This is a genomic window from Weissella viridescens, assembly GCF_001437355.1.
Classification (GTDB): domain Bacteria; phylum Bacillota; class Bacilli; order Lactobacillales; family Lactobacillaceae; genus Weissella; species Weissella viridescens.
The window spans coordinates 288,294-403,636 of the sequence record NZ_JQBM01000001.1; the positions used below are offsets into that span (position 1 = coordinate 288,294).

Annotated in this window: 117 protein-coding genes and 2 riboswitches (1 of these 119 only partly in view); of the genes, 10 read left to right on the top strand and 107 right to left on the bottom strand. The window is 41.1% G+C overall.

Features of this window, described 5'->3' with window-relative positions; genetic code table 11:
* The 6 genes from IV50_RS07885 to IV50_RS01395 all read right to left on the bottom strand — a co-directional run.
* A partial coding sequence (locus tag IV50_RS07885) for a phage tail tip lysozyme (RefSeq protein WP_169790316.1) occupies window positions 1–1,671 on the bottom strand: 1,671 nt, incomplete at its 3' end.
* Window positions 1,672–2,102: 431 nt separating this feature from the next.
* Window positions 2,103–3,641: a citrate lyase subunit alpha gene (citF, locus tag IV50_RS01375; protein ID WP_057743983.1), complete on the bottom strand. Its 1,539-nt coding sequence runs from the start codon at window positions 3,639–3,641 to the stop codon at window positions 2,103–2,105.
* Window positions 3,631–4,542, bottom strand: a complete 912-nt coding sequence (gene citE, locus IV50_RS01380) for a citrate (pro-3S)-lyase subunit beta (protein WP_057743986.1) — start codon at window positions 4,540–4,542, stop codon at window positions 3,631–3,633. Before citE ends, citF begins: the two co-directional genes overlap by 11 nt.
* A 2-nt stretch (window positions 4,543–4,544) precedes the next feature.
* Window positions 4,545–4,838 (bottom strand): citrate lyase acyl carrier protein, encoded by a 294-nt coding sequence (citD, locus tag IV50_RS01385; protein WP_057743987.1) that lies wholly within the window; start codon window positions 4,836–4,838, stop codon window positions 4,545–4,547.
* Window positions 4,828–5,880, bottom strand: coding sequence for a [citrate (pro-3S)-lyase] ligase (gene citC, locus IV50_RS01390; RefSeq protein ID WP_057743990.1), 1,053 nt, complete (start codon window positions 5,878–5,880; stop codon window positions 4,828–4,830). Before citC ends, citD begins: the two co-directional genes overlap by 11 nt.
* 25 nt (window positions 5,881–5,905) lie before the next feature.
* Window positions 5,906–7,051, bottom strand: coding sequence for an NAD(P)-dependent malic enzyme (locus tag IV50_RS01395; protein WP_057743992.1), 1,146 nt, complete (start codon window positions 7,049–7,051; stop codon window positions 5,906–5,908).
* A 265-nt stretch (window positions 7,052–7,316) separates the two neighbouring features.
* Between IV50_RS01395 and IV50_RS01400 the strand changes: the two genes are divergently transcribed.
* The gene (locus tag IV50_RS01400) at window positions 7,317–8,261 is read left to right on the top strand and encodes a sugar-binding transcriptional regulator (protein WP_057743995.1); all 945 of its coding nucleotides are present in this window, start codon (window positions 7,317–7,319) and stop codon (window positions 8,259–8,261) included.
* Between the two features lie 43 nt (window positions 8,262–8,304).
* Here the strand turns inward: IV50_RS01400 and IV50_RS01405 are convergent, their stop codons facing one another.
* From IV50_RS01405 to IV50_RS01420, 4 genes are all read right to left on the bottom strand, one after another.
* Window positions 8,305–9,234 (bottom strand): glycosyltransferase family 2 protein, encoded by a 930-nt coding sequence (locus tag IV50_RS01405; RefSeq protein WP_057743998.1) that lies wholly within the window; start codon window positions 9,232–9,234, stop codon window positions 8,305–8,307.
* A 165-nt stretch (window positions 9,235–9,399) separates the two neighbouring features.
* Complete coding sequence (locus IV50_RS01410; RefSeq protein WP_057744000.1) at window positions 9,400–11,208, bottom strand: ABC transporter permease; 1,809 nt, start codon at window positions 11,206–11,208, stop codon at window positions 9,400–9,402.
* 15 nt (window positions 11,209–11,223) lie between these two features.
* Window positions 11,224–11,979, bottom strand: a complete 756-nt coding sequence (locus tag IV50_RS01415) for an ABC transporter ATP-binding protein (RefSeq protein ID WP_057744003.1) — start codon at window positions 11,977–11,979, stop codon at window positions 11,224–11,226.
* 140 nt (window positions 11,980–12,119) lie between these two features.
* The gene (locus IV50_RS01420; RefSeq protein ID WP_057744007.1) at window positions 12,120–12,665 is read right to left on the bottom strand and encodes a GNAT family N-acetyltransferase; all 546 of its coding nucleotides are present in this window, start codon (window positions 12,663–12,665) and stop codon (window positions 12,120–12,122) included.
* A 154-nt stretch (window positions 12,666–12,819) separates the two neighbouring features.
* Here IV50_RS01420 and lepA point away from each other — a divergent pair, with 154 nt between their 5' ends.
* The gene (gene lepA / locus IV50_RS01425; protein WP_057744010.1) at window positions 12,820–14,598 is read left to right on the top strand and encodes a translation elongation factor 4; all 1,779 of its coding nucleotides are present in this window, start codon (window positions 12,820–12,822) and stop codon (window positions 14,596–14,598) included.
* A 21-nt stretch (window positions 14,599–14,619) separates the two neighbouring features.
* Window positions 14,620–15,186 (top strand): helix-turn-helix domain-containing protein, encoded by a 567-nt coding sequence (locus IV50_RS01430; protein WP_057744013.1) that lies wholly within the window; start codon window positions 14,620–14,622, stop codon window positions 15,184–15,186.
* 50 nt (window positions 15,187–15,236) lie between these two features.
* Here IV50_RS01430 and IV50_RS01435 read toward each other — a convergent pair whose 3' ends face one another.
* The 29 genes from IV50_RS01435 to IV50_RS01565 form a co-directional block, all read right to left on the bottom strand.
* Complete coding sequence (locus tag IV50_RS01435) at window positions 15,237–15,974, bottom strand: 3-oxoacyl-ACP reductase (RefSeq protein WP_057744016.1); 738 nt, start codon at window positions 15,972–15,974, stop codon at window positions 15,237–15,239.
* Entirely contained in the window at window positions 15,974–16,468 is a 495-nt protein-coding gene (locus tag IV50_RS01440) for a QueT transporter family protein (RefSeq protein WP_057744018.1), read from the bottom strand. The genes IV50_RS01435 and IV50_RS01440 overlap by 1 nt, the downstream gene beginning before the upstream one ends.
* A gap of 7 nt (window positions 16,469–16,475) precedes the next feature.
* A riboswitch (PreQ1 riboswitch) is annotated at window positions 16,476–16,520 on the bottom strand.
* Window positions 16,521–16,650: 130 nt separating this feature from the next.
* The gene (locus tag IV50_RS01445) at window positions 16,651–16,872 is read right to left on the bottom strand and encodes an AIM24 family protein (protein WP_057744020.1); all 222 of its coding nucleotides are present in this window, start codon (window positions 16,870–16,872) and stop codon (window positions 16,651–16,653) included.
* 173 nt (window positions 16,873–17,045) lie between these two features.
* Window positions 17,046–18,218, bottom strand: a complete 1,173-nt coding sequence (locus tag IV50_RS01450; RefSeq protein WP_057744023.1) for a multidrug effflux MFS transporter — start codon at window positions 18,216–18,218, stop codon at window positions 17,046–17,048.
* Window positions 18,219–18,380: 162 nt separating this feature from the next.
* Window positions 18,381–18,527, bottom strand: coding sequence for a hypothetical protein (locus IV50_RS07805; RefSeq protein ID WP_156405005.1), 147 nt, complete (start codon window positions 18,525–18,527; stop codon window positions 18,381–18,383).
* Window position 18,528: 1 nt separating this feature from the next.
* Window positions 18,529–18,978: a helix-turn-helix domain-containing protein gene (locus tag IV50_RS07945; RefSeq protein ID WP_069201656.1), complete on the bottom strand. Its 450-nt coding sequence runs from the start codon at window positions 18,976–18,978 to the stop codon at window positions 18,529–18,531.
* 150 nt (window positions 18,979–19,128) lie between these two features.
* Window positions 19,129–20,460: a dihydrolipoyl dehydrogenase family protein gene (locus tag IV50_RS01460; RefSeq protein WP_057744026.1), complete on the bottom strand. Its 1,332-nt coding sequence runs from the start codon at window positions 20,458–20,460 to the stop codon at window positions 19,129–19,131.
* Between the two features lie 23 nt (window positions 20,461–20,483).
* The gene (locus tag IV50_RS01465; protein ID WP_057744029.1) at window positions 20,484–21,059 is read right to left on the bottom strand and encodes a TetR/AcrR family transcriptional regulator; all 576 of its coding nucleotides are present in this window, start codon (window positions 21,057–21,059) and stop codon (window positions 20,484–20,486) included.
* Between the two features lie 148 nt (window positions 21,060–21,207).
* Complete coding sequence (locus IV50_RS01470) at window positions 21,208–21,525, bottom strand: DMT family transporter (RefSeq protein ID WP_057744032.1); 318 nt, start codon at window positions 21,523–21,525, stop codon at window positions 21,208–21,210.
* Window positions 21,525–21,860, bottom strand: coding sequence for a DMT family transporter (locus IV50_RS01475; protein ID WP_057744035.1), 336 nt, complete (start codon window positions 21,858–21,860; stop codon window positions 21,525–21,527). The genes IV50_RS01470 and IV50_RS01475 overlap by 1 nt, the downstream gene beginning before the upstream one ends.
* Before the next feature lie 101 nt (window positions 21,861–21,961).
* Window positions 21,962–22,231: a 30S ribosomal protein S14 gene (rpsN, locus tag IV50_RS01480; RefSeq protein WP_057744040.1), complete on the bottom strand. Its 270-nt coding sequence runs from the start codon at window positions 22,229–22,231 to the stop codon at window positions 21,962–21,964.
* A 2-nt stretch (window positions 22,232–22,233) separates the two neighbouring features.
* Window positions 22,234–22,383, bottom strand: a complete 150-nt coding sequence (gene rpmG / locus IV50_RS01485) for a 50S ribosomal protein L33 (RefSeq protein WP_009496479.1) — start codon at window positions 22,381–22,383, stop codon at window positions 22,234–22,236.
* Window positions 22,384–22,557: 174 nt separating this feature from the next.
* Complete coding sequence (locus tag IV50_RS01490) at window positions 22,558–23,484, bottom strand: magnesium transporter CorA family protein (protein ID WP_057744042.1); 927 nt, start codon at window positions 23,482–23,484, stop codon at window positions 22,558–22,560.
* 142 nt (window positions 23,485–23,626) lie between these two features.
* Window positions 23,627–24,265: a hypothetical protein gene (locus IV50_RS01495; RefSeq protein ID WP_057744044.1), complete on the bottom strand. Its 639-nt coding sequence runs from the start codon at window positions 24,263–24,265 to the stop codon at window positions 23,627–23,629.
* A gap of 90 nt (window positions 24,266–24,355) precedes the next feature.
* Window positions 24,356–27,784, bottom strand: a complete 3,429-nt coding sequence (locus tag IV50_RS01500; protein ID WP_057744046.1) for a pyruvate carboxylase — start codon at window positions 27,782–27,784, stop codon at window positions 24,356–24,358.
* Between the two features lie 212 nt (window positions 27,785–27,996).
* Window positions 27,997–28,203 (bottom strand): hypothetical protein, encoded by a 207-nt coding sequence (locus IV50_RS01505; RefSeq protein WP_057744049.1) that lies wholly within the window; start codon window positions 28,201–28,203, stop codon window positions 27,997–27,999.
* A 234-nt stretch (window positions 28,204–28,437) separates the two neighbouring features.
* Window positions 28,438–29,634, bottom strand: a complete 1,197-nt coding sequence (locus IV50_RS01510) for an acetate/propionate family kinase (protein ID WP_057744052.1) — start codon at window positions 29,632–29,634, stop codon at window positions 28,438–28,440.
* Window positions 29,635–29,993: 359 nt separating this feature from the next.
* Window positions 29,994–31,256, bottom strand: coding sequence for a peptidase T (gene pepT / locus IV50_RS01515; protein WP_057744055.1), 1,263 nt, complete (start codon window positions 31,254–31,256; stop codon window positions 29,994–29,996).
* Window positions 31,257–31,270: 14 nt separating this feature from the next.
* Window positions 31,271–32,071 carry a Nif3-like dinuclear metal center hexameric protein gene (locus IV50_RS01520; protein ID WP_057744057.1) on the bottom strand — a complete coding sequence of 267 codons (801 nt, stop codon included), beginning with the start codon at window positions 32,069–32,071 and terminating at the stop codon, window positions 31,271–31,273.
* Complete coding sequence (locus IV50_RS01525; RefSeq protein WP_057744060.1) at window positions 32,058–32,753, bottom strand: tRNA (adenine(22)-N(1))-methyltransferase; 696 nt, start codon at window positions 32,751–32,753, stop codon at window positions 32,058–32,060. Before IV50_RS01525 ends, IV50_RS01520 begins: the two co-directional genes overlap by 14 nt.
* Before the next feature lie 111 nt (window positions 32,754–32,864).
* Complete coding sequence (locus IV50_RS01530; protein ID WP_057744063.1) at window positions 32,865–34,160, bottom strand: tetratricopeptide repeat protein; 1,296 nt, start codon at window positions 34,158–34,160, stop codon at window positions 32,865–32,867.
* A 28-nt stretch (window positions 34,161–34,188) separates the two neighbouring features.
* Window positions 34,189–34,338: a hypothetical protein gene (locus tag IV50_RS07930; protein WP_169790315.1), complete on the bottom strand. Its 150-nt coding sequence runs from the start codon at window positions 34,336–34,338 to the stop codon at window positions 34,189–34,191.
* 68 nt (window positions 34,339–34,406) lie between these two features.
* On the bottom strand, window positions 34,407–37,568 hold the full coding sequence (locus IV50_RS01535; protein ID WP_057744064.1) for an AAA family ATPase: 3,162 nt from the start codon (window positions 37,566–37,568) through the stop codon (window positions 34,407–34,409).
* Between the two features lies 1 nt (window position 37,569).
* Window positions 37,570–38,733: an exonuclease SbcCD subunit D gene (locus IV50_RS01540; RefSeq protein WP_057744067.1), complete on the bottom strand. Its 1,164-nt coding sequence runs from the start codon at window positions 38,731–38,733 to the stop codon at window positions 37,570–37,572.
* Window positions 38,734–38,795: 62 nt separating this feature from the next.
* The gene (locus tag IV50_RS01545; RefSeq protein ID WP_057744070.1) at window positions 38,796–39,728 is read right to left on the bottom strand and encodes an L-lactate dehydrogenase; all 933 of its coding nucleotides are present in this window, start codon (window positions 39,726–39,728) and stop codon (window positions 38,796–38,798) included.
* A 90-nt stretch (window positions 39,729–39,818) separates the two neighbouring features.
* Window positions 39,819–41,039 (bottom strand): MFS transporter, encoded by a 1,221-nt coding sequence (locus IV50_RS01550; protein WP_057744072.1) that lies wholly within the window; start codon window positions 41,037–41,039, stop codon window positions 39,819–39,821.
* A gap of 18 nt (window positions 41,040–41,057) precedes the next feature.
* Window positions 41,058–41,579 carry an ECF transporter S component gene (locus tag IV50_RS01555; RefSeq protein WP_057744074.1) on the bottom strand — a complete coding sequence of 174 codons (522 nt, stop codon included), beginning with the start codon at window positions 41,577–41,579 and terminating at the stop codon, window positions 41,058–41,060.
* Window positions 41,569–42,399, bottom strand: a complete 831-nt coding sequence (locus IV50_RS01560) for a hydroxymethylpyrimidine/phosphomethylpyrimidine kinase (RefSeq protein WP_057744077.1) — start codon at window positions 42,397–42,399, stop codon at window positions 41,569–41,571. The genes IV50_RS01555 and IV50_RS01560 overlap by 11 nt, the downstream gene beginning before the upstream one ends.
* 478 nt (window positions 42,400–42,877) lie before the next feature.
* Window positions 42,878–43,483, bottom strand: coding sequence for a LysM peptidoglycan-binding domain-containing protein (locus tag IV50_RS01565; protein ID WP_057744081.1), 606 nt, complete (start codon window positions 43,481–43,483; stop codon window positions 42,878–42,880).
* Window positions 43,484–43,975: 492 nt separating this feature from the next.
* On the opposite strand from IV50_RS01565, the gene IV50_RS01570 reads away from it, so the two are divergent.
* A complete protein-coding gene (locus IV50_RS01570; protein ID WP_057744084.1) occupies window positions 43,976–44,419 on the top strand; it encodes a hypothetical protein in 444 nt (147 codons plus the stop codon).
* Between the two features lie 86 nt (window positions 44,420–44,505).
* Here the strand turns inward: IV50_RS01570 and IV50_RS01575 are convergent, their stop codons facing one another.
* The gene (locus IV50_RS01575) at window positions 44,506–44,985 is read right to left on the bottom strand and encodes an aggregation-promoting factor C-terminal-like domain-containing protein (protein ID WP_236697686.1); all 480 of its coding nucleotides are present in this window, start codon (window positions 44,983–44,985) and stop codon (window positions 44,506–44,508) included.
* Between the two features lie 791 nt (window positions 44,986–45,776).
* Between IV50_RS01575 and IV50_RS01580 the strand changes: the two genes are divergently transcribed.
* Window positions 45,777–46,139: a TIGR02328 family protein gene (locus IV50_RS01580; protein ID WP_057744088.1), complete on the top strand. Its 363-nt coding sequence runs from the start codon at window positions 45,777–45,779 to the stop codon at window positions 46,137–46,139.
* 52 nt (window positions 46,140–46,191) lie between these two features.
* Here the strand turns inward: IV50_RS01580 and IV50_RS01585 are convergent, their stop codons facing one another.
* The 17 genes from IV50_RS01585 to IV50_RS01665 form a co-directional block, all read right to left on the bottom strand.
* On the bottom strand, window positions 46,192–47,259 hold the full coding sequence (locus tag IV50_RS01585; protein ID WP_057744091.1) for a hypothetical protein: 1,068 nt from the start codon (window positions 47,257–47,259) through the stop codon (window positions 46,192–46,194).
* Window positions 47,260–47,556: 297 nt separating this feature from the next.
* Window positions 47,557–47,832 (bottom strand): HU family DNA-binding protein, encoded by a 276-nt coding sequence (locus tag IV50_RS01590; protein ID WP_057744095.1) that lies wholly within the window; start codon window positions 47,830–47,832, stop codon window positions 47,557–47,559.
* A 209-nt stretch (window positions 47,833–48,041) separates the two neighbouring features.
* A complete protein-coding gene (gene der / locus IV50_RS01595; RefSeq protein ID WP_057744098.1) occupies window positions 48,042–49,352 on the bottom strand; it encodes a ribosome biogenesis GTPase Der in 1,311 nt (436 codons plus the stop codon).
* Window positions 49,353–49,483: 131 nt separating this feature from the next.
* Window positions 49,484–50,761 carry a 30S ribosomal protein S1 gene (rpsA, locus tag IV50_RS01600; protein ID WP_057744101.1) on the bottom strand — a complete coding sequence of 426 codons (1,278 nt, stop codon included), beginning with the start codon at window positions 50,759–50,761 and terminating at the stop codon, window positions 49,484–49,486.
* A gap of 100 nt (window positions 50,762–50,861) precedes the next feature.
* Complete coding sequence (cmk, locus tag IV50_RS01605) at window positions 50,862–51,539, bottom strand: (d)CMP kinase (RefSeq protein ID WP_057744104.1); 678 nt, start codon at window positions 51,537–51,539, stop codon at window positions 50,862–50,864.
* Window positions 51,540–51,639: 100 nt separating this feature from the next.
* Window positions 51,640–52,263 (bottom strand): LysM peptidoglycan-binding domain-containing protein, encoded by a 624-nt coding sequence (locus IV50_RS01610; protein ID WP_057744107.1) that lies wholly within the window; start codon window positions 52,261–52,263, stop codon window positions 51,640–51,642.
* Between the two features lie 79 nt (window positions 52,264–52,342).
* Complete coding sequence (locus tag IV50_RS01615) at window positions 52,343–53,782, bottom strand: RecQ family ATP-dependent DNA helicase (protein WP_057744109.1); 1,440 nt, start codon at window positions 53,780–53,782, stop codon at window positions 52,343–52,345.
* A complete protein-coding gene (locus IV50_RS01620) occupies window positions 53,775–54,833 on the bottom strand; it encodes a helix-turn-helix domain-containing protein (protein ID WP_057744112.1) in 1,059 nt (352 codons plus the stop codon). The genes IV50_RS01615 and IV50_RS01620 overlap by 8 nt, the downstream gene beginning before the upstream one ends.
* 21 nt (window positions 54,834–54,854) lie before the next feature.
* Complete coding sequence (locus IV50_RS01625) at window positions 54,855–55,433, bottom strand: ECF transporter S component (RefSeq protein ID WP_057744115.1); 579 nt, start codon at window positions 55,431–55,433, stop codon at window positions 54,855–54,857.
* 78 nt (window positions 55,434–55,511) lie between these two features.
* Window positions 55,512–55,657, bottom strand: a riboswitch (FMN riboswitch).
* 58 nt (window positions 55,658–55,715) lie between these two features.
* A complete protein-coding gene (locus IV50_RS01630) occupies window positions 55,716–56,393 on the bottom strand; it encodes a DUF421 domain-containing protein (protein WP_057744118.1) in 678 nt (225 codons plus the stop codon).
* Between the two features lie 97 nt (window positions 56,394–56,490).
* Window positions 56,491–56,856: a DUF3290 family protein gene (locus IV50_RS01635; protein WP_057744121.1), complete on the bottom strand. Its 366-nt coding sequence runs from the start codon at window positions 56,854–56,856 to the stop codon at window positions 56,491–56,493.
* Between the two features lie 102 nt (window positions 56,857–56,958).
* Entirely contained in the window at window positions 56,959–57,729 is a 771-nt protein-coding gene (locus IV50_RS01640; RefSeq protein WP_057744123.1) for a pseudouridine synthase, read from the bottom strand.
* Window positions 57,730–57,731: 2 nt separating this feature from the next.
* The gene (gene scpB, locus IV50_RS01645) at window positions 57,732–58,355 is read right to left on the bottom strand and encodes an SMC-Scp complex subunit ScpB (RefSeq protein ID WP_057744126.1); all 624 of its coding nucleotides are present in this window, start codon (window positions 58,353–58,355) and stop codon (window positions 57,732–57,734) included.
* Window positions 58,348–59,124 carry a segregation and condensation protein A gene (locus IV50_RS01650; protein WP_057744129.1) on the bottom strand — a complete coding sequence of 259 codons (777 nt, stop codon included), beginning with the start codon at window positions 59,122–59,124 and terminating at the stop codon, window positions 58,348–58,350. The genes scpB and IV50_RS01650 overlap by 8 nt, the downstream gene beginning before the upstream one ends.
* On the bottom strand, window positions 59,117–59,491 hold the full coding sequence (locus IV50_RS01655) for a hypothetical protein (protein WP_057744132.1): 375 nt from the start codon (window positions 59,489–59,491) through the stop codon (window positions 59,117–59,119). Before IV50_RS01655 ends, IV50_RS01650 begins: the two co-directional genes overlap by 8 nt.
* A 26-nt stretch (window positions 59,492–59,517) precedes the next feature.
* Entirely contained in the window at window positions 59,518–60,435 is a 918-nt protein-coding gene (xerD, locus tag IV50_RS01660) for a site-specific tyrosine recombinase XerD (protein ID WP_057744136.1), read from the bottom strand.
* Entirely contained in the window at window positions 60,436–61,308 is an 873-nt protein-coding gene (locus tag IV50_RS01665; RefSeq protein WP_057744139.1) for a CvfB family protein, read from the bottom strand. It abuts the gene before it with no gap.
* Window positions 61,309–61,482: 174 nt separating this feature from the next.
* Between IV50_RS01665 and IV50_RS01670 the strand changes: the two genes are divergently transcribed.
* Window positions 61,483–62,034 carry a hypothetical protein gene (locus IV50_RS01670; RefSeq protein ID WP_057744142.1) on the top strand — a complete coding sequence of 184 codons (552 nt, stop codon included), beginning with the start codon at window positions 61,483–61,485 and terminating at the stop codon, window positions 62,032–62,034.
* Between the two features lie 36 nt (window positions 62,035–62,070).
* Here the strand turns inward: IV50_RS01670 and IV50_RS01675 are convergent, their stop codons facing one another.
* From IV50_RS01675 to IV50_RS01765, 19 genes are all read right to left on the bottom strand, one after another.
* A complete protein-coding gene (locus IV50_RS01675) occupies window positions 62,071–62,718 on the bottom strand; it encodes a hypothetical protein (RefSeq protein ID WP_057744145.1) in 648 nt (215 codons plus the stop codon).
* A gap of 77 nt (window positions 62,719–62,795) precedes the next feature.
* Window positions 62,796–63,764, bottom strand: a complete 969-nt coding sequence (locus IV50_RS01680) for a cation:proton antiporter (RefSeq protein ID WP_057744148.1) — start codon at window positions 63,762–63,764, stop codon at window positions 62,796–62,798.
* A 96-nt stretch (window positions 63,765–63,860) separates the two neighbouring features.
* Window positions 63,861–64,028 (bottom strand): type II toxin-antitoxin system RelB/DinJ family antitoxin, encoded by a 168-nt coding sequence (locus tag IV50_RS01685; RefSeq protein ID WP_057744150.1) that lies wholly within the window; start codon window positions 64,026–64,028, stop codon window positions 63,861–63,863.
* A gap of 132 nt (window positions 64,029–64,160) precedes the next feature.
* Window positions 64,161–64,610, bottom strand: a complete 450-nt coding sequence (gene dtd / locus IV50_RS01690; RefSeq protein WP_057744153.1) for a D-aminoacyl-tRNA deacylase — start codon at window positions 64,608–64,610, stop codon at window positions 64,161–64,163.
* Window positions 64,610–66,844, bottom strand: coding sequence for a RelA/SpoT family protein (locus IV50_RS01695; protein WP_057744156.1), 2,235 nt, complete (start codon window positions 66,842–66,844; stop codon window positions 64,610–64,612). Before IV50_RS01695 ends, dtd begins: the two co-directional genes overlap by 1 nt.
* 163 nt (window positions 66,845–67,007) lie before the next feature.
* Window positions 67,008–70,346: a DNA polymerase III subunit alpha gene (locus IV50_RS01700; protein ID WP_057744158.1), complete on the bottom strand. Its 3,339-nt coding sequence runs from the start codon at window positions 70,344–70,346 to the stop codon at window positions 67,008–67,010.
* 118 nt (window positions 70,347–70,464) lie between these two features.
* Window positions 70,465–70,656 carry a YjzD family protein gene (locus IV50_RS01705; protein ID WP_057744160.1) on the bottom strand — a complete coding sequence of 64 codons (192 nt, stop codon included), beginning with the start codon at window positions 70,654–70,656 and terminating at the stop codon, window positions 70,465–70,467.
* Window positions 70,657–70,743: 87 nt separating this feature from the next.
* The gene (locus IV50_RS01710; protein WP_057744162.1) at window positions 70,744–71,241 is read right to left on the bottom strand and encodes a dihydrofolate reductase; all 498 of its coding nucleotides are present in this window, start codon (window positions 71,239–71,241) and stop codon (window positions 70,744–70,746) included.
* Between the two features lie 5 nt (window positions 71,242–71,246).
* Window positions 71,247–73,160, bottom strand: coding sequence for an ABC-F family ATP-binding cassette domain-containing protein (locus IV50_RS01715; RefSeq protein ID WP_057744165.1), 1,914 nt, complete (start codon window positions 73,158–73,160; stop codon window positions 71,247–71,249).
* 3 nt (window positions 73,161–73,163) lie between these two features.
* Window positions 73,164–74,381, bottom strand: a complete 1,218-nt coding sequence (locus IV50_RS01720) for a CCA tRNA nucleotidyltransferase (protein WP_057744167.1) — start codon at window positions 74,379–74,381, stop codon at window positions 73,164–73,166.
* A gap of 163 nt (window positions 74,382–74,544) precedes the next feature.
* Window positions 74,545–76,359, bottom strand: coding sequence for a glutamine--fructose-6-phosphate transaminase (isomerizing) (glmS, locus tag IV50_RS01725; protein ID WP_057744170.1), 1,815 nt, complete (start codon window positions 76,357–76,359; stop codon window positions 74,545–74,547).
* A 206-nt stretch (window positions 76,360–76,565) separates the two neighbouring features.
* Window positions 76,566–77,855 carry an LCP family protein gene (locus IV50_RS01730; RefSeq protein WP_069201657.1) on the bottom strand — a complete coding sequence of 430 codons (1,290 nt, stop codon included), beginning with the start codon at window positions 77,853–77,855 and terminating at the stop codon, window positions 76,566–76,568.
* Window positions 77,856–77,967: 112 nt separating this feature from the next.
* Window positions 77,968–78,984 carry an acyltransferase family protein gene (locus IV50_RS01735; RefSeq protein ID WP_057744172.1) on the bottom strand — a complete coding sequence of 339 codons (1,017 nt, stop codon included), beginning with the start codon at window positions 78,982–78,984 and terminating at the stop codon, window positions 77,968–77,970.
* An 82-nt stretch (window positions 78,985–79,066) separates the two neighbouring features.
* A complete protein-coding gene (gene frr, locus IV50_RS01740; RefSeq protein ID WP_057744175.1) occupies window positions 79,067–79,624 on the bottom strand; it encodes a ribosome recycling factor in 558 nt (185 codons plus the stop codon).
* Window positions 79,624–80,349, bottom strand: a complete 726-nt coding sequence (gene pyrH / locus IV50_RS01745; RefSeq protein ID WP_057744177.1) for a UMP kinase — start codon at window positions 80,347–80,349, stop codon at window positions 79,624–79,626. Before pyrH ends, frr begins: the two co-directional genes overlap by 1 nt.
* Before the next feature lie 27 nt (window positions 80,350–80,376).
* Complete coding sequence (gene tsf, locus IV50_RS01750; RefSeq protein ID WP_057744179.1) at window positions 80,377–81,252, bottom strand: translation elongation factor Ts; 876 nt, start codon at window positions 81,250–81,252, stop codon at window positions 80,377–80,379.
* Window positions 81,253–81,403: 151 nt separating this feature from the next.
* Complete coding sequence (gene rpsB / locus IV50_RS01755) at window positions 81,404–82,192, bottom strand: 30S ribosomal protein S2 (protein ID WP_057744182.1); 789 nt, start codon at window positions 82,190–82,192, stop codon at window positions 81,404–81,406.
* Between the two features lie 154 nt (window positions 82,193–82,346).
* The gene (locus tag IV50_RS01760) at window positions 82,347–82,619 is read right to left on the bottom strand and encodes a GIY-YIG nuclease family protein (RefSeq protein ID WP_057744186.1); all 273 of its coding nucleotides are present in this window, start codon (window positions 82,617–82,619) and stop codon (window positions 82,347–82,349) included.
* Window positions 82,612–83,376: a tRNA1(Val) (adenine(37)-N6)-methyltransferase gene (locus tag IV50_RS01765; protein WP_057744189.1), complete on the bottom strand. Its 765-nt coding sequence runs from the start codon at window positions 83,374–83,376 to the stop codon at window positions 82,612–82,614. Before IV50_RS01765 ends, IV50_RS01760 begins: the two co-directional genes overlap by 8 nt.
* 78 nt (window positions 83,377–83,454) lie before the next feature.
* Here IV50_RS01765 and IV50_RS01770 point away from each other — a divergent pair, with 78 nt between their 5' ends.
* Window positions 83,455–84,090 carry a lysophospholipid acyltransferase family protein gene (locus tag IV50_RS01770; RefSeq protein WP_057744193.1) on the top strand — a complete coding sequence of 212 codons (636 nt, stop codon included), beginning with the start codon at window positions 83,455–83,457 and terminating at the stop codon, window positions 84,088–84,090.
* A gap of 33 nt (window positions 84,091–84,123) precedes the next feature.
* Here the strand turns inward: IV50_RS01770 and IV50_RS01775 are convergent, their stop codons facing one another.
* Both IV50_RS01775 and IV50_RS01780 read right to left on the bottom strand, forming a co-directional pair.
* On the bottom strand, window positions 84,124–84,357 hold the full coding sequence (locus tag IV50_RS01775; protein WP_057744195.1) for a YneF family protein: 234 nt from the start codon (window positions 84,355–84,357) through the stop codon (window positions 84,124–84,126).
* A gap of 47 nt (window positions 84,358–84,404) precedes the next feature.
* The gene (locus tag IV50_RS01780) at window positions 84,405–84,641 is read right to left on the bottom strand and encodes a DUF896 domain-containing protein (protein WP_057744639.1); all 237 of its coding nucleotides are present in this window, start codon (window positions 84,639–84,641) and stop codon (window positions 84,405–84,407) included.
* Window positions 84,642–84,884: 243 nt separating this feature from the next.
* On the opposite strand from IV50_RS01780, the gene IV50_RS07715 reads away from it, so the two are divergent.
* Window positions 84,885–85,208: a LexA family protein gene (locus IV50_RS07715; RefSeq protein ID WP_057744198.1), complete on the top strand. Its 324-nt coding sequence runs from the start codon at window positions 84,885–84,887 to the stop codon at window positions 85,206–85,208.
* Complete coding sequence (locus IV50_RS07720; RefSeq protein ID WP_337250188.1) at window positions 85,209–85,496, top strand: LexA family protein; 288 nt, start codon at window positions 85,209–85,211, stop codon at window positions 85,494–85,496.
* Between the two features lie 54 nt (window positions 85,497–85,550).
* Here IV50_RS07720 and IV50_RS01795 read toward each other — a convergent pair whose 3' ends face one another.
* The 16 genes from IV50_RS01795 to tagD all read right to left on the bottom strand — a co-directional run bounded on the left by IV50_RS01795 (window position 85,551) and on the right by tagD (window position 100,885).
* The gene (locus IV50_RS01795; protein WP_057744204.1) at window positions 85,551–86,066 is read right to left on the bottom strand and encodes an adenine phosphoribosyltransferase; all 516 of its coding nucleotides are present in this window, start codon (window positions 86,064–86,066) and stop codon (window positions 85,551–85,553) included.
* Window positions 86,067–86,071: 5 nt separating this feature from the next.
* Window positions 86,072–88,384 (bottom strand): single-stranded-DNA-specific exonuclease RecJ, encoded by a 2,313-nt coding sequence (gene recJ, locus IV50_RS01800; RefSeq protein WP_057744208.1) that lies wholly within the window; start codon window positions 88,382–88,384, stop codon window positions 86,072–86,074.
* 2 nt (window positions 88,385–88,386) lie between these two features.
* On the bottom strand, window positions 88,387–89,373 hold the full coding sequence (gene rnz / locus IV50_RS01805) for a ribonuclease Z (RefSeq protein ID WP_057744211.1): 987 nt from the start codon (window positions 89,371–89,373) through the stop codon (window positions 88,387–88,389).
* Window positions 89,374–89,489: 116 nt separating this feature from the next.
* A complete protein-coding gene (locus IV50_RS01810) occupies window positions 89,490–90,206 on the bottom strand; it encodes a hypothetical protein (RefSeq protein ID WP_057744213.1) in 717 nt (238 codons plus the stop codon).
* 10 nt (window positions 90,207–90,216) lie between these two features.
* Window positions 90,217–90,495 (bottom strand): hypothetical protein, encoded by a 279-nt coding sequence (locus IV50_RS01815; RefSeq protein ID WP_057744217.1) that lies wholly within the window; start codon window positions 90,493–90,495, stop codon window positions 90,217–90,219.
* Between the two features lie 101 nt (window positions 90,496–90,596).
* Window positions 90,597–91,529, bottom strand: a complete 933-nt coding sequence (locus IV50_RS01820; protein WP_057744220.1) for a DnaJ C-terminal domain-containing protein — start codon at window positions 91,527–91,529, stop codon at window positions 90,597–90,599.
* An 88-nt stretch (window positions 91,530–91,617) separates the two neighbouring features.
* The gene (gene dnaK / locus IV50_RS01825; protein ID WP_057744223.1) at window positions 91,618–93,432 is read right to left on the bottom strand and encodes a molecular chaperone DnaK; all 1,815 of its coding nucleotides are present in this window, start codon (window positions 93,430–93,432) and stop codon (window positions 91,618–91,620) included.
* A 66-nt stretch (window positions 93,433–93,498) separates the two neighbouring features.
* Entirely contained in the window at window positions 93,499–94,083 is a 585-nt protein-coding gene (gene grpE, locus IV50_RS01830) for a nucleotide exchange factor GrpE (protein ID WP_057744226.1), read from the bottom strand.
* Between the two features lie 17 nt (window positions 94,084–94,100).
* Window positions 94,101–95,123 carry a heat-inducible transcriptional repressor HrcA gene (hrcA, locus tag IV50_RS01835; protein ID WP_057744229.1) on the bottom strand — a complete coding sequence of 341 codons (1,023 nt, stop codon included), beginning with the start codon at window positions 95,121–95,123 and terminating at the stop codon, window positions 94,101–94,103.
* Window positions 95,124–95,327: 204 nt separating this feature from the next.
* Window positions 95,328–96,101, bottom strand: a complete 774-nt coding sequence (locus tag IV50_RS01840) for a DUF4422 domain-containing protein (protein ID WP_057744231.1) — start codon at window positions 96,099–96,101, stop codon at window positions 95,328–95,330.
* A 20-nt stretch (window positions 96,102–96,121) separates the two neighbouring features.
* Window positions 96,122–96,427 carry a hypothetical protein gene (locus IV50_RS01845; protein ID WP_057744234.1) on the bottom strand — a complete coding sequence of 102 codons (306 nt, stop codon included), beginning with the start codon at window positions 96,425–96,427 and terminating at the stop codon, window positions 96,122–96,124.
* Window positions 96,428–96,450: 23 nt separating this feature from the next.
* Complete coding sequence (locus IV50_RS01850; protein ID WP_057744237.1) at window positions 96,451–97,080, bottom strand: sugar transferase; 630 nt, start codon at window positions 97,078–97,080, stop codon at window positions 96,451–96,453.
* A 178-nt stretch (window positions 97,081–97,258) separates the two neighbouring features.
* Complete coding sequence (locus IV50_RS01855; RefSeq protein WP_057744240.1) at window positions 97,259–98,362, bottom strand: CDP-glycerol glycerophosphotransferase family protein; 1,104 nt, start codon at window positions 98,360–98,362, stop codon at window positions 97,259–97,261.
* Between the two features lie 54 nt (window positions 98,363–98,416).
* Window positions 98,417–99,211 carry an ABC transporter permease gene (locus IV50_RS01860; RefSeq protein ID WP_057744243.1) on the bottom strand — a complete coding sequence of 265 codons (795 nt, stop codon included), beginning with the start codon at window positions 99,209–99,211 and terminating at the stop codon, window positions 98,417–98,419.
* 14 nt (window positions 99,212–99,225) lie between these two features.
* The gene (locus tag IV50_RS01865) at window positions 99,226–100,386 is read right to left on the bottom strand and encodes an ABC transporter ATP-binding protein (protein WP_082626033.1); all 1,161 of its coding nucleotides are present in this window, start codon (window positions 100,384–100,386) and stop codon (window positions 99,226–99,228) included.
* 79 nt (window positions 100,387–100,465) lie between these two features.
* On the bottom strand, window positions 100,466–100,885 hold the full coding sequence (tagD, locus tag IV50_RS01870; protein WP_057744247.1) for a glycerol-3-phosphate cytidylyltransferase: 420 nt from the start codon (window positions 100,883–100,885) through the stop codon (window positions 100,466–100,468).
* A 166-nt stretch (window positions 100,886–101,051) separates the two neighbouring features.
* Here tagD and IV50_RS01875 point away from each other — a divergent pair, with 166 nt between their 5' ends.
* Window positions 101,052–102,290, top strand: a complete 1,239-nt coding sequence (locus IV50_RS01875; protein WP_057744250.1) for an aminopeptidase — start codon at window positions 101,052–101,054, stop codon at window positions 102,288–102,290.
* A 52-nt stretch (window positions 102,291–102,342) separates the two neighbouring features.
* Here IV50_RS01875 and IV50_RS01880 read toward each other — a convergent pair whose 3' ends face one another.
* From IV50_RS01880 to yfmH, 13 genes are all read right to left on the bottom strand, one after another.
* On the bottom strand, window positions 102,343–102,924 hold the full coding sequence (locus IV50_RS01880) for a sugar transferase (RefSeq protein ID WP_057744253.1): 582 nt from the start codon (window positions 102,922–102,924) through the stop codon (window positions 102,343–102,345).
* 203 nt (window positions 102,925–103,127) lie between these two features.
* The gene (locus IV50_RS01885; RefSeq protein ID WP_057744256.1) at window positions 103,128–104,021 is read right to left on the bottom strand and encodes an RluA family pseudouridine synthase; all 894 of its coding nucleotides are present in this window, start codon (window positions 104,019–104,021) and stop codon (window positions 103,128–103,130) included.
* 62 nt (window positions 104,022–104,083) lie between these two features.
* A complete protein-coding gene (locus IV50_RS01890; RefSeq protein WP_057744259.1) occupies window positions 104,084–104,284 on the bottom strand; it encodes a cold-shock protein in 201 nt (66 codons plus the stop codon).
* 155 nt (window positions 104,285–104,439) lie between these two features.
* Entirely contained in the window at window positions 104,440–105,192 is a 753-nt protein-coding gene (locus IV50_RS01895; protein ID WP_057744263.1) for a DUF4811 domain-containing protein, read from the bottom strand.
* Between the two features lie 3 nt (window positions 105,193–105,195).
* Window positions 105,196–106,737, bottom strand: a complete 1,542-nt coding sequence (locus IV50_RS01900) for an MDR family MFS transporter (RefSeq protein ID WP_084736678.1) — start codon at window positions 106,735–106,737, stop codon at window positions 105,196–105,198.
* Between the two features lie 182 nt (window positions 106,738–106,919).
* Window positions 106,920–107,654, bottom strand: a complete 735-nt coding sequence (locus IV50_RS01905) for a LysM peptidoglycan-binding domain-containing protein (RefSeq protein ID WP_057744266.1) — start codon at window positions 107,652–107,654, stop codon at window positions 106,920–106,922.
* A gap of 364 nt (window positions 107,655–108,018) precedes the next feature.
* Window positions 108,019–108,963 carry a type I pantothenate kinase gene (gene coaA / locus IV50_RS01910; protein ID WP_057744645.1) on the bottom strand — a complete coding sequence of 315 codons (945 nt, stop codon included), beginning with the start codon at window positions 108,961–108,963 and terminating at the stop codon, window positions 108,019–108,021.
* A 5-nt stretch (window positions 108,964–108,968) separates the two neighbouring features.
* On the bottom strand, window positions 108,969–111,254 hold the full coding sequence (gene helD / locus IV50_RS01915) for an RNA polymerase recycling motor HelD (protein ID WP_057744268.1): 2,286 nt from the start codon (window positions 111,252–111,254) through the stop codon (window positions 108,969–108,971).
* 132 nt (window positions 111,255–111,386) lie between these two features.
* On the bottom strand, window positions 111,387–112,544 hold the full coding sequence (gene recA / locus IV50_RS01920; RefSeq protein WP_057744272.1) for a recombinase RecA: 1,158 nt from the start codon (window positions 112,542–112,544) through the stop codon (window positions 111,387–111,389).
* 77 nt (window positions 112,545–112,621) lie between these two features.
* Window positions 112,622–113,107 carry a nicotinamide-nucleotide amidohydrolase family protein gene (locus tag IV50_RS01925; protein WP_057744274.1) on the bottom strand — a complete coding sequence of 162 codons (486 nt, stop codon included), beginning with the start codon at window positions 113,105–113,107 and terminating at the stop codon, window positions 112,622–112,624.
* A gap of 104 nt (window positions 113,108–113,211) precedes the next feature.
* Window positions 113,212–113,796, bottom strand: coding sequence for a CDP-diacylglycerol--glycerol-3-phosphate 3-phosphatidyltransferase (pgsA, locus tag IV50_RS01930; protein WP_057744278.1), 585 nt, complete (start codon window positions 113,794–113,796; stop codon window positions 113,212–113,214).
* A 16-nt stretch (window positions 113,797–113,812) separates the two neighbouring features.
* Window positions 113,813–114,691: a helix-turn-helix domain-containing protein gene (locus IV50_RS01935; protein ID WP_057744281.1), complete on the bottom strand. Its 879-nt coding sequence runs from the start codon at window positions 114,689–114,691 to the stop codon at window positions 113,813–113,815.
* Between the two features lie 50 nt (window positions 114,692–114,741).
* Window positions 114,742–115,343: the end of an EF-P 5-aminopentanol modification-associated protein YfmH gene (gene yfmH, locus IV50_RS01940; protein WP_236697687.1), read on the bottom strand. Its footprint extends 679 nt past the window's final position; the window shows 602 of its 1,281 coding nt (coding positions 680–1,281); its start codon lies off the right edge, out of view; the stop codon is at window positions 114,742–114,744.

The following is a 115,343-nucleotide window of genomic DNA, read 5'->3' on the forward strand; positions in this document are numbered from 1 at the left end:
GTTCTTATATTGAACACGCGTCTTTGGATCAAAGTATTGTAAGGCACGGTAACCCGTCTTTGCATTTGCAGCTCCGGTACGGAAACCATCTTCTGCCCAGCCCTTGCCATCAAAGAAATAAGTATTACCATTCGTCGTCAACCACTTATTTTTGAATTGGATGTGTGACTTTGTATCATAATATTGCAAAGCACGGTAACCCGTCTTTGGATTGGCTGCTCCCCAACGGAATCCAGAAATGGCGGCACCATTTGATCCGAAGAAGTACGTGTTTCCATTGGTCGTTACATAACCATTTTGAAGACGTACCTTAGTCGTTGGGTTGTAGTATTCAATGTTATTACCGAACTTACGGAATCCACTAATCTTGTTTCCGTTGTTGTCGTAATAGTAAACCTTACCGTTTTCAGTTTGGTAACCAGTCTTCTTTTCTTGGCTTGCCAAGAAGTTATACCAGTAGTTAGCAATATTTCCACGATTTGGTTGGTAAGTATCGTATGGACGCTCATAGTTGTTCATGAAGACCATTGCTAAGTCAAAGGCTGACATCTTGCTCTTCATGTATTGACTTGCTGTCATTCTTGACCAACCTGGATAGTATTGAATACCGTGTGTGAATTCATATTGAATTCGCATACATTGTCCGTACATCGTCCGGTAGTCCAATCCATTTGCACGACACCAGTTAATCAACTTACTTGCAGGTGTCCATTGCACAAGACCATATCCACCACCACCACCGATTTCGGTGATATCTGGCAAAATATAACTTTCAACAGCCATATTTCCTAGCATTCCAGCAATGGCATTACGTGACCAACCACGCGCTGAGAAGAACTTATAGATATAGATTGCATTCGACTTTTGCGTAGCGGAATAATTATATGTTTGTGCAGCTAAGACTGGCTTAGCTTTAGCCGTCGTTGCTTTTGCTGGTGTAGCAGCCTTTGGCTTTGCCACGGTCGTTTTCTTGACGACTGGTGCCGGGGTTACTGCTTTGGGTTCAGTCGTCGTTGCATCTTTTTTAGTCGTTTGTTCAGCATCCTTAGATGCATTCGCATCTGACTTAACATCAGTTGATGGTTCTTGAACTTCAGACTTATCCGCTTGATTGTTTGTGTTAGTATCAGTTGTCGCATCTGAACTATCAGTTGATGACTTCTGATCATCGGTCTTTTCGTCAGTGGCAACATCTTCTGAATCACCCTTGGCTGATTGATCATCTGGCTTTACATCTTGCGATTCAGTTGCACCACTTTGAGCGTCAGCTTTTACATCGGCCGCTTCAGCTGGAGTCTCTGTTACAGTGTTTTGCGCATCTGACTTCACATCATCAGCCGTTGAAGCTGATGACTCGTTTGAGGCGCTTTCCGTATCGGCACTAGCATCAGTCGTTGCGTCTTGTGCTTCGGGGGTAGCAGTTTGCACATCAACATTGGTTGGGTTTTGTGCCATAGCAGCACTAATTTGTACTTGCACATGACCGGCTTCGTCAGTTTCTGGTGCCTTAACATCTGCAGACCCATCCACTGCCTTTTGTGCATTTGCATCGGTTGCATCAGCTTGAGCGCTTGTACCAGCTCCACCGACAAGGGCAGCAGCTGCACCAAGCGTGGCTACGGCAGAACTAACCCAAAATTTACCACTCTTATACATTTTAATGTGACTCATTTAATTACTCCCTTAAGACAATGACGATGCATCATCTAAAATACTTAAATTCTACTTATTAAGCGTTTGTTTAGTTTTTTAAGTTTCTTTATATTTTCTTAATTTATTACATGTTACCGCAGACGAAAACATTGGTCAATAATACTAGTTTTCAATACCGTTACAATTACCTACGTCAGCATGTCTATACTACCAACCAAAAATCACAGGCATGTGCCATAAAGGTTTCAAAATCTGAACATTATGTTAGCCCATTGTCTTTTAAAATTTTATTTTTACTATTATTAATGCTAACTCTAAATCTATCGTAATTTTAACTCTATGTCCGTTTTCCATTGGTTACTTTATATAAATTTAGAGTTCATTCCTTGATTTTATAACTTATAAATACGAAAAAAGCACTTAATCCAATTTGATTAAGTGCTTTTTTATTAATCTTTAATTTCTTTAATTGTATCGATAATTGTACCATCACGATATTCAACCATCGCAACCGTACGATCGGTATACTCAAGTGGTTCTGGCTTTCCAACCTTAGCTTCAGCCATTTGTTGCAATTCTTCAATAGTGTACACAGGTACACCAGGCATATCCTGCAATGCATCAATCAAATCTTGACGCTTAGGATTAATGGCAATTCCAACTTCAGTCACAAGAACATCAACAGAGTCACCTGGTGTAACGTTTGTCGTCACTTCAGGAACAACAGTCGCAATGCGTCCACGAACTAGCGGAACTGAAATAATCGTCAACTTCGCTGTTGCCGCATCTTGGTGACCACCAACGGCACCACGGATGACACCATCGGATCCTGACATGACATTAACGTTATAGTCAGTATCGATTTCAAGCGCCGATAAGATAACAACATCCAACTTATCAACCATCGCACCCTTATTAGCAGGGTCGGCATACCAAGTTGCACTGATTTCTTGTTGGTCACGGTTTGACTTCATTGATTGGGCAGCACCCTTATCGAAGTCTTGCACATCCATAACCTTCTTGACCAAACCTTCTTCCAATAAATCAATGGTTGGTTTGGTAATCCCACCTAACGCAAAAGAAGCAGTGATACCATTATCAATCATTGATTGACGCAAGAAACGAGTGACGGCTAATGCAGCACCACCAGAACCGGTTTGGAATGAGAAGCCATCCTTGAAATATGGTGAGTGTACAATCACGTTGTTAACTGTTTGCGCAATCTTAAGTTCCTTAGGATCCTTAGTGAAACGTGTTGCACCAGAACCAATTTTATCAGGATCACCTACCTTATCAACCTTCACAACGTAATCAACCTGCGTTTGTTCAATCGAAGCAGGTGTGTTCGGGTAGTCAACAATGTTATCAGTAATCAAGACAACCTTATCGGCATACTTGGCATCCATTAAGGCATAACCAAGTGAACCAAATGCGGTCTCACCATCCATGCCGTTTGCGTTTCCCATTTCATCTGAGTTAGGAACACCTAGGAAGGCAACATCAATCTTGATATTCCCTTCTTCAATGGCACGGGCACGACCACCGTGTGAACGGAAGATCACTGGGTTTTCAAGCGCACCGTGAGATACGGCGTCACCCAAAGTTCCACGCATACCTGATGATGTGATGTTGGTAACAACACCCTTTTCAATGGCTTCAATGGTGATATCGTTCATCGTATTCGTCAATGATGATGGAGCCAAAGTCAAATCCTTATAACCATGATCAATGATAATACGCATAACCATATTAAAGACATAGTCACCCTCACGGAAGTGGTGGTGGAATGAAATTGTCATACCATCTTTAACATTATCAGTAACCGCTTTTTCCAATGAATCAACTAACTTATTCTTACCAGTAGTGGCACGAACCTTTGGTGCAACACGTTGGATTTCAGGGTTTCCAAAATCAACAGTTTCAAATGGCTTGTAGTCCAACTTATTCATAAGTTCATCCGGTAATTCACGCTTTACACTATTTTCCAATGTAATTTCCCTCCTCATCAACTAAGTGTGATGCCTTTGCAAGACGCATCACACGTTCAGCACGCAATACGACTGGACGGTCAACCATTTGACCATTCATTGAAATAACACCTGAACCCTTAGCGCGGGCTTCTTCAATCGCAGCAATCACGTTTTGGGCATTTACAATTTCTTTTTCAGTAGGTTCAAAGACTGAGTTAACCATTTCGATTTGACGTGGGTTAACCAATGACTTACCGTCAAATCCAAGTTGGTGGATGTACTCAGTTTCACGATAGAATCCATCTGGATCATCCATATTTGTAAACACAGTATCGAAGGCTGAAACACCTGCAGCACGAGCGGCATGCAAAATAGCATTACGTGCATATTGTAGTTCAGCTCCATCTGGGTAACGGTGTGTCTTCATATCGGTCGTATAATCCTCGGCAGACAAGGCAATTCCCATCATACGGTCTGTTGATGAAGCGATTCCATAGGCATTCACAACACCCAAAGCAGACTCAATGGCAGCCATGACACGTGTTGAACCAACTTCACGACCAAATTCCTTCTCAGCTTCTTCAACCAAGTTTACCAATTCAGTCATCATTTCAGCCGTTTCAACCTTAGGCAAACGGATAACATCGATTCCAGCCTTAACCATTGCACGAATGTCGTTTTGATAGAATGGTGTATCCAAACCATTGATACGTACCACTAATTCAGCATCCCCGTAATCAACTGTTTGCAAGGCTTCATAGACCAAATAGCGTGCGGCATCTTTTTCTGGAAGTGAAACAGCATCTTCCAAATCAAACATAATTGAGTCAGCTCCGAAAATACCAGCATCCTTAACCATGGCTGGGTTATTTCCAGGTACGAACATCATTGTTCGACGTAAACGTTCTTCTGTAGCCATTATTAGAGCACCTCCCACATTGGTTCATCAACGATGTCTAAAGCACGTTGCGTTGCTGCAATTGCGCGTGCCTTAATCACCATGTCTAATGCCCCTTTATCAACAATCTTGACATTGGCATTCTCAACACCATAAGCTTTCAAAACATCTGCAACAGTTGCCTTAATTGCCTTTCCATATTGTTTTTCAACATCTGATTCCAAATCAAATTGGATCCCATCTGTTCCTTGACTAAGCATAATTTGTACATCAGATGATTCTAATGTTCCGGCAATCGCCGTTTTCTTAATCTCCATCTTTCTTTCCTTTCTTAATCCGGTCTTGTAATTCAAACTTGTGGCTAACAATAAATTGGTAGGTGGTTTCGGGAACCCGATTTTCTATTTCGGAAATCCGGTCCTCCTCAATCGCCTTACGAACTGACGTTGCCGAGATGGCATCGCCTGAACCAAGTTCTTTACGTGGGATAATTTTCACCTGAACCTCAGGTGGCAACTCACGTTGTAGCGCTTGATTATACAAATCAGTGGTGTGCGAATATGGTTCACTACCTAGGTAACGGGTCTGTATGTGCAGATCCTTGGCAATCCAATTCTTGAACAATCGTGCATCAAGCGTGGTTTGGTAATCAATAACAGCATCAGGACTTGAAATAAAGTACGCTGGAAAAGTTGCATAACTGACCATGTAACTGCCACCATTGACAACAATGACATTTTCTAAGTCTTGCGTGCCCGCCTTAACAAGTTCAACCCGTTCGCTAGTTTTAAAAAGTGAGGCATCTTGATTGACAACAAAGACGTAAACAAAATCATTTTCTCGAGCCGCTGTCTCAACAAGGTAACGATGACCTAATGTAAACGGATTTGCATTCATGACAATGCCGGCAATTTCCTTACCGGCTGGAACCTTTGGAATATCAGCTAAATATGTTTGAATATTAGGCTCACCCTTTTCAAGCAAGACACCTTGATCAGAGTCTGCTAACTTCGTAAATCCAACATGTTCAAAACTATCTGTATATTTTGGCTTCGTAAAGACTAAAATGTGGAACACGCCCCGTTGTGCTAAGCGGCTCACAAGTTCAGAAACAACCATATTGAAGCGCGATCCAGAAGCACCTTCCTCATTCTGAACGGCAATGTACTTAATCACATCACCCGCAATTGAACCTGTTCCGACTAACTGGTCATGATCATCAAGGAGGCCAATGGTCTCATCAATGACATCAATCTCTGTATCATTAAAAACATCAATGCCGCGTTCAGTTAAAAAGTTTTGCCACATTCTACGTTGCGGCTTACTTCTCAAATGCAGATCTTGTATGTGATCACTCATTTTACAGACCTCCGTGTGTCATAACTTATTTCTTAGCAAATGTTGCAACTGCTCCTGAAACAGCATCAACGACACCATCATCAAAAACCCCTGGAACAATATTTGTCGGATTAGGATTTTGAATCATATCCGCCAAAGCATGCGCAACCTCTGACTGAAGTTGTGAATCAACACTCTTAACACCTGTTTCTAGCAATCCTTTGAATAGACCAGGGAATGCCAAAATATTATTAACCTGGTTGGGCCATTGTGAAGATCCCGTTGCGACAACCTTTGCTCCGGCAGCATTTGCTTCATCAGGGTCAATTTCTGGAACAGGATTTGCCAACGCGAAAATAATTGGGGCATCATTCATGCGCTTGACTTGATCGGCTGAAAGCACCTTTTCATCTGACAAACCAATGAAGACATCCTGATGAGCAATAACATCATCTAATGTTTGACCATCAGCTTGGTTCACCATGCCGGCAAGTTTGCGTTGATAGGCGTTGTAGCGTGTATCGTCTTCGCGAATCACACCGTGACGGTCTAACAAAGTAATATGCTTAATTCCTGCTTCAGCCAACAACTTACCAGTTGCATATCCTGAAGCACCAACACCGTTCAAAACAATCTTCAAATCCTTCAATGGCTTATTAACCACCTTGGCTGCATTAATTAATCCAGCTAAGACAACAATTGCTGTTCCCTCTTGGTCATCATGATAAACCGGAATATCTAATTTCTCTTTTAATTTTTCTTCGATTTCGAAGCAACGTGGTGCGGCAATATCTTCCAAATGAATACCGGAAAATGATGTAGACATGTTCACAACGGTTTGCACAAATTCATCAACTGAAGTTTGTTCTAATGCCATCGGTACGGCATTGACGCCTGAAAAATCTTTATATAGAAGTGCTTTTCCTTCAATAATAGGTAGACTTGCAGCTGGACCAACATTTCCTAATCCCAATACTGCAGTCCCATCACTAACGATGCTAACTAACTTTCCACTCATCGTGTACTTTGCCTTAGCCGATGGATCAGATTCAATCAACTTTGCTAGGCCAGCGACACCTGGTGTATAGGCTTCACTTAAATCATTACGGGTTGTGACATCAAAGTCTCCTTTAATATCGAGCACACCAGTATGCGCTTCGTGAAGTGCTAACACTTTATCCATGTCAACCATGTTTGTTACACCTCTCACATAATTTTTAACACTCAAAGGTTACTTACCTTTGCTAACATGTCTCATTTTAGTTTACATTTTTAAAAATGTAAAGAAAAAATTCGACATTTTTAAAATAAGTTCGTTGGTATTTTAAAAATTTAAAAAGTGTTCGCAAACACAAAATGCCTCCTTGATAAAATTAAAAAATATGAAAACCATTCAAAATATTTAAAATATATGGTAAGCTAAACAAAATGAAAGCTTTTTTTAAGGAGGCCTACTGATGTCAGAAGAAATGGATCAGCATGAATTACTCGCAAATTTAGCACAAGACTATTACCTTTCACAATTGTCTTTAGCTGAATTAGCAGAAAAATATCACTTAAGTCGATATCTAGTTAATAAGTATCTCGATGATGCACGACGCGAAGGAATCGTCACAATTAATATTGCGGCTCCTAACCCACGTAACCTTGAACTTGAAAAAGTTTTCCAAAAGACTTTTGACATTCCCCACATCTATATTCTAAAGGACAATATCAGTCCCACAGAAACGACCGAAAACATCCTAAACTATTCTGCTCATCAGTTAGCCCCCATGATTGCTCAAAGTAAAGTGGTCGGTCTAACTTGGGGTGGTACAATCTTTAACATCATTAATTACTTCCCCGTTTCAGTACTAGAACATGTGACGTTTACGCAGTTCATTGGCGAAAACATGAAGTACAAATCTGCAGCCGGATCAATGCGCATGGTTGAGTTAGCTGCGGCACGTTTCTCAGCTGAGTATCTAACCATGACGGGGCCACTTTACATCATTGATGATGCAACACGTGAAAAAATGGCTCAAGAAATTGCTGTACAACCAGCGTTTGCTGCATCAAAACAGATGGACCTATTATTTACAACCCTAGGAACAATGGCTTCTCTTGAAAGCATTCCAACTTGGAATGAGAATCTAGACATGATTTTGGGTGATATCAATCATGGTGATGTGGCTGGGATGCTTTATGGCCGACCATTTGATGTGAATGGTAACTTTTTGAATCCAGATCACGACAAAGTCTTCGGATTATCAATTGATGAAATCATGGAAACACCCCGCCGTTTTGGTATCGTTAAAAGTAAGTTTAAAACAAGCGCTGCCCTAGGGGCACTACGTGGAAAATTCCTAACAGACATGGTGACGACAGAATCAATCGCTCGCCGCATTCTTAGCGAAATGTAAACAAATAAAACCGCACTAGCTTTGGCTAGTGCGGTTTATTTTTTTATTTAACATCACGGGCAATATAAATTGGACGTCGCTTACTTTCAAGATAAATTGCCGCAATATAGCGACCAACAATCCCTAAGCTGAGCAATTGAATACCACCCATAAAGAGCATAATGACCACTAATGAAGGCCACCCACCAATAGCAGAAGCAGGAACCACAAGGGCACGAACAAAGATAGCAATCGCACCTAGAATTGAAGCCAAGAATGACACAACACCCAAAATCGCAATGGCCGTAAGTGGTGCTTGTGAAAAGGCAACAATGCCTTCAATTGAGTAGCGGAACAATGACCAGAATGACCAAGAAGTTGATCCAGCAACACGTTCCACATTTTCATAAGGTAAATACTTTTGCTTAAACCCAACCCAAGAAAAGATTCCTTTTGAGAAACGATTATATTCCGTCATACTCAAAATTGCATCCACTACTTGTCGGCTCATGACACGATAATCGCGAGCACCATTAACCAGGTATGTATCAGAAATCTTATTAATCACCTTATAAAACATGTCAGAAAAGAATGTACGGATTGGTGGTTCACCAGCACGGGTCGTACGACGAGCACCAACCATATCCCATTCGCCCGAAGCAACACCAGACAACATTTCTGGTAGCATCTCTGGTGGATCCTGTAAATCGACATCCATTACAGCCACATACTCACCTGTCGCATGCTGTAACCCTGCGTATAATCCAGCCTCTTTTCCAAAATTACGTGAAAATTCAACGTAATGCACTGAATCAGTTTTAGTTTGTAACGCTTTGATGGATGCGATGGTTTTATCTGTTGATCCGTCGTCAATGAACCAGTACTCAAAGTCATACTCGGGTACTTGGGTGTGTACTTTTTCCAAAGCATCATAAAAAATTGGAACAGTCTCTTCTTCATTGAAGACAGGAACAATGATTGATAGTTTAGACATAACTTACTCCTAGCAACTTTTAAACGTGTCGACGAATGGCTAACATTAGTCCGTTTAATTTTTACATTTCTTTTGAATATTACAATTAAGTTTAATTTCTACAATATTCCATAGTATACCACATTCTAATAGTTCCAATGGTTAAGTATCAATTAAAATCACAAGTCATGTCCACGCCTTGACTGTCTTTATTTTTTTTAACACGAGACGTTGATAGATAAAGACCGTAATGACAAAATAAAGTAAGTAAACACCACCAACAATCATCAATCCATTCCCCAAACCAATATAAGGATCAACCATGATTGGTTTAAAGCTCTGTAAACCAAATACAGTATCTAAGACCCCGATTACCATTGGAATGAAAAATAGAATGCCCACGTCTTTTATGGTTGACACACGCGCCGCTGATGGCGTTGTCCCAATCATCTTTAGAATCTGATAACGTTGTCGATCTTGACTAACATTCGACAGCACCTTAAACATTAACGTTGAGGCCAACATGACTAAGAATGCAATTCCCAAGAAGACGCTCATAAATTCTAATCCGCCAAAAATTGACTTGAGCATCACAAAGTTACCATATGCACCCGGCACCATTAAATTACCATGGTCTGTATAACGTAATTCACCAGCATATAGCTTCTCCAATGGCTTTTGGTTTGCTTGCATGTCACGTACTGAAACAGCCTTAAATGTCTTAACATCATTCTTCGGCAATTGTTCCACCAAATTCACCTTAGCACCAAATGGTACACCAGCAAGATAAGCAGCCCACGTCGTCAGCGTATAGTCTTCATCAGCATGGGCCGCATTAACATTTAATTGTTCCTTTTTTGGCTTAGCATTTGCATCGTCTGGTTGCGTATACTTCAAAGTAGGCACTTTAGCATCCGCTAGATTTTGCTTTTCAAAGTCTACCTGACCATCATGCAAACGATACTTAATTTCAGCCTGGTAAGTCACATCCTTTAAGGTACTCGTCTCTGCATTCGGATTACGCATCATTAGCGTCACTGCATTTGTTTCTTGAGCCTGCTTTGGCAAAGACACATAATATCCTTGGCCAACACTAATTGCCCCCAGCGCTAGACCAAATAGCACAGAAATCATCGTTAAAATCCGCTTATACTCGCTCAAACGAAAACGTAACTGTCCGTTCAAGAATAAACGTAGCCCTCGCTGACCAAAATCAGCATGGCGCATCCAATTTGTGATCAATCCCAATGTTTGACCAACAAATAGGTAAGTTCCGATCCCATTTAAAATCAGGGCAATGACCATTCCAGTCATTTGTAACTTAGGAATTTGAGGCATCAGCGCATAGCTGCCACCTAGAATCAGTAATCCGAGCAACCCTAGCACAACTTGTCGTCCGGTTTTTTCTGTCTTGGCTTTTACTGTCTCGTCAGCATGTAATAGCGTCAAAGTATCAACACGCTTTAGTCGCCAACGGTTATACATCCCATTTAGGAAGAAAACAATAAGAAAGAAAACAATCGTAATCAAAATCGCTTTGGGCGTCAATACAGCCCGATGCTTGACTTTAATACCAATCAAATCCATCAAAGTTTGACCACTCAACTTAGTCAGACCAGCTCCAACTAGAATCCCCAATGTGGTTGCAATGGAACCAATAAACAACGTCTCTCGCATCAGTAAGCCACCAACTTGGCGCTTAGAAGCCCCCAACATCGCTAGGAGTCCATAGTCCTTTTGACGTAGGCGTAACAAGAAATTATTAGCGAAATTAAGATAGACAAACGTAATGATCCCTAGGAAAATTTCACCAAACACAAACACAATCACAATCACCTGTTTGGTCATCGTTGACATACTTTTCAAGAGTGGTTCATTCGTCGCAATGGCACTAAACATATAAAAGATGGCCACCGCAATCAACGATCCAATCACCAAGACACTATAATCACGCCATTTTTGACGTAGTGATTTTAATGCAATTTTATTTAACATGGTTTCTCCTTTCGTCTATTCTTCGAAAATTCCGAGTTGGTGTAAGATTTGTTGGTAGAAGGCTTCCCGACTTTGTGTACCACGCTTTAATTCGGCAACAAATTGTCCATCACTCAAGAAAAGAATCCGTGAAGCAAAGCTAGCTGAAAAGGCATCGTGAGTCACCATTAAAATTGAAATCGCCTCAGCTTGATTAATCTTAGAGAGGTACGTCATCATTTCGCGGGCATTTTCTGAATCCAACGCTCCGGTCGGCTCATCTCCAAAAATTAAAGCTGGCTCGTGCACTAAGGCGCGCGCAGCACCAACACGTTGTTGTTGCCCCCCTGATAGTTCTGCCGGATATTTTTCAAGATATTCAGCGATGTTTAATAATTCAGCAACGCCACGCACGCGCTCTTTTACAAGTTTCGGTGCAACTTTTTGTAGGTTTAGCGGTAAGCCAATGTTTTCAGCCACTGATAAACTTTCAATCAAGTTATAGTTTTGAAAAATAAATCCCATATCATGGCCACGGAACTTCGCCATTTCGTTATCGCGCATATGGAGAATATCTTTACCGTTAATTTCAACTTCCCCAATGGTTGGTGCCATTAACGTCGCCAAAATATTTAATAACGTTGATTTTCCTGATCCTGATGGTCCCATGATTGCCAAAAATTCGCCATTATCAACCGTCAGAGACAGATTCTTTAAAACCGTTTGTTCCGCCTCGGTACCTTTTTGATAGGTCTTTTCTAGATTTTTTGCTACTAATGCTGGTTGTGTCATTATAATGCCTCGCTTTTTAATTTTGTATAATACTATTCGCGTAAATCTATTGCATAAAAGATATTACCATACGACGTATAATACTACAAGCGGAAAAGTGTGAAAAAAAACAACTACGACTTTTGTAGTTGTTTTTTGTTTTAATTAAATGCTCGTAAAGCTTGTGATGCTGGGGCAACCATGGTTGGGTAGTCACTCAAAATTTGAACACCTTTTAAGTAATCCTCAACAGTTACATTTACGTTTGAACGCATCAAATGGTAAATACCACCAAAAGCTTTTGACGCAAAGGTTGAATCAACCACACCATTTTTTTCATAAAAACGATGACGACGTTCGCGTTGTTCTAAATTGTCAGCGTCAGGTTCTTGGAATTCAGCTTCCAAGATAATCCCGTTCGTAAAGCGTTCCTTCAAGGCCGTTAGTACTTTTCCACCATAACCACCACCACGTAGTGATTGGTCAATGGCAAAGTATAAGATAAAGGCTTTATCATCCCCTAATTCAACCCACACAACTAAGCCGATTGCCTTGCCATCTTCAGCAATCGTATGTAACGCAACAACGGGCTTCATTTCAGAAAGTTCCACGAGCATTTCATAGGGGCTACGCTCACGCCCTGGAAATGCTTCTAAATAAATTTTTTGCCAGTACGCTTCATCAGTAATCGGTTCAAATGTAATCATATGATCCCTCTTTTTCTGTTTCCATTTTGATTTATAAGACTATCCTTAAATTATACATGATTCTCTTCACCTTTGCCGATGAGTACGGTAAAATTTGAACAGATTAACATACTCTTCGGTTTAACACCGATTAAATGAAAAGAAGAAGGACCTCATGCCTAAAGACCAAAAGTTTATCCGAAATTTTGCTATTATTGCCCACATTGATCATGGAAAGTCGACACTTGCTGACCGAATCATGGAAACAACCAACACCGTCAGTAACCGCGAAGCCAGTGATCAATTACTAGATGATCTGGCTGTTGAACAAATGCATGGTGTGACCGTGAAGTCGCGTACCGTTCGTAATTACTATGTTGACCCAGAAGGTCAAGAATTTGAATATAACTTAATTGATACGCCTGGTCACGTCGACTTCAATTATGAAGTGTCACGTAGTTTGTCAGCCACTGATGGTGTGCTCCTCTTGGTCGATGCTACCAAGGGTGTGCAAGCCCAAACAGTTGCCAACTATCGCCTTTCACAAGATGCTGGCCTAACTGTCATTCCAATTATCAATAAAATTGATAACAAAATGGCTGATGTTGATAGTACCCAAGCCGGATTGATGGATCTTGATGAACGTTTCACGCCTGAAAACACCCTGCGTATTTCCGCTAAGACTGGAATTGGCATTGACGATGTTTTGTTAGCCATCCGTGACCGCCTACCAGCGCCAAGCGGCGAACCTGAAGCACCGCTTAAGGGCCTCATTTTCGATACAAAATTCGATCCATACCAAGGTGTCATGGTCCAAGCCCGTATTTTCGATGGGATTTTAACAAAAAATATGGCGTTGAATTTCATGGCCAATGACGTTAGTGCCCAACCAAAGGAAATTGGCTTCTATACCCCACTTGCTACTGAAACTCCTGAATTATCAGCTGGGGATGTTGGTTACATTCTTACTGGAATTAAGGATCCACGTGCCATCCAAGTTGGTGACACCGTGACTTCTAAACAAAACCCAACTGATGCACCGTTCCCAGGGTATCAACAAATTGAGCCAATGGTGTATGCTGGAATTTATCCGCATGAAGGTGAATATAAGGAATTAAAGATTGCAATTGAAAAACTTGCCTTAAATGACGCAGCCTTCCAATATGAGCCTGAACAATCAGAAGCCTTGGGAATGGGCTTCCGTGGTGGCTTCTTGGGAATCTTCCATTTGCAAATCATTCGTGAACGTTTACAAGCTGAATTCGGTCTTGATGTTTTGACGACCATGCCAAATTCAACCTACCGTGTCACAGTTAAAAACCAAGATAAGCCCCTTTATATTGAAAACCCAACGCAATTCCCAGATTACAATATGATCACAAAGGTTGAAGAACCTTACGTTCGTGCTAAAATCACTGCGCCAGATTCTCAATTGAACGACATTATGCGTCTTGCTGAAGGTCGTCGCGGGGTACTGCAAGATTTGGAAACAATCGGTGATATGCTGTTAATCACGTATAAAATGCCAATTTCCGAAATCGCGTATGATTTCTTTAACGAACTCAAGTCCGTGTCTCATGGATTCGCCACGCTTTCAACAGAGCGTGATGATTATGACGAATCTGATTTGGTTCGTTTAGACATTCAAATTGATTACACACCAGTTGATGCGCTAACTTTTGTGATGCACCGTTTGCGCGTTGACCAATTCGCCCAAGAAATCGTCCAAAAATTGACTGAACTGGTGCCACGTAAGTTGCAACAAATGCCGGTCCAGGCGATTGTTGAAGGCCGTGTCATTAGCCGTGGTAATATTCCACCCCTTCGTAAAGCGGCTGCTTCATCTGGTAAAACATCTAAGAAGCAACAACAAATGCGTCGTCAAGGTCAAAAGAATCAAATCGAATTGCCACAGTCTGTTTTTGATGCCATTTTGGATATGAGCCGTCATTAATCTGCGAAAGGAATTTTTGTTATGAATAATCTACTAACGCTACGTTCACTTTTTCAATTAAGTCGTGATTCAGTTGCCGCACAAGTGCAACTTGATCCCGCAACTTTGGATGCCTTTGAACAAGGTACGCAAGAACCCACCATTACGCAATGGCAAGCATTGGCTGAATTCTACTCAGACCAATATCATGTCTCACAAACACAAGCTGATTTGGTGGAACCAATCCATTTTCGTTTGAGTGTTGATTATTTAATGAATATCGGAATAACGATGACTGATCTCATGGCCATGAAATGGTATTTCGCCAACACCCGCCCAGAACTTGGGACTTTCGGCGTAGCACTCTTCAACCGCGAAGATTCACATGATATGGAACGTCTCACCACAGCGCTTCCTGATGTTTTGGAAGATTTCGCCGGTTACCTCCTGCTCAACCATGATGGTACTTTGAACCAATTCATCGATGAGCGCAACAATAATCACGTCAGCGATTGGCGCTTGCTCCTTTATAAGGACGCCAATAAGTATGTCGACGTCACCGATATTGTCAGTTATTTCGTTGACTTGCCGGATTTTACCCAATTTTAAATAAATAAACGCCAGCTACGATTTCACGTAACTGGCGTTTTTATTTGGTTCTATTTAATTGTCCAACCACCGTCGATTGGCACTACTTGGCCTTGAATGTACCCTGCTTGCGGGCTTGTTAGGTAAAGGCTCAGGTCGGCGACCTCTTCTGGCTGGGCCCAACGCTTTGTTGGCGTTTCCGCCGCAACAGATTTCGCCATAGCGGCATCCCCAGCAAAATCGGCTGCATTCATGGGTGTTTCAATCGCCCCAGGTGCAATCGCGTTCACCCGCAATCCCTGGTCGGCATAATCTAAGGCGAGCTGGCGCATCCATCCGACCAAAGCATGCTTGGACGTTGTATAAGCTGCGCCACCACCACCAGCAATTAAGCCAGCAATTGATGCCATATATAAAATTTGTCCATGCTCTTTTTCAAGTAACGTTGGTAACAAAGCCATCGTGATTTGAATTGGCGCATAGGTATTGATTTGCATCACGCGCATAAACAATGCTTCGTCCTCTGCCAAAGCTGGTTGGAAAGCATCCAAGACCCCAGCCGTGCTCAAGAAAATATCCACTTGCGCGAGTAATGCCGTATTTTGTGACAACCATGCCTTCAAGCCAGTTGCGTCCGCTAAATCAAGTTCGACCTTGGTTAAGTTAGCGTGTTCCAGTTGAATGGGTTGTCGATCCAATGCAATCACAGTCGCACCGGCAGCTAGATAAGCTTGCGTTTGGGCTTGCCCAATCCCCGAAGCTGCACCGGTGATTAAGAGCGTTTGGCCCGTATAATTTTGATCAATCATTAGGCGGCCAAGTTAATGCGCTTACTGATGAAGTAAATGACAATCGCACCGATAACCAATGAAGCGAATTCACCGATGGCGACTGAACCGTAAGTAATCCAGAATGGTGCCTTCAAGAAGACATGCAATTCAAGTGCTACGGCCCACATCATGAAGGTATCAATCACCGTACTGATAATAAGACGCTTCACGATTGACTTCACATGACGTGTGGCATAATAACTCATCGTCAACATCACCACTGTGCCAAGTGTTCCGAAAATCATATCAACGGCACCAAGGGATGATTGCGTATTGGCAATGAACACCCCAAGTGAAATCGCTACGATATAGCGCTTGTTAAAGACAGCTAAATGGTTAAGTCCTTCTGACAAACGCAATTGGACCGGTCCAAAAGCGAAAGGCGCTACCAACAACGTCAATACCACATAAAGTGCGGCCACAACGGCCATCATCGTGAGATCATAGACGCGTTTATTTTTCTTTGTTTCCATATTTAAAAGACTCCTAGTTTTTTTGCGTGGGATGGTTACGAACCACGTGATTTCAATATACCATATTGTATTCGTCCATGGAAATGACCTATGTTTAATTTTTTGCTATCAGAACGTATTTAACCTGATTTTTATTCCATATAAGGACTAATATAATTTGCCAAGGCTTCGACATTACGCGTTTAAAATAACACGGTTCCAGTTTCATGAAACTCATTCGCCAAACCCTCACCCGTTTTAAATCCGACGACACCCGCCGCAACTTCAATGGTATATTCGAGCTCTGACGTCCATGCGACCACGTACTGGTTGTCGACAATTAATGGTTTTGTACCATCCAACTTCATTTTTACAATATCACCGTAGTTATTATCTAATATCGCTTCTGCTCCGTCAGTTTCCAAAACAAATAACCCACCGGTACCGCCAAAAATACACCAGTATTTAACCGCCAGTGTTCCTTGCCAACCGTTAATTATTTAATCGCACCATGTTTTATACGTTACGTTAACATCATTTCACCTTGAAAGAAATTCGATAACAAAAAAGCCCGCGCTCGCAAGCACAGGCTTTCCCACTATCTTTTTCTTAAACACGTAACCGTCAGTATAAGCATTAATACAATTAATGCTCCAACATAAAGTGGCAAGGCGAAGGCCGTGCCGTTATGCATTAAACTCATGCCATAAGTCATCAAGCTAATCATCACGTAATAGGCAAACCCAAACACACCACTGGCAGTCCCAATAATATTTTCATATCCAACCAAAGCATCATTCAGCACCAATGGCAAAATGGTGTTCAGTCCGGTAAAAACGATAAAGAAAGCCACTAGGAACAGTAGACTGCTGTGCATCGTCGCACTTAGGCAACCAACGCCAACACCCAGCCCACTCACAAGCAGACTCAACATGATAATTCGGTATGAAGTCAAATACTTCACCACATAATTCGCGCACATCGCCCCAACAATACTAGATAACGCAATCACCATCCCCGCGATACCGTAATGCATAGCGTCCATGCCATACATTTGCATCAAGACAAATGGTGCCTCCGCATAAAAGCTAAACAGAATCCCGTTAATGCCCGCAATCAAAACGGCATAAGCCCAAACTCGCTTATCTTGCGCAAGAATTTTCGCAGCTTGCCAAATTGAAACCGACTGCTCAGTCGCCTTTGGTTCCATTGTTTCCGGCAACTTACCATAACTATATATCAAAATCATAATCGCCATGCCAATAAGCACGGAACAGACACTTTTGAATCCGAAATATTGTTGGATGATTCCCCCAATAAATGGCCCCAGTGCTGGTGCTAAGGCCATGGCACCGCCGACTTTGGCGAATACTTGGGCGCCTTTCACTCCGGAAAAGCTTTCCCGCATAATTGTTTGCGTGACAACTGATCCGACACTGGCGCCAAAGGCCTGCACGAGTCGGGCAAGTAGTACCCAACCAAATTCCGGTGCTGCAAATAAGCCGATGTTACCGATAAGATAGACCAAGATACCTAGGAGCATCGTTGGTCGTCGACCCCATCGGTCTGACAACTGTCCCCAAACTAAAACCCCAACGGCAAATGCCATGAAGTAACTTCCCATCAAAAGTTGGGCGGTTTGTGCGGTGACATGAAAATCTCGACTGATTTCCGGTAATGCTGATGTGAAGATCGTTTCACTAATTTGTGGAAACCCCACAAGTACAATCAATAGAATGATTGCTGGACTATTTTTCTGGACGTTTTTCATTTTTTTCTCCTAATATTTTTTAATCTGATGAAAAACGTCCTTAGTCACTTACTGTTGCAGACATAATAAATTCTGAATAATTCATATTTTTCTCCTCTTTTAAACCATATAAAAAGCCCACCAGTTAACTAACGCTAACTAATGGGCCCCATTTGAAATCAATTACTTGAGAAGCAAGACGAAAGCATAAATAATCACAGCAACAACTGTCCATCCAATTAATGCTTGAATCTTTTCCTTCTTAGTCGTTCGTTCCATTGTCACAGTTAAGTGCCCATTTTTACTTGTATAAGTTTTTGGTAACTTCATGTCATTGCTCCTTTTGTTTATCTTCTAATATTTCTTCATATGTTTTGCCCACATACTTTTCCAAAGCACTTGGCATCAAAATAAAATTACGACCAAATTTTCTCATTTCTTGCTCTGTAAAAAAGCTAGGGTGATCTTTATAGAATTTATAAAATGCTGATGGTACTCGATCAACCATAGCCATCGCATCTTTATCGCTTAGTAAAGTTGGTTCATTTAAGTCGATTTCTCTAATCGGTTCATGATTAAAAAATTCATCTTGATTATCACCCGTAAGTTTTGACATCCCAAACCGAGTCACAATCCAGCAATTCCCAACTTTTCTAATTGAGCCTTCAGGAAATCGATTAGGATATTTTTTTAGAGTTTGACTAATGTAATTACGCGCTTTACCCCAAATTTGGCAGGCTTGTGTTCCCTCCATAATTTGGTTATCTGCTAAATTAAACATCACTATACCTACCCTAGACTTTATTATCTTTAATATATACTATCGCAATTAATTAAGCAAGATATTCAATTACTTTTTAGAGTTCTAACATTCTGAATTTATACACACTAAAAAAGTCCCGCCAGAAATCTGGCGAGGCTTTATTTTATATTACAATTTGCTAATTGAATCAAACGCGATGGCTGGGAAAATGTAAACCAAGCGTTCAAGTTGTGCAGGCGTGTAGCCAAATTCGATAGCTGGCAACAAGGCGTTGATTGAATCTTCGGCGCGTTCTGAAATTTCAGTTGCTCCGACGAGTTGCTTGTCCTTATTGAAGATGAGGGTCAACTTAGCATTCTTTTCATAATCAACGGCACGGTACCAGTCGCCAGAAAGGTCGTTCTCTTGAACGATGTACTTATCTGGATCAGCTTGAGCCTCTGCAACTGTTACACCAGCTTGGGCGATACGTGGCGTCGTAAAGACGTTTGTCGCGATGGCTGGGTAATCAATGGCTGCATCTGATTCACCTGCAAAGCGGTGCATCAAGTATTGTGATTCAAATTGTGCTGTTGGTGTCAACTTTGGTTGTTCCTTGTCGATAACGTCACCAGAAACATAGATGCTTGGTACTGTAGTTTGAAGATATTCATTAACCACAATTCCCTTAGGGCTGTGTTCAATTTCCAAATCTTCAAGACCAAGGTTCTCAACGTTAGCAACACGGCCAGTTGCATCCAAAACCCAATCAGTTGTGATGGTTTCATCTGACAACGCTACTTCGACTTGATGTCCTTGTTGTTCAAATGACTTGACTTCTTGGTTGCGAACGATGGTAACACCACGTGATTCAAGGTCTGCTAGTACTTCCTTCACATATGGTTGGTGGAAGCCACGCAAGGCTTCGCCATCGTGCAAAACAAGTGAAACATCTGAACCAGCTGCGTTGGCCATTGTGGCAAATTCAACCCCGATGTAACCACCACCAATGATAACCATGTGCTTTGGCATTTCATCTAAGGCCATGAATTCCTTTGAATCGTGCCCCAATTCAGTTCCAGGAACATCCAACTGGTGTGGGCGCAATCCCGTAGCAATCACAATGTTTTCAGCAGTGATGGGTTCTCCATCAACGGCAACGGTGTGTTCACCAATAATGGTTCCGTGACCAAAGTACATTTTGATCCCTGAAGCTTCCATACCACCCTTAAGCGCATCTGGAATAACATCAATCGCCGCTTGCTTATGGGCCTTGTTCTTTGCCCAATCAATCTTACCGTCTCCACTAACAATTCCGTCAGAGGCACGCAATGTGTGTTGTAATGCAACAGGTCCATCTAACAAGATTTTTGCATTACATCCCCAGTTTGGACAAGTTCCCCCAACTTTATCCGCTTCAATGACGGCAACACGCTTTCCTTTAGCGGCTAATGGCATTGCACCATCAAACGTTCCGTGTCCGCTTCCAATATATACAACATCATAATCAAATTCTGGCATAATTAATCCCCCTATAGTGTGTGCTATGATTTAAAAATCGCCCGAGTTGCCATCGCAATGAGTTCATCAAGTTCGATTGTCTGCACCTTAACTTGGTGTTGCGCTCGTGCTTGATATAACCATTGTAATGGTTCCAATGCTTGTGCCACAATCAAATCGACATTATCAGTCATCAATTGCTTTTGCAAGTAGGCTCGTTTGATAACGGTTAACATTGCTGGCCCCAGAAGCGTTGTGTCTGTTTGCATCGCTTCTGGAAGATATTCAGGATTAGCTGCTAAAGCAGCCATGAAATTAAGTTCCTTAGGTGCTTGTGCAAAGTTTTGCGCATAACCACGCATGACTTGCGCAAACTGTTCAGTCACTACCACATTTTCTGCTGGCATTGGTACACCATCAATTAATTGCTCACGCACAGATTGATACAAATGCCCCAGTAAATCTGATTTATTTTCAAAATAAATATAGGCCGTCGCAACAGACACACCAGCGCGTTTGGCAAGTTTACTAATGCTTAATTGACTAATACCATTTTCTTGTACTAAATCAAAAGCAGCTTGCTCAAGTGCTATTAACTTTTTTTCATCCCTTTTTCGCATCTTTTAGTATAGCCAACCTGCCTTTATTTTCACTTAACTCCGGCAGCGGGTTCTCCTTCATCTTTTTATCCGAATCCCTTTTTCCATTTTAACACACCGCTTACGCTTATTCTTGTTAATAAAAAAGACATTCGTCTTCACGAATGTCTTAAGCACCAGTTGTGAATTTCAAACCAACGGCACCAATAATAATTAAACTGATAAATAAAATACGTTTCCAATCATGCGACTCGTGATAAAACAACATGCCCACAATTGTGCCCCCAGCTGCACCGATTCCAGTCCAAATAGCGTAACCAGTCCCCATTGGGATGGTCCGCAAAGCAAATCCTAAAAGACTCACACTTAGAATCATAAAAGTCGCCATGAAAAAAATGAGGTATGAACGACGACGATTATATTCGTTCAAAGTGACCACACCGGCAACTTCCATGAAACCGGCTAAACATAAAATGATCCATGCCATTATTCCGTCTCCTCCTCAACTAGTTTCAACCCGATAACCCCAACCAGTAGGATGACCAAGAACAATAATTGACTCGCTGAAAGTGCATCACCAAAGACCAGCCAACCAATCAAAACAGTCGCCGCTGATCCCAATCCCACAAAGACCGCATACGTCGTTCCAACAGGCAGCCTACGACTTGCCACCAAGTACAACCCGAAAGACGTTAGTAGCGAAATAATCGTTAAGAGCCACTCTACGGGCGTGTGAGCGTATTTAATCCCAACAACCCAGCCACTTTCGAAAATAATGGCAACTAAAATTGTCATCCACGGATTTTTAAGTAATAATTTCATCCATCAACCCTCCTTTAAAACGTTTTATAACTACGACTATGTATAAAAAGAGCACCCACAAAAGTGGATGCTCTTTTTAAAGACTTAAAGTAATCTGCCGATTACCAAGAAGCCTTCTTAACACCAGGGATTTGACCCTTGTGTGCCAACTGACGGAAGTTCAAACGTGACATTCCAAATTCACGCATGTAAGCGTGTGGACGTCCGTCGATACGATCACGGTTGTGGGCACGAACTGGTGAAGCGTTACGAGGCAACTTTGACAAACCTTCGTAATCACCCGCAGCCTTCAAAGCAGCGCGCTTTTCAGCGTACTTTTCGATGGTTGCTTCAATCTTCTTTTCTTTAGCGATCTTTGACTTTTTAGCCATGATTACTTGACCTCCTTGAACACTGTAACACGACGCAACTTTGGAGAATACTTCTTAAGCTCCAAACGATCCGGTGTGTTACGACGGTTCTTAGAAGTTAAATAGATACGTTCGCCAGTCTCTGCTGACTCTAATAAAATGTTAATGCGCATTAACATAACTCCTTCGAATGTATTTTGTGAGATGCCTCTCACCTACCGATTGAACGACAGGTATGGCTGCATGGGCCAAACCCCAAGCTTGCGCCGTTACAATAGCTAGTAAATTACAAAAGATAACTATACAGAATATTTAAGAATTTATCAAGTCTTTTGCAACAAAAATAATTATTTATCGAAATATCCATGACGCCAGAACCAAATCGTTGCAATCAACATAAGGACCAGCGTGATAATAATCGTAATCAGCCAACTATTCTGATGTAAGGCGAAAGGCAAGTATTTCACATTTTGACCATAAAAACCAGTAATAATCGTTGGAATTGTCAAAACAACTGAATAAACGGTCAAAATTTGCATAATCCAATTCAAATTTCGATCATTCCGTGATGAGTACGAATCGGCAATATTGCCAACCACTGAACTAAGCAAGTCAGCCATTTTATGTGCTTGTTGCGCTTCAATATCAATTCGATTTTTTAGAAATTCGGTTTGAGAATCTGGTTTATAGGCTTTAAATTGACTTGTCAAATTATCAATCACATCTTCATTATCTTCAATTGATGAATCGATATATAGCAAGGCATTCGTCACCGTCCAGATACTATCTAGGTCACCGCCAAAACCACTGGTTTTACGATAAAATTGATTTTGGAACTTACGTCGCAACACATCTAACTTGTTCAAAGCCGCTTCATAGTCACCATAGATAACCAAAATGGCGGTAAACAAAAGTTCGATTGGGGTTGTTGCTTTCGCACTGCTAGTTAACTTAGTTGCAATGTGATCAGCCAAAAAATTCATTGATGAGCGTGTAAACATCAACACGCGATGCTCTTTCATTTGAACCAAAAAAGCCACTGATTCAGTGTGATATGCACCTTGAGATGGGACATCATTATCTGCCACAACGGCGTCAATAAAGAGCGTTAAAATTTCATCGTTCTTCGAGTAGTGCCAACGGGCAGCCTCATTTTCGTCATTCACGTCATTAATAAATGATTTGGGAATATCCAATTGCTTAACTTCATCATCTTCTAAATCATCAGCATGATAAAAGGTGGCTTGGCTACCCGCAAATAATTGCTTTAACATAGTTTAATTCGTTCCTTTTATTCACTGTGATGCGCAATAAAATACCACATCCAGACCATTTTAAGTTTAACTATTAGTATACCACGTCCATACTATTTAATTTAGTCTATAAAAAAACTACCTCGATTTGAGGTAGTTAGTGTTAAATAGCTTGGCGCATAAAGTACCAGCTACTGAAACCTAATCCTAACGCAAGTGAATCGGTAGCTAAGATATCAAAAAAACCACGGAGTGGCCAATTCAATAGTTGCATGCCAAATTCCAGTACGCTAAAGATCACGAAAAGTAAGGCCAAAACGGTTAAGACGTTGCTCAAACTCCACCAATTTAACTTTTGGATTTGCTTGGCATAATAAAGCATTGCCGCAGCTAACCCGACAATAATGACTGCCATTACAATGTTTTTAGCTGGGAAATTTTCTGGTACAACGTAGTTGACCATGGTGAAATTAGGCCAAACATTATTCACAAGCACCCACATGATAAAACTGAATAACATTGCCAAACTACCTTGAGCCATCCTACGTTCATGCTGAAATTGGTGATACGACCAAATCGCTGCTAAAGCAATTGCAATCATGATTCCTGCCACCACCTGGGCGATTAAGAAACCCACCCGGTGTGGCGCGTCTTGAGCCGCTAATATTGCAATTGGGTGAGCTAAAGGTTGGTATGCAGGCCAAACGAGTACGCCGACAATACTTTCCAAGAAGTACGTCAACGCGCCAACTACCCCAAGTCCGAAATATATTTTATGTTGCCACCATTGTTGCTGTTGCATGATGCACCTCGTCTCATCTATTTATTCTTAACCAATTCTATCATATTTCAACCAAATCAAAAAAAGACGGTCAGTAACCGTCTTTTTTGATTATTCACTAATTGTAAGCAACAAGTCACCAGCAGCGATTTGATCACCTGCTTGGACTAAGATATCTGAAACAGTTCCAGCCACGGGTGCTTGAATGGTTGTTTCCATCTTCATTGCTTCAGTAATCACCAAAGTGTCACCAACCGCAACTTCATCCCCGACGGCAACTGAAACTTTGACAACATTTCCGGCCATCGTGGCCCCAATTTCTCCAGGTACACTAGCTTTAGCTTGACGATGTTGCACCGATTGCACATCCACAGTTTGATCATGCACAGTGACTTCAACAGGTCGACCATCCAAAGCCATGTACAGTGTACGGACACCATCAGCGTCTGGTGCGCTCATTTCGTTCAATGTTACGACCATTGTGATACCTGGCGCAAATTGCACCACGGTCTCCTCATGCGCTTTTAAGCCATAGAAGAAAGTTGGCGTGTCCAAAACCGTTGTTGGTCCAAACATCGCTTGCTTTTGTTCGTAATCACTAAAGACTTCTGGGTAAAGGGCCTTAGAAATCACTTCTTCTGGCGTTGGTTCGCGCTCAAGTTCAATCGTCAAGTCCGCCTTAATTTGTGACAAATCATATGGCTCGGCCAAAGCACCTGGACGTTCCGTCAACGGTGCTTGTCCCTTCAGGATAATTGCTTGCAAATCAGTTGGGAAACCACCAACCGGTTGTCCGATGTCACCCTTGAAGAAATCAACTACTGATTGTGGGAAGTCAAGTTGTGCCCCTTGTGCATAAATATCATCAGGTGTGAGATCATTTTGCACCATAAAGAGTGCCATATCCCCAACCACCTTAGAAGATGGGGTCACCTTGATAATATCACCAAACAATTGGTTCACTTCCGCATACATCTGCTTGATTTCGTTCCAACGATCACCCAAGTGCAAGGCATTCGCTTGTTGTTGCAAGTTAGAGTACTGTCCACCAGGCATTTCAACTTCAAAAATATCAGTTTGTGGACTGCGCATACCATTTTCAAAATCTTGGTAGTACGGCACAACACCTTGCCAATATTGATTTAGACGCTCTACAGCTGGCATATCCAACGTTGGTTGACGGTCGTTACCACTCAACGCATAGTACGTCGATGATAATGACGGTTGAGATGTTGTACTTGCCATAGCTGATTGCGCAACATCGATAATATCCACACCAGCTTCAACAGCGCGTGCATAAGTTGATACACCGATACCCGTTGTATCATGCGTATGCAAATGAATTGGTAAATCAATTTCATTCTTCAAAGTTGAAACCAATTGATAGGCAGCTTCTGGTTTGAGTAATCCAGACATATCCTTAATCGCAAGGATGTGCGCACCAGCAGCTTCAATTTGCTTTGCAAAATCAACATAGTACTGCAAAGTATACTTCGTACGACTTGGGTCCAGAATATCACCTGTATACGCCATCGTGACTTCCGCCAACTTATTTTCATCGCGCACCGCTTGAATTGATGTTTCCATTTGAGGTAACCAGTTCAAACTATCAAAGATACGGAAAACATCCATCCCATTCTTCGCCGCTAAATGAATAAATTCTTGAATCACGTTATCAGGGTAATTTTGATATCCCACCGCATTTGAACCACGGAATAACATTTGAGTAAGCGTACGTGGCATCTTTTCACGTAATTGCTTTAAGCGATCCCATGGATCTTCGTCCAAAAAGCGGTAGGCCGTATCAAACGTGGCACCACCCCACATCTCATTTGAGAAAAGGTTTGGTAATGTTGTTTGCGTTTGTTCTGCAATATCAGCCATATCTTTGGTACGGAAACGTGTGGCGAAGCGTGATTGGTGCGCATCGCGCATGGTCGTATCTGTAAGCAAGACTTCAGACTGCCCCTTAATCCAATCAACAACTTGGTCTGGTCCCTGCGCATCCAAAACATCCTTAGCTGTAACTAAGTCTTCAGGCAACACTAATTTTTGTGGGGTGTATTCAATTAATGTTGGCTTGGCGTCAGGATTTTTAACACCAGGAAAACCATTGACTGTGATTTCAGCCATATAATCCAACAATTGTTGTTGCGTATCAACTGATGACTTACGAATAAATTCTTGACCATGGTCATCCACAAAAGTTGTCGCAGCTTGTCCACTCGTGAAAGTTGGATGCGCAAACATCTGTACTAGGAAGTCGGTGTTGGTCTTCACACCTTCTAATTGCAATTCATGTAAAGCACGTTCCATCCGAGTGTTTGCTTCATCAAAATCACGCCCTTGGGCAATAATTTTCAATAGAAGTGAATCAAAGTATGGTGTCACCTTAGCACCGGCATAAACCGTCCCAGCGTCAACACGAATACCAGGCCCAGCAGGTTGTTGATACCAACGAATTGTCCCTGAGTCAGGCATAAAGTCGTTAGCTGGGTCTTCCGTTGTAATTCGAGCTTGGACCGCAACACCGTGTTCTTTTAATTGATCCTGCTCAGGTAAGTTTAGGGGTTCTTCATGTAACCCATAACCCATGGCAATCAAAAGTTGGCTACGGACAATATCAATATCGGTCACGACTTCAGTAACAGTATGTTCAACCTGGACACGTGGGTTCACTTCGATGAAATAGAAATCATCCCCCTCGACCAAAAATTCAACTGTTGCAGCACTTTGATAACCAACACTAGCCATCAAACGTACAGCTGCTGCTTGAATTTGTTCACGAAGTTCATTTTTAATTGAAACCGCTGGTGCAAATTCAATAATCTTTTGGTGACGACGTTGAACCGATGAATCACGCTCAAAGAGATGCATCACTTGCTCATGTTCGTCGGCAAGAATTTGAATTTCAATATGCTTAGGATCTTGTAAATACTTCTCCAAATAGACATCACTCTTACCAAATGATGCTTTAGCTTCAGAAGCAGCCCGTTGGAAAGCTTCTTTTAGTTCTTCAGCATGTTCAACGACACGCATTCCTCGGCCACCCCCACCGGCAGCTGACTTAACAAACAAGGGGTAACCATATTCTTCACCAATGGCCAAGGCTTCATCCAATGTTTCAACTGGATGATCTGTACCGGGCACACTGGCAACATTTGCAGCAGAAGCTGCTTGCTTGGCTTTAATCTTATCTCCAAACATTTCTAGGTGGGCTACCTTTGGTCCAACGAACTTCATGCCCGCATCACTGATTGCTTGTGCAAATTCAGCATTTTCAGACAAGAAACCATAACCTGGATGAATTGCATCAACGTGATGCGCCTTGGCAACCTCAATAATTGCAGGAATATCAAGGTAGGCTTCAACCGTCATATCATCCGTGCCGACTTGATAAGCTTCGTCGGCGGCAAAACGATGCACAGCGTACTGATCTGCCTTAGCATAAATAGCAACTGTTTGAAGACCTAGCTCTTTAGCTGCTCTAATAATCCGAAGGGCAATTTCGCCCCGGTTGGCGATTAGTAACTTGTTCATCTCACACCTCTTTTTTTAAAAATTTTAAAAAGTATTTAATTTTTCAAACCTTATCTCTAATATACATGAGATTTACGTAAAAAACCATCATTTTTGCTATCTTAATTAAAATCATTCGGATATTGCGAATGTTTCGTTCGGTTTTAAACCGTTTTACTGCAAAAAAATAAACGCCAGCATGCAATGCATACTGAGCGTTTAAGGAATTTAAATTAATTTTCTTTTGTTGTTCGTACTTCTTCGAACTGCCCATCAAAGACTTGTTTACCATCAACTTTAGTTTTCTTGGTTGCCTTATCAAAAGTTTCTCGATAAGGATCCATTTGTTCGTTAATATTTGCAAACATGCGGCGGGCCTTACGGCGTACATAAAATACACCAACAACCATCATTAAAATGATGAAAAATAATAGACTCATCTAGATCCTCCTTTATGATTAAAACCAGTTTAATATGCTGACCATACAATTAGCTTAAAATCCGTGCGGTTATCTCTCATTTAATGCCGATAAACCTAACATGATTTATCTACCACTATTTTACACCAAATGCCGTAAAACCGTCACATGTTTTTAAGACCAGTCATGGACTGTTCATTTTTCAAAACAAAAAAGCCAAGTTCCTCTCATAGGAACTTGACCTTATCTTTTATCTTAACGACCTTGCTTGTTCTTCAACATTTCAACGTCACGAGCAATTTCTAATTCTTCGTTAGTTGGGACAACCAAAACCTTTGCGGCTGAGTCGTCAGTTGAAACAACCCTTTCTTCACCACGAACCTTGTTCGCTTCAGTATCACTCTTGATACCCATGAATCCAAGACGATCAATAATCTTTTCACGCACTTCAGCGGCATTCTCACCGATTCCTGCTGTAAAGGTCAAGGCATCAACCCCACCCATTTCAACATAGTATTGTCCAATGTAGCGGACAACACGGTCGATAAACATGTCCATTGCCAACTTAGCGTGCTCGTTGGTATCTTCAACTTCTTCCAAATCACGCATGTCAGAAGACAAAGTTGAAATGCCAAGCAAACCAGACTTGTTGTTCAAGATGTATAACATTTGTTCATTTGTAAGTCCTTCATGTTCTTGGATATAGTAAACCAATGAAGGATCAACATCACCTGAACGTGTTGCCATTGTAATTCCAGCCAATGGTGTGAAGCCCATTGATGTATCTAATGACTTTCCATCCTTAACGGCTGTAATTGAAGCACCAGCCCCCAAGTGCAAGGTAATCAAGTTCATTCCCTCTAATGGTTGTCCCAAGATTTCTGAAGTACGTTCTGAAACATAACGGTGTGATGTTCCGTGGGCACCATACTTACGAGCACCATACTTTGTGTAGTATTCATATGGCAATGAGTATAGGTAGTTTTCACGTGGCATCGTTTGGTGGAAAGCTGTATCAAATACGGCAACTGAAACAGCATCTGGCAACAATTCACGGAAGATTTCGATACCGGCAGCATTGGCTGGATTATGCAAAGGTGCATAAGCAGACAAACGGTTAATCTTTTCCAAAACTTCGTCATCAACAATGACAGACTTGTTAAACCATTCTCCACCGGCAACAACACGGTGTCCAACACCAGTGATTTCAGATAGGTCAGATACAACTTGCTTTTCGTTAAATTGTTCGAGCATTTCTTCGATGGCAGCACGATGGTCTGGGAAGGCCTTCAAAACTTCAGTCTTCTCACCATTATACTTTAGGGTAAAGACCCCTTCATCCATACCAATGCGTTCAACTTGTCCCTTGGCAATGACCTTTTCAGCTGGCATTTCCAATAATTGGAATTTCAATGAAGATGAACCAGCATTAATCGCTAATGTTTTAGACATGCTTAAACTCCCTCGTTTTCAAATAATATATTTTACATTTCAAATAAATTCACTTGCCAACCACTCTGTTGGAGCTGGCTTTAGTTGCTGGCACCAAGTGCCTCTAACTAATTATATAGTTATCTGCGGTCAGTTACAATTCAAAATGGCAAGAAAGCGTTAAAACCGGCTATTTTTTTCATAAAAATTAAAAATGAGCCCACAATCACGCTGAATTACTATTAAACCTGTTTAATGTTGTGCCATCCCTATATTTACGTATACGGATTTCCAAAAAAAGTTCCGCCAAACAAAAAAAGCTAAGGCCCAGTTTATTACTGAGTGATAGCTTTTCTGAACAATCTTTTCAGGATAATTTATTAATCCAAAATTGAATCATTTACGTTTAATTCGTTAATCTTCAACATAGTGTCAACGGCTTGCTTCATCACACGCGTTGAAACGTATTCAAAGCGGCCATGCATGTTTTCGGCACCGGCAAAGATATTTGGTGTAGGCAAGCCCAAGAATGTAATCTTTGAACCGTCGGTTCCACCACGAACGGGTTCGATGATTGGTTCAATGTTCAAGTCAATCAACGCTTGTTCGGCCAAATGAACAGGTTGCATGTTGTCCTTTAGGACTTCACCCATGTTGTAGTATTGGTCATTCATCTCTAACTTAACACGATCTTCACCAAAGTTCTTGTTCATCTCGTCAGCAATGCTTTTTAACAATGCCTTCTTAGCATTGAACTTCTCACGATCGTGATCACGAATGATGTATGACATACTTGCTTCATCGGGGGTTCCATTCAACTTCAACAAATGGAAGAACCCTTCGCGACCCTCAGTATGCTCTGGACGATCATGTTCTGGTAACTTATTGTGAATATCAATTGCCACTTGAAGTGCATTAATCATCTTGTCCTTGGCATCACCAGGGTGCACATTCAATCCTTGAATCTTAATGTCAGCAGAAGCAGCTGAGAATGTCTCCCATTCCAATTCACCAAGTGGTCCACCATCCATGGTGTAGGCAAAATCAGCCCCAAATTCTTTTACATGGAAGTGATCGGCACCGATTCCAATTTCTTCATCGGGACCAAAGGCAAAGTGCAAATCACCATGCTTAACTTCTGGGTGAGCAATCAAATATTCAGCAGCACTAACCAATTCTGCCACACCTGACTTATCATCAGCACCAAGTAACGTTGTCCCATCTGTTGTGATCAACGTTTGTCCAGCATACTTTTTCAAGCTTGGGAATGCTTCAGGTGAAAGAGAAAATTCATCGTTTAACTTAATGGTTGACTTACCATCATAGTCTTCAACAAATTGAGGATTAACGTTTTCTGAATTAAAATCAGCGGTATCCACGTGTGAGATAAATCCAATTGACGGAATATCATCATCAACATTGGCAGGCAAGTCTGCAAATAGGTACCCATCATCCATGGTACGCACATTTTGCAAACCAATTGTCTTCAACTCTTCAGCCAAATCCTTCAAGAAAGCAACTTCCTTAGGGTCTGAAGGTACTGTCGTTGAGTCTTCATTTGAACGCGTATTTACCTTGGCATAACGTACAAAACGGTCAACCAAATTTGGGTATGTTGCTGCAATTTCTGTTAATTCACTCATGAATCTACCTCTTTCTAAATATAAGTATAAGGATCAGTATTGGTTTCTGATGGAAAAACATCAGTTAACTGCCATCCATTACTATTTTGCCACTTTTTAACTAAAGTCGCCATCCTTGGTTTTGCATTTGCTTCCATATGGTGATCTGGATCGATGGCTACCAAATGATGCGCTAACATATCGTGACCAGTATGATAATAAACATCTGCCGTCACAAAGGCATCTGCACCCTGAGCTTGAGCTTGCAAATATTCATCACCACCATCACCACCAAGCACCGCAATCCGTTGAATCTTTTGCGTCATATCGTTGGCAATGACACGCACATGCGCTACTTGGAATGTTTCTTTAACCAATTGGGCATATTCCGTTACCGTAATTGGTTCAGCTAATTCACCAATTCGACCAATGCCAGTTTTGCCATCAGCATTTGGTAGCAACGGTCTCAAATTGTTCGTAATCATCAAATCTTCAGCAAGCCAATCATTCATCCCTGGATAAGTTGCATCCAAATTCGTATGAGCGGCATAAACAACGATATGATGTTCAATTAATTTCGCGTACATCGCATTTTGCGGATCACTCAAATCAAGATTCTTTGGCGCATGAAACATCATTGGATGGTGTGCAAAAATAAAATCAACACCACGAACAATGGCTTCATCTACAACCTCGGGACGAACATCTAAGGCTGTCATCACCGTATGAATTTCCTGATTTGGATCACCTAACTGCAATCCAATTGGGTCACGCTCCCAGGCCAATGCCTTGGGTGCATAAGCTTCAATTTGATCCATTAACTCACGCGCCTGCATGTGCTAAGACCTCCTTAATTTGTGCCACTTGTTCTTGATAGTTGCGGTAGGCCTCCGCTTGCGTCTGGTTGGCGGCTTCAAGTTGTTGCATGATTTTTTCCATGCGCCCCTGCTCGCGTTCCCACTTTTGACGCCAAATACTATCATTCTTCACCATATTTACAGGACCAAACGCGAGTTGCATTGCATTATATTCAACAGTTCCTGGTTCAGCTACCACGACTTCATAGTAATGACCATCATCCAAGAGTACACGTTCATCCGTAATTTGATACTGATTTGCTTGTAGCCATGTTCGAACCGCGTCAACATCTATATTTGGTTGCAAAATCAAGCGTTTGTAAGTGGCGTTTGATCCTGCTTCAAGAATTTGTTGAATTAACCGACCGCCCATTCCGGCGATAACAACCGTATCAATTCGATCTTCAGGTTGAATAGCTGCTAACCCATCTGCTAACCGTGGGATTAATTGATCATTTAAATGATGCTTATTAATTTCTTGCTCCGCATTTTCAAGCGGACCTTGGGCAACTTCACCGGCAACCGCAAATTTAATGCGCTTATTTAAAATTAAGTTTGCTGGTAAGTAAGCGTGGTCTGAGCCAATATCGGCAAGACGTGCGCCATCTGGCACATACGCTGCTACGGTCGCTAAGCGATCTGATAAGTGCATTGCATCCATTTCATTACTCTCGTTTCATCAATTTAATTGTTACTATTCTATCATATATCTGTCCTAGATGGCGCTGGGTTCAATCCGAAAAAAAAAGCTAGCCGCAGCTAGCTTTTTTGTTTAATATAAGTCACTCACATCATCTTGTAAATCTTGAATGTCTTTTTCTTCTAACATTTCCAAATCATCAGGAACAACGTTCAAATACAAACGCAACGTTTCTTTAGCAAAGGTCTTTTCGCCACTTTCTCTAAAGAAGTAGTAGGCATCTTTCAAGAAACTAGCATCTGTATCAAAGTATGGTAAGGCCGCTTGATAGTACTTATCAGCCATATCAAAGTCTTCAAGACCTTCATAACTCTTTGCCAAATTTCGATACATTGCCGGGTCAATATCAGCCTCATCATCTGCTAAATAATCATTTAACAAATTGATGTTTTCTTCATACTTCTCATGTAAAGTTAGCCAATCAGAATAATCCAAAGTCAACGTAACATCCTCTGGATTATGTTCCAATCCTTCCTTGAAGAAACTTTGGGCTTCGTTTGTATTTCCAAGACGTTCACTCACAATGGCCGCACGCTCGAACATCTTAGGATTGAATTGATCAACGGCTAAGCCGTTTTGATAAGTTTGCAATGCTTCTTCATCACGATGTTGATGCTCATACAATTCACCCAATGGTTCATATAATGTGCTGTAATCTGGATCAATTTTTTGCAAAGCTTCAAATGTATCAATCGCCTTGTCGTGTGTCTCTTCATCTGTCGCATAAATCATTGCCAACTGGAAACGCACATCAGGTGTCATACTTGTTTCCTCAATTTGCTCAAGGTAACCCAAGGCGCGCTTAACATCGCCAACTAACGCATACGCAACTCCAATACGTGACGCAATGTCAACACCTGAGAAGTAACGTTCGTCTGACTCAAGGAGTGTTCGATAATATGGAATTGCCTGCTTATAATCAGCAGATGCAAAATAATATTCCGCCAAAGCAAATTGAATGACTGGTTCATCTGGAGCAAGCGCATAGGCCTCTTTCAACTTCGCTTCAGCTGATTCATAAATTCCCTCAGACTGGTACAAATCTGCCAATACCAATAACGCTTGCAGATAAGCATCTGAATCGGGTTGAATTTCTGCTAAATAATTCATCGCCGTTTCAGTTTCACCTTCATCGATGGCAATGTCCGCTAAAGCAGCACGTAGTTCATCGGCGTCAGGATACTTATCTAATAATTTTTGATAGGCCCGCTTGGCTTGATTTGAAAAGCCTAATCCATACAATTCTTCTGCTAATGAATAAATGGTGTCATCATCATCATGACGTAATGCTAACGCATATGATTTTTTGGCATCTTCTGTTTGACCTAGTTCTAACTCATTTAACATGCGTTCTGCATAACTTGCCATTCACTTGCCCCCTTAAGTAAGTAATCGTTCACTTATCTGTTTGTGTTTGTGCTGCTTTTTGGCGCGCTTTTGCTAGCAAAGCCTCACGTTGCGCTTGCTTATCTGCTTGTGAAACTTGCCCTTTACTAGCAGCTCCGCGGGCAAAATCGTTTGATTTAATACTACCTTTTGTTGACATATTAACTCACCTTCATTAATTCTTGTCCGTCTAGTATACGCTACTTTAGGGAAAAATACCACAATGACCTAAGCTAACTGATAATGAATGGCACTCTGCCCATTTCCCATCTTTTTCACCTGCAATTGTTGCGGGATTTGTTGTTTCATACTTTCCACGTGCGAAATCACACCAACTAACCGACCCATTTGTTCGACGTTCCCAAGCGCTTCCATGGCTTGTTCGAGCGTCTGACCATCTAGGGAACCGAATCCTTCATCAATAAAGAGCGCTTCAATTTGCGCCCCACCGGCTCGCATTTGTACAACTTCGGCCATTGATAAGGCAATTGACAATGCCGCGATAAACGACTCGCCACCCGATAAAGTACTTGTACTACGGCGTTGATCCGTTTCTTGATCCATAACGTCGATTTCTAGACCATTCTGATTAGAACGACCACTGACGGCATCCCCCAACTGGAAGTAATATCGATTCCCTGAGAACTGTTGAATAAAGTTCTCGTTCGCATAATCTAAAACGGCTGCTAAGAAGCTCTGCAAGACATACGGCTCTAAGCGTAACTTGGCTTCATTCGAACCATCAACTGCATCAGTTAAAGCGATTAAGTCCACGCTTTCTGCCTGCAGTTCTTCAATCTGCACATTTAAGTCTAACACCTGTTGTTGTTGCTGCTTTAATTGCGCGACAATCAACGTTTGACTCTGAACGTGTGTTTGCTGTTCAGCTAATCCATGTTCAGCTTGCGTTAAGAGTTCGTTTAATCCCATTAAATCTGGTGCAGTATGTGTACCCAACTTGGTTGTTAGTTCTGCCAACTCTTGTCCAACATAACGCCGTTCATTTTCATAGTCTTGCACTGCTGCACGGAGTTCTTCACGACCATCATGTTCTTGGAATGCTTGCATCGCCGTCGCGAATGTTTGACTGGTGTAGTCTGTTTGCTCAGCCATTAAGCTAAGCAGATCCTGATGTAAGTCAGTTTGTACGTGCAGCTGCTCTGTAAGGTCAGCATGTTGACTTTTTTCCTGATCTTGACTGGTTGCCAAGCGTCCAGCAACATCGGCTTGCTCCGCAGCAAGCTCAGTTTGCTTTTGCTGATACGCCTTAATCAGGGGTTCTAACTGAGCCAACTCTTCTGTGTATTCTGCCACCGTTGCTAAATCTGTATCAAATTTGGCCAGCCGTGCTTCGACATCGACACGCTGTTCTGTCAAATTTTGCTGACGCGCTTCGGCTTTTGCCACATTTTGATTGGCATCACTCACTTCAACGGCAATCGTTTCAGCCGCTTTTTGCAAATTTTTTGCAGCTTGTTGCTGATCAGCTAATGTTGCTTGCAACGCATCATATGCTTTTTGTAAGTCATCTGCCGTAGCGAAGACATCAAAGCCACTCGCAGCCGCTTGCTCCTTCACAGTCGTTAGCTGGGCAGCTTGTTGTTGCTTAAGTTCGGATAACTCAGTTGTCTCCTTTGTCACTTGATTCGTTGCTTGCTCTAACTTGACGGTTACCGTATTTTCAAGTTGTTGCGCTGCAATCAGCTCATTTTCAGCAGTATCGACGGCATCCATCGCTTCACGTAAAGTTTGATTTGTATCGCTCCCCACTGTATCTGAATGTGCAACTTGATGTTCATAAACAACCCCACAAACGGGACATGGTTCACCTTCAACCAAATCAGCTTGCAATTGTGCTACCAAAGCTTGCGTGCGTAAATGCTCTTGGGCTTGTTTAACTGTTTGTGCCTGTCGGACTTGAGTTTGCGCTTCACTCAGTGCCGTTTTTAACGCAGCCTGTTCTTGCTCAGCATCTGTTAAAGTGGCACTTGCCTTACGTTGTTGTTGCGCTAAGGTCGCCAAGGCCTGTAGTGGGGCCGTTAACTTGTGGAGTTGTGCTAACTGGTCATCTACCGTTGCTAATGCCGCTTGATCTTGTTTTATTTTGTTTTGTCGTGCTACTATCTCTGCTTGCGCCTGCTTTTGGTCCGCGAGCTTAGTTTCATTTTCACGAATTTGTTGCTGTAAATCACTTAAATTTGTTTCTGCTTCATGTTTTTGCTGTGCAGCCGGAAGCAAATCCGTTTGGATTTTACGTACACGAGACTGTTTTTTTTCAATGTCGTCAGCTCGCGCGGCTTGTTCAGCGACCATTGCGTCGATTTTCACTTGTTGCTGTTCTAACTTTGCAAGTTGTTGCTTCGTTTGGGTCAATTGCTGGTAAATTCGCTCCAATAATTGTTCATTTTGCGTAACCGCCTGTTGCCATGGCTGCCGCTCAGCTAACCAATTTAAACGCATTAAGTCAGCTTGTTTTTGAGCAATCACCTCTTTTTGCTCTTCAAGTGTTGTTAATTGTTTTTCCAATGTCGCTTTACGCTCAAATTGCGCCTGAACTAATTTGGCATCATTTAAAGCAGCCTGCATTTGGTCGCGCTTTTTCTGTGCATCTGCTAAGGCGATTTGTAAAGAATCCGACTTTTGGCTTTGTTCCGCTAATATCTCAGTTAACATAGCCAACTTATCTGAAAAACCACCTTCATAATCAGGCTGTTTATCCAAAACCTTTTGATCAAAAACATGATCACGTTGCGCTACTAATTGTTTCGTTGCATCACGTGCTTGGCGACTTTGGTCTTTCAAATCACTCGTAAATGCTTCAAAAATCTCACTTCCATACAAACTTCTCAAAATCGTTAATTTTTCATCACTCCCAGCCGCCAAAAAATCGCGAAATTGATTTTGGGGCAATAAAATAATTTTACGGAATTGGTCATCAGTTAAATGAAGCAATTGTTGAACTGCACTATTCACATCACGTTGTTTTGCACCAATCGTTTTAATTGGTGTTTGCAACGTCTCATCCACTTCAGCAAAGCTAGCCGTTGGTTTATGCTCAATTAAGTCGGCCCCATTGGCAGTTTTACGTTTAGGCGTCACCAACTGTTTTGGGGTCCGTGTCGCTTCATAATAATGCCCATTATGTTCAAAATAAAATTGGACTTCCGTCAATTGATCGCCTGTCGCAAATTCGCTGCGCATTTCTTCAGGCTGACGTTCTCCTGACGTTGTGCCATACAATGCATATGTCATAGCATCAAACATCGTCGTTTTTCCCGCACCCGTATCGCCACTGATCAAGAACAGACTAGACTCATTGAAATTACGAAAGTCAATTTCTGTTTCGGCATATGGGCCAAAATAGTTCATCTTAAGTTTAATTGGACGCATTTTAATCCTCCTTTCTCTCTAGACGGGTTAAGGTCTGGTCAATAATTTCAGCTTGATGCTTGGTTAATGTCGCATCAGTGACTGTTTCATAAAATTCGCGAATCAAATCTTGATTTGACTGTTCTGCCCGTTCTGTCATCTTCTTTGTATGACTGATACTCTGTGCCTGACTTTGTTTAAATTGAATCTCTACAATTTCACCATAAATATCGTTCAATTGGTTCCGTAAATCCGTCACTGCTGGCCGATCTGTCATTTTTATACTAAAGAGATTGTCCCCTTGGCGTGAATATTGTTGATAAAATGCCGGATCCGTCAATGTTTTAAAATCCGCTTCCAACAAAATTAAATCTTTTTCGGGTTGCAAAGGCACCCATTCCGAGGAAACACCGTCCGCGTTAACATCGACAATAAAAACCCCTTTCTCACTCTGGGCTTCTTTGGTATTGAATTTGATTGGTGAACCTGAATATTGCACTGTTTCGCTCGGGCTGGCTTGCTTTAAATGTAAGTGGCCCAAGGCAACATAATCAAACGCATTAAATTGGTTAACATCAATACTCTTTAGCCCACCTGCTTTTGAATTGGTTTCACTGGTTAAGTCATACGTTTCATTTTGCTTGCCAGCAACGTAATAGTGACTTACCAAGACATGTTGCTTAGTAGGGTCAAAATTAGCTTGCATCTCTGTAATCACACGTGCCATAACCTCATTAATCGTCCGCAGTTCATTTGTCTCATTACTAATGCCATAATAAACACGAGCTTCTAACGGGTCGATAAATGGCAACATAAAAATTTGCGTATCACCAAAAATAATCGGCTCAAACGCTTCAGCTAAAGTTGTTCGCAAATAAAATTGATTATTTTCACGCCATTCCTTACCGGCACCCAGTCGCGTGGGCCCATCATGGTTCCCAGAAACGGCAAAAATAGGTAAGCCAGCTTCAATATTCATTCTTTTCAACATTGGTTCTAAAGCATTCACGGCATCCACTGGTGGAATACTACGATCATACAAATCGCCTGCCAATAACACAGCATCAACCTGATGTGCTTGTGCTATCGCTAATATTTGTTCAAAAGCAGTTTGTTGCTGTTCTAACAGGGAGTAGTCCCCCAACTCTTTGCCGATATGCCAATCAGCTGTGTGTAAGAATTTCATATGACTCCTCTTTTAACAAAAAAACGCTGTCAATCACCAAAATGATTACAACGTTTTAACTATTATAGCGTTGCCCGCACTTCGCGGTATTGCTCTGCAATGAAAGCATGTGACGCATTTAGTTTCTCTAATTCAGCGTCAGTTAAATCTAACGGACATTGTTCAACCACACCCTCACGTCCGATGATGGCTGGGTATGATAGATACGCTTCATATTCAGGTCGCAAGTTTGATAGAACAAGCTCTTCACGCGCATCCGACATGACAGCCTTGGCAATGCGAATCGCTGAAGTGGCGACACCGTAACTCGTAAATCCTTTACCGTTGACGATATCAAAGCCTCCTTTACGTGCTTGATCATTAATTTCTGCAAGATCAAGATCACGAACAGCCGCAAGTTTCTCCATTGGTTGTCCTAAAGCACGAACCGTAGACCACGCGACAAATTGTGTATTCCCATGCTCACCCAAGTTATACCCTGAGACCGAGCGTGGATCAATATTCAATTTTGCTCCCACGATACGTTGCATCCGAGCAGTGTCCAACAACGTTCCAGTCCCCACAACGTGGCTAGCTGGCAAACCAGTAACATCCTTAAATAGCGTGGTAATCACATCGACTGGGTTTGAAATGACAATCAACACCCCTGTAAAACCAGAATTTTTAAGATCAGTTCCAACCGAAGTCACCATTGAACTCGTAAACTTAAGTTCAGCAAAGCGATCTCCCGTTGGGTTATTTTGTTGCATGGCCATGTTTCCTAATGTTGAAATAACAACATCAGCATCAGCCAAAGCTGACCAATCATTGATGGTAATGTTAGCGTGTGTCTCTAAGTTAGCCATTGCATCTTCAAAATCCAATTGGTTGGCAACTGCCTTGGCTTCACCACGATTAATAAAGACGTAGTCATCAGCAACACCTTGCGCAATTAATCCGTGCGCAATAGCACTTCCAACACTACCCATTCCAATAATTCCAATTTTACGTGACATGATATATCCTCCATTAATAAAACAAGTATACTAAATCACAAATACAAAATATATAATATAAAATCAACTCTAACCGTACACTCATAAAGTTCATGATTTTGTAAAAATTTCATCCGACTTAATCACAAAGAGTGTGATGGCAACCAATAAAATCACAATAATCGTGTACATTATATTTTGAGCATTACCAGTAGGATTTGCTTGAAACGCTTGTCCGTACAGGGTTGGACCAAATGCAGAAATCAAATAACCGCCCGATTGTGCCATGCCCGAAACAGTAGCAGTCTGAAATGGTGTTGTTGTCTTTGCCGCAAACATCGTCATGGCGATTAAGAAGAAAAATGCCGTTAAACTGCCAATCATCAGCGCCACCGCTAACCAGAAGCCAACTGAACTCGTGTTTTGATTAAATAACATATAGGCCGTTAACAGTCCAATCATCCCCATGAAAACAACACAACCTGCTAAACCACGCTTAGATAAGCGGACAATTAAATTAGGCACTAACAGTGAGACAAACATTCCCATCACGGAATACAATGCCATAATCCAGCCAATATTTGCCGCACTAACGTGGTGATATGCCATTAGCGATGGCATCCATGCAACAAATGTATAGTTTAAAATTGCTTGAAACCCAAAGACTAGCAACAACGCCCATGCCCGTGAATTACGCCAAACATATAGTTTTGGTTCTTTAGTGGTACTTTGATCGATGTCATCAACTGGCTCTTGAACAGCTGGCTCAGCAAATCGACTTGCCACAATCCACACTACCAAAGCCACGGCAGGCAATAACACTAAAATCCACATCATCGCATGCCAACCAAAATTAATCATGACCGGAGCCGTTAAAATATTAAATACAGCGGTTCCCAACATATTCGACATGGTATAGATGGACGTATATAGTCCGATTTGCGTTGGAAAGAACGCCATCACGAATGACGGCATAAACACATTCAAATGAGCGATACCTAAACCGATCAAGACCGTTCCAATTAACATCATTGGCATATTAGTAACAACACGACATAGTGAACCCAAAAGAATCATTGCAACAGCAAAAGCCATTGCGCGCTTAAGTCCCATCAATTGCATTGTTTTAGCTGCGAAATTCGACACTAATACAAACATAACCAACGGAATTGTTGTTAAAATACCCAACTGGCTGGTTGCAACATGTAGACTTGCCGCAATCTGGTTCAACATTAGTGGTAGTGTTGTAACCGGTGCCCGCATATTCGTGCCGATAAGTACAACACTCAAACTCAATAAAAGATAAACGCTTAACTTATATTTTTTTTGCACAACTAACTCCCATTCTGACTAGTTAAGATCTGCTTTTGCCAACAAACGTTGGATGGGCTTATTAACAATCAGCGCTACCACAAAGCCTACTAAGACCTGCATGATATTGCCTGGAATGTCACTTGCCGTTGCCAAAAAGGCGGCGGACCATGGCATCGACATGCCAGCCATTAACCACATCAGCATGGTACCAGCAAGCCAATACCCTAGTACCATGATTGTACCACCAATTAGAGTCATCATTAGCTTGTCTTGCAGACGCTTCGAATTCAACCCAAACACATACCCTTCAGCACCATGAATCATCAATGACATAATCATCCATTGTGGATACCCTGCAATCAAATCTAGTAATAGACCAGTGACGCCACCAACAGCGGCCCCACCCCGTGGTCCAAAATTCCAAGCCGCAATAAAAATTCCCGCTTCAACGAGTGAAACAAACCCAGCACCGGTGGGACTTGGTAGTTTAATGACATAACTTAATGCCAAATTTACAGCAATAATGACGCTTAAAACCGTTAACTTTTTAGTTTTCATCAATTTTTCCTTCCCGAATGGCGCGTTGTGCGCCTTGCCAAACGTTTCCAATTTCAAATGATTGATTTAACAGTACCCCATGCTCAATACCAGCATGCACAAAAGCTTGCGCCGCCTTCGCTGCATCTGTTAGCGACTTTGCTTGACCGAGATTACTAGCAATTGCAGCCGACAAGGTGCACCCAGCCCCATTATTCGTGTGCGTCGTTAATTTGGGTTGCTCAAAGATGCTTACAACTCCTGTTTTTTCAACGAGTACATCTTTAACTTGGGCACCATCCAACCGCGTCCCACCTTTCGCATAAACAGCCTGACAACCATCCTGTAGGAGTTGTTCAGCTGCCCTGGTTAAATCAGAGACGGTCGTAATTTTTTGACTTGACAATAGTTCCGTCTCGGGCAGGTTCGGGGTAACAACAGTTGCAATCGGTAACAAGTATGTTTTCATGGCCTGAACCATCTTGGTCGTGTTCGCTTGATCTGATTCTTTGAATACCATCACCGGATCAACAATAATAGGAATCCCCTTAACATGGGATTTCAAAAAATCAGCAACCATTACCACATGTGTTTGCGTGGGAAGCAGACCAATTTTAACGGCTGCAATATCATCTAATGCAAAAATTGATTGCATCTGTTCAAGCACAAGCTCTGGAGCAATTTCATGAATCAAAAAATCTGACTGTGTCACCGTCACAATGCTCGTTATCACACTCAATCCTTGGAAATTATATTCATCGAAGGTTGCTAAATCGGCTTGAATCCCACCACCAGCCAAGCTATCTGACCCTGCAATCGTTACAATTTTTTTAACTGCCATCCTATCCGACTCCATTTTTTAGTTTAACTTCATCTTACCTTAATTGTGAGGTGGCTAACAAGCTGTGTTTTTAACAAACTCCTGAAATTTGTGATGCCTTCCTCAGTTTTTCCTTGAATTTTGATTCCATTAAAAGAAAAAAGGTATAATACTTTTATCGACTAACTAAGGTCCTACGTTAATTTATAAATGAAAGAAGTCTCAAAAATGACCTTAAATACAACAGATGCTTTGAATTTTATCATAGCGGTCAATCTCATTTGTTTAATATTATTATGCCTCCCACGCATGATGGCCAGTCTCCACGATCATAATCGGTATGAAACCCTGTTAATGATTGTTCTCGTGCTACTATTGACCACAATGACCATTTACTTTTATCACTGGAATTATGCGTGACCACCTTTCAGACATTGACTTTCTTCATAACACAAAAAAAGCATCAGTTTATAAACTGATGCTTTTTTGAATGTAAATCTTACCACCAACCGTTTGATTGACGGAATGAAATAGCGTTTTCTACAGAACCGTAACGTGAAGTTGCATAGTTAACCATACCACGAGTTTGTTGCGCAACTGAACCAGTCCCCCAACCTTCCTTAGTTTGACCTAATCCACGGTAACCATTTGGTGAAATGGCGTTAGGGTTTCCACCTGATTCTGGGCGAACAATGGTGTGCCACATTGCAGCAGTTCCACCGTTGGCAATAAATTCGTCATACGTTGAACCAGAACCAGCAGGTGCTGAAGCTGGAGCTGGTGTCGCAGTAGCTTGCACAGGTGCTGCTGGGGCGGCGACTTGTGCGGCTGGTTGTGCTACAGGAGCAGCTGCTTGTACTGGGGCTTGTTGAACAGGAGCAACTTCGCCTTCAGTTTCAATAGTTTCACCAGCAAAAATCAAGTTAGGATCAGTGATTGCATTAATCGCTGCAAGATTTTCAGTAGTTGTTCCATGTTCTTGAGCAATTCCGGCTAGAGTATCACCACTCTTAATTGTAATTTGATCAGCTGAAGCAGCAGTTGAAGCACCAACTAGACCGGCAGCAGTTGCCCCAGTTAAAATCATCGCTTTTTTGATATTCATAATCGAAATTCTCCTTTGAAACATTCTTTTTTAATTTTTAAATTTAATTTATATATGTTGTTCATCAACAATGACTACTATAACGCTAACCCAGTCACAATGTGTATCAATAAACTTAAGGTTATATTACAACTATTGCAATAGTTGAACACACTCTCATACGCTTATCCGCATTAACACGTTCAGACAGCGCTTTTAGACTGTAATATATTATGAAAAATTTTCCCATTATTTTAATTAAATTTATGTTGCATGTGACAGGATGACACACATTTACTCACTTTTCTGTTCATTATGCCTGGTTACGCTATTTAATTTTGAGCTTGCCTGTGACACCGCTACAAATTGTCATCAAATTTTTCAGGTTTTACGTCTTACCCCATTGACTATACAAGGAAACACGCTACACTCAATATAGCTATATTTTAGATATAATTTTTATAAAAATACGTGCAAGCCTGAATCACGTAAAAAGCTGCCAGGAGTATGGATATGTTAGATAAAGTTATGCAAAATAAGACTCTATCAATTTCAGCAGTACTTGAATTGATTATGATTGTGCTACTTTTCCGTCCAATGCAATCTACATTAGACTTAAAGAACAGTGTACGTGACAATCTTTCATTCACGACTAAGGACATGTTTCGCCTTTCTGATTTTGTTGGTTGGTTACTATTAGCGTTACTTGTAATTTCAGTCGTGGCGATTATCGTCACGCTCTTTACCAACTATACCCTAATGCAAACGGTCGCTACCGTTACTGGTGTTTTGACATTCTTTGTACTTATGTTCCAAGGTATTGTCATGTGGTTAGGTAATCTTTTTAAGGATACACGACTAATTTCAATGACCGGTGCATACTGGATTTTGTTGATTTTAGCTCTAATTGTGGCAACTTTGTTGATCATTAAATATCGTTCAAACGAAAATGCCTAATTAAAAAATGGCTCACTTGAGCTTTTGTACCAAAAAAGCGGCGCCTCTCAATTACTGAGAGGCGCCGCTTTTCATTAATCTAGCTTTTACCACCAACCGTTAGCTTGACGGAATGAAATGGCATTTGAAACTGAACCATAACGTGAGGTTGCGTAATTAACCATACCTTGTGTTTGTTGTGCAACTGAACCAGTTCCCCAACCTTCCTTAGTTTGACCTAATCCACGGTAACCATTTGGTGAAACAGCATTAGGGTTTCCACCTGATTCTGGGCGAACGATTGTGTGCCACATTGCATCAGTTCCACCATTAGCAATGAATTGTGCATAAGTTGAACCTGAGGCAGCTGGAGCAGCGGCTTGTTGTGCTGGAGCTGCTTGTACAGCAGGTGCAGCTTGCTTAGGTGCGGCCTGTTGGACTGGTGCTTGTTGAACTGGTGTTGCTTGAGCAACAGGAGCAGCAGCTTGTTGGACTGGAGCAGCTACAGTCGTCGCTTGACCTTCAGTTTCAAGTGTTTCACCAGCAAAAATCATGTCAACATTAGTAATGTTATTCAAAGCAGCCAAGTGATCAACTGTTGTGTTGTTAGCTTGTGCGATTGAAGCAAGTGTATCACCTGACTTAATCGTAATCTGATCAGCAGAAGCGATTCCGGTTGCTCCTAAAAGTCAAGCAGCGGCAGCAGTTGTCATAAGAATTGTTTGTTTGATATTCATTAAATTAATCTCCTCGATAATAGTAGCATTTAATTTTTAATTTGTTTTTTGTAGGTCGCCTTAACGACAAGGAATACTATACCGTGGAATATCACCATGTTTATATCAGAAATATAACGATTTATGACAATCCTTGTCATGAAACACCTTTTTACACACGTAAAGTTAGTCAAATCCCTTTCAGTCCAGCTTTATCATCTGTCATGAGAAAGACGTAGTTTAGCAAAAAAAATACAAAACTTTATTTTATTTGCTGTTATTGCTCTAAATATCAGTGAAATCATGACCAAGATTGCAAAATATCGACAACATTAAGTTGGTATTCAGTTCCTTTTATAACTTATTTGGCCTTATTTCAATAAAATTCAACCACGCCTAATATCATTCCGTATGAAACGGTCCTGTATCTTTGACATATAACAGCATTTTTCTGACTGCTACCTGTCGAATAACCAGATTTTTCACCACCATTAATTCAACACCCTTTTTGGTTCCAAAACGAGCAATTGTAATTTCAATCGCAGCGAATTCAGATATAATGAACTAGTCAAATAACTTTTAGATGAATTCCCAAGAAGGTTACATGACGTAATTCCCCTCTATGATTGCTACTGTCCATAACTTATGAAAGGAGACACGCTATGCGGCTATGGCATGAAGAACTGATTTCAAAATTACCTCGTCAACAACTCCTCGGCCAACATCGTGAATGCTGTGCGCTTCGTGGCGGTGGTTGGGGTAAAAAACATCGCACGGTCGATTATGCATTTAATCACTCACCTTATAAATTAGTACAATACCATGAAAAGGTCATGTTAGAAATGCAACGTCGTCATTTTAAACCCGATATAAAATGGTTTGACCCCTTATACCGTGGTACCCGCACACCGCCATATGTTGATCTTCCAGCAGTACCACTCACCCACCCCATTTATCCTGAACATGATGCTGCCTATTATCAAGAATGTCTCGACAACTTAGCTACAAAACACATTTATTTATAAAGAAAAAAAGAGCTAACTCAAATTGAGTTAGCTCTTTTCATTAGTTCCCATTCTATACTTTTCGATCAAGGGCCGCTTCGTACATTGTGAACTCTTCGTCATTATACTTGAACCGTACGACGCGCTGTCCCGACATATTCGTTGGGTAGACTTCTAAAATTTGCACTGTTTTCGCAATTAAATAGCGATCAGGCTGACCCGTGTACCCTACTTGCGGAGCGGTATATAGCGTTACACCATCGATTTGCTTATCATCAAAACGATATAAGTTATAATTTTTATCAATTTTTCGATATGTGACCACAGGCGTTCTAATCATCGCTTGGTCAAACTTAACTCCCCAAGCAGGCAACACTGTAACTGGCAAATTAGAAACTAATTGTCGATTATTGTAACGCACGTATTTTTTGGACGCATCAGTTTGTAAAATCCATGCCGCAATTTTGCGTGGTTTACGCCATGTTAAAGCGGCTACCGCCAGAGCAGCTGCGTCAACCATCGTACTGGTGGGTCCCTCTGGATGATCTGTGACATCCCACGGTCCCATTAGTTCGGAACCAAAGCGTCCTGCATTACCAGCATTGGCACCATCAACGCCACCACCTAGGTGTGACAACCCAAGACCATGACCAATTTCATGAATCAAAGCAGTCATATGCCAATTTTCTTGTTGTTCTGCTGTTAACTTATCGATATGCCATGAATCTGGGTAAAAAATTAAGCCGTCACCATTATAGGATTGCGCAGCGAGAACACCCGTATCACCCGCCACATCATGAATAACTTCATCGCTTTCTTCAACGGTGTCAACGAAACGAACAATTTCAACACCCGCAACATGATTCCAGAATCCAGACACTGCTGCCTGTGCTGCTTTTGGTAAGTATTTTGAATCATTATATAATTTCAAAACGCCATCAGCACCTACTACGTTCATATAATTGGTATTGCCATTCTTATACACATGCTCGGTCACAACGCGATCAAAATTTGAATTTCCAGTGTACTGATCACCGTGTGCGATTTTTGTGAGTTGTTTTAATTCTGCTTCAGTATAGATACCAGTTGTGATTGCGCCATTTTCATTTGCGTAAGATGTTGTATTTGCATATAATGTCATTTTTTCTCTCCAAATATCCTTCCGTATGAAACGGGGCCCCGAATTTTTGGAATAAAAAAGGCATTCAGAGAATTTCTGAATGCCTCCTGTTGAATGATTAATTTTTCAACACTATTAATTTAACACCCCTTTTGAGCCAAAAACGGGCATGTTAGTTTTTAAGAGAAAATTTCCTGTGCAAAAAAAAGCGCTAACTCAAAATGAGTTAGCACTTTTCATTTATAAAAGGACCGGAACACCGAGGTGTTCCCAAAAGCCCCAAATTAAGCGTTAAACCGCAGTATGCGTGCGATTTAATTACTTAACGGCATCCTTCAAAGCCTTACCAGGCTTGAATGCAGGGATCTTTGATGCTGGAATTTCAATTTCTTCCTTAGTTTGTGGGTTGCGACCCTTACGAGCTGCACGTGAACGAACTTCGAAGTTACCAAATCCAATCAATTGAACCTTTTCACCCTTTGCCAAAGTATCTTGGATTGATGAGAAAACGGCGTCAACTGCAGCAGTTGCGTCCTTCTTTGTCAAACCAGTTGCTGTTGCAACATCGTTTACCAATTCTTGCTTGTTAGCCATGCGAAATATCCTCCTGCATAATCATTTACAATATAGTTAAAATTAGTTATATGTTATCCATATCACCATTTCGCTATTTAGAATATCATAACTCCATGTGATAAACAACATTTTTTCACTGAAAACGCTGATATATCAGCCTTTTTAAACATTTATAAACAATTCACGACCTATTTTGCTAGCCGTTTGTCAAGTTTTTACCGACAAAATTACTTTCGAGCCCGCTTAATCAAATGAATTGGCGTTCCAGTAAAGTCAAACGCCTTACGGATCTGGTTCTCTAGGAACCGTTCATATGAGAAATGCATCAACTCAGGGTCATTGACAAACACAACAAATGTTGGTGGTTGAATTGCAACTTGTGTTGCGTAGTAAACACGCAAACGCTTACCATTAACCGTTGGTGTAGGATTAGTTGCCAAGGCATCCATAATCACTTCATTCAACGTTGCTGACTGAATACGACGCTTGTGATTTGCATCAACTTGCTTAATCATTTCAGGCAACTTGTTCAAGCGTTGTTTCGTCTTAGCTGAAACAAACACAATTGGTGCATATGATAGATATTGGAACTCATCACGAATGGTTTGTTCGAAATCCTTCATGGTATACGTATCTTTTTCAATCGTATCCCACTTGTTCACAACAATAATGATAGCTCGTCCAGCTTCATGCGCATACCCGGCAACGTGCTTATCTTGATCTCGAATACCTTCTTCAGCATTCAAGACCATCAAAACAACGTTAGAATCATCAATCGCTCGCATAGCACGCATGACAGAATACTTTTCAGTATTTTCATAGACTTTACCACGCTTACGGATTCCGGCCGTATCAACCATGACAAATTCGTCACCTTCAGCATCAGTGAACTTTGTATCAACAGCATCACGAGTTGTTCCAGCAATGTCAGAAACAATTACGCGGTCTTCACCCAATAATGCATTTACGATGGAAGACTTTCCGACATTCGGACGTCCAATCAATGAGAAACGGATTGAATCATCTTCTTCCTCTGCATCAACTTCTGGGAATTCGCTCACGACTTTATCAAGTAGATCACCAACACCTGTACGGTGTGTCCCTGAAATTGGGTATGGATCGCCAAAGCCAAGGGCATAAAAATCATAAATTTCAGAACGCTTTTCAGGGTTATCAACCTTGTTCACGGCTAAAATAACTGGCTTATCTGTCCGATATAAAATCTTTGCTACACGCTCATCGGCTTCGGTCAGTCCCTCTTTAGCTGATACCATGAAAACAATGACATCAGCTTCATCGATGGCAATTTCTGCTTGTTGCACAATTTGCGTCATGAACGGTTCATCGCCCATTTCAATTCCACCAGTATCAATCAAGCGGAATTCTCGGGTTAACCATTCTGCGCGTGTATAAATACGATCACGCGTTACACCTGGGGTATCTTCAACAATTGAGATTCGATCCCCGGCCATTTCGTTAAAGATTGTCGACTTCCCAACATTGGGACGTCCCACAATCGCTACTACTGGTAGTGCCATTTCTGCTACCTCCTTGAAACTTAGCTATTACTTGTAATGTTACTATACTTTAGGCATTTTGTCGCTAACTAAAATTAAGCGTGCGTCAGGATTAACCCAACACACGCTTAATTTTAGTTATTCATCAAAAATTAGTTAAAATCCTTGAAGATATCACCGAATGCATCACCCAAAGTTGCATTACCTTCTTCTTCTGAAGTTGAGTAATTCTTTGGTGCACGATCTTGACGTGGACGACGTGCTTGACGACGAGGACGATCAGAGTTACCACCACCATTGTTGCTGTTGTTAGCAGATGATGAGGCATTGTTTGATTCTTCTTCACCTTCAGGCGCTTCTTCCAAAGCCTTGATTGACAATGACAAGCGTTGCTTTTCTGGATTTACATCCAAAACCTTAACTTGTACCTTGTCTCCAGCCTTCAAAACATCAGCTGGGTTGTTAACGTGCTTGTGTGAAATTTGTGAAACGTGAACAAGTCCTTCAACGCCTGGGAATACTTCCACAAAGGCACCAAAGTCAACAACACGCTTAACAGTTCCTTCAAGAACTGAACCAACTGGAGCCTTTTCTTCAATATCATCCCAAGGACCAGCTTCAGTGGCCTTGATTGACAATGAGATACGCTCACGTTCTGGATCCAAGCCCAAAACCTTTACCTTCACAGGTTCACCAACTGACAATACGTCTGATGGTTGTGAAACGCGATCGTGTGAGATTTCAGATACGTGAACTAATCCATCTACACCACCAAGGTCGATGAAGGCACCAAAGTTAGTCATACGAGCAACCTTACCTTCAACAACATCACCAACTGACAATTCATCAAAGACATGCTTCAATGCTTCTTCACGTTCGGCGTTCAAAACGTCACGACGTGACAAAATCAAGCGGCTTTCTGCTGGGTCGATTTCGATAATCTTTGCGCGAATAGTTTGTCCCTTGTATTGGTTCAAATCTTGCACAAAGCGGTTTTCGATCATTGAAGCAGGTACGAATCCACGTACACCGTCAACATCAACAACCAATCCACCCTTAACAACTTGTGTTACAGGTGCTTCAACAATATCACCCTCGTTATACTTGCTTGCGACTTCCTCCCAAGCACGACGAGCTTCAAGGCGACGCTTTGACAATAGGTATGATCCACCTTCTTTGTCAGAACCGATAGTTGATACAACTACCAAATCCAATACATCTCCAACCTTAACAAGATCGTTAACGTCAGCATCACGGTCTGAAGAAAGTTCGCGCATTGGGATAACACCCTCAACACCGGCACCTTCAATACCTACAATCACTTGACGGTTATCATCAATTGCTAAGACTTCACCCTTGACTACATCGCCAACTTTAACTTCGGCTACACTATCAAGAGCTGCCAATAGCTCATTGTTCTCTTCGTTCATTACAATATATCCTCCTGGTCACACGACTCTAGCGATTATTATACAGTATCCTTGTCTGTATTGCTAGCATTAATCGTGGTTTTTTTATGATTCAAATAAATTATGCCTTATCAGCGATGATGGCCTTCGCCCGATCAACAACTTCATCAATCGAAAGTCCAGTTGTATCTAACTCCACTGCGTCATCAGCCTTTTTTAATGGCGAAATTTCACGATGTGAATCTAAATAGTCACGTTGCTCAATTGCTTGTGTTAATTCAGCTAAGGTCGTGTCTGTATCAATTCCCTTAGCCTGATTTTCCTTATAGCGACGTTCAGCTCGTTCTTGAACTGACGCAATTAAGAAAATTTTGACATCTGCATGTGGCAACACCGTTGTTCCAATGTCACGTCCGTCCATGACAACTCCAGCGTTACTTGCAATTTCGCGTTGCAGTTCTGTCATAGTTGATCGAACAGCGGCATAAGATGCAACAGCAGAAACGTTGCGTGCGACCTCGTCTGATCGAATTGCTTCTGTCACTTCTTGCCCATTTAAGTACACGTGTTGTGTTGGCGTCCCTGGCTTAAATGTGATTTTTACATTTGGCAATAGGTCGGTAACAGCTTGTTCATCGTTCGGATCGATGCCAGCTTGCAATGCGGCCAATGTGACAACACGGTACATGGCACCAGTGTCAACATACACATAATCTAAATCATTCGCTAAAATTTTAGCAATCGTTGACTTCCCAGCTGAAGCTGGTCCATCAATCGCAATCTGCATTGACTTCATCATTACATCCTTTATTAATTTATTTACCTTACTATTTTACGCTATTCTGTAAGGAAAGTGAATTGTTCAAACAAAAAAAGATTACCGAAGCGGTAATCTTTCTTTACTTAACTCTTAATTGTTGTCCAGCTGATACATTGGCTAGGTTCACGCCTGGATTTAATTCTTGTAATTTAGCTTGCGAAATACCGGCATTCGTTGCAACACGGTATGCCCCTTGTCCAGCTGCCACGGTAGCATATTGTTTGTTACCATCATCAGGTTTCTTAGAGCTCTGTTCCGCTGCAGTCTTTTCACGGGCTGCCTTCTCACTAGCTGCCTTTTCAGCTTGCGCTTGCGCTGCCTTGCTTGAACTTTCAGCCGCCTTAGATTCCGCTACGGCTGCCTTACTTGAAGCTTCAGCTGCCTTAACACTTGATTCTGACTTGGCACGACTCTCTGATGAGCGTTTCTTTGCCAATGATTCTGACTTAGCATTGTCAGTTACTTTTGTCTTAGATGTTGACGCAGATGACCACGTCTGTTCTGCATTGGTTGGCTTATTTAATGTTTGCAAATATTCATATATTGGCACAAATGATAAGACCACCACAATCACCACTAAAACCCCAATTGTCCAATTCACACGTTGTGACTTACGACGATGTTCAGTTCTTGAATACTGGTCGGGTTGGTCTTCTTTAAAAGTTTCCTCCCATGGCTCCGGTTTTTTATCTTGATCGGTCATGATAGGCCTCCTAATCTCGAATTTACTATGCCACAGCATACACCAAAAAAATAGGTAGTGCTATCAGCATTGAACTTTCTTAACTTAATTTAAAGAGTTTTGTTAAAATTGTCGACCAATCTGTTTGATTTACATGGGGTTGTTCTTTTGGTGCTGCTGGTAATCCGACTGCGGTCAACGCCCAGTTAGCCATGCCAATGGACTCGAAATCACTCGATGCTTTTTCGCCAAAATACCCCAGCAACTTCGGTCTGAGTGCTGAGCGAGACTGAGCATACTTAACCATCTGATTTAAATCAGCCTCGCGGACGATGCGTCGCTCTGCAAACAGCTGTTGAATTGCTGGTACAGATAATTTTTGTTGTCCATAGTAATCTAGTAAGCGCGCGCGCTCCTCACCAATATCACGTTGCGTTAACACTTTTGCATAGTAGCCCTCAATCATGGCATCTGTTGGTAATGACGCATCGATCAAATGTTGTTGAATACGTTCATCACCCTTAATATACAGTAAGATAGCCACCGCATTTTGACCGTCGCGACCGGCACGACCAATTTCTTGCATATAATTAGCCAAGTCTTGACTCAAATGATAGTGAATAACAAATCGAATATCGTCTTTATCAATTCCCATACCAAAAGCCGAAGTTGCAACAATCACATCTAACTGATTCTCCATAAATTGTTGTTGTAGACGATAACGCGCCACGTTATCTAAGCCGCCATGATAGGCAGCTACACGCTTGCCGGTTTCTTGACGTAAAAATTCAGCCAAACTATTCGCCATTTTGCGACTAGAGACATAGACAATTCCAGCTCCTGGAATTTGATGCACCAAAAATTGGAGCCGTTGTCGCTTATCGTCCTGGTTGGTTAATTCTTCGGTATGTAAATAAATGTTTGGGCGATTGCTAGATTCCGTGTAAGTGAACCACTGCGCCGACCCAAGGTCAAACCGCCCCTTTAAGTCTTCCTGCATAGCTGGTGTCGCCGTTGCTGTCAACAGTAGTAAACTCGGCGCACCTAGCAAATGATGCAGGCGTGGTAAATCAAGGTAATCAGGTCGGAAATCTGGTCCCCAACTTAACAACGTATGCGCTTCATCAATTACAAATGTATTGATTTGAATACGTTGAAACGCTTGTAGGACATTGGCTTGGTTTAGCATCTCAGGTGAAATAAAGACAAACCGATATCGATTCAAATGGCCTAAAATTGTGAATTTCTCTTGTGCATCCATCGTCGAATTGAGCGCAACGACCGATTTTTCACCTAAATAATTAAAACGGGCTACCTGATCTTGCATCAACGATAATAGCGGCGTCACGATTACCACTGTACCGGGGCGTAGATACCCCATCATTTGATAAATTAAACTCTTCCCACCACCAGTCGGTAACATTCCCAAAGCGGCATCTCCTCTAAGTAACGCCTCAATAATCTCTAACTGACCTGGTCGAAATGTCTCAAACCCAAAATGTTGTTTTAATGTTGCTTGAATATCTGTTTGATTAAGCATGCCCCTGCTCCCGCTTTGTTTGCCAAATCGCGTATAACCTAAAGTTAAAGAATTCTTGGATATCTGCCGTTTCTCGAACTGTTTTAAAACGCCAAGCATCAATATCTGGATCCGTGAGTTTTTGCGCAAATGTTCCTTTTAAGTCTTTAGTCAGATATTGCTCATAAGGAAATTGATCCAGGGGTAGCCAAATCGCTGCCGTCAACAAATGTTCCTGCACTGTCCCTAATTTTAACTGACGCGTATGAGCAATATCTACCAATGTCTGACCATTTTTTGCTGCATCAAAGCTCGTTTGTAAACTAGTTGGAAACTGCATGCGTTTACCAACTATTGCGTATAATTGAACAATTGGGTCTTCAATAGTTGTATGTTGTTCCAGATAGATTAACAGCGCTGTGTATTGCTCTAATTGCCAAAGATAGAAATCAAATTCAGTCCAAGTCTTCGGTAAATCCATCTGATCATAATTTAAGCCCGCAGTTTCATGCCCAACCCAGCTCGCCGCTAAACTATTCGCTGTCGCTTCTGGCAATGTCGTCAAAAAAGCTTTCAACGTGTTAAACCAGTGTGGTACAAGTTGTGTTTTATCTTGATTTTTAAACCATTGTTTAAGGCTTTGTCTTTGCTTTAAACTTGCTTGCATGGGATAGTATTGGCGGTTATGGTATGACCATTCTGAAACAACTTGATTAGCTTGTAAGAATAATGGCATAAACGCTCCGGTTTGATATTGAATCCGCGCTGCATTCTGTTGTGGGAGATAATGTTGCTGGGCATATTGCATCCGCACTTTATCACCCTTTTCGGTCAATAAATAAAGACCTGGTTCAATTTGTTCCAGATCTTTGTTTTGTTGCAACTGCTGCAAAGCTTGTTTATATTCATTTTTTCGTAATTGTGGCAGTAAACCAAACCAATCCAATAATTGATAACGTAACCCCCAATATTCAGCAGATCCCGTTGTTTGTTGTTTTATTAAGGCAAATATGACATGGCTCCGCCGAGGTTGTTGTTTTGAAAATAAAGTTAAATAAAATTCTGGGTTCACAACAGCCTCCTTTCCATCTACCTACATTTGGCGCTTCAACCGAATAAAGACATTCTTGAAGCCCATCAAAATAAAGCCAGATAACAGTGTGAGTATGCTTCCTTCAATTAAATTAAAGGGCAAGACCATATATGTTAAATATACCTTGGTTCCAATTGTTTTGGCAATATCAAAGTTGGCAAAACGCGCATACAGTGGCATGGCATAAACAACGTTTAACAGCATCATCGTAATCGTTAAGCCTAATGTTCCAGCAATACCACCCTTTAGAAGCGCACGCCATTGCCAGTTTTTACCAGCTTGCATGCCCCAATACAATCCTAACAAAAGCACACCTAAACCAATAACATTCATGGGTAATCCAATGTAATCATTGACGCCTGCACCGTCGAGTAGAACTTTTAAAATTGACCGTAACAGTAGGACCAAATAACCCGCACGTAAATCTAATAGAATGGCACCAAAGAAAATTGGAATAAATGAAAAATCCATTTTTAAAAAGGTCGCCCCTGGAATAATTGGAAATTGGCTAATTAACATTAAAATAAATGATAAAGCTGCTAGTAACGCAATCACGCTTAATCGTTGTGTTCGATGCATTGTTTTCTCCTCGTGATACGAAAAAAGTCTTCTCTAGGTTTCAGGGCAACCTAAAGAAGACTCTTACTGTCTTGACTTTAAAATCTTCTATATACCAGACTGTACTGTCGGTTATGGAATTTCACCATATCAATCAAATGCACCATGCAGTTTGAGTCGCGGACTTACATTGAGAAGCAATGCTCACCACCGATCGGGAATTTCACCCTGCCCTGAAGATATTATTCATATTAACTCTAGAATAGAGTTTTCCTTATTATTTGTCAATAAGCAAGCTTGAACTTACTTTGCTTGCGCTTGCTTATTTTCTTTTTCTGATCCGGCCTCTGGGAACAAATAAAGATTAACCTCACCATGAATCAATTCACCTAGGTAAACATCATCAACAGTCTTATCTGGGTATTGGGCTTCAACTTGCTTTTCAACCCATTCTTCGTCAACATCTACGACATCCAATAGGCCGACATTGATTTGTCCATCTTGGATGATTGGATACTTTGTATCTTCTTCGCCATATTTGTTGATTGTCAACTGACCATTCTGTTCCAAAGTTGCCAACTTAACTTGTTGAATTTCATCAAAGCCACTTGATCGCAACTTAAACATTAATTCATTTGCTGAAAGTCCAATGCGCATCACTGTATCCATTTGAATTTCACCGCGACGAATCACAACGATTGGGCGTCCATCAATGATGGTACGGATTGTATAGCTATATTCTTTAGCAACCTTTAAAAGCAAAACTAAGAAAGTCCAAATAATCAAAACCATAATAAATTGGAGGGTTGAAATATCTTTATTATAAATCACACCTCCAATAATGCCACCCAAGGCATAGTTTTGCACTTGGTCCATTGCAGAGATTGGGGCCAAATTTCCCTTACCCAAGATGTTAATTTGAATAATTAAGGCCACAATTCCAACGGCTAATTTAACAATAATATCTGAATAATCACCCATTATTTATCACCTGTCTTTACTGTAATTTGATCCTTTGGTACCGCAATCTCAGTTGGGGCTACCGTATATGACGTCATATCTGGATTAAAAGTCAAATCTAAATATTGATCTTTTTCCCAGCCTTAATCAACATTTGTGACTGACTTGTCTTACCATCAACCGCAATTTGATCAACTGGAACATTTTCCTTCTTGGCAACATCATTTAAAATATCGACCAATTGAGATTTTTTAGCATCAACTTGCTTGATACCATTCATATTTTGCAATTGCAAACCAATCGTAAATAGTCCAACTAACAAAACCAAAATTGCTAAATCACGGTAACGTCCTTTGTGTTGATGTTTGAAATACATAAAGGCTAGTACAATCCCAGCAAAAACTAAAATACCTAAAACAGTCCAATGGATAATATTAGTCATATTATCCTGACTTTTAATGTAATCAATCGTATAAAATGTCATGATTCTCCGCTCTTCCTCTTATTTTATTAAAAAACACCTTATTTAGGTCCGTGAAATATAATAATATATATTTCATTTCAAATAAAGTGTTTTTTTTAACTTTTATAGTCGTCCTGATGAACGACGGTATTGTTTTCCGTTTTTCAAGTTTTGTACTTCATCGTAAGATAGCTCACGGTATTCGCCAGGAGCCATATTATCCACATCAAGCATCCCATATCGTTCACGGGTCAATTTCAAGACAGGGTGTCCCACCGCCTTCATCATTTCTTTAACTTGGTGATAGCGTCCTTCATGGATGGTCAATTGGACCATAGCTGTGTTCTTAGCCTTATCAACACCAATAATTTCAGCCTTTGCTGGTGCCGCATGGAAAGTACGATGACGTTTGTTTTCAATCGTGTGTACAGTTACACCTAAACGCAAGGCCTTCAATTCGTCGTTGGTTGGAATCCCTTTTACCTTGGCGACATATACCTTATCGATTTTGTATGAGGGATGCATCAATTGATTGGCCAAATCGCCATCGTTTGTAAGCAATAAAACACCAGTCGTGTCGTAGTCTAAGCGTCCCACTGGGTAAATCCGTTGTGGTACATCTTTTAAGATATCTAAGACCGTTGCACGGTCTTTGTCATCAGATGCGGTGGTCACGACTTCGCGTGGCTTGTTCAATAGGAAATAAACCTTTTTTTCATTTCCCTCAACAGGTGTCCCATTCACTTCAATTTTATCGTTTGGTTCAACCTTGGTACCTAACTCAGTAACGCGTTTACCGTTTACTGTCACTTGACCTTCTGTAATTAATTTTTCAGAGGCACGACGTGATGCTACCCCAGCTTGGGCCATTACCTTTTGTAAGCGTTCTGCCATATTTAGTTTGTCTCACTTTCATCTAATAAGTCACTTGTAAAGGCTGACTCGGTTTCTTTAAATAACGGTACTTCCGCATCATTTTGATCACTTGCTTGTAGATGCTCAAGCGTTTGGGCCGTCCCCAGTTCAGGTAAATCTGTTAGCGCATCAAGTCCAAAATAATCTAGGAAGTATTCAGTGGTGCCATATAAGTTAGGTCGTCCCGCTTCATCAGCCCGACCTTGGACACTAATTAAATTACGCAATACTAATTTTTGTAGCATCGCACTCGACTTTACCCCACGAATTTCATCAACATCAATCCGTGTGACTGGTTGTTGATAAGCAACAATTGCCAATACTTCGAGTGCCGATTGCGATAGATTAGACGTAATTGGCGCTGTGAAATACTGATGGATAACTGGAGCCAATTCAGTTTTCGTAACAAGTTGATACTGCTGCCCATGTTTGACCAACATTAAACCTGATCCCGCGTCTGTCGCATATTTCGTTTGCAATCGTTGGAGTGTCTCCATAACCTGATCTGCTTCAGCCTCTGTTGCTGCCGTGAGTTCAGCCAGTTTAACGCCTTCATCCCCCGATACAAATAATAAGGCTTCAATTTGTGCATCCAAATCATTCATCGTTCTGTTCACCTGTTAGTTGATTTTTTAGGATAATCTGATCAAAATTATCCTGCTGTGTCACATAAAGTTGCTGGTGTCGCACCAATTCTAAGACACCCAAAAATGTTACAATCACATCCGACTTGGATGTCTGCCCCTCAAAAAGATCATCAAAACGCAAGACGGATTGATGTGCAAATCGAGCTTTAATGGCTTCAATTTTAACTTCAATTGATGGTCGAGCCGGTGCTAATGAACGTGTTTTAGCACGATCAACTTGAATTTGACGACGTGCTAATAATTTATTAAAAGCTTGTTGCAATGCGTCTACCTGCACACCCACTGGTGTTGGAATAAAAGCATCGGCATCTGCCAGTGGATCAGTTGTTTCAGGGGCGCGTGAAAATTGTTGTTGCCGATCTTCTTCCAAAACGCGCAGTTGTGTCGCTGCATTTTGGTATTGCTGGTAATCAAGCAGTTGTTGCATCAACTCAGCTTTAGGATCTGGCTCATCAACATATTCAGCCAAACTATCATCTTGTTCGTCAACCATAACTGGAATCAAATCTTTAGATTTAATCGCCATCAGATTAGCCGCCATGACTAAAAAATCACCAGCAACATCTAAGTTGCGATCTTCAGCTTGGTGAATAAAATCTAGATATTGTTGTGTAATTTCGGTAATTTGAATATCAAAAATATCCATCTCATTAACGTGAATTAAATGCAGCAACAAATCCAAAGGCCCATCAAAGTCTTCTAAATGATAGGTAATTTGATCAGTCATCTTGCTTAGCCTCTCGCCAATCATTAACAACATGTTGAATCCGTACCGTCCCCATCAAGACTAAATCTTGATTTTGTCGATCAAGGGCATCTAGCATTTCTTGACGCACCTTTAAACGATCTGTAGGTGGTACTTCAACACCATAAACTAATTGTCGAATAACGACCGCATGATACATGTATTCAATCCCAACCATGGCGACAAAATGTCTTGATTCAGGATCTTGCCACAACAATAAGCTGCGATTTGGATTATTTTGATACCAATCAATTTCTCGTTGGGTTGTCGCAATGTTTTTATACTCAGGTAAATAAGAGAGTAACCCCATCGCAATTTTTAATTGATCTTCACGAACAGTTATTAACATGTTTACCTCCTTTTAAAACATTGCTATTACGCCCGCGGATGACTTTTATCATATACCTCTGTCAGACGTTTATCAGAAATGTGGGTATAAATTTGCGTGGTTGAGATATCAGCATGTCCCAACAATTCTTGCACAATACGCAAATCAGCGCCATTTTCCAGAATATGTGTTGCAAATGAATGTCTCAGCGTATGGGGTGAGACATCTTTAGTAATCCCAGCCTGTTGCACCATCTGTTTAATCAGTTTCCAAACCCCTTGCCGGGTTAACTGACGACCATGATCGTTTAAGAAGATGACATCAGCGGTCTGTTGTTTGCCCAAAAAAGGACGGCCCTCTGTTAGATAGCGTTGCAACCAGTGTGCAGCAACATCCCCAATCGGAATAATGCGCTCTTTGTCTCCTTTTCCAATCGTTTGAATCAATCCGATTTCTAAATGTAGATCGTCTAATTTTAAATTGACTAATTCACTGACGCGCAACCCTGTGGCATACATCACTTCCAACATGGTGCGATTCCGCAATCCTAGTGGTGTGTTTGTATCCGGAACAGCCAGCAGTGCATCAACTTCAGCGACTGACAACACGGCAGGTAAATGCTGCGCCTTCTTGGGTGGATCAACTTGATCCATTGGATTTTTGGTCACCCATTGATTATTATAGGCATACTGGAAGAACTTACGTAGCGACGACACCATATGAATCACTGAATTTCGCGATTTTCCTGACGTTTCAAGTGATTTCAAAAAATCTAAGATGGTGAACCGATCGACATCTTGCAATGGCATACTGTTGCGTTCATGCATTAGAAAATGAAAGAACTGTACCAAATCTTGGCGGTATGACGTCCGCGTATTTGTCGATAGGCCCCGTTCCACAGTCACGTAGTGTAAATAATCTGCTAGCTGATCTGTGTAAACGCCCACCTCATTTTGTGTTGCCATTTATTTTTCCTCTTGTTCAACCAAATAAACACCTTGATCATCTTGCGTAATCAATCGTTGCTTGTAAAGATTTCCCAAAGCACGCTTGAATTGACCCTTTGACATATTAAAATATTTTTTAATTGCTTTTGGATCTGACTTATCGTTGTAAGGCAAAGAATTCGTGGCTGACGCTTGTAATAATTTCAAAATCATTTCAGCATCATTCCCAATTGATTCATATGCTCGTGGACGCAATGATAAATTCAAAACGCCATCATCCCGAACACCAATGACGCGAGCATCAAGATGTTCGCCCAAGCGTGGTTCGCGATAACGTTCATCTGGATGGATAAATCCGATATGATAATCGTCCGTCAAAACATACGTCCCAACCATCTTTAGGCGGTAAACAGTTGCCTTAACGTTTTTGTTTTGCATTGTCTTTTTAGCAGGAACTTGCAAAGCTTGATAAACTTCAGCTGGCGCAAGTTCTCCCCATAGTCGTTCTTTTTTATCAACACGGAGCGTCAATAAAAGACGATCCCCACGTTGTGGCCAAAGTTCCTTAATCGTTGGCAATTCATCCAACGACACCACAACGTCTTTATCAGGTAATCCAATATCAACAAAGACACCTAGGTCGCGTCGAATATCAGTAACCGTGCCAAAGGCAAAGTGACCCAGACGCACCTCTGGGATTTTTTCAGTAATTGCTAATTCATGTTGATTGTTTTCATATGCAAACCCAGTGACTGTATCACCAAATGCAAATGGAACGTTAAATTCTGCTTTATTCAATTCATAGGTTACCCCATCAATTTGGGCAAAGTAGTGTGTGCTATTTTCGTCAGTAATCTTTGCCTGAACAATTTCGCCAACTTTATGTGCCATTGTTTCTCCTATTTCAAATTACGTTTTATACATGTTATTTTCATCTAATACTCTAGTTTAACAGATGTCTCGCATAATTGCGCCTGATATGCTTGAGATTATTATTTTTATAGGCAATTTGGCCTGTTTTTGCTAGAATGGAATTAAATAACTAATGAAAGTTGGAAAATAAACATGCAAGCAGTTGGAATGGACCCACAAGTTTTAATCGATATTCTCGTCGGTGCTAAAACTGGTGTTATCTATGATTTTGATACAGATTTACGTGGTGATTTATTAATTACATCATACGCTTTAAAGGAAGCTGGTCTACCTTCAAATATGGCTGGTGCGGTTGTTCAATTAGAAGATGTTGAACCAACCGAAGATGGACACTATATTTGGAAATTCAATCCTGATGTTAAATTGATTCGTCCATTCAAGGTCCACGGTACTATGGAACTCTTTGAAATCCCTGATGAAAAGATTCAATACGAACCAACAAACTGGTTCAATGTTGAAGCTGAGAATGCAGGTCATGAAAAGATTAACGATTGGATGGAAAGCTACGTCGCCACCCACCCTGATATTGATCGCATTCCACGTGCCGATATTCCTGATGATATTGCCGAATTAGCCGCTTCATTCGACGACTGGCGTGCAGCCTACTTCACATTCTTATATGCGCCTACCAAGGCCCAACGTAAGGAATTGCGTGAGGCCTGTTACGAAGTTGAACCTAAATAAACAAAAAAACGCAAATGTCGATGACATCTGCGTTTTTTATTTGGTTTGTTTAAAAATTGGGCTGAAATTTTCCATGATAAATTGACCTTCATCACTATCTTCAGTGACAACGCGCAAATTAGGCGCTTCAGAATGTTTCTTGCGATAGTCAGTCCAATATTGATTGATTGTTGCAACATTTTCAGCATTGAAAGCATCAATGACCATAAGCAACTCGGTGCCATCGTTTTGAATAAGCTTACCCAAGTACGCCTGATTAGCCACCTGGCTCAACCATGGAATCAAATCGGCTTCAATTTCAGCATCATCTTCCGTTAGAGACGCTAACATTGTACGACCTTCCGAAAAGAAAAACTCGCGCGGTAAAACAACACTTTGGTTAATTAGAATACCTTGAATGTCAGTTGTCGTGCGAATACTATTAATTAAATCTTGAAAATGCATCGTAAACACCGATTCATCACCAGTTAGCTGAGCCCAATTTGTATACGTATCAACCAAGTAACGGTCAGGGTCTATGTCTGGCTGTGCCACAAGTTCGAATTGGTATTGTTCCTCATCTTCTTGTCCGCGCACCAGCAGTGTTGCATCAGCTAAAATATTTCGAAATTTATCTGAATTTAGGTTCAAATCATTTGCTTGCAAGGCATGAATTAATGCATCGTTCATTATTGGCTGATTCATCTATCATTATTTCCTCATTTTTGTTTTCTTTTAGTATACCCATTTTATAGAAATCTGCCAAGTCATGTTCTTTTTGACTAGTCCGTCACCTGCTCCAATAATGGACGAAGTATGATTGGTGCAATGATTGTTGATAAAATAATGACGATAACAAAGCTCGAAAACTCCATGTGATTAATAATTTTAGTTGATAGACCAATTTGTGCAATTACTAAGGCCATCTCTCCTCGAGATATCATTCCCGCACCTATGGCGCGACTATCGGTCTTACCAATCCCAGCCAATTGGGCTCCCCATCCGGCACCATAATACTTGGTTGCTACCGCAACAATGGTTAAGATTACGAGTAGCACAGCTTCATTCCAGAAATTGTCGAAGCTTACCATTAATCCAATTGAGCCAAAGAAAATAGGGAACAAGGTCCACTTACCAATGCTATTACTCAACTCCAAAAAGTGGCTTGATCCTGACCAGCGACGCACCAATAATCCTAATCCAAAAGCAACAAGTGGCATTACTGAATCAGGCCCCAACCCTGATCCCCCAATGAACATGGCGTATCCAGCAACTAACAACAATGCCATGACATCATCTAACACGGCTGCTCCTAGGATGACTGAACCAGCCGTTGAGGCCAACTTCCCTTGCTCATTTAACACCGCAATGGTGATTGATACAGAAGTTGCAGCAAATACGATTCCCCAAAAAATCGCTGTTTGCAGTTGGATACCAAACATTAACGCCAGAATGGGGAAAGTTACCAAAGGTAGGACGACACCTAGCACAGCCGCATACGTTGCCGCTTTCATGTTTTGCTTCAGTTGTTTAACATCGGTTTCAAGTCCCGCATTAAGCATTAATAGCAATACCCCATATTCACCAATCACATGAATAATGTGTAAGCTCGGTACCCAATTCAACATTGCTGGACCCACGATGATACCTGCTAAGAGTTGTCCCACAACATTTGATAGCCCCATCTTCTCAGCTAATTTACCACCAGCCAAAGCTGCAAAAATTAAAACACCAAAATATAAAATTTCCATAAACACTCCATTTCCTAATTAAAAAAACACTTCAAGACAGACTATTCCCCCAAATAGTCGATCTTGAAGCGTTAGCTCAACCGAATAAATATTCAATTACTTACCTGAAAACAAGTTATCAAATGGTGACTCACCAGTGTTGGCAACTTGAGTCAAGAAAATCTTGATTGCGGTTTGGGTGGTTAACCCTTGCGCCTTAAAAATTTCATCTGCTTTATCTTTCACGTTATCTTCAACGCGAAGTTGGATCAATTTTTCTGACATGCTTCTCACTCCCCTTACTTTCTTTAAAATTACATGTATTAGTATATCAGATGCGGTTTAAGTTAATCGTTTCAATATTTTTACAAATACATGTTTTTAATATTAACATGTGTCAAAATGACATACAAGATTTTAATAATTTGAATCGGTATCAAAAATAATTGTCACCGGTCCATCGTTAATTAAATTGACTTGCATATCTGCCCCGAAGATACCACATTCAACCAAAAGACCTGCCTCGCGTAATTTGTCATTAAACAAATTATACATTTCTTTTGCATATTCTGGTTTTCCAGCATGCATAAAGTTTGGCCGATTCCCCTTTTTGGTTTGTGCGTACAACGTAAATTGTGAAACAGATAAAATAGCCCCACTGACATCTTTAATGTTTAAGTTCATTTTTCTCGATGAATCTTCAAAAACCCTTAAATTCACGATTTTTCTGACTAAATAATCAATTTCTGCCACAGTATCTGCATCTTGAATGCCCACAAGTAGTAAATAACCTTGTGCAATTTGGCCAACTGAGACGTCATCAACCTGGACTTCTGCTGATTTTACACGTTGTAATACAACTTTCATTAATTAAAGACTCGCTTTACTTCATAGATATCAGGAACGTTACGTACCATTTCAATAATATGCTCTAACTGGCTAAGATCCCGCACGCCCACGGTCAGAGCAATTTTAGCTTCATTTTTATTTTCAATGCGTCCATTAATTGATGTCAATGTTTTGGTATTGTTCGTTACTGTCCGCATCACATCATTCAATAATTTATCACGATTCAAGCCACGAACCGTCAAATTAGCTTCAAATTCTTCATTGGCAAAGCCATCTTCATTTTCCCAAGCCACATCAATTAATCGTTGTCCTTGTTGCTCAGCAGTTTCCACATTTGGACAATCGACCCGATGTACTGAGACACCGCGGCCACGGGTCACATAACCAGTAATTTTATCTCCTGGTACTGGTGTACAACAGTGACCAAAACGAATCAACATATTATCAACGCCATCAATGACAATGCGATCTTTACGTTTATTTTGATCTTTATCATGTTTGACCGCATCTTTTTCGATGGTTTCGTGTTCTTCCAAAATCGCCTTTTGTTCAGCAGCCTGACGCTCTGCTTCCATTTGCGCCCGCTTGTCTTCGGTTAATTTATTCGCAATTCCTTGTGGATTACTGTCACCGAACCCAATACTAGCAAACATGTCATCGGGACTATTGAAATGCGATTTTGTGGCCGCATTTTCTTCATTCTCCGGTGTCATAATTTCTTCTGGATCAAACCCATTTTCTTTTAAGAAATTTGTGAGCATTTGGCGGCCTGCCGTGACATTATCGTCACGATCTTGCTTACGGAAATATTGACGAATCTTATTCCGAGCGCGGCGCGTTTTGACCATATTTAACCAGTCACGGTTGGGCTTAGCTGTTGGCGATGTAATAATTTCAACAATATCGCCTGTCTTAATTTGATAATCAAGTGGCACAATCCGTTCATTCACGCGCGCACCAGTTGTGTGATTCCCAATATTGGTATGAATACTATAGGCCATGTCTAAGGGACCAGACCCCTGGGCTAATTCAATCACATCCCCTTCTGGTGTAAAGGCATAAACGCGATCTGAAAAAAGATCACCCTTAACTGATTCCATAAAGTCATCAGCATCACGAGCATCATCCTCCAAATCCAAAATGCCTTGAATGACATTTAACTTTTGTTCATCATTATTTTCAACATCTGCTCCGTTAAAGTTACCTTCTTTGTAAGCCCAATGTGCCGCCACACCATATTCAGCAATTTCATGCATTTCATGGGTACGAATCTGAACCTCAAGAGGTCGACCACTTGGCCCAATGACCGTAGTATGTAATGATTGGTAGCCATTTGCCTTAGGTAAGGCAATGTAATCTTTAAACCGACCCGGCATTGGCGTCCAACGGGCATGAATCGCGCCAAGAACAGCGTAACAGTCTGGAATTGAGTTAACAATCACCCGAATGGCTGATAGATCGTAAATATCTTTAAAATCCTTCTTCTTATCAACCATTTTACGATAAATAGAATAAATGTGTTTTGGACGTCCGTAGACATCCACATTTTCCAGCTCTAAGTCCTTAATCGTTCCTTCAATTTCATTGACGGCTTCATCAACAACTTCCAAACGCTCGCGACGGCGCATTTTCATTGAACTTGCAATTTCATGGTAAGCATCTGGATCCAAATAGCGGAGTGATAAGTCTTCCAACTCCCACTTAATCGTCATGATTCCCAAACGATCGGCCAGTGGTGCATAGATTTCGAGCGTTTCTGAAGCAATGCGCTTTTGTTTTTCAGGGCGTAAGGCCTCAAGTGTACGCATGTTATGTAGGCGATCAGCAAGTTTAACAATAATAACCCGAATATCATCAGACATGGCTAGCAATAACTTCCGGTGATTCTCAGCAAGTTGTTCACGCGATGACTTGTACTTAATTTTAGAAATTTTTGACACACCATCAACAATGTTTGCCACGTCATCACCAAAATGTTCACGTAGATCATCCAGCGTCGCATCTGTATCTTCAATAACATCATGCAAGTAGCCGGAAACAACCGTATCAGGATCCATTTTTAAATCAGCTAAAATTCCAGCTACTTGTATTGGATGCATAATGTACGGTTCACCGGATTGACGTACCTGATCTTCATGCAAATCAGCTGCAAATTGATACGCGCGATCCACTTTCTCCACATGCTCTGGATTCATATAAGTTGCAACAGTGCGATGGACGTCATCTGCTGTGACTACTTTTGCTTCTACCATATCCTATCCCTCAGTTCATTTCGTGCGTAACACAATCCGTCAGCACACCTAGTTTAATTAATACTAATTGTAACGCAAGTCATGCCTTGAATGTAGTCTAAGATTAAAATAATCTCACATTTATCAACTGATTTGCGTGAGCCGTTAGCACTCACCTCATACATCAATCTGCATTTTGAAAAGCCACATTGTTAATTCCCACAATTTGTTGTAAGTCAAGCTGCACTTGAGGTTCATTTGTTAACCCCTGGTTAGCATCTAAGGCAACCTTTCGCCCAGTTGCTTCTTCAATAATAATGACCTGATTCTTACCATGATGTTGCGCCAAAATTGGTTGAAGTTTTTGGTACACCATATTTGGATTAGTCGCACTTGGAATCCGTAAAAACCACCGTCCGTCTGCTGGGACTTCATCAACGACGACTTGTGGTTTAGTTGCTTGCGCGGCTTGCAATAGATTAGCAATCAGCTGCAAGCTATCACGCCCACGTTGCTGCTCAACCTTACCCTGAATGCGTAACGTTGTTCCTTTTTCGAGTAAATTGCCCACCTGCTGGTACAATTTAGGGAATACAGTAATCGACAAGGTTCCGGTTAGATCCATGACATCGACAAACGCCATTTGATCACCCTTTTTGGTTCGAATGACTTTGACATTTTGCACATAACCAATCACAGTGGCTTGGTCTAACCCAGCGACTAACGTATTAATATCTGAATGTGGCTGTCCTAAGTAGGCTTCAATCGGATGTCCACTTAAATAAACACCCAAAGTATCATATTCATAGGCCAAACGTTCCTCTGTTGGAAATTCAGCGAGTTCACGCACTTTTGGCGTCAACGTTTCAAAGAGTGACATTGAATCACCTGCTAGACCAACCGCGTCCAAGTAACCTTGCAAGGACTCCAAAATGGAACGACGATTATAGCCAAAATCATCAAGCGCACCAGCATATACGAGTGGCTCAAGTTGCTCGACTTTGCGATATTTGTTCGGCAAACTACCAATAAACTGGGTCAAATCCTTGAAACCACCTAACTGCTTACGTGCTTCAAGAATAGCCTCACGAAAATCACGACGCAGTCCCAAAATTGATGCAAACCCCATCTGTAGTTGGCCTTGTTGATTCACACTGTAGCCTTGCCAACTTTGATTTAAACTAGGTCCTTTAATTTGGACGCCGACTTCACGTGCTTCAGCGATATAGGCGGCCACTTTGGTTTTATCATTAATTGCGTCATTCAAAACCGCTTTGTAAAAAGCCAACGGATAGTGTGCCTTCACATACGCTAATTGGAAAGCCAACTTAGAGTAGGCAACGGCATGTGATCGGTTAAATCCATACTGTGCAAATGTTTCAATGTAGCCATAAACTTGCTCAGCTGTTGGTACATCATGCCCCTGCTTTTCAGCCCCAGCCATAAAATCAACTTTAATATCTGCCAATTTGTTGGCATCTTTTTTTGACATCGCACGGCGCAATAAATCGGCTTCCCCTAAAGTAAAGCCAGCAAATTGCTCAGCCACACGCATGACCTGTTCTTGATAAACAATAATGCCATATGTCGGTGCTAAGATATCCGCTAAACTTGGGTCAGGCACATCTTGCGCCTCTTGCCCATGTTTACGCGCAATAAAATGACCAATGTTTTGACTTGGACCCGGTCGGAATAAGGCATTTGCCGCCACAATATCTTCAAAACTATCAGGATGCATTTGAATCAACATGTTTTTCATACCCGCTGATTCGAATTGGAAAATGCCATTCGTTTTGCCTTGTTGAAATAAGGCTAGGGTCTGTCCATCATTTAAATCAATCGTTTGAATATCAAATTCGGCATCTTGTTTTTGAACCTCACGCAAGGCTGTATCTAAAATATTCAAATTTGATAAGGCCAAGAAATCAACTTTTAATAGGCCTAAAGCTTCGACTGGACCTTTTGGTAGTTGCGTCACTAACCGCCCATCTTCACCCAGTTGTACCGGGATTGTTTGTTCAATCGGTGTGGCGGAAAGAACGACTCCAGCCGCATGCAATGATGCATTACGTGGGAGTCCCTCTAATCGCTTGGCCGTATCAAATAAGAGCTCACCATCAACTGGCAAGTCAAATAATGCATTACGAAATGACTGTGATTCCTCAAAAGCCGCTTGTAACGTCAAATTCGGTTGACGTGGCATGGTCTTAGCTAATTGATCAATTTGCGCCGGTGAGAGTCCAAACACACGAGCCACATCACGGATAACGGCGCGTGCACTCATTGTTGAAAATGTAATGATTTGTGCGACTTGCTCATGCCCGTATTTATCATGCAAATACTCTAAAACTTGCTCACGGCGATTATCTGGAATATCAATATCAATATCTGGCATCTGAGCCCGTTGCGGATTTAAGAAACGCTCAAAAAGTAAATCATATTGAATTGGATCAACATCGGTAATCCCCAGTGCGTAAGCAACTAATGATCCCGCTGCCGATCCACGTCCTGGTCCGGTGCGAATATCCTGTTGATGCATGTAATTCATCACATCCCAAACAATTAAGAAATAATCGTTGAAGCCTAGTTCATCAATAGTCGATAACTCATATTCTAAGCGTGTAACATATTCATCATTTGGATTTGCAATACGCTGTTCTAAGCCAGCTTGGGCCAATTCAGTGAGGTATGCCTGAGCCGTCGTATCAGCGGGTAATCCTATTGATGGTAAATTATTTTCCTGTACAACAGGCTCAAAGTGACTATGTTCGGCCAGCCAATCACTCATTTGCACAGCCTCTTGCAGGCCAGCTTGTTTGAATTGGTTCGTCCAATCATCCACACTTGGTAAATATGCTTCAGCTGGCGTAGCTTGCGCTTGACCAATATTTTGAATGGTTTCGCCTAGTCCAATTTTCTCGACAACTTGCATCGCAAAACCATCTTGAGGTGTCGCATAGGCAACTTCACCCATGGCAACCAATGGCGTTTGATAGCTCTCAGCTAACTGACGATAGAGTGTGAGGTGATCAGTTGGCATTTGTGGGGTCACGCCGATAAATAAATGGTCTTTTGGCACCAAGTCTTGTGTCGTTTGAAGCAAGTCTGTCGCTGCTGCCTGATTTGAACTAGCCAATACTGATAGTTCACTAATCGCCGGAAAGATGACATATAAGCCTGCTAAATAAAGTTTTAAATCCGCTAAACGTGGGGGTTCATCAGTCGTCATTAAACGACAACTGATTGCTAACAAATTGGTGTATCCTGTCTGATTCTCAACCAGAAAAACGATTGGAAAATTTTGAGAAAGTTGTGTTCCTGTTAGGCTAGCCGTTAACCCCAGAATTGGCTTAATCTGAGCTTTTTTAGCAGACCGGTAAAAATTATCCATCCCATATAACGTATTTTCATCCGTTAAGGCAATCGCTTGATAGCCCTTCGCTTGTGCATCTTGCACAAGATTAGATGGTAATGTGGGGCTCTTTAAAAGACTAAAGGCCGAACGTGTTTTGAGTGGCACCATTTTTTTTGCGCCCCCTTTCTAATTTGAATTGTGTTCTTTTATCATAGCATTAATTTATCCTTTAAAGCCAAAATAAAAAGACCAATCTACAAGAGATTGACCTTTTTAAAAATGCCATTTAATGTTCACGTGGCTTAGGTGCGGCTGATTTTGAAATATAATACTCTACGACCGCCCCTACCGTTCCAATAATTGCTGAGAACAATGAAACTGCTGTCGCATCATAGCTGACACCCATAAGTGCGCTGGAAATATATCCAACAACTTCACCTAAAATGAACATCCAAAAAAATAATGTTAAATACTTCATGAATCTTACCACCTAAACTTCAAGATACCTTTATTGTACGCTTATCATCTCAGAATGTCATGTTTCTTGTGAAGAAAGTCTCAATTTTTAGCGACGCGTGTAATGCATCACACTATAATCATAGTCATTTTCTTCATTTGTCACACCATGTGCATATTCAGTTCCTTGCCATTCTGTCTTGTCAACAACTGGCATTTTAACATCCCCAGTAAAATCAGTATCCAAGTAAGTCACATATAAGTCACTGGCTAGGTCCATGAAAGCTTCATAAACTGGTTTACCACCAATAATCGCCAAATCAGTCCCGGATTCCTCAGCTATCGTCAACGCTGACTCGATACTATAGACTTTTTGGAATCCCATAGGGACTTCTAAACTTTCGTCATGGGTTAATACGAGATTCATACGTTCTGGTAATGGACGACCATTGAAACTTTCCATCGTATGACGTCCCATCACAACAACCTTCTCTAAAGTCAAAGCTTTAAAAATTTTAAGATCGTCTTTCTCATGCCAAGGAATTTGGCGATTCAACGCAATGGTCCCATCATTTGTTTGCGCCCAAATTAACGTAATCTTAGTCATTATCTTTAATCCTCAATTCGTTCTGATAGTTCTTCCCAACGGTTCATTTTAGCTTCAAGGCTTTGATTAGTCTCATCAAAGTCATGTTGTAAAATACTTAATTTACTAAAGTCAGCACCATTTTCAACCATCGCTGTTTCTAGTTCAGTGACTTTTGTCTCCAATTGCGCAATTTCATCTTCAATGGTTTCCCATTCTTTTTTCTCAGCCCAAGTCAATTTTTTCTTTTTGGGTTTATCAGCTTCTGGAGCAGGATTCGCTTTCGCTTCCTTTTGCGGTGTTTCCGCCTTTTGGCGACTAGGTGCATTTTCTAAGGTTGGTGCGCCATACTGCTTAAGGTAATCCGAGAACAACCCATTGTAACGGCTAATTTCACCACCACCGTGTAGAATCAATAATTTATCAGCGACCTTGTCTAGGAAATAACGATCATGGGAAACCGTAATGACAGTTCCAACAAACTTTTGAAGGTAATCTTCTAACACTGTTAATGTGCTGATATCTAAGTCATTAGTTGGCTCATCTAAGAGCAGAACGTTCGGCGCCTGCATAAGCAGTTTCAATAAGTACAGACGTCGTTTCTCCCCACCAGAAAGCTTACGAATCAAGGTACCATGCATCATACTTGGAAATAGGAATTGCTCCAAAAGATCAGACACTGAAACACGGTTCCCATCTTGATCAACAATTGCTTCAGCCACGTCACTTAAATACTCAATGACGCGCTTATCTTCGGGAATCGGCTCGGTTTGTTGCGTGTAAAAGGCCATCTTGACGGTTTCACCAATTTCAACAATCCCAGAATCCAATTTTTGTCGGCCAGCAATCACATTTAATAGCGTTGACTTACCTGTTCCATTTGGTCCAGTAATCCCAATGCGCTCATTGGCTTGAATTAACTCATTGAAGTCATTCAAAATGACCCGACCGTCAAAAGCTAAATCAGCATGTTCAACGTTAATCACTTTTTTCCCAAGTCGTGACTGACCTAAAGAGACTTCAACTTCATCATCCAATTGCAGGGTTCCACGTTGGTCAGCTAATTCAGAGAAACGGTTTTCACGCGCTTTTTGCTTGGTTGATCGGGCTTTGGCCCCCGTCTTCATCCAAGCTAACTCTTTTTTGTACATTTGTTCATTTTTATGATCTGCTACTTTTGAAGCTGCCACGCGTTCAGCTTTGGCCTGCACGAAAGCTTGGTAATTTCCAGTGTACTCATATAAGTGTCCAAATGATAATTCAAAAATGCGATTTGTCACATGATCTAAGAAATAGCGATCGTGGGTCACGGTCATAACTGCTCCACGATACTCGCTCAAATATTTTTCCAACCATGCAATTGAATCAAAATCCAAATGGTTGGTTGGTTCGTCTAACAATAATAAATCTGGCGCTTGAATCAAAACTTGCGCTAGTCCCACACGCTTCTTTTGTCCACCAGATAACTGACTAACCTTTAAGTCTAAATCCGGTAAATGTAACTGGGTCAGAATTGACTTTACTTCAGATTCTGCTAACCATGCATCATCTTGATCCATTTGACTTTGTAACTTAGTAAAGCGTTGTTCTGCCTTAACGTCCTCTGGATTTGCTGAATATGCCTCTAAGGCCGCCTCATAATCCCGAATGAGTTGGAAAACTGGTTGTGCCCCGGAAAAGATGGCATCCAAAACCTTTTTGTCTTCATCCAAATCAGGATCTTGCTTTAAATATCCAATCGAGTAATCATTTGGTGTCTCAATTGTCCCCGAGTCGGCAGGTACAACACCAGAAACGGCATTTAACAGTGTCGTCTTTCCAGATCCATTGACGCCAATGACACCAATACGATCACCCGTCTCAACTAGAAATGAGACGTGATCTAAGAGCGTCTTCTCCCCATAGATGCTTGTTAAATTTTCTGCTCTAAATTGTTTCATGTGTTATTTTTTCTCTTTTCCCATCAGTTCAATTGCGCGATAAACTAACGCCGAGTTCAAATTCGCAATTTGTTTTAGAACAACTTCATGTTCCAATTGATTTAAGATTTTGCCGAACAATGGTCCGGGCTTTTGCTGCAAATTTTTTGCCAAGTCACCACCAGTAATAGCTAATTCTGCACGACTGTGGATTGGCAGGGCTTGATAGCGCACCTGTAAGGCCTGACCATCAATTGGTAGTTCTGACAAGGCTACGACTGCTAACGCCGTTTGAATGGCTGGTCCAGCTTGATACAACTCCCAATCAGACACCTCACCTAACCGAAGTGCGTTTAGTAGCGTAATGCTCGTCTGAACTGTTTTGATTAAGTCTTTGCTATGTTTCCAGTTACGCAGAAAAATCCCCGCATCGTCAGGCGTTAATCCTAATTCAAAAACTAATAACGTCCATGCTTGGGCGTCATCTTGTGGTTGCGCCGTCTCTTCTAATTCAGCTAGACCAATTAAATCGATATCAGATGAAGCCAAGCCTGACATATACGCATTTAAATGACCTTTAAGCATTTCTAAAATACCATAGGTCGCTGCTGGCGCTTGTAATAACTTGGTAAATTCAACATTAATCCGTTCAATTGATATATTGGCCAACAAGGCCGCATGGTCAAGGATGGCTTGTTGGGTATTTGATTCGATTTCAAAATTTAATTGAGCTGCAAAACGAACTGCTCGCATCATCCGTAAAGCATCTTCGTGGAAACGTTCTGACGGTTCACCGACTGCCCGCAACACATGGTTATCCAAATCATCTAGCCCACCAAAATGGTCAATCACTTCGCCGCTTGCAGTTAAAGCCAGTGCATTTACTGTAAAGTCCCGGCGCTTTAAGTCTTCACTCAACGAACGAACAAAAGATACTGAATCAGGGCGTCGAAAATCCGTGTAGTCTGATTCTGTTCGAAATGTCGTTGTTTCATAACCAGTTCCATGGTCCAAAATCATGACTGTTCCATGCTCAATGCCGGTATCAACTGTCTTGTTAAACAAACTTTTAATTTCAGCAGGAAAAGCCGACGTGGCGATGTCCACATCATGAATTGGCTTACCCAAGAGGGTGTCCCGGACAGAACCCCCAACAAAATAGGCTTCATAGCCAGCAGCTTCGATTGTCTCTAAAATAGGTAAGGCATCTTGAAATTCTTTGGGTAGTGTCGCCAGTTTCATATGTGGTCTCCTTTTTTTCTTTCTCTTTAGTATAGCAAATATTTAGGATAATCGGCGGGCTTCGTTGAAAGAAATTAGGCCCCTGTTCCGAACTGATGGATTCATCTAACCACAAAAAAAGCTCGACTGGTTGCAACCAATCGAACTTTTTATTTTGATGTGTTTATTGCACAGTCACTGACTTAGCCAAGTTACGAGGATGATCAACATCCAAACCACGGCCCAATGATGTGTAGTATGCCAAAAGTTGTGTTGGCACAACTGATAACAAAGGTGCAAGCAATGGATCAACATCAGGTAGGACATAGCCCGTGTCACCTGGTTCAGCCAAAGCCTTTGTTGTAATCGTGTACGCGTTAGCTCCACGTGCCTGGGTTTCAGCAATATTTCCACGAACCAATCCAGCAGTCTTTGGTTGCGTCAACAAAGCAATCACTGGTGTACCATCTTCAATCAAAGCCAATGTACCGTGCTTCAATTCTCCAGCAGGGAATCCTTCAGCTTGTACATATGAGATTTCCTTCAACTTCAAAGCCGCTTCCAATGAAACGTCGGCATCAGCTCCACGACCAATGTAAAAGGCGCTGTGTGCTGGTACCAATAATTCATTAGCAACCTTCTCAAAGACAGCCTTATCGTCAACAATTGCTTGAATATCAACAGCAATCTTTGATAGTTCTTGTTCAAGATCAAGGTCAATGCGGTCTGACAATGCGTAGGCCAAAATGGCTTGCAATGTAACTTGCGCAATGTATGCCTTCGTTGAGGCAACAGCAATTTCAGGACCAGCCATCAATGGCAAAGCATATGTTGCTTCACGCCAAAGTGTTGACTTTTCAACGTTAGTCATCGTCAATGACTTAAATCCAGCGCGGTTCACGTTTTGCAAAACTTCACGTGAATCAGCTGTTTCTCCTGATTGTGATAAGAAGATAAAGAATGGGTTTTCTGAAAGCAATGGTTGTTCATATGCAAATTCAGATGAAACATGGACTTCAGTTGGAATACCTGACCAACTTTCAAATATGCGGGCCCCAATTAGACCTGAGTGGTATGACGTACCAGCTGCGACGATATAGATACGATCAGCGGCCTTAATATCATTCAAAATTTGGTCACCAATCAAGATTTCACCAGTGTCTCCAAAATACTTATCCAACATGCGACGGATGGCAACTGGTTGCTCATCAATTTCCTTAAGCATGTAATATTCGTACGTTCCCTTATCTGTTTCAGAAGCGTCGATATCCACGTGGAAAGGTTCACGGCTAATTTCTTCACCTTCACGGTTGAACAAACGAACAGATTCAGGCTTAATCACACCAATTTCATCATCATTCAATTCAATGAAGTCATGTGTTTCGTCAAGCATGGCGATGGCGTCTGAAGTAACAACGTTAAAGTCTTCACCAATTCCAATCAAAAGTGGTGACTTACGCTTAGCCACATACATCGTATCTGGTTCTTGATCATCCATCAATAAGAATCCATAAGCTGAGTTATCAGCAAGCAGACTCGTCATCTTTTGCAAAGCTTCAAATGTTGTCAAACCTTCTTCAACAAACTTAGCCACTAATTGTACAGCAACTTCAGTGTCTGTATCAGAAACGAATGGTACATCAGTCAAGTACTTGTGCTTTAGTTCAAGGTAGTTTTCAATCACCCCGTTGTGAACCAAGTAAAAACGCTCGTTGGCACTCATTTGTGGGTGAGCATTTTCGACTGATGGCACACCATGAGTTGCCCAACGTGTGTGCGCAATTCCGGCAGTTCCTGAAACATCTGAACGATCAACAAGGTCAACCAATTCTGCAACACGACCCTTTTCTTTAACCAATTGGTCCATGTTATCAGCAACATCTGGAACAAAAATTCCAGCTGAATCATAACCACGATATTCTAATTTTTGTAGTCCCTTTAATAAGATGGGAGCAGATTGGTAGTTTAACCCTGTATATCCAACAATTCCACAATACATATGTGTAATCTCCTTTAAAATGCGCTATTATGCGTTGTTTGATTTTATCACTTTCATTATTATACAATTTGAATAATGGTATAGTCAACGAACCAATTGATTGAATTGGTATAGTTAGGGCTTTAAACACGAGATTTTATGGCTGCTTATTTCAAATTGGTATAGACAAAAAAAGCATTGAAGCTTATGCTTCAATGCTTTTTCGATTAATTTGATGCTGTTCCACCGGCAGAGCCCGTTGCAACGCCATCAGTTTGTGGGGCAATATCCGCTGTATCGCCATCCTTATTTGACAATGCTTCTGACTGTGCAAGTGTTGGTACCCCATTCGCAATAATTGTTTCGTCTGAAACATCACCGCTATAAAGGTTTCCAGTTTGCTTTGGATTCAAATCTAATGATTTGCGTAACACATCCGTGGCACGTTGTTGTTCACCACGATAAACAACTTCGGTAGATCCAGATGAAAGGTTGTAACCATTTCCTTGAATGTGGTCAGACTCAATATTATTCGCCGCACTTATATACTTGGTACCGACCTTCATAACATCTCCGAATGTCATATCAGTTTGCGTTGACTTCCCAATTTCTTCAATAAAGTTACTTGAAAGTACCTTTGTTGGGTTTTGTTTGATTTTATCTAGGATACCTTGCATTACTAAACGTTGACGTTCTTGACGACCATAGTCTCCGTTTGGATCAGCATAACGCATTCTTGAGAACGCTAAGGCATCATCACCATTCATTGTGTTAGATGTAGTGGTCTTTCCGTTCTTAGTATGCGTGAAGGTTGATGACCCCTTCGTAAAGTGATAAAGATTATCACCTTCAGAATGTGCAGTTTCAGGATTGAAATCAAAGGTCAAAGGTGACGTCACTTCAATACCACCAACTTGATCAACCACTTTTTCCAAACCACCCATGTTAACTAAGGCATAGAAATCAATGGGTACGTTCAACCAATCTTGTACCGTTTTAATGGTTGCGGCCGAAGAACCGTATTCATAGGCAGCGTTAATCTTTGAAGGAAATTCACTTTCGTGTCCTGGTACAGCGACCAATGAATCACGCGGAATTGACATAATAGTCGTCTTTTCTTCCTTTGGATTAACGGTAACCAACATCATTGAATCGGTACGACCCTTGTAGTCCCGACCAAATTCACCCGTATCAGTTCCTAGAAGCAAAACTGAGAATGGCTTACCATCCTTTAAGACTTGATCGACATCCCGCGCTTTCTTGATGTTAGAAGGCTTGTATGAACTATCAACCGCACCTTTTGACTTAGCATAGAGCATGCCACCAAAAACAAAGAGTGCAATCACAATCAAAATTAAAAGATATAGCAACCAACGCCATGGACTTTTTTTATGACGAGGCTTTTTTGGTCCAGACCCATTTGCATTGGCAGTTGCCGCCCCAGTGGCTTCTTGATGCCGGTGTTCTTCTTCTTCATGTTCGCGACGTTCCGAACGTGAATTATATTCATTAGCCATGCTTAATTCCCTCGTTTCAAAGCTTAATAATACACAATTATAACATTCTTGAAACAAATAATACATATTATTTTTAAATCCTACCTTAAGCTGCAACGATTGGAAAAGACTTTTATTTCTCAGCAAACAACCATTCATTTAAATGACACCGCTTAATGATATATGATCCAAGATATGAAAAAATCAAAGCCACCATGAAAATAATCATAGCGACTAACCATAAATTCGTAACATGCACAAAACGAAGTAAGAAGATTCGTGTTCCAGCTAACGGAATAATATGCATCACATAAATTTGCATCGAAATGACACCCGTATATTCTAACGCTCTTACTGACCTGTGATTTGCTTGCGTCGCAATTAATTTAGCAGCAAAACAAAGCATCGCCGTTCCAATAATTGCCGTAAAAAACCAAGTATAGTTACTTAATACAACATGATTGGCGCGCAGGATGAGAATATATAATGTTTCAACAAAAATAAATGCGCCCGTACTAAGCCCAAAGCCAATCCACGTATGGTTTCGCTTTTCTTCAGCCGTAAAGAACTCCAATAAATAGGTCCCTAAAGCAAAGAAGATAAAGAACTTACTAAACTTGATTAAAATCCAGACATCTGGGAAAAATGGGTATCCGATAAATAGCAAGGCTCCAATAATGAGTAACAATGGTTTGTATCCACGTGGGCAAAGCTTTGCAACCACTAAATAGGTCATAAAGAAGAAGAAGAGCAAGTATAAATACCAATATTCGGAAAAAGGCACGATCGGTGCTTGGATGACTTCTTTAAAGCCCAACCCACCATTGGTATATTTTTGAACAACCTGCATGATCGTTCCTAAAATAATAGACCAAACAAAGTACGGATAAACCAACCGTTTAACTTTATCCCAAAAAGCGACCCTCGTTGGTTTTTGTAGCCAATGATTGACAAATAGACCACTCAAGATAAAGAAAGCAGGCATGTGAAATGAATAAATCACTGCTTTCGTAATATAAATGGAACTCCAAGCAGTCGTAAAGCCTAAGTGTTCACTTGAATTAATCCCTTGTACGGCGTGACCAAAAACAACCAATAGAATTGCCATGCCTTTAGCAATATCAATGGCGTGAATTCTTTTTTTCTGCATTGTTCTTCCCTTACATCATAGTTATTAGACAAAAAAGCAGTCCCAGGCCATAGACCTGATAACTGCTTTTTTTAAGTTGAAATTAAATTGTAAGTAATTCTTTTTCTTTATCCGCAGCAATTTCATCAACTTGCTTAGTTGCAGCATCAGTTGCCTTTTGGATATCGTCTTCTAATTGGTGGGCTTCATCTTCAGACAAATCACCATCTTTCAAAGCACGCTTACTTGCATCCATGGCGTCTCGGCGAGCTGAACGAACAGCCACCTTTGACTTTTCAGCAATTCCCTTAACTTCTTTAGCTAAGTCCTTACGACTTTCTTCAGTCAAAGCAGGAATCACCAAACGAATCACTGAACCATCATTAGCAGGAGTCAATCCAAGGTCAGCAGCGAACAAAGCTTGTTCGATGTCCTTTAGAGCAGACTTATCAAAAGGTGTAATCAAAAGCACGCGTGCTTCTGGTACAGAAATTGATGCAATTTGGTTCAATGGTGTTTCGGCACCATAGTAATCAACATTGACATTACGTAAAATTGAAGGGTTTGCCACCCCAGCTCGAATTTCACTTAATTCTTTACGCAAAGCATCGTTGGCCTTAGCCATCTTGTCTTGCGCTTGCTCAATAATTTCGTTTGCCATTAATGACTAGCCTCCACGGTAGTTCCAACGTTTTCACCTTCAACCACACGCTTGATATTACCTGCTGTATTCATATTGAAAATCACCAAGTTAATATCGTTATCACGTGCAAGGGTTGAGGCAGTTGAGTCCATAACCTTTAAATCTTTATCAATGATATCTTCGTGCGTTAATGATTCAAACATAGTTGCATCTGGATGTGTACGAGGATCGGCAGAATAGACACCATCAACACCATTCTTAGCCATCAAAATGGCTTCAGCATTGATTTCAGCTGCACGCAATGCGGCAGTGGTGTCTGTTGAAAAGTATGGTGAACCGGTTCCGGCACCAAAAATAACAACACGACCCTTTTCCAAATGACGGACAGCCTTACGACGAACGTAAGGTTCGGCAACTTGGCGCATTTCAATCGCTGTTTGGACACGTGTTGGGACACCGGCTGATTCCAAAGCATCTTGCAATGCTAAGGCATTCATCGTTGTTCCTAACATACCAACATAGTCAGCTTGGGCGCGTTCCATACCCATTTGGGCACCGGCTTCACCACGCCAAAGATTTCCACCACCAACAACAATGGCAATTTCAATTCCAAGCTCATAGACATCCTTGATGTCAGCCGCAACTTGAGTCACAGTTTCAGGATCAATCCCAAAACCACGTTCCCCAGCAAGGGCTTCACCGGATAATTTCAATAAAATACGCTTATATTTAACATTTGCCATGATTTATCTATCCTCTACTAGTTCGGATTAACCAATTTGTGCCGCAACTTCAGCAGCGAAGTCATTTTCAGCCTTTTCCATACCTTCACCAACTTCGTAGCGAACGAATTCAACAACCTTACCACCCTTAGATGATACGTATTCGCTTACAGTTTCCTTACCGTCACCCTTAACGTAAGGTTGGTCGTTCAATGAAATTTCTGAAAGATACTTCTTCAAACGTCCTTCAACCATCTTTTCCTTGATGTTTTCAGGCTTACCTTCAAGGTCTTCAGCATTCATCAAGACTTCCTTTTCGTGTGCCAATTGGTCTTCAGGCACTTGGTCGCTTGAGATGAACTTAGGGTTGATAGCTGCAACGTGCATAGCAACGTCCTTAGCAGTTTCGTCATCAGCACCATCGATAAGTACGATAGCTGAGATACGTCCACCCATGTGTGAGTAGATACCCATTGATTGACCGTCTTGCTTTTCGATAACTTGGAAACGACGCAATGTAATCTTTTCACCAGTCACTTGAGTTGTGTGAATGATCAATTCGTTCATTGTTTCGCCATCAATGTCCAAGTTCAAAGCAGCTTCAACATCAGCTGGTTCGTTATCAACAATTGTTTGCGCAACAGTCTTCAACAAGTCATTAAATTCCTTGTTTCCGGCCACGAAATCAGTTTGTGAGTTCAATTCGATGATAGCAGCCTTGTTTCCAGCTTCAACAACGAATGTCATTCCTTCAGCAGCAACAGCATCAGCCTTCTTAGCAGCCTTTGCCATTCCCTTTTCGCGCAAAACATCAACGGCCTTTTCCATATCTCCGTCTGTTTCTACCAAAGCCTTCTTGGCGTCCATCATTCCAACACCAGTCATTTCACGTAATTCTTTAACTTGAGCAGCTTTAATTGCCATTTTTGTGGTCTCCTTGTTTAATGCATAATTTTTTCTAATTCAGTATAACTGAAATTCGGCGAAATTTCTAGCGATTTTCACAATATCTTCAAAAGTATCTGTGAATTGATAAAAAAAAACTACAAGCACGAGACTTGTAGTTTTATTTCACTTAAACTTCCTTGTTACCTTCAACAAGTTCAGTCAAGTCAACGATTGTGTCAACACGACCGTCTTCTTCAGCGTTAACTGCAGTCAATTCTTCTTCAACTGAGTCTTCACCTTGGTTACCTTCGATGATTGCATCTGCCATCTTAGCAGTGATCAAACGAACGGCACGAATAGCATCATCGTTAGATGGGATGATAACATCGATTTGGTCTGGATCAGCATTTGTGTCAACCATAGCCACGATAGGAATGTTCAACTTGTGTGCTTCTTCAACAGCCAATTGTTCCTTGTGTGGATCCACGATGTACATAACATCAGGGATACGTGGCATGTCAGCGATACCACCCAAGAACTTTTCCAACTTTTCACGTTGCTTGATCAACAATGAAACTTCCTTCTTTGGCAATACTTCAAAAGTACCGTCTTCAGACATGGCACGCAATTCCTTCAAACGTGCAACACGCTTTTGGATTGTTTCCCAGTTTGTCAAAGTTCCACCCAACCAACGGTGGTTAACGAAGTATTGGTTAGCACGTGTTGCTTCTTCAGCAATAGCGTCTTGCGCTTGCTTCTTAGTTCCAACGAACAAGAAGATAGCACCATCAGCTGCTTCATCGCGCATAAAGTTGTAAGCCTTATCAACCAACTTAACTGTCTTTTGCAAATCGATGATGTAGATTCCGTTACGTTCCGTAAAGATGAATTCTTGCATCTTTGGGTTCCAACGACGTGTTTGGTGACCGAAGTGGACACCAGCTTCAAGCAATTGCTTCATTGAGATTACTGCCATGAGTATATCTTCCTCCAAATGTTTTTCCACCTAATTTCGCCTGTAATTCGACGACCCAGTTGGGGCACCTGCCAAACTATTGAAATTAGTGCGTATTTTGTCCGATTTCACGAACAATAAGATATTCTACATGATTTCCAAACAGACTGCAAGTCTAAAAATCAAACACGCCTCGTTCATGTAAGAATGTTTCTTTATTCGATCGCGTTAGCTTCTTAAAGGCCGCTTCTGCTTTAAGCGCATCACTTTTGTTATCAAATGCCTCTGCATACAATAATCGTAATGGGCGCCGGGCTTTAGGCCGCGTAAATTTAGCGCCCTTACCTGCATTATGTGTCGCTAGACGTTTACCAACATCATCAGTAAAACCACCGTAAAATAAACCATCAGCCGTTAACAAGACATACATATAGTACTGTTTAGTCATCTTGGTTTTTGCCTTCGTAAATATCAAGGATTTCTTGACGATAGCTACCATCGGGATTGTGTGTAATGATTGGTGGTAAAATACGTGCACCTGTACCATCCCCATCCTTGATTGCATCAATTAGAACAATATTGGCTTCGGAATTTGGTTTAGGATAAACAAATTGCAATTTTTTAGGCGATAGATGTGCTGCTCGCAAGGCATCTAGAATTTCAAAAAGACGATCTGGACGATGCACCATATAAAAGTGTGCTTTATTTTTCAGCAACTTATTGGCAGTTTTCGTCACAAGCGTGAGGTCAGCCTTGATTTCATGGCGAGCAATCGCATAATGTTCATCTTCTTTCATCACCGTCTTTTCGGAATCGACTGCAAAGTAAGGCGGATTTGAGACAACTGTATCGGCACTTCCCGGACGAATATCACTAAAGATATCCCGCATATCTTCGTTTTTAATGGTAATCTTATCTTCAAGTTGATTCATTGCGACTGAGCGTCGGGCCATTTCGGCTAATTCAGGTTGGATTTCTACACCCACGATTTGCCCTTGCACCTTGTGTGCCATGAATAATGGAATGGCCCCATTGCCACTCCCTAAATCAACCGTCAAGCCACGCCCATTTTTTCTTGGGTTGGCAAAGTTTGCTAACAAAACAGCATCAAGCGAAAATGAAAAAACATCTTTACTTTGAATAATATGAACCTGATCTTGATACAACATATCAATACGTTCACCTGGTTTTAATTCTACATCCATTCCTTTACTCCATTTCTCATCCATTGCCATGCGCAAACCCGTGTGGGATAATATATTGTCACAATCAGGAGGTTAATTATGTTTTATACAGTCGGACGCTATGTCGTCACATTTGTTCTTTGGGTATTTAATGGTCGCTATCGCGTTGTGGGAAAAGAAAACCTACCCACGACTGGCAACTATATTATTGTTGGACCGCACCGTGCCCTGTGGGATATGATTTATTTTGCCATGATGGCCTGGCCCAAGCATTTTGCCTTTATGGCTAAAAAAGAGCTCTTTAAGAACCCTATTTTACGCTGGATTTTAGTCCATGCCAATGCCTTTTCAGTTGATCGCGAAAATCCAGGACTTTCAGCAATCAAAACACCTGTCAACATTTTAAAGAAAACTGACTTAAGCTTGATTATGTTCCCTTCTGGATCACGTCACTCGCAAAAGTTAAAGGGTGGTTCAGTTGTCATTGCCAAAACATCAGGTAAGCCACTGGTTCCAGTTGTTTATCAAGGGCCGCTAACTTTAGGTGAATTGTTTAACCCATTTAAACGTGGAGGCGTTGCAATCGGAGTTGGCGAACCCATCTCCATCGATAAAAAAATGAAATTAAACGATGACACAACTGCCGCAATTGATAAACAATTAACAGATGCATTTAAAACCTTAGATACACAACTGGACCCTAACTTCGTCTATGTTGATCCAAAGGCAAAATAAAAAAAGGTTACCCGCTGGGTAACCTTTTTTATTTTACTTCTTAGTTGATTGAGCTGATTGGGCTTTCATTTGCGCCATCATTTGGTTCAACTTCTTTTGTGAAGGCTTTTGTCCCATTGACGTCATCATTGAACGCATCATGTCTTCACTAATTGGTGGGTTCTTCTTCAAGTAGCTCTCCATTGTGCGACGAGCCAAAAAGAAACCACCAGCAGCCCCTAGCAAAGCTGCTACAACAACAATCAAAATCCAAATTCCTGTACTCATGATACTCTCCATTTAATTCTTAATTTTTACAGCATTGGTTACGCCAATTAGTCGTCACGCAGTCCTTTATCACGTTGGATTTGGCGCACCTTTTCAGGCGTCACTTCATTACCATCGTCATCATAGACTTGTAACATTTCAATTTGCGAACGGAATGACTTCCGGAAGTTCTCTAAAAACTCTTGACGTAAGTCAGCGCGTTCTTTCGTTTCTTCCTCGGTCAATCCTTCATCAGTCTTAGCTTTAGCAGCTAATTCATTAATCCGTTCACGAACAGCAACCATGTGATCATCCACCGGTGCTTGACTATCTTCTGCTTCAGAAGCATCGTGTTCAATATCCTCTGTGTTGACAGGATCAATTTCTAAATCGACTTCTTCTACATGCTTATCTTCATTTTCAGCCATCGCTATCACGTCTCCTTCTAGTCTTCTACCATACATTTTAACATGAATTTCTCAATTTCGGCTGGCAATTATCCATTTTTTGGCTTATTATATTAAAAAATGTGAAACGAGCATAACTAAATGGCTGAATCAAATCAAATTGCAATTCTCAGGTACATCCATGAACAACAAACAATGACTGGATATGCCCCAACCGTACGTGAAATTGCCGAACATGTCCACTTAGCCTCAACCGCAACCGTGCATGGTCACATCAATCGCCTAATCAAAAAAGGATTATTAACAAAAAAAGCGACCAAATCTCGCTCTTTTCATGTGACCCCTAGCGGATTACGAGTGCTAGAGCAGGCTCCAGCATCCCTAAATATGGTTCCGCGCTTTGATCCAGATAATAACATTGAAAATCAAGATGATGTTGATTACATTCCTGTTCCTGAACAATGAATCGCCGATCAAGACGCCTTCTTCATCGTTGCCCAACAAAATGAAACCATGATTGAACTAGGTATTTTGCCTGGAGATATGCTAATCGTCCACCGGCAAGACACTGCTCAGGATGGTGACATTATTTTAGTCGACTTACCTGAACACCCCAAGCAAGTCTATCGTTTTTTTCATGAGGCTGACCATTTTCGACTTGAACCCGAAAACACCAAACTCACGCCAGTAATCTCACGTTCCTTAACGATATTAGGTAAAGTCAAAAGTCTATATCGTCCAAACATTCAATAAAAAAGCCCATTACGCTAAATTAACGTAATGGGCTTTTATTTTATCTTGATATGTTTAGTATTCAAGCAAAGCGAGAATATCATAGCCGTCTAAGCGTTCACGGCCTTTAAGACCGGCTAGTTCAATAAAGAAAGCTAAACCAACCACAGTTCCACCAAGCGCTTCAACCAACTTAATGGTCGCCTCGATTGTCCCACCAGTAGCCAATAAATCATCGGTAATTAAAACCTTATCACCTGGCTTAATTGCGTCTGTATGCATTTCTAGGCTAGCTGTACCATACTCAAGTTGATAACTCTCAGAAACAACCTCGCGTGGTAATTTACCAGGCTTGCGCGCTGGAACTAAACCTAGTCCCATTTCATTTGCAACAGGGGCACCAACCAAGAAACCACGCGATTCAGGTCCAACGATGACATTCACATCACGTGCTTTTGCATAGGCGACAATTTCTGAAGTCGCTTGTTGATAAGCTGCTCCATCCGCTAAGAGCGGTGTGATGTCCCGAAAAATGATACCTTCTTCCGGAAAATTAGGAATCGCTTTAATATAATCATGTAAATCTAACATGTACTTTATTTCTCCTGATTACTCAAATCTGAAAGTAACGTCTCAAGTTCTGCCGTCGAACTATAAATAAGTTGCTTTTCAAGTTCACGACGCTTCATAAACGCCTTATAGGCCTTCGTTTCCGTTAAATCTACCGTACTAGGGTTTGTAACAGGATTCAAAAAACCATTTTCTATTGTAACAAAGTTAGCTTCTAAAAACACCTTAAATATTAAATTCAACATACTTTGGTCCATTTGTAAATGATTGGCAACCTGTTTAAATTGACCAGACAAATTCACATTTTGGAACGATTGTACAAATCGGAACACCTTACCAAAATCAGCTTTATCAGGTACTTTCTGCAGGTATGTCGGTGTTTTGGTATAAAAAATTGGCGCAATTGCCTGTGCCGGTACAAAATTCAGTAATTCACCCAACTCATTCAATGAATTAGGTAAATCGACCAAGGCTAAGGTGCCAAGCTGCGTATAATTGTAGGCATCATCAATAAAGATAGCCCGTCCATTCGCACCGACCTGACCGGCCAATTGATCGTAATTCTTCTTATTAAAAAAGATATAATCTGCATTTTGTTGCAAAAGTTGACGGGTTAACTTAGTTGTTCGCCAATCCATGATTGAAGAGCCTTCCGCTTGCAAGTCCTTCAACATGAGCTGGTACGTTGTCATCCCACGATAAACGTTCTCACTCATCGCACCAACGAGTTTAATCGTTTGGAAATGGCCCTGTAGTTGGTCAGCAATCGCTCCAAAACCAAAGCCAATAACGGGTAAATTCCCCTGATCAGTCACCGCCGTGAAACGGATATGTTTCCCATCCGACATCGTTTTCACCTGTTGAACGGCACTCACGTTAATTTCAAAAATCGGTTCTGGATTCGCTTCACCGAATGGTCCGAGCATTTGAAGTGTCTCGAATGTTTCTCGCTTAAAATCGCTTCCATCCATTTGTGAGAGAATCGAGAGATCTGATTTGCCTTTTTCTGAAAGATTTTGGGCAACCGCCGCTTCATCTAGGACTGTTTGTAATTGCCCAACATTGTCAAGCGGTAACGTCATACCAGCTGCACCGGCATGCCCACCGAAAGCAGTGAAAAGTTCCCGATGTTGATCCAACGGCGTAAACAAATCAAACCCATCAATGGAACGAGCAGACCCTTTAGCTTGTGTGCCATCACTCGATAATACGATGGATGGTTTGCCAGTCGCATCAACTAATCGACTTGCTACAATACCGAGAACACCCTCATGCCAACCTTCACCCACTACGACATTTACTGCATGCGTCGTTGCCTGATCTGTTAACATTTGAGTCGCAGCGTTTGTAACATCTTCGACCAGCATTTGACGCTCTTGATTGAGTGTTTCAACCTGTTGGGCCAACGTTTCAGCCTCCTCAGGTTCATCACTTAATAACAACTGAACCCCCAGCATCGGATTGTCTAACCGCCCAATCGCATTTAAGCGTGGTCCAACTGTAAAGCCAATACTCATTGCATCTAAGTCTTCTGGATTTTTTCCAGCAATAGACAAGATTGCTGCAACGCCTGGGCGTGCATCTTCCCGCATCGCCATAAGACCTTGCGCAACAATGATACGATTTTCATCAACGAGCGGCATAATATCCGCAACCGTACCAAGCGCAGCTAGGTCAATAACTTCATCTGCTGGTGCTTCAAGCAATGCTGACGCAACTTTAAAGGCCACCCCGGCTCCTGAAAGGTCACCAAAGGGATAGCTTGGGGCCTCACGTGGTAAGCGCGGATGAACGACCGCAACTGCGTCGGGAAGTTGTTCAGGTAACTCATGATGGTCCGTTACAATCGTGTCTATCCCCTGTGACTTCAGCCACGCAATCTCATCTGCTCCCGTCACGCCGTTGTCGACGGTTACTAAGAGTTGCATCCCATTAGCGGCAAGTTCTTGATACTTCGCTAAGTTTGGTCCGTACCCTTGTTCAAAACGGCTTGGCACAAAGTAATCAACCTGAGCACCCATAATTTCTAGGGCCCAAAACATAATTGCGGTACTGGTCATACCATCCACATCGTAGTCTCCATAAACCACAATACTTTCACCAGATTCAATCGCCTGCATTAAACGTGCAATTGCCGCATCCATCCCTGCTAGTTCTGCAGGATCATACAAAGCTTCCATATCTGGTTGCAAAAAGGCTTGAATTTCTTCTGGGGTTTTTAAACCTTGGTTTACAACATATTTAGCCACTAAATTTGGCAGTTGATAGTCGTTTTCCAACGTCTTAACGAGCTGGTCATCCGGAGCCACCAGTTGCCATGCATACTTCGATTCAATCATCACTAACCTTCCTGATCTTCAATCACATGGTCAATTTTAATCGGCTTACTATTAGTCTGTTCACCATATGGTATTTCAAACACATCAAAATCATTGACAACACGCGTATTCTCAAAAATAGTCCGAGCTTGATACGCAAGGGCACTAGCTGACTTTCCCGCATATCGAGCTGAAATATGCGTTAAAAATAGTCGTCCAACATGTGCTTTTTCAGCAATTTCCGCTGCCTGTAGACTAGTCGCATGATAGTGATTACGCGCTTTTTTCCCTTCGCCCTTACCATACGTTGATTCATGCACAAGGACATCCGCCCCCTCAGCTAATTCAGCAGCCTCATCCGTCTTGCGCGTATCTCCTAAGATAACAACAGAACGGCCTTTTTTAGCCGGTCCAATCACATCGGCACTTTTAATAAGCGTTCCGTCTGCAAGTGTGATATCATTGCCATTTTTTAATTGTCCGTATTGTGGACCTGCCGGCACATTCAAAGCCTTTAATTTATCAACTTGTAACTCACCCACCATATCGTGTTCATCAATACGATAACCAAAAGATAGGATTTTGTGATCCAACGGCTTAGCAGTAACCGTCATTTTATCGTCTTCAAAAACAACACCCCCTACAGGGTCAATTTCAACGAAAGCTAGTGGATATGTTAAATGCGTCTGTGACACCTGTAGACTTGTCTCAACGAAACGTTTAATCCCTTTTGGACCATAGATTGTCATGGTGTCATCGCCACCTTGAAACGACCGAGATGCTAATAGACCTGGTAATCCAAAAATATGATCACCATGGAGATGGGTAATAAATATTTTATCAATTTTTCGAGGACGAATACTTGAACTCAACATTTGAATCTGTGTTCCCTCGCCAACATCAAATAGCCAAACGGAATTCAATTCATCAAGTAACCTTAAGGCAATACTCGTCACATTACGAAAACGCGCCGGGACACTTGCCCCTGTTCCTAAGAATTCAAGTTGCATTACTTGTTCCTCCATCTTAATTTCACATAAAAAAACCGCCTAAAAGCGGTTTTAGACTTATACTATTCTAACATTTAAAACAAGACTTGCGTACGTTTTCTACGATTCAAAACATTTTAGACATTTACTTTTATCTTTGATGTCTTTTCACTCACTTCGCGACCATCGGCATTATACGTTGAAGCAAATTCAATGTTAAAGGTCTTAAAATCCTTTACTGATTGCTTTGGCACCCAAACAATCGCATATCCCTCTTGAGTGGATCCTGGCGCCACACCTTCATTGCTCAATTCAGCACCATTAATGAGTCCACCTAAAGTTGTCATGACATCCTTGTATCCATACGAAACTGTCGCAACGCCGTCTGTCAAAATCGTCTGATTAGTGTTGTTGGTAATGTCATAGTGGATTTCGGCAGCTGTATAATTCTTAGGCAAATCCGGTGTATTCAACGTCTTACGGACAACGTTTTGTGCTTCACCAGTTCGTGCTTCATTCTCCAACAATTGAATGCGTCTTAACTTATAACTTACCGGCCCACTTGTCACTTCACCTTTTAGCGGTTTATCCTCTGCCAAACGTACCCGCACACCTTGACGTGTAACCGTATAATCGCCCGTTTGAGTTGGCATCGCGTTTTTTACAAAATTTTTAGATTTCAAATCCGACTTAGGGACATCATAGACAACACTGGATTCAGACACTTTCCCGCGCCTTTTATTATCACCAGTTTGCCCATTAATTGACAAATCCCCTTGCATCCAAACATATCCGACGCCAATAAGAATTAGCAATACTGTTGAGAATGCAAAATACATTGTGCTCTTTTTCATCGCTTGCTCCTTAGCCTAGCACCAATTTTTCCGATTGAACTTGGTAACCATAAATTCTGACTGAATTACCAGCTTCGTCCAATCCAACAATTTCAAGCGAATCAGACAAAGCTAACAGGTCTTCCAAGACCACGCCAGAATCTGGCTGTTCCGTTATTTTAAAAAAAACTGTATCTATATCAACACCAGCTAGCATCACCGGTGCTATCTGATTTGGCCCATCATGCATAAAAAGTGGACGATCCAACGGCATCCCTACGACACTTAGTTTAAAGTCCAATAATAACATCCTGAGCCTCCTTAATTAATATAACGACTAAACCTTAAAGAAATAAAAAATAAAACCATCCCATGCCCAAGTGCACGAAACGGTTCTACCTTTATTTCTGTTTATTTACCAAACAAGCCACGCTTAGCTTCTTGACCATCTAAAGTTTCCTGATAGTATGTCAAAGCCTTCTTTTGGTCTTTATTCAATTTCTTTGGCACATCAATGAATACCGTTACAATATGATCACCATTATTGTTACCACGCATCAACGGAGCACCCTTACCACGCAAACGGAAGTTCGTTTCAGTTTGCGTTCCTGCTGGAATCTTCAAAGAAACATCACCATGTACCGTTTTGACTGAAATTTCACCACCTAACACAGCGGTTGGATAATCAATGGCAACACGTGAATAAATCGTACCACCGTCACGATCAAACCCATCCTTTGAGGCAGAAACATAGAAGACGACATATAAGTCACCGTAAGGTCCACCATTAGTTCCGGCTTCACCTTGACCTTCTAGGCGCATTTGCTGACCATCTTCCACTCCCGCTGGTATCGTGACTTTGAGTTCTTTACGCTCTTGTTCACCATTTTCACCTTGACGGGTATAGTTGATGGTTGTTTCTTTACCAAAAATCGCTTCTTCAAAAGTAAGGTTCATCCGGTACTGCAAATCACGTCCTTGACGCGGACGATTTGGATCAGAAGAGAATCCGCCACCAAACATTTGCTCGAACAAATCATTCAAATCACCGCTGAATTGGGCGCCTTGACCACCGCCAAAGCCACCAAAACCACCAAAGCCTTGACCACCGCCAAAGCCGCCATCAGCACCAGCTTTACCATACTGATCATACATTTGACGCTTTTGTTCATCCCCTAAAGTTTCATAGGCTTCCTGAACAGCCTTGTATTTTTCTTCAGCACCTTCTTCATGATTGATATCTGGATGGTACTTCTTTGACAGCTTACGATAAGCCTTTTTAATATCATCTTGAGATGCGTCTTTAGATACACCTAATGTATCGTAGAATTCTGAATTGTTCACGTGGCATCCCCTCCTTTTTTTATTTTATGTATCACAAAACGAGGCCCGAGCCCCGTTTTGTGTCTGTGTAACGATAAGATGTTCCAGATTACTTATCTGATTCGTCTGTGAATTCTCCATCCACTGTGCCATCATCATTGGTAGCATCAGCATCTGGTTGTGCTTGGTCAGCTTGTTGTTGATATAGCTTCATCGCTAATTCTTGAGCAACCTTTTCCAAAGCTTCCTTCTTTTCCTTCATATCATCAAGGTTATCAGATTCCTTAGCTGCCTTCAATGCTTCAACAGCATCTTCAACAGGCTTCTTTTCGTCATCACTTACCTTGTCACCAACATCTTCAAGTGTCTTTTCTGAACTGAAGATCAATTGGTCAACTTCATTACGCAAGTCAGCTTCTTCCTTGCGTTGCTTGTCAGCTTCTTCGTTAGCCTTAGCATCGTTCATCATACGTTCGATATCTTCGTCAGAAAGTGAACCTGAATCTTGGATGGTAATCTTTTGTTCCTTGTTAGTACCAAGATCCTTGGCAGAAACAGAAACGATACCATTACGGTCAATATCAAATGTCACTTCAATTTGTGGCACACCACGTGGTGCAGCTGGGATATCTGTCAATTGGAATTGTCCCAAAGTCTTGTTATCAGCAGCCATCGCACGCTCACCTTGCAAAACATGGATATCAACGGCTGGTTGGTTATCTGCAGCAGTTGAGAATGTTTGTGACTTTGAAGTTGGGATAGTCGTGTTACGATCAATCAACTTTGTGAAGACACCACCCATTGTTTCGATTCCAAGTGAAAGAGGTGTCACATCAAGCAAAACGACATCCTTAACATCACCCGTCAAAACTCCAGCTTGGATAGCAGCTCCCAAAGCAACCGCTTCATCAGGGTTGATTGAGTGGTCTGGTTCCTTACCAGTCAACTTCTTAACAGATTCTTGAACAGCAGGGATACGTGTTGATCCACCGTTCAAAATAACCTTATCGATATCATTCATTGAAAGTCCAGCATCCTTCAAAGCAGCCTTAACAGGTCCTTCAGCACGCTCAACAAGTTCAGCCGTCATTTGGTTGAATTGGCTACGTGTCAAAGTCTTTTGAATGTGCAATGGACCAGCATCAGTTGCAGTAATGAATGGCAAGTCGATTTGTGCTTCCGTTGCTTGTGACAAAGTCTTCTTAGCTGTCTCAGCAGCATCCTTTAAACGTTGTAGGGCAAGCTTGTCATCACGCAAGTCAATGCCATTTTCTTTCTCAAAGTCATCTGCCAACCAGTCAATAATCTTTTGGTCAAAGTCATCACCACCAAGATGTGTATCACCATTTGTTGACAAAACTTCAAAGACACCATCACCTAATTCAAGGATTGAAACGTCAAATGTTCCACCACCAAGGTCATAGACCAAAACCTTTTCATCCTTGTCATCACCATCAAGACCGTATGCCAAAGCAGCAGCCGTTGGTTCGTTGATGATACGCTTTACATCAAGTCCAGCAATCTTTCCAGCATCCTTAGTTGCTTGACGTTGTGCATCATTGAAGTAAGCAGGTACTGTGATAACAGCTTCAGTAACCTTTTCACCCAAATAGTCTTCAGCGTAACCCTTCAAATATTGCAAAATCATAGCTGAAATTTCTTGTGGCTTGTATTCTTTACCATCAATATCAACGGTATAGTTTGCCTCACCCATGTGAGACTTGATTGAAGATACAGTATCAGGGTTTGTAATAGCTTGACGCTTTGCAGTATCCCCAACTTGCACTTCACCATTCTTAAATGAGACAACAGATGGTGTTGTACGTCCACCATTTGGGTTTGTGATAACCTTTGGAGCATCACCTTCCATAACGGCAACAGCTGAATTTGTAGTTCCTAAATCAATTCCAATAATCTTAGACATAATATATAATACCTCTCGATTTTTATTTTTTATTTTTTTGTTTCAATCTATAGTGCCGGTTGTCAGTTAGTTATAAACTGCAACCATTGCGGGGCGAATCACGCGATCTTCAAGCATATAACCTTTTTGCATGACGCTAGCAATCGTATCTGCTGGATGTTCATCATCAGCTGGTACAGATTGAATGGCTTGTGCATAGTTCGGATCAAAGGTCTCACCCACTTGACCAACTTCTTTAATACCATTATCAGATAACGCCTGTTTCAAAGTACCAAAGACCATTTCAACGCCCTTCTTCAATTGCTCTGATGCATCATCATCAGCCTCAACCTGCAAAGCTCGCTCCAAATTGTCCAGAGCAGGCAAAACAGCCAAGCCTAACTTTTGATTAGCATACTTCAAAGCTTGTGCTTGTTCCTTAGCCAAACGTGTCTGCATATTCTGCATCTCCGCTTGTGCCCGTAAGAACTTGTCGTCCGCATCAGAAAGTTGTTGTTTCAAGTCAGCAATCTCATCAGCAACCGATTCAGTTGCAGTTTCATCAACTTCAACCACATCGTCTTCTGGCTCAATCACTTCGACATCAACCTCTTCATCATTTAGAGGCGTTGCCTCATTTTCCTGATTTTCAGTTTGTTTTTCCTCTGCCATTCCGACACCTCTCTTCATTAATAATATTCGATTAATTTCTGACCAATTGCATTTCTAAACTGATCAACCGTTGCCACCATTTTTGCATATGGCATGCGCGTCGGTCCTAAGAGCGCAATCGCACCAGCACCATGTCTTGGGATATGATACGTCGCCGAAACCAAACTATACTGATCAAATAAATCATTGCGATTTTCACCACCAATTTGAACCATCACGCCTTCGTTGGCTGTACCAACAACCTTGCGCATTGCCTCAGGAGATTGAATCACTTGCAAAATTTGCTTTAGCGCTTTCGGATCCGTATCACTGGTATAATCCAAAACATTTAATTGACCACCAATGAACACTTCGTCCGAGATTGAACTTGCTAACACATCACCAAACAACTGCAAGAACGCAGCCGGCGTGCGAATCACACGTTCCATTTTCAATGGTAAATCGCCACTCAGTGTTTTTAATACGTCGACAACTAAACAGTCAACCAACGTATCATTAATATAAGCAACCATGCCATCCAACTCGGAAACATCCATGCCTTCCGGTAATCTAAAACTTTGACTCGTAACATCACCGTCATTTGTAACAACAATTGCTAAAATTTGTTGACCATCCAGTGGCACAAGTCTAAACCCAGAGAGTCGAGTCCCCATCGCTTCAGGCTTCAATGCCATCGCTGTATAACCAGTTAAATTAACCAATTCATCAACCGCTTGTTGTAACAAATCATCAACTTGTTGGAAATTTCGAGCAAAGACACGTTGCAATGCTTTTTGAATTTCCAAATCACTTTGATCATCAGTCATCAACCGATCAACGTAATAGCGATATCCGCCTTGCGAAGGCACTCTTCCAGAAGATGTATGCTCTTTTTGCAACAATCCACGGTCTTCCAAAACGGCCATTTCATTTCGAATCGTTGCAGAGCTTACACCTAAGTCTAAGTCCTGAAGCAATGTTTTAGACCCGACAGCCTTTCCATTTTTAGCGTAATCTTTAACGATTGTTGCTAAAATCAAACTCTGTCTATCCGTTAACATCCTGCTTCACCTCTTTCATTAGCACTCATTAACCTTTCCTGCTAACATCTATTATAATACACGCCTCCCTAACACTTGTCAACACTTTTAGCACTTAAATATAAAGAGTGCCAAATCATTTTATGAAGCTTATTATATCAAGGATTCGCACCACCTATTTCGTAATTTTTCACAAAAAAAAAGAGAAATCTTTTTGATTTCTCTTTAAAAATGCGTTCTTGTTTGATCACTATTTAAAAACTTCCGCTTCAGGAACTGACTGCCCTTGTCTAACCAATTCGTTTTCTCAGTCGTTACCAAAGGATATTCGCGATACTTATGTCGTCTGGTTTCAACCCAAATATCCATTAAGCGTTCGGATAAAAAGCCAAAAACACGCGCATCTTGACCTTGATACGTATCATATGGAATCTTTTCTTGAACCTTCGCTAACACACCAAACACAAAGTCTGTATAATCTTGGAACAAAGCTTGCGGCATAATACTCATATTATATAGATGTATCTTTGTTGATTTCTCCAACGCTAAAAAGGCTGGCTCAAAATCCGGATAATCATCATGGATGACCTGCTCCAATACAAAATACGGCTCATTTAAATGTGCATTCAAATAATGATCTTTTTGGTTTTCAATGTAGTAATTTCGAACCTTGGGCAATAAGACATCCGCACCTTCAAGCCCCTTGCGAATTTCAGCTTCTGTTAAAACATCTTGAAGCGAATGACTGCTCTTAGATCCTAAATATCGTCGATAATGTGCTAACCCGACGATATCCTCGTTTTGTAGATTATATTTCGCCCAATACATCGCTGTTAATTCATTATAGTACGGATTCATCTCAGACATGTTTTTACCGGTATCATCACCAATATATCCAGCTGGACACTCTCCCTTCAGGGCACTACCAACATAGACTGGTTGATAGATCGAATCTTCCGGCATTTGATACGGCTTATGCGCTGCAACAATTATTTTCATTTCGATGCTCCTTTAGACGATTAATTCAACGTATTGGGATGTTTCTTGGCATATGTCACCACCGAAACATCAGCTTGTTTTGCCGCATTGATAATGCGTTGCATTTGAGCAGTCGAGACATGTTTCGTCGAGATATCAGCTCGTTGTAAATCTCGACGGGCCACTTGCACAGTTGGCGATTCACGGCCAACCGTCGCAGTCTGATTTTGCTGTTTTTGCAATCGGGCATGCTGTACATTTTGAATGTAATAACTTCCAAACGCCATCGTTAACAATAAGATAACCAATAGCACCCAGATTACCCAGTTTCTTTTTGGTTTAGGCATCGCCTAGGCCTCCCTTGTCATTTTTACATCGCACCAACTTTTTTAAAGATAGCCCGAATCGTCATAAAGATAATTTTAAAATCGAACCACATGTTTGCATGTGTTGCATATTCAATTTCTAATTCTGCTCGTTCTGGATAATGAATGGTACTTCGTCCACTTGCTTGCCACAACCCCATCGCGCCAGGTCGGACTGATAAAAAGACATCAACCCGATCACCGTATTCAACTAATTCATTCTCAACAACTGGACGTGGACCAATAATACTCATGTCACCTTTTAGAATATTAATAAATTGCGGTAATTCATCAATAGAGGTTTTTCGCAAAAAAGCACCTAATTTAGTAATTCGTGGATCTTCTTCAGTCGGTAATTTATAACCATTCGCTACAAACTTCGCGTACAAATCTGGATTAGCATACAACTTTTTATCCGCATCAACAATCATTGAGCGAAACTTATAAATTTGAAACGGCTTGTGGTTCAATCCAATTCGGGTTTGACGGTAAAACACCGGACCGCGATTTGCACCATATAAATATAGTAGCGAAACTGCCAGAAATACCGGTGACAAGACAATCAATGCAAAAATCGCAATGGAGATATCTAAAAACCGTTTTGAAAATATGTAGCTTTTACTTTTCTTTGTCATCGTTTTATTTAACTCTCTTTATTTCGATTCACTTCTATTGAATCAATCAAATCGAAATGGTTATTCTTTCTATTATATGAAGACCTTGGATTCCACACAACGTCCCTTTTTAATAATTATACGATAAAAACCAAAAAAACCACTAAACTCCTAAAAGTTTGGTGGTTTTTTAATGATTTCATTTAAAACATGCTTTCAGTATTTGAACTGTTTCCGAGGTTGGATGCGGATCAAACCGTTGTTCTAACTGATTTAAACTATCTTTAGAACAGGTCTGGTTCGCTAGCGCTTCCTTCAATTCATTAAAATCACGCGCAATTGGCAAACCCAGTGTATGTGGATCAAAGTAAAAGCCACGCTTCGCTTGATAATCATTTAAATCCGATTCATATAAATAAATTGGCTTTTGCCAATAAGCAAAATCGAAGAACACACTTGAATAGTCCGTTATCAAGACGTCAGCTTTGGCAAATAAATCATAAAGATCAAATTCATTACCATTGATAAGTTCTGGTAAGGTTAAATGTTCAGAAAAATAATGTCCACGATAGATAACCTGATACGTTTCCATCAATTCGGTTAACTGTTCGGGATTTAAAAAAGCATTCGGTGCAGCTTCATTACGATAGGTTGGCACATATAACAGCACTGGTTTATCAGTATCGAATGCAAATTTAGTTAATTGTTGCGCAGCTTTATCAGATAACCATTTACGTAGCTGTCCATGTTCCATGACCTTTTTAGCCTTCGGAAATAATTCATGTAGTTTTTCAGCATCATAAGGGCCATTCGCAAATAGATAGTCAATTTCAACTTCGTCATACCACTTTTGAACAAGCTTAGGTAAATCTGGCTCCGCATGCCCTAATGTCTTCAACGGAATCCCATGCCAAAATTGAATATACACATTCTTAGGATGATGAAATGGAATCAATCGTTCAATTGAAGCATTACTGACCCAATATTTAGATTGGAGCAAATACCAAAAATAACGCATTGAATCCATTTTAATTTTTTTCGCACCCAGTACATCTGCGAAGTCATTGGGCTCATTGACCGCCCAAATAAAGTCATAATCCGCAAATTCAGGGTCATCACGTAAAATTTCAAAGGCAGCAAGTGGTGTATCGGATATTTGACGCCCACTGTATGAAGCAAACATAATCTGTTGAGGGTTTACCTTAACAAATAGCTGCAATCCCGCTAAAAACGCCCGCATCATTCCAAGATAGATAAAACCAAAGACAGTCGAATCTTTGATGACATTTTTAATTTTTTGCATATTTCTCTTCCTATAAAAAACTCATTTTGCAATCCGCAAAATGAGTTTTAACTTTTACATCAAGTCAGTAAATCGATTTCTAAAGCGCACATGTAGATGCGCGCCACCAATCAAAATTAAAGTAACGACCAACCAGAAGAATAACGTATTCGACGGTTGTTGCCAAAACCACCGATGGTATAAAAAGGTATCTCGAAACATCTGAATGATATAGTAGAACGGCATCATTTTAATCACCGAAACCACTGCAACCGGTAAGTTTTTTGCATCAATGTTAATAACAATTCCTGAAAAGAAGAAAATCAATCGGAACAATGAGTTCGCGAATGTCTTATAATCAGGCACAACAATCGTCAACGTTGAGTTTAATAAATCAATGGCAAACATACAAATCAGCATACATGGAATTGCATATAAAATTTGGATCCAGTAGATACTTGGATGATAGCCAAACGCAATCAGCACCATGACCATAAAAATAGTCAAAACAAAGTATCGTCGAATTTCTTCCAATAGCGGCATCAACGGTGCAATTGACATGGGATAGTTTGTTTTAGTTAAGAGATTCAATTGCGAACTAACACTGGTCAACCCTTTATTGAAGGCACCTTGAATAAAATACCATGGCACAATTCCTGTTAATAGCCAAAGGATATATGGCACGCCAGCAACATTTCCATTATAGAGTCCCATTCCAAAAACAACGAAATAAGTTCCAATATACATGAGCGGTTCTAGATAATCCCATACCGATCCGAGATAGTTGTCAGCCCAACGAGAACGAACGTTAAAGCGCGCCAACCGATTTGCAATTGGAAAGTTATGCCAAACTTCTTGCAAAACTTGCATCAAATCTCTCATGGTCACTCACTCTCTTTCCGCTTACCGTTTTGCTGTTGCTTATGTAAGGCAGCCTTTTCTTTAGTTTCTTTAGCATGACGTTCATCGAGCGCATGCAATTTTTTTGGGGTCCAGCCCGTTACCAAAGTTGCCGGCTTTTCCACAATGGTTTTGAATCCCAGATTAAGGGCAATTTTATCTCCAACTAAAATCATTAGACACGCCAATACAACGATAATCCATTTTTCCCAGCGCGCCATTTTACTAGGATGTTGCTCATAATAAATTTCTTTTTTTAACTGTTTAGCTTGTTGTGTCGATGCCACATCTGAAACCGTTTCATGATATAGGTCATCAAGCGTAAACTGCTCTTGCGCATCGCGTAGTTCATTGCGATATTGCGCCTGCTCACTTTGACTCAACTGCTTATACTCATTCACGAATTCATCGTAATGATCCATCACTTCATTTGTTGGTCCGAACATGCGCACTTTTCCAAAATGCAACCACAAAACGCGGTCAGCCATCTCACGAACTTGTTGCAAGTCATGCGAAACGAAGAAAATCGTCTTACCCTGCGCCTGAAATTCCCGGATTTTCTCTAGTGATTTACGGTTAAATGTTGCATCCCCAACCGACAATGCCTCATCAATAATTAAAATATCCGGATCAGCATGTACTGAAATAGAGAACCCTAGTTTTGATTTCATTCCTGAAGAATAGTTTTTAACCTGTTGATCAATGAAATCACCTAGTTCAGAGAAAGCGATGATATCGTCCATCTTTTGATCAATTTCTTGATTGGACATCCCCATCATCAAACCCTTCAGACGAATATTTTCACGCCCACTCATATTGCCTCGTAAACCGGCATTAATCGCAATTAACGACACAGCGCCATTTACCTTCATTTCACCAGAGGTGGCCGGAATAATCCCAGACATCACTTTCATTAATGTCGATTTCCCAGACCCATTGGTCCCAACGACTGCAATCGTTTCACCTTCATAGGCTGTAAAGCTTACACCACGTAAGGCCCAGAAACTTGGAAAGGTTTTATTCGAAAGGGCTGCCTTCATTTTATCAGCATTCGTAGGTGCCATTTCATAACGTTTCGTCACAAATGAAGCCTGTACTTTAATTTTTTTATCTGAATCAGTCACAGTTGCTCTCCATTCATCCATTCATTTCTATGTATTATACGCTCACGCCAAAAATTCAGCGTAAACGATTAATTAAATTTTAACAAAATTAAACAAACACCTAATCGTCAATATCGGCTAGGTTTTTATCATTCAAATCAGCCTTAATTTGAGTCGTTGAGATTTCAGGTGTGCGTTCCAAGTATGTCACTTCAACACCAGTCTCATCAGCCAAATAGTCGAATTTACCTTGCCAATCATCACCCATTACAAATTCATCCACTTGATATAAGATGATGTCTTGTGATTTTTGGGCCCAAGATTCTTCAGGAATCACTAAATCCACATAACGAATGGCTTCTAGTAACTGTTTGCGTTTCTCATAGCTGAAGTATGTTTTTTTATGTTTTGCTTCCCAGTTAAATTCATCTGTTGACAAACCGACAATTAAATAATCGCCTCGTTCCTTGGCTCTGCGCAATAGATTGATATGCCCATAATGTAGCATATCAAATGTGCCATACGTAATCACTCGTCGCATTTAATACTTCCTCCGGCCTGCATTTAAATCACATTTCTTCAATTATACTACATTTCAGTCAACTTCCCAAAAACTTACCATTTTTTTGATAAGCTCAGGTGACTAGTGTTTCGACCAGAGGTATTGTAGAATGAGTATATTCTAATAATTGAAACGAGGCCCAACTATGACACTTGAACATTTTGATTTATTACTTGATAAGTATGCCCATTTAGTGACATCAATTGGCGTTAATGTCCGCAAAGGACAATCTATTTTAATTTACGCTGAAATCGAACAAGCCCCATTCGTACATAAGTTAACTGATGCAGCCTATGAACGTGGTGCAACACGTGTTGATGTGGAATGGTCTGACCTACACACCAAACGCGCGTTCCTAGAAAATGCACCAGAGGAAGCACTGGCAACAGTGCCAACTTGGGTACCTGTGCGTTCACAAAACATTGCCGATGCTAACACCACCCGTATCTCAATCTTGTCTGCAGACCCTGATGGTTATAGTCATATTGATGACAACCGCATTTCGACGCTAGAACAAGCCATGCAACGGGCCAATTCTCCCGTCCGTCAGGCAACCATGAACAATGATCTTGATTGGATTGTTATCGGCGCTGCCGGGCAAGCATGGGCCCAAAAAGTTTTCCCTGACTTAGAGGCTCCCTATGCTCAAGACCAATTGTGGGCTGAAATTTTCAAAGTCTCACGCATCTCAGTCGACAACGACCCTGAAGCCGATTGGGCAGCACACGTGGCCAAGTTAAAGACTAAGTCACAATGGCTAAACCAACAAAACTTTAAGTCACTCCACTTTAAGTCCCCCATCACTGACATTAACATTGGTCTAGCTGAAAACCATTTTTGGGAGGCTGCCGATTCAGCTGATAAGTCTGGACACACCTTCATCGCAAACATGCCAACCGAAGAAGTATTCACTTCTCCAGATTATCGTCATATCGATGGCCACGTTCAATCGACAAAACCACTGTCATACGCTGGGACGCTCATTAAAGATATCCAACTCACCTTCAAGGATGGGCATGTAACTGAAGCCCACGCTTCTACCGGCGAGGCTATTCTCAAACAACTGATTGCAACTGATGCAGGTGCTAGCTCACTTGGTGAAGTTTCGCTTGTACCAGATCCTTCCCCAATCTCACAATCTGGAATCACATTCTATAATACCCTATTTGATGAAAACGCCTCAGACCATTTGGCACTTGGTGCGGCCTACCCTTCAAACATTCAAGGTGGTACACAAATGCCACTTGAAGAGCGTCAAGCGCATGGTCAAAACGAATCATTAGTTCACGTTGATTTCATGATTGGCTCTGCTGATATGGATGTTGACGGCATTACGTTTGACGGAAAAACCGTTCCTGTCTTCCGTAATGGTGACTGGGCTTAACAATTAACAATAAAAAAAGACCTTCGGCACAATATAGTGCCAAAGGTCTTTTTTATTCATGGTTAATGTCGGCTTGCTTGACGACTTTGACAATTGTTTGCACAACAATCGCAAAATCATTTCGCGCGGTAACATGTTGTGCATACTCAGTGTCGTATTCAGCCTTTTCAACATCACTAATATTATTACGTCCATTAACTTGAGCTAAACCTGTGATACCTGGACGTACTTGATCAGCACCAAACTCACGGCGTAAATCAAGCACTTTTCGATCTGTATCAGCCAATGGTCTAGGCCCAATCAAACTCATTTTCCCAAGAAACACATTAATCAGCTGTGGTAATTCATCAATCGATGTTTTTCTTAAGAAACTGCCAACAGGCGTGATATAAGCATCCATATACGCAAAGTTTTGATTGGCTAATTCAGGAGCCCGCTCGGACATCGAACGAAATTTATACATATTAAAAGGCTCTGAGTTCAAGCCATAACGGCGTTGTTTAAAGAACACTGGCCCGGGAGAGGTTATTTTTACAATAATCGCTACGATTAGCATTGGGATACATCCAATAATTAACACAAGCGCAGCAACTAACATATCTATCAAGCGTTTAAAATAATTTCGATAAAGCATAGGCATCCTTCTTAGAAGAGTTTATATATATCGGGTAATTACAAATCTAATTATGTATTCATTTATATACAATTATGCCTTTTTTTGGCGGAAAAAGCTAGCCTTAAACTGAACTAAAATTACTTCCACATCATTTTTATATTGATTTTAATTAAAATTATTTTCAGTTCTCAACAAAGCTCTTTTTATCGCGATGACACTGTTTAACCTTTGTTCCAAAACAGGCCTGGTATCGGTGCACTCACTCTCATTTCTGTTTGCGAGAAAGGTTTTATAAACCCGACTTCCGACCCATGCAGCATTAATCTTGCATCACCATTATATTGCTGATTATACAGGCTATCACCCACGATTGGATGCCCTATCGCTGCAAAATGGACACGTATTTGGTGTGTCCGACCAGTTTGAAGCTCTATAGCTACCAATGAACTATTTGAATCAGTTTCAATTAGTCGCCAGTGCGTAACAGCATCCTGAGCCTCTACGCCATTAACCATGCGTAACCGTGAATGATACGGATCTAACCCTATCGGCAATCGAATCGTGCCACTCGCTTCCTCTAAATGACCTGTCACACGTGCCACGTAGCTTCGTTTAATTGTTTTGTCTCGCAGATAGGCATTTAGCAAAACTGCAGCCATCGGATTCTTAGCGACTAGAATCGCCCCAGAGGTAGCCTCATCTAAACGATGGACCATATATGCATTTTCGTGCGACCGCTCAGCTAGATAACCTTGCACATAGTTCATCAACGTACCGTCTTCTAGCGGTGAATTAGGATGCGTTTTGATGCCATTACACTTGTTTACGACTAATAGATCATCATTTTCATACAGAACATCAATTGGCTGACGAACATCAGAGACATAACTCGAAATTGGTGTTACAAAATCTTCTTCCAAAAGACGCATCGTCACAACATCACCTGCGTACAATATCGTTTTCATATTCCGATAGGCCTGATTCACATAAATTCGCTTTTGTTGCCGTAATTGCCCCTGTATACGTTTGGGTAGCTGCCAGATTTGCATTTGTTCACGCAAAGTGATGGCTGGTTGATTTTCTGGTAAGGTAACTGTCTTAATCCATTCTGTCATTTTTACTCACGTTTTCCATAAAAAAAAGAACAGCTCAATGAAGAGCTGTTCTTTAATTGTGATTAAAGCTTTGTAACATCCGCAGCTTGTAATCCACGATCTCCATCAACAACGTTGAATTCAACCTTTTGACCTTCGTCTAATGACTTAAATCCGTCACCTTGGATAGCTGAGAAATGTACGAATACATCGTCTCCGTTATCGCGAGCAATAAATCCAAATCCCTTATCTGCGTTAAACCACTTAACTGTACCTTGTTCCATTGTTACGAACCTCCTGGCATATTGCCAATCTTTTTTTAATAATCCAAAACGACCATGCCATATTTCAAAAAGGATCGAAACATAAAACAAAAATCTTTTAAACTATATTTATAGTATAGCACAGCTTCCAAATATGTGCTAGCCCCAATTTCGAATTACTTTGAAACTTGTTGCTTAATCGCACTTGTTGTCAATTCGGCAGCAAATGCATTTGCTTGTGCTTTTTGTTCAGCTGCTGATGCGGTTGGATGAGCTTGCATGTAAGCCATCATTTTGGCTTGGACACCTTGCTTCATTTGCATCTGTTGTGCTTGTTGTGCTTGAACAGGCATTTGCTTCTGCTTAGCACCTAATGTTTTTGCTTGATCAGGTGACAAAACTGCCCATGTCTTGTCCGGTACTCGTACAACCGTATGTTGCTTGATAAGTTGATTTTGTTGATCACTCACCCCAAACAACATCTTATAGAAATCATTCTTAAAACGCCAACGCGTAGTGGTGGTTTCTGCGGTTGCTTGACTCCCGCTGGTAGTTTGATAAGTAGCCGTCTTTTTCACAGCTTCAACAATATGCTTTGTATCTGGCTTATTGTGAGCAACTGGTTCTTTATCATTCGCCTTGTTACGGTAAATCATAACGTAGTTATTTGACTTGTTCCCAATTTCTTGGGCTAACAACATGTTTGCTGGAGATGCTGTATCACCAGCAGTATAAATCTGTGTTGTCTGTGTTGTCGTAACCTTCTTCATACCAAAATGATCCGTAAAGTTTACTGTCATTGCCCAAACGCTGGCCATCAACAAAATTAATGAGATTGTCCCCGCGATAGCACGTAAAATTACAGGTTTAATATAAATCCATGAAACAAAGGTCAACACGACAAAAAGTAATAATAAGACAATAATCATGTTTTAGTTCTCCTTCGTCATTTCATCAGTCGTCTCATCTGCAATAATCTTACCTTTACGTAAGAACAAAGCAATTACAAGACCAATGGCTGCAAAGAGGAAGCCAATGAAGAATGAAACTTGGAATCCATCCATTGAAGCATCAATCATCTTTGCCCCATAACTTAATGGGTTCGCCGTACGTAGTGCATCGCTTGGCTTGTTGTTCGTAATAATGTTTTGCGTAATTGATGTTAGCAACGCCACAACTACAGCTGACGCCAATTGACGCGCCGTGTTATTCGAAGCCGTAGCATGATTAGCTTCGGCAGCTGGTAATGCAGACATCGCAGAAGCTGTTAATGGCATCATCACCATAGCAACACCAAACATACGTGCAGTATAAAGTGCCGTAATGAAGTGAATTGGTGTATCAGCTGTTAAGAACATGAATGGCACTGTTCCAATGGCAAGCAGACCGAAACCAACTAAGGCAAGGCGGCGTGCCCCAACCTTGTCATATGCCATCCCGGCGATTGGTGACATAATCCCCATCATCAATGCTCCAGGTAACAAAATCAAACCTGACGTTAATGCACTCAAATTGTGTATATTTTGCAAGTATGTTGGCAACATCATCTCAACACCCATCATCGCCATCATTGCCATCATAACGGCAATCGTTGTAATCGTAAATTGCTTATTCATGAAGACACGGACATTTAAGAAGGGGTCCGTTAAATGTAATTGGCGGACGATGAAAATGGCAATGAAAATGATTCCGATAACAATCGGTGCAATAACCGTTTTAACATCGCCCCATCCATCACTACCAACATTGGTAAATCCAAGTAGGAAGCTACCAAAACCAATAATTGAATAGATCAAAGACAAAACATCAAGCTTGACATCGTGTGTGTATAAAACATCCTTCATAAAGAAGAAACTCAAAATAAACACAATTGCCAAAACCGCCATTGGTAGGTAGAAAATTGAACGCCATGAATCAGATATTGTAAGACCTAAGATGACGTGATTCTTATCCAAAATCCAACCAGATAAAGTCGGTCCGATAGCGGGTGCCATCCCAACAACTAATCCACCAAGCCCCATGGCAACACCACGTTGTTCAGCTGGAAAAATATTTACCATAACAACCTGCATCAATGGCATTGAAATTCCAACTCCTAGTGCGGCAAGCACACGTCCAGATAGGAACATCCACCACATATCATGTTGTTCTGGGGTAAAAGCTGTAATCGCCATTCCGGCCCACAATAGACCAAAGGCAATCAAATATAGCCATTTCGTTGGAATTCGACTTGTGAAATAAGCCGAAACCGGAATCATAATTCCATTGGCCAACAAGAACCAGGTTGTGGCCTGTTGGGCTGTAGCTAAATTAATATCAAATGCATCCATCAAAGTTGGAATCGCAGTTCCAAGAGATGTTTGCATCAAAACCCCTGCAAAAGTCGCAACCAAGATCAAAACGATCATGATTGTTCGGTTATAAGGTTTTCCATGCACATCCACTGGTTGTGCATGCATAGCAGTCTCTGACATACTTATATACCTTCCGTTTCAAATTCAAATTAACTTCTCTTACCAACAGTTAGTAAAAGAGAACAGACACTAATTATAAATGAATCACACTAAAATACAAGGTTTTTTTGTCAAATAAGTTAACAACTTTTTGACCGCAAAAAAAAAGCGAGCTTACACTCACTCTTTCATAATATTTTAGATTACCACCAACCGTTTGCTTGACGGAATGAAATGGCACTTTCAACTGAACCATAACGGCTTGTTGCATATCCAACCATACCCTTGGTTTGATCAGCAACAGAACCTGTTCCCCAGCTTTCCTTGGTTTGTCCCAAACCAGTATAACCATTTGGTGAAACCGCGTTAGGGTTTCCACCTGATTCTGGTTGAACAATTGTTTGCCACATAGCGTCTGTTCCACCATTAGCAATAAATTCATCATAAGTAGATCCTGAACCTGAAGTAGCAGCTGGCTTTGCCACAGGCTTAACCGCTTCAACAGCTGCAGGTTGTTCAGTTTCTTGAGTAGTAGACTTTACTTCAGCAGCTGGCTTTGCCTCTTCATTGTTCGCTTCAGCAGCCTTTTGGGCAGCAGCTTCGGCAGCAGCCTTTTGAGCAGCTTGTTCTTGGGCGGCTTGCTTTGCTTCAAGAGCAGCCTTTTGAGCAGCCTTTTCTGCATCAGCATCATTCGCCTTATCAGCATCACTTGCCTTTGCTACTTCAATCTTTTGATCAGTGAAAACCAAGTTCTTATCAGCAATTTTGTTTGTTGAAACAAGATCTTCAACCGTTAGATTGAACTTGCTGGCGATTTCTGAAAGTGTGTCACCCTTTTGAACAGTGTAAGTTGCGGCATTGGCCACTGTTTGTCCGGCAGCAAAAACAGAAGCTAACCCAGCAACTGCAAGTGCAGCATTTTTAGTCGTATTACTCATGAAATTAAATCCCCTTAGTTACGCTTTTATTTTAATAATTAATTATTTCAATTAATATAATTCGCTTGCGAAAACTCCTTCGCAACAACAAAGATAAGTTTACCAATTCAAGCTCTTTGTAAATTACGAAAACGTTACATCTAGTTATAATAAATATAATTACGTTCACAATATGTAACATTTACGACATAAAAATCAGTGTAACAGGCTAAAACACTGACTATTTAAGGGGTTTTCAGACTTATATTAAAATGGCTTTTGCTAAAAAAATGGTCTTAATTTATAAAAAAAAGCCGTGATTTTAAATAAAACCACGACTCTTTTACTGTTTGTCACATTATTGACATCTATAAAAGTTAATTAATTAAAATTTGCGTAACCATATTTCATCGATGATATGTCCAACCGTTTTGTGCAAGATAAGATCTGCGCGCTCTCTTGTTGGTAAAATGTAATCCTCTAAATTAGGTAAATTAACTGTTTCCCAAACCTGACGAGCCTGACTAATGGCCTGGTCAAACGGCATTTGTGTCCAAGAATAGAAGAAATTATTTGGATCTTGGGCTTGCGCCGTTTGATTAAGTAACGCAACAAATCGATCTAAATACCAATGAGCGATTAAATCAGTATCAGCATCCAAGTAAATTGACAAATCAAAAAAATCTGACAAATATACCGGTGCATCTGGCGTGGCTTGCAATGTATTGATTCCTTCTAAAATGAAAATTTTTGGACGCTTAAAATAGTCATACTCATTTGGCAGTACATCTGAAATATCATGTGAGTACTTTGGAGCCCGAATTTCTTCGTCCCCATCTTTAATAGCATCAACAAATTCAAGTAGTTTCGGCATATTGTATGATTCTGGAAACCCTTTACGCTCCATGATACCTTGCTGAACAAGTTCCTCATTTGAGCGTAAAAATCCATCAGTTGTTGCTAAGGCAACTTCGCTTTGACCAAATTCAGCTTGCAATAGATACTGCAACAACTGTGCCGTGGTTGTTTTGCCAACAGCAACTGAACCTGCAATCCCAATCACAAATGGACTCGGCGTCTGCGGCTGTTCAAGGAATTCAGCCTGTACCTTGCGATCTTGCCCATACTGGCGATACTGGGTCTTAATATATGCCACCAAAGGCTTATAGATAGCATCAACTTCATCTAATGAGATTTGATCATTAAACGCTTTAAGTTCAGACAGTACTTGAGGGGTTAATTTAGACTTCACATCATTCGATGCCGTTTGCCCAAGCTTACGCCAGTCCTCACGTTTAATTACTTGATAATTCATTGATGGCTCTGTCATATTCATTATTCCTTCACATATAAACTCTCATCAATATTGCTTAACAAGGGTGACAACTTTTGATCAGCTAGTACAGTTAACTGGTGCATTGCACGTGAGGCGATTGTATAAACCAATTGGCGTTCATCCTCAGCATGGTATTTCTCTGCGTTAGCGTCCCACATAATGACCGCATCAAATTCCAACCCTTTGGCAAGATAGGCTGGCACAATGATTGTACCTGGAACTAGGCGTTGATTTTCAGTTCTGATGATTGTGACGTCTAACTGATCACGCAATTGTGCATAGGCCTCCTCGGCGTCAGCTAAGGTCTTTGTGATAATCGCCGTTGTTTCGTGTGCATCACTGGCTTGATTAACTTTAGCAACAGCCGCATCAATCATTTCAGTTTCATTCTGCGTTACTTTGACACTTGGTTTATCACCCTCGCGTTCAAAGGCATTAATCGTCGCACCATCAACTAAAATAGCTTTTGCATAATCCGTAATTTGCTGTGTTGAACGATAAGTATCGGTCAACTCAATGTACTCTGACTTTTCTGGATTAAACAAATGTGTCAAATCGGCTTGCAAGCCAGCTGCATTTTCTTTAGTAAAGATGGCTTGATTTAAATCACCCAACATTGTAAATCGTGCCTTTGGAAAACTACGCTTCAAGAAGGCTAATTGGAATGGTGTGTAGTCTTGAATCTCATCAATAAACAAGAAGCGAATATCACGTTCACCATGTGTTCCTTTAATTAAATCAAACAACAACATAAATGGTGTCATATCTGCTAAGCTCAATTTACCTTGTTGCATTTGAGCAACCGTTGCCTCTACTCCGGCATCCCAATCAGCTTGAGTAAGCTGGTATTGCGTCAAATCCATCAAATAAGGCACACTCTTCAAAAAGTGTACGAATTGGCGATTGATATTAATGAAACGATTACGATTAATACCACGAATAATTGGTGCCATTTCATTCGTCACAATAATTTTCGCGATGTAATTGTGCTCTTCTTTATCTGACTTAAATTCTTTTTCTTGATCACCCATCATTGAATCATATTCTTCTTTAGATAGATTTTCAATTTGCTCATCAACCCATTCAGCATTCATTTCTGAACGCACATGTGACTGCAACATTTTAAGCAAGCGTTCCTTTGTCGCAAAGAGACGGTTTCCTAGATTATAGTTTTCATTGAAACTATAGTAGATTTCCTTAATGCGATCCGCACTAATCACTTCTTCGCCTCTAAATTTAATTGGACGTACTTGAATTCCCTTTTGATTCAAACCTTTAGCATACGTTTGCATCACATTGAAGTAATCCAAAGTTCCCTTCAAATCAATCAACTCTTTTTGAACAGTCCCAGGTTGAGCTTCAAATCTTTCTTGCAAAGTTTCCAATTCAAATCGTGGTAAGCGTCGTGAAGCATATTGATAATAAGTCATCTGAACCATGTTTTGTTCACCAAGTTCGGGTAAGACTTGATCAATGTAGTCATTAAATAGTTGGTTTGGTGAAAACATCACGACTTGACCTGATGTTAATTGACCACGATATCGATACAACAAGTAAGCTACCCGCTGTAAGACAGCTGAAGTTTTACCAGATCCTGCTGCACCTTGTACAAATAACAAATCTGCAGAAGTATTTCGGATAATTTTATTTTGTTCTCGTTGAATCGTTGTAACGATTGATTGCATTTTCGTGGTTGATTCACCAGATAATGCATTCAAGAGCATTTGGTCACCAATGGCCTCATCGGTATCAAAGATAGTTTCAATTTTACCATCCTCAATTTGGAATTGTCGTTTGAGGTGGACAGTTGCTTGTTGGTCACCAGCTGGTGTCGTATATGTCACTTCACCCACACCATCGTCATAGTAAATTGATGAAATTGGCGCACGCCAGTCATAGATCAAGAAATGATCTGGTTCATCTGAAAATGACGCCAACCCAATATAAATCGGCTCAGTTACATCAGAACCTGCATCTTGCACATCAATTCGTGCAAAATAAGGTCGCTCTTTCAAATGTTCTAGAACCTCAGCTTGGTGTTCAACCGAGTTCATCTCAGCCTCACGCTGTTCGAGCATTTGTTGCTGTTGACGCACCGACATAGCGGTTTCAAAAAGACCACTGTAAGTCGATGAACGATAGCGCACATCTTTCCATCCTGCATCGACGTCAGCCTTCTTTTTATCAGCATTGTCTCGTTCTAATTCATTGGCAACTTTTGCGTCCTGAATTTTTTCTAATACACCATCTAAGCGATGTTGTTCAGATTTATAAGGTTCTAACATTCGGGTTCCTCCCAACGAATTTAGTCATTCCATGATACACCATATTTCAGAAAAAAACCATTTTCTAGCCATTTCTCTAAAAAAAACCATTGACGTAACATAAAGTTATCATCAATGGGTATTTATTTTATACTATTTTAATAGGTCAATTTCATCTGTATCAGCGCCAGCATTTTCTCCTGAATCAGCTAACTTAGCCTCATCTGAATCTTCTGATCCATCGTGTTCTCCAAGATAAGCATTCCGAACGCGGGTATAGATTTCATCATAAATGGCTTGGTGCTCAGGATCCTCTAGCCAACGAATAACATTAACCTTACCTTGACCAATTTTTTCACCATTGTATGCAAACCAAGAACCAGACTTATCAATAATATCCTTATCTACTGCCAAATCAATCATTTCGCCGGTCTTTGAAATTCCCTTACCGAACATAATCTCCAGTTCAACTTCACGGAATGGGGCTGCAACCTTGTTCTTAACAACCTTGATTCGAGTCAAGTTACCGATTGACTTGACGTTGTCTCCATCGGCCTTAGTCGCATCAATACCACCCTTACGACGAACGTCTAGACGGACAGAAGAATAAAACTTAAGTGCTCGTCCACCTGGTGTTGTCTCGGGATTACCGAACATCACACCAATCTTTTCACGCAATTGATTGATGAAAATGACAGTTGTTCCTGTCTTAAGGATTGATCCTGACATCTTACGCAAAGCTTGTGACATCATTCGAGCTTGTAGTCCCACTGTTGAATCACCGATTTCACCATCAATTTCAGCCTTTGGTGTCAGTGCCGCAACAGAGTCAACAACCACAAGATCGACCGCTCCAGAGCTAATCAATTCATCAGCAATCGCTAGCCCTTGTTCACCAGTATCTGGTTGTGAAAGCAACAATTCATCAACATCAACCCCAAGTGCACGAGCATATTGCACATCAATTGCATTTTCCGCATCAATATAGGCAACAATTCCCCCATTTTTTTGGGCTTCAGCCGCAGCATGCAAAGCCAAAGTCGTCTTACCTGAAGATTCAGGACCGTAGATTTCAACAATTCGACCCTTAGGGTAACCGCCAATACCTAACGCAATGTCCAACTTTAATGAACCTGTTGAGGTTGCTTCAGTTTTGGTAAACTTGCTGTCACCCAACTTCATGACAGAACCCTTTCCAAATGACTTTTCAATCTTCTTTAATGCATCATCCAGCGCTTTTTCACGGTCCTTTTGATTCTCAATACGACCTTCAATTTTTTTATTAGGATTAATATTTTTTCCACTTGCCATCTTAAACGCCTCCGTTTGTTAACTTTAACTTAAGTAAAACTAGTATACAACTAATTTACACCGAACTGCAATCTTTTTTAATCAGAAATTTTTAAATCTGCTAAGGCATCTAATACCATTTGCATTCCTTGTGTCACACTTTGTTGTCTGACCGCACTTCGATCACCTGTGAGGCCCACTTTTATTACCTTTGCGTACTGTTGTGGTCCGACTAAGCCAATAAAAACCGTGCCTGCTGGATGACCTTCCAAAGCATCTGGCCCAGCTACACCTGTAAAACTAACTGCAAAGTCAGTGTTTAAAGCCGCTTGAGCCCCGCTAGCCATAGCTAAAGCTACCTGCTCCGAAACCACGCCATAATTTTCAATCAAATCATTTGGCACCCCTACTAATTGATGTTTTGCCGCGGCTGAATAAGTGACAAACGCTCCTGGCAATACCGCTGAGATACCACTCACATTAGCTAATTGACTCACGAATAAACCAGCCGTCAATGATTCTGCGCTTGTGATACTGAGTTGATGCTGAATTAACTGCTGGCCAACCATCTCTTCAATTTGCATCTGACTACCACCTTCTTTATTAAAGACTCGTTTTTGGAAGAATTTTTTTATTTTTCTTATTATTAAGTGTAACAAAAAAGCAGGTCAGCTGACCTGCTTTTCGTTTATTTAAATCCATCACTGAAGACTTGACGATTTTTGTAAAAGTAATCAACCCCAGAGTAGACGGTCGCAATCAAAGCAATCCAAATCATGATTTGTGCAAATGGCACATTGATCGCAGCAAAACCAACGTTGTGTAATAGGAAGAAAATAATCGCAATCATTTGCGAGAATGTTTTAATTTTACCAGGCATCGCTGCTGCTAGAACTTTTCCATTATTTTCAACAATTAACGTCCGTAGTCCAGTAATTGATAATTCGCGAATTACAATGATGGCAACCATCCAAGCCGCCACCCATTGGAATTGTACGAAGAAAATCAAAGCCGTCATAACAAGGAGTTTATCGGCCAATGGATCAGCAAACTTACCAAAGTTAGTCACCAAATTTTCACGACGGGCAATTTGTCCATCAAGAAAATCAGTTAGCGATGCAACAATAAAAATAATTGCAGCAACAAAGTGACTAACCGGTAGTTGTGTTCCTAAAACCGACCAAGTTCCCCAGTCAGGATTGAATGCCAAAACCACCATGAAGACAGGGATTAAAAGCATTCTAAAAACCGTTAACTTATTTGGTAAATTCATATTTCGCCTCGATTGATTAATGCTTAATCATCAAATTTGCATTCCAAACGGTAGCACCATTGTTCTTCATATCAATGTCTTGATTTCCAAACTTAACCTTAAGTGGGTTAGCATTACCGATTTGCATCTTGATGTTTGTTGCTGTGGCTGGCACCTTAATTGATTGTGGTGCGTTTGCCTTAACAGTTCCATTGAAGAGCATTGTTCCAGCATTATCAGTCACTTGTAACCAAGCATCACTTGTTGCAGCCAATTGAAGAACTTCTTCCTTCTTTGGCGCTTGGATGTTGTTATATGTCACCGTGTTTCCAGAAACAACTCCGTTACCTACCTTGACAGCTGGTTGCTTAGGCGCTGGCTTCGGTGCTGGCTTTGAAGACGCCTTCTTGGATGAACTTGATGATTCAACCTTTGAGCTTGAAACTGCAACAGATGAACTGTTTGTCGCAGACTTTGATGTACCAGAGAAAGCTGAGACTAATGCCCAAACAATCAATACGATTGCAACCGCTGCAACTGCAATCAATACTTTTGGCATCACTTGACGCGTCTTATCAACTGGTGATTCAGTTTCACGATGCATACCTGCTCGCGTAATATTATCGGTATCAACCCGTGCGCCTTCAAAATCAGGTTCAACCGGCTTCAAATCTTCATCACTAGCATGATCCTTAATAAATTCATCAGCATCCAGACCAACTGAGGCTGCATATTGTCGCACAAAAGCGCGTTCGTAGAACTTACCTGGCAATTGATCAAATTGACCATTTTCAATTGCTTGTAAATAACGCTTTTGAATTTTCGTCATTTGTTGAATATCATCAAGTGACAAACCTTTTTCGATTCGTGCACCTTGTAATGCTTGTCCAATTTCTTGATTGTGTTCTTCACTCATTTTGATCACCTAACTATCTAAATAAATTTGTCATATATACCGTAATTATATCATAACAACCCAAGATTTGGGCGGACAATTATGCTCGATATTTCAGGAAGTGGATTTTGGTCTAAAACTGACTGTACAAACGTCACGTCAATTTCCTCTAAAATACTATATTCATCCATGACCGTACTACCGTCAAACAGATTTCCTTCAAAACTCACGGCATCTTCTTCCATGAAGTTAAAGCGGTTAACTGCCCGTCCCATCGCGTCCTTTTTAACTAAGTCAAATTCCGATTGTAGTTGCGCAAAGGTATGCGCTAAATGACGTAAGACTGTCGATATCTCAGAAATAACAGTTTCTGGTTCCGGTGTGTCGGTTGCTACCGTAATGAACGCAAAGCCACGCTCCCATTCAAATTCAACACTAAAGTCATCATCAATTATTCCCGCATCATACCAATCCATGTATTGTGGTGATAACTCGCCAAATACCAAATCTAAAGCCAAACTAACCGCAATCATTTCCTTTAATCCTGCTCGACCAGTCGGCATCGTCTCAGGCGTTCGCCAGCGTTGACCGAGTGCAACTTTGGTTCGATTGGTTGGTAACGACACAATTTTTGGTTCTGTTTGTGGTTCTGCCAATTTTGGTGTGTTGACTT

What these genes read in the sequence shown, in the direction of transcription:
- recJ (WP_057744208.1), bottom strand. Translation starts at nt 88,384, where the DNA reads ATGATTGAATCGAAGTATGCATGGCAACTGGTGGCTCCGGATGACCAG.
- IV50_RS01405 (WP_057743998.1), bottom strand. Translation starts at nt 9,234, where the DNA reads ATGTCTAAACTATCAATCATTGTTCCTGTCTTCAATGAAGAAGAGACT.
- dnaK (WP_057744223.1), bottom strand. Translation starts at nt 93,432, where the DNA reads ATGTCTAAGATTATTGGAATTGATTTAGGAACTACAAATTCAGCTGTT.
- IV50_RS01665 (WP_057744139.1), bottom strand. Translation starts at nt 61,308, where the DNA reads ATGGCACATAAAGTTGGCGAAATTGTTCAGGCAAAGATTACTGACGAA.
- IV50_RS01710 (WP_057744162.1), bottom strand. Translation starts at nt 71,241, where the DNA reads ATGACTAAGATTACGTTAATTTGGGCGCAAACAAATGATGGGACCATT.
- IV50_RS07930 (WP_169790315.1), bottom strand. Translation starts at nt 34,338, where the DNA reads ATGTCAACAAAAGGTAGTATTAAATCAAACGATTTTGCCCGCGGAGCT.
- IV50_RS01670 (WP_057744142.1), top strand. Translation starts at nt 61,483, where the DNA reads ATGCAAGCAGTTGGAATGGACCCACAAGTTTTAATCGATATTCTCGTC.
- IV50_RS01565 (WP_057744081.1), bottom strand. Translation starts at nt 43,483, where the DNA reads ATGAATATCAAAAAAGCGATGATTTTAACTGGGGCAACTGCTGCCGGT.
- IV50_RS01715 (WP_057744165.1), bottom strand. Translation starts at nt 73,160, where the DNA reads ATGAAACAATTTAGAGCAGAAAATTTAACAAGCATCTATGGGGAGAAG.
- citD (WP_057743987.1), bottom strand. Translation starts at nt 4,838, where the DNA reads ATGGAGATTAAGAAAACGGCGATTGCCGGAACATTAGAATCATCTGAT.
- IV50_RS01850 (WP_057744237.1), bottom strand. Translation starts at nt 97,080, where the DNA reads ATGACAAAGAAAAGTAAAAGCTACATATTTTCAAAACGGTTTTTAGAT.
- IV50_RS01810 (WP_057744213.1), bottom strand. Translation starts at nt 90,206, where the DNA reads ATGAAAAAGAGCACAATGTATTTTGCATTCTCAACAGTATTGCTAATT.
- IV50_RS01410 (WP_057744000.1), bottom strand. Translation starts at nt 11,208, where the DNA reads ATGTTAAATAAAATTGCATTAAAATCACTACGTCAAAAATGGCGTGAT.
- IV50_RS07945 (WP_069201656.1), bottom strand. Translation starts at nt 18,978, where the DNA reads ATGTTTAATTTAGCAGATAACCAAATTATGGAGGGAACACAAGCCTGC.
- IV50_RS01530 (WP_057744063.1), bottom strand. Translation starts at nt 34,160, where the DNA reads ATGGCAAGTTATGCAGAACGCATGTTAAATGAGTTAGAACTAGGTCAA.
- IV50_RS01590 (WP_057744095.1), bottom strand. Translation starts at nt 47,832, where the DNA reads ATGGCTAACAAGCAAGAATTGGTAAACGATGTTGCAACAGCAACTGGT.
- IV50_RS01495 (WP_057744044.1), bottom strand. Translation starts at nt 24,265, where the DNA reads ATGCAACAGCAACAATGGTGGCAACATAAAATATATTTCGGACTTGGG.
- IV50_RS01675 (WP_057744145.1), bottom strand. Translation starts at nt 62,718, where the DNA reads ATGAATCAGCCAATAATGAACGATGCATTAATTCATGCCTTGCAAGCA.
- IV50_RS01765 (WP_057744189.1), bottom strand. Translation starts at nt 83,376, where the DNA reads ATGGATGTAGAATTAAAACCAGGTGAACGTATTGATATGTTGTATCAA.
- IV50_RS01860 (WP_057744243.1), bottom strand. Translation starts at nt 99,211, where the DNA reads ATGCAAGTTTTGCAAGAAGTTTGGCATAACTTTCCAATTGCAAATCGG.
- IV50_RS07805 (WP_156405005.1), bottom strand. Translation starts at nt 18,527, where the DNA reads ATGAAGTTACCAAAAACTTATACAAGTAAAAATGGGCACTTAACTGTG.
- frr (WP_057744175.1), bottom strand. Translation starts at nt 79,624, where the DNA reads ATGGCAAACGAAATTATTGAGCAAGCGCAAGACAAGATGGCTAAGGCC.
- IV50_RS01400 (WP_057743995.1), top strand. Translation starts at nt 7,317, where the DNA reads ATGTCAGAAGAAATGGATCAGCATGAATTACTCGCAAATTTAGCACAA.
- IV50_RS01450 (WP_057744023.1), bottom strand. Translation starts at nt 18,218, where the DNA reads ATGAAAAACGTCCAGAAAAATAGTCCAGCAATCATTCTATTGATTGTA.
- coaA (WP_057744645.1), bottom strand. Translation starts at nt 108,963, where the DNA reads ATGACAGAGCCATCAATGAATTATCAAGTAATTAAACGTGAGGACTGG.
- rpmG (WP_009496479.1), bottom strand. Translation starts at nt 22,383, where the DNA reads ATGCGCATTAACATTTTATTAGAGTCAGCAGAGACTGGCGAACGTATC.
- IV50_RS01720 (WP_057744167.1), bottom strand. Translation starts at nt 74,381, where the DNA reads ATGAAACTGGCGACACTACCCAAAGAATTTCAAGATGCCTTACCTATT.
- glmS (WP_057744170.1), bottom strand. Translation starts at nt 76,359, where the DNA reads ATGTATTGTGGAATTGTTGGATATACAGGGTTAAACTACCAATCTGCT.
- IV50_RS01655 (WP_057744132.1), bottom strand. Translation starts at nt 59,491, where the DNA reads ATGTTAATAACTGTTCGTGAAGATCAATTAAAAATTGCGATGGGGTTA.
- rpsN (WP_057744040.1), bottom strand. Translation starts at nt 22,231, where the DNA reads ATGGCTAAAAAGTCAAAGATCGCTAAAGAAAAGAAGATTGAAGCAACC.
- IV50_RS01525 (WP_057744060.1), bottom strand. Translation starts at nt 32,753, where the DNA reads ATGGATGCAATGCACTTATCAGATCGCTTAGCGACCGTAGCAGCGTAT.
- dtd (WP_057744153.1), bottom strand. Translation starts at nt 64,610, where the DNA reads ATGAAAGTTGTATTACAACGTGTAAAATCAGCAGAAGTCCAGGTTGAT.
- IV50_RS01685 (WP_057744150.1), bottom strand. Translation starts at nt 64,028, where the DNA reads ATGTCAGAAAAATTGATCCAACTTCGCGTTGAAGATAACGTGAAAGAT.
- IV50_RS01900 (WP_084736678.1), bottom strand. Translation starts at nt 106,737, where the DNA reads ATGTCAGAGACTGCTATGCATGCACAACCAGTGGATGTGCATGGAAAA.
- IV50_RS01610 (WP_057744107.1), bottom strand. Translation starts at nt 52,263, where the DNA reads ATGACCGATCAAGATAAAAAACCGGAGCCATGGGAGGAAACTTTTAAA.
- cmk (WP_057744104.1), bottom strand. Translation starts at nt 51,539, where the DNA reads ATGATGAAGTCAATGCAGATTGCGATTGATGGACCAGCTTCAGCTGGG.
- IV50_RS01435 (WP_057744016.1), bottom strand. Translation starts at nt 15,974, where the DNA reads ATGATTGATCAAAATTATACGGGCCAAACGCTCTTAATCACCGGTGCA.
- IV50_RS01615 (WP_057744109.1), bottom strand. Translation starts at nt 53,782, where the DNA reads ATGCTTAATCAAACAGATATTCAAGCAACATTAAAACAACATTTTGGG.
- IV50_RS01545 (WP_057744070.1), bottom strand. Translation starts at nt 39,728, where the DNA reads ATGTCACGTAAAATTGGAATTATTGGAATGGGTAGTGTTGGAAGTGCT.
- recA (WP_057744272.1), bottom strand. Translation starts at nt 112,544, where the DNA reads ATGGCAAGTGGAAAAAATATTAATCCTAATAAAAAAATTGAAGGTCGT.
- IV50_RS01650 (WP_057744129.1), bottom strand. Translation starts at nt 59,124, where the DNA reads ATGACTGATCAAATTACCTATCATTTAGAAGACTTTGATGGGCCTTTG.
- IV50_RS01625 (WP_057744115.1), bottom strand. Translation starts at nt 55,433, where the DNA reads ATGCATCGAACACAACGATTAAGCGTGATTGCGTTACTAGCAGCTTTA.
- grpE (WP_057744226.1), bottom strand. Translation starts at nt 94,083, where the DNA reads ATGGCAGAGGAAAAACAAACTGAAAATCAGGAAAATGAGGCAACGCCT.
- IV50_RS01935 (WP_057744281.1), bottom strand. Translation starts at nt 114,691, where the DNA reads ATGAGTGAAGAACACAATCAAGAAATTGGACAAGCATTACAAGGTGCA.
- IV50_RS01490 (WP_057744042.1), bottom strand. Translation starts at nt 23,484, where the DNA reads ATGTTAAAGCAATTATTTGCGGGTAGCCAAGCCACCTTTTATCATGCT.
- IV50_RS01505 (WP_057744049.1), bottom strand. Translation starts at nt 28,203, where the DNA reads ATGAGTCTATTATTTTTCATCATTTTAATGATGGTTGTTGGTGTATTT.
- IV50_RS01680 (WP_057744148.1), bottom strand. Translation starts at nt 63,764, where the DNA reads ATGGAAATTTTATATTTTGGTGTTTTAATTTTTGCAGCTTTGGCTGGT.
- IV50_RS01885 (WP_057744256.1), bottom strand. Translation starts at nt 104,021, where the DNA reads ATGACAGAATGGATTAAGACAGTTACCTTACCAGAAAATCAACCAGCC.
- tsf (WP_057744179.1), bottom strand. Translation starts at nt 81,252, where the DNA reads ATGGCAATTAAAGCTGCTCAAGTTAAAGAATTACGTGAAATGACTGGT.
- IV50_RS01440 (WP_057744018.1), bottom strand. Translation starts at nt 16,468, where the DNA reads ATGGAAACAAAGAAAAATAAACGCGTCTATGATCTCACGATGATGGCC.
- pepT (WP_057744055.1), bottom strand. Translation starts at nt 31,256, where the DNA reads ATGAGTGAATTAACAGAAATTGCAGCAACATACCCAAATTTGGTTGAC.
- IV50_RS01465 (WP_057744029.1), bottom strand. Translation starts at nt 21,059, where the DNA reads ATGCGAAAAAGGGATGAAAAAAAGTTAATAGCACTTGAGCAAGCTGCT.
- pyrH (WP_057744177.1), bottom strand. Translation starts at nt 80,349, where the DNA reads ATGGCAAATGTTAAATATAAGCGTATTTTATTGAAATTATCCGGTGAA.
- IV50_RS01695 (WP_057744156.1), bottom strand. Translation starts at nt 66,844, where the DNA reads ATGGTAGAAGCAAAAGTAGTCACAGCAGATGACGTCCATCGCACTGTT.
- rpsA (WP_057744101.1), bottom strand. Translation starts at nt 50,761, where the DNA reads ATGAACGAAGAGAACAATGAGCTATTGGCAGCTCTTGATAGTGTAGCC.
- IV50_RS01430 (WP_057744013.1), top strand. Translation starts at nt 14,620, where the DNA reads ATGAATAATCTACTAACGCTACGTTCACTTTTTCAATTAAGTCGTGAT.
- IV50_RS01880 (WP_057744253.1), bottom strand. Translation starts at nt 102,924, where the DNA reads ATGCTTTATCGAAATTATTTTAAACGCTTGATAGATATGTTAGTTGCT.
- IV50_RS01560 (WP_057744077.1), bottom strand. Translation starts at nt 42,399, where the DNA reads ATGGCAGTTAAAAAAATTGTAACGATTGCAGGGTCAGATAGCTTGGCT.
- IV50_RS01815 (WP_057744217.1), bottom strand. Translation starts at nt 90,495, where the DNA reads ATGTTATTATTGGACTTTAAACTAAGTGTCGTAGGGATGCCGTTGGAT.
- IV50_RS01570 (WP_057744084.1), top strand. Translation starts at nt 43,976, where the DNA reads ATGTTAGATAAAGTTATGCAAAATAAGACTCTATCAATTTCAGCAGTA.
- IV50_RS01730 (WP_069201657.1), bottom strand. Translation starts at nt 77,855, where the DNA reads ATGGCTAATGAATATAATTCACGTTCGGAACGTCGCGAACATGAAGAA.
- IV50_RS01510 (WP_057744052.1), bottom strand. Translation starts at nt 29,634, where the DNA reads ATGTCTAAAACATTAGCGATTAATGCTGGTTCATCTTCATTGAAATTC.
- IV50_RS01840 (WP_057744231.1), bottom strand. Translation starts at nt 96,101, where the DNA reads ATGAAAATAATTGTTGCAGCGCATAAGCCGTATCAAATGCCGGAAGAT.
- IV50_RS01770 (WP_057744193.1), top strand. Translation starts at nt 83,455, where the DNA reads ATGTTTTATACAGTCGGACGCTATGTCGTCACATTTGTTCTTTGGGTA.
- citE (WP_057743986.1), bottom strand. Translation starts at nt 4,542, where the DNA reads ATGGCTACAGAAGAACGTTTACGTCGAACAATGATGTTCGTACCTGGA.
- IV50_RS01535 (WP_057744064.1), bottom strand. Translation starts at nt 37,568, where the DNA reads ATGCGTCCAATTAAACTTAAGATGAACTATTTTGGCCCATATGCCGAA.
- IV50_RS01395 (WP_057743992.1), bottom strand. Translation starts at nt 7,051, where the DNA reads ATGGTTGACATGGATAAAGTGTTAGCACTTCACGAAGCGCATACTGGT.
- IV50_RS01415 (WP_057744003.1), bottom strand. Translation starts at nt 11,979, where the DNA reads ATGACACAACCAGCATTAGTAGCAAAAAATCTAGAAAAGACCTATCAA.
- IV50_RS07715 (WP_057744198.1), top strand. Translation starts at nt 84,885, where the DNA reads ATGGCTGAATCAAATCAAATTGCAATTCTCAGGTACATCCATGAACAA.
- IV50_RS01540 (WP_057744067.1), bottom strand. Translation starts at nt 38,733, where the DNA reads ATGAAATTCTTACACACAGCTGATTGGCATATCGGCAAAGAGTTGGGG.
- IV50_RS01760 (WP_057744186.1), bottom strand. Translation starts at nt 82,619, where the DNA reads ATGACTAAACAGTACTATATGTATGTCTTGTTAACGGCTGATGGTTTA.
- IV50_RS01520 (WP_057744057.1), bottom strand. Translation starts at nt 32,071, where the DNA reads ATGCAGGCGCGTGAGTTAATGGATCAAATTGAAGCTTATGCACCCAAG.
- IV50_RS01630 (WP_057744118.1), bottom strand. Translation starts at nt 56,393, where the DNA reads ATGGGTGATTATTCAGATATTATTGTTAAATTAGCCGTTGGAATTGTG.
- IV50_RS01895 (WP_057744263.1), bottom strand. Translation starts at nt 105,192, where the DNA reads ATGATTATTGTCTTATTATTACTTTTTGTCGTGTTGACCTTTGTTTCA.
- IV50_RS01905 (WP_057744266.1), bottom strand. Translation starts at nt 107,654, where the DNA reads ATGAGTAATACGACTAAAAATGCTGCACTTGCAGTTGCTGGGTTAGCT.
- IV50_RS01585 (WP_057744091.1), bottom strand. Translation starts at nt 47,259, where the DNA reads ATGACATTATATGCAAATACAACATCTTACGCAAATGAAAATGGCGCA.
- IV50_RS01705 (WP_057744160.1), bottom strand. Translation starts at nt 70,656, where the DNA reads ATGAAGTATTTAACATTATTTTTTTGGATGTTCATTTTAGGTGAAGTT.
- lepA (WP_057744010.1), top strand. Translation starts at nt 12,820, where the DNA reads ATGCCTAAAGACCAAAAGTTTATCCGAAATTTTGCTATTATTGCCCAC.
- IV50_RS01460 (WP_057744026.1), bottom strand. Translation starts at nt 20,460, where the DNA reads ATGCCAGAATTTGATTATGATGTTGTATATATTGGAAGCGGACACGGA.
- IV50_RS01795 (WP_057744204.1), bottom strand. Translation starts at nt 86,066, where the DNA reads ATGTTAGATTTACATGATTATATTAAAGCGATTCCTAATTTTCCGGAA.
- rpsB (WP_057744182.1), bottom strand. Translation starts at nt 82,192, where the DNA reads ATGGCAGTAATCTCAATGAAGCAATTGCTTGAAGCTGGTGTCCACTTC.
- IV50_RS01780 (WP_057744639.1), bottom strand. Translation starts at nt 84,641, where the DNA reads ATGGTTGCTGTTCGTGAACGGATTAATGAATTAGCTGCTAAAGCTAAG.
- rnz (WP_057744211.1), bottom strand. Translation starts at nt 89,373, where the DNA reads ATGCAACTTGAATTCTTAGGAACAGGGGCAAGTGTCCCGGCGCGTTTT.
- hrcA (WP_057744229.1), bottom strand. Translation starts at nt 95,123, where the DNA reads ATGTTAACGGATAGACAGAGTTTGATTTTAGCAACAATCGTTAAAGAT.
- IV50_RS01890 (WP_057744259.1), bottom strand. Translation starts at nt 104,284, where the DNA reads ATGGAACAAGGTACAGTTAAGTGGTTTAACGCAGATAAGGGATTTGGA.
- IV50_RS01635 (WP_057744121.1), bottom strand. Translation starts at nt 56,856, where the DNA reads ATGACATTTTATACGATTGATTACATTAAAAGTCAGGATAATATGACT.
- citC (WP_057743990.1), bottom strand. Translation starts at nt 5,880, where the DNA reads ATGAGTGATCACATACAAGATCTGCATTTGAGAAGTAAGCCGCAACGT.
- IV50_RS01855 (WP_057744240.1), bottom strand. Translation starts at nt 98,362, where the DNA reads ATGCAAAAAATTAAAAATGTCATCAAAGATTCGACTGTCTTTGGTTTT.
- IV50_RS01845 (WP_057744234.1), bottom strand. Translation starts at nt 96,427, where the DNA reads ATGCCTAAACCAAAAAGAAACTGGGTAATCTGGGTGCTATTGGTTATC.
- IV50_RS01420 (WP_057744007.1), bottom strand. Translation starts at nt 12,665, where the DNA reads ATGATTACATTTGAACCGATTACTGATGAAGCGTACTGGCAAAAAATT.
- IV50_RS01475 (WP_057744035.1), bottom strand. Translation starts at nt 21,860, where the DNA reads ATGAAATTATTACTTAAAAATCCGTGGATGACAATTTTAGTTGCCATT.
- IV50_RS01470 (WP_057744032.1), bottom strand. Translation starts at nt 21,525, where the DNA reads ATGGCATGGATCATTTTATGTTTAGCCGGTTTCATGGAAGTTGCCGGT.
- IV50_RS01500 (WP_057744046.1), bottom strand. Translation starts at nt 27,784, where the DNA reads ATGAACAAGTTACTAATCGCCAACCGGGGCGAAATTGCCCTTCGGATT.
- IV50_RS01775 (WP_057744195.1), bottom strand. Translation starts at nt 84,357, where the DNA reads ATGAGTACAGGAATTTGGATTTTGATTGTTGTTGTAGCAGCTTTGCTA.
- IV50_RS01640 (WP_057744123.1), bottom strand. Translation starts at nt 57,729, where the DNA reads ATGGCAGAACGCTTACAAAAGGTAATGGCCCAAGCTGGGGTAGCATCA.
- IV50_RS01875 (WP_057744250.1), top strand. Translation starts at nt 101,052, where the DNA reads ATGACACTTGAACATTTTGATTTATTACTTGATAAGTATGCCCATTTA.
- IV50_RS01580 (WP_057744088.1), top strand. Translation starts at nt 45,777, where the DNA reads ATGCGGCTATGGCATGAAGAACTGATTTCAAAATTACCTCGTCAACAA.
- der (WP_057744098.1), bottom strand. Translation starts at nt 49,352, where the DNA reads ATGGCACTACCAGTAGTAGCGATTGTGGGACGTCCCAATGTTGGGAAG.
- IV50_RS01555 (WP_057744074.1), bottom strand. Translation starts at nt 41,579, where the DNA reads ATGAAAACTAAAAAGTTAACGGTTTTAAGCGTCATTATTGCTGTAAAT.
- IV50_RS01700 (WP_057744158.1), bottom strand. Translation starts at nt 70,346, where the DNA reads ATGGTGCCACTCAAAACACGTTCGGCCTTTAGTCTTTTAAAGAGCCCC.
- tagD (WP_057744247.1), bottom strand. Translation starts at nt 100,885, where the DNA reads ATGCGACGAGTGATTACGTATGGCACATTTGATATGCTACATTATGGG.
- IV50_RS01735 (WP_057744172.1), bottom strand. Translation starts at nt 78,984, where the DNA reads ATGCAGAAAAAAAGAATTCACGCCATTGATATTGCTAAAGGCATGGCA.
- IV50_RS01925 (WP_057744274.1), bottom strand. Translation starts at nt 113,107, where the DNA reads ATGCAAATTGAAGAGATGGTTGGCCAGCAGTTAATTCAGCATCAACTC.
- scpB (WP_057744126.1), bottom strand. Translation starts at nt 58,355, where the DNA reads ATGAATGATTTGGATGCACAAATTGAAGCCTTATTATTTGTATCGGGG.
- helD (WP_057744268.1), bottom strand. Translation starts at nt 111,254, where the DNA reads ATGTTAGAACCTTATAAATCTGAACAACATCGCTTAGATGGTGTATTA.
- xerD (WP_057744136.1), bottom strand. Translation starts at nt 60,435, where the DNA reads ATGGCAACACAAAATGAGGTGGGCGTTTACACAGATCAGCTAGCAGAT.
- IV50_RS01865 (WP_082626033.1), bottom strand. Translation starts at nt 100,386, where the DNA reads ATGGATGAATGGAGAGCAACTGTGACTGATTCAGATAAAAAAATTAAA.
- pgsA (WP_057744278.1), bottom strand. Translation starts at nt 113,796, where the DNA reads ATGAATTTACCAAATAAGTTAACGGTTTTTAGAATGCTTTTAATCCCT.